This is a genomic window from Beggiatoa alba B18LD (assembly GCF_000245015.1).
In the GTDB taxonomy this organism is placed as follows: domain Bacteria; phylum Pseudomonadota; class Gammaproteobacteria; order Beggiatoales; family Beggiatoaceae; genus Beggiatoa; species Beggiatoa alba.
This window is the reverse complement of sequence record NZ_JH600070.1, coordinates 2,071,976-2,187,318: the sequence shown is the minus strand read 5'-3', so window position 1 is coordinate 2,187,318 and position 115,343 is coordinate 2,071,976. Positions and strand designations below refer to the sequence as shown.

The following is a 115,343-nucleotide window of genomic DNA, read 5'->3' as shown; positions in this document are numbered from 1 at the left end:
ATTCACTTCATTGTTTGGGATAGAGGGATAGGCATCGATCAAAAAGATATGCCATTACTCTTTAAGCCCTTTACACAAATTGATAGCCGTCTGTCTCGGCAATATGAAGGCACAGGATTAGGCTTAGTGCTAGTACACCGTTTAACAGAACTACATGGCGGTAGCATCACAGTTGAAAGTGCAAAAGGCAATGGTAGCCGTTTTACCATTTCCCTGCCTGCCCCTGTAGAAAAATGGTGCGCCCATGTACAACATGCTCAAGAAACTGCCTTGCCTAAAGGGGGAGAAAAAACAGTTTCTATTGCAGACACTAATCCGTTAATTCTAGTTGCAGAAGACCATTTGAATAACATCATGGTCGTGATTGACTACTTAGTTGCGCATCATTATCGAGTTAAAGTTGCACGAACAGGAACAGAAGCACTAGAACGCTTACAAGAAGAACGTCCTGATTTAATTTTAATGGATGTACAAATGCCAGGGATGGATGGACTCGAAGCAACACGACAAATTCGCTTAAATCCCCAATATACGGATTTACCCATTATAGCGATGACTGCACTCACAATGCCCGGTGATCGTGAACAATGCTTAACAGTCGGGATGAATGACTACATCAGTAAACCGTTTAGCCTCAAACAATTGCTAAATCTGATTCAACAGTATTTGAAAACATCGGTAGAAAAAGTGAAATAAATAACGCGAAAAACAGTGAACGTCTGAAAAAATCCCTATGAGCCTTTTTCAATTCCCTTCATTCAATGATAATATAGCGTTTCCTTTGGTTGACGTATCTATGGAATTAAGTTAATGAAGAAACTGACTTTAGCACTCTACATTTTGCTTGGTAGTCCTTTCGTCTATGCGACAGAACAAGCAGCAAATAACGGCGCGATTGTTGGCAATGCCGAGGCAGGTAAAGCCAAAGCAACCACAGTCTGTGTTGCCTGTCATGGCGCAGACGGTAATAGCGCCAATCCAGAATGGCCTAGTTTAGCGAGTCAACATGCTAACTATACGACTCAGCAACTGCATGATTTTAAAGCAGGCGTTCGGGATAACGCATTAATGACACCACAAGCAATGGCTTTAAGCGAGCAAGAAATTGCTGATTTATCTGCTTACTTTGCCAGTCAAACTAAAAAACCGAATGCTGCAGCCAATGAAGAGCTCGCATTAAAAGGTGAAAAAATTTATCGTGGTGGCAATCAAAGTACAGGTTTACCCGCATGTATAGGCTGTCATGGACCTAAAGGCAGCGGGAATGGTGCAGCAAAATATCCTGCCCTCAGTGGACAACACACTAAATATGTACAAAAACAATTGGAAGACTATAAAAGCGGTGCACGTGGTAGCAAATCTGATCAATCAACAAAATTGATGATGCGCCAAATTGCACAAAAAATGTCAACAGAAGAAATAGCCGCCCTTGCAGAATATATTGCAGGTTTACACTAAGTTAAAATAGGCAAGTAAACTAAAGGACGACATTACGCTTTCTTATCAAAGACGTTATTTCGCGCTTTCATTTTTAAAAAAACCAGACTTATGTATGCGGTCTGGTTTTTTTTATGGCTCAACATGATAATGCAGTTGTACCAGCCCTGTTGTGAAAGATTTTGCTGCTAGTAATTTTAACCGTTTTTCAGGAATTCCCGTTTTAAATAACTTAATCCCTTCTCCAACCAAGACAGGAATAATTGATATGATGAGCCTATCAAATAATTGTTCCTGCAATAACAAATTAACGATTTCAGCCCCACCATCACAAAAAATATTTTTTCCCTGTTCAGCTTTTAACTGTTGAATTAACGTGCGTAAGTTACCTGTATAAAAATGCAGATTACCTTCACTTGAGCGTACCTGATGAGTAATAACATATGTCGTCTTATCGTGATGCGGAAAAATGGTTACTTGCTTCATCACCCAATCATACGTTTTCCGCCCTAAAATGATCGTATCAACGCTATCAATAAAGGTTTGATATCCATAATCTTCTCCTGCTTGTTCAACCAATGAAAGAAAACTTAAATCATCATTAGGTTTAGCAATATAACCATCTAAACTGCTTGCAATGTATAAAACGAGTTGACGTTGCATTATATTATTTAACCTGAGTTTTGCGAGTTTCTGTTAAAAAGACAAGCCTTTGTCTGAATTAGAATTTTCTGAATTAGCAGGATTTAAAAGATTAATTCACGTTAGTTTTTTTATTTTGTGGGTTTAAATCCTGAAAACCCTGATTCAGACAGTTTTTTAATCTTAATAAAACGATGCAGAGAACCGTCTTAACTTTAAATCACTTTATGGTGCATTTGCTATAGCTAAAAAATAGCATTTTCTTTATTCATTACTGGTTTGTTTTATTAATTAAGAGTACTAAATAATGAAATTAATTTTTGATGTTATTGCGTGGTTAATTTACAAATGTATTGTTATAGCGTTAATTTCTATTGTATTTTTTCTAATGGTACTCTCTTTCCAATGGGCAAGTAATACCATCACTCAAGAAAGTTTACCAACCCTGACAATGCAAATTGAGCAACAACTCAATAAACCCATTGCGATAACCTTAAACAATACAGTTATATCCTCTCTTGAAGTGGCTTGTACCACAGTGTCAGGCATTGCCAACCGCTTAGACCAATCGACGAAACAATTTTTAAATCGCTTAGAACCCCCCAATCCTTTTTTAAATCCTATTGATTATTTTTTTTGGAAAAAAGGAGAGTCCATTTTTATAACGCAACAAAACGCACTTATTTCAAGTTTTAATGAACAAACTGATGAGTGTAATAAGGTTCTATCAAGACAAAGAAAGATTAATCAACAGAAAATTCAGGAGATTCAAACGCAAACAACAGAGTTTACCAATAAAATTAAAGGGATACGTGCAACCATTAAGCTATCAGGTCATGCAAATACGCAGATGATGAAAGAACTCGATGATTTACGCACACAACGTCAGCAATTAGCAGAAGAACGTGGGAAGCACGAAAAAATTATTGCTGATACATCTCAAGAAAATGAAAAACATAAACAAACGTTAAAAATGTGGGAAATACAAATAGCGGATTTATCCAGAAAAATTAATGGGCTTAATGATGGAATCATCAGAGTTCAAGGCAAAGAACCACATTCAACACTTGAGTTTTTTGAGCATCGCCGTTGGAAAAATGAACTTAATCAAATGATAGGGGAGCTAGATGCGGTAAAACAACATTATGGACAACTCATTAGTGCTAAAATACAGCTAGAACAAGCTAGTGCAATGATTACAGATGAAAATGAAAAACGTAGCAAGGTATTTCCGCTGATTGAAATGCAAATTGCAACGTTAACAGAAAAAATTAAAAAATTGCGTGGTGATTTGAAAGAACAAAATGCACTGATTATAGAGTTAGATATTTTACGGGCACAACGTCAGCAATTAGCAATAGAGCAAAACCAGCTTGAACAAACCTTAATAGACAGTTCTTTGCAACTTTCAAAAGTGACTAACCACCTAGAAAATAATGATTTATTTTGGATAAGTTATCAGCTATTTATTAATAGTATCTTTTTACTCGTTTTCTTCATTTTATTTGGTAATTTTATAAAAAAATCTTTTTGGTATTTCATTATCGCCAGATTAGCTAGCACTGCTAGTCCTTTACAAGTTTTGAAATAATCAAGCTGTATTAAAATTTTTTTCGTTCTTACTCACCTGATTTCTGCGAAATTTTTCAAAAAGACAAGCGTTTGTCTGAATCAGGATTTTCAGAATTAACAGGATTTAAACCCCTTAAACCAAGAAATTAAGGCAAATCACGCTTTTTAATCCTGCTAATTCTGAAAATTCTGTGAATCCTGATTCAGACAAAAAAAGACCTGCTAGCTTTTCAAAACCTAGCAGGTCTCTGTTTTATTTTATAAATATCGCCGAACTTGGGTTAAATAGTAAGCGTAGTCAGATAAACCAAATGCACACGTAACAACCCTTCTAAAATTGATATGAAGGCTTTAAAACAGGATGTTGAGTTGGTATCTTAATGCTTATCATTATGAACAGGTGGTTCGTTTTGGCTTTTTATCCCGCCTGCCGTTTCAATAAATTCAATAATTGCGGCTAATCCTTCCCCTGTTTTTAAATTGGAAAAGATAAACGGTTTTGTACCGCGCATTTTGCGTGCGTCGCGCTCCATCACTTCTAAGGATGCACCAACATAAGGGGCGAGGTCGATTTTATTAATAACTAATAAATCAGATTTGGTAATTCCTGGTCCACCTTTACGCGGGATTTTATCACCTGCGGCAACATCAATTACATAAAGGGTTAAGTCAGATAATTCGGGGCTAAAAGTCGCGCTTAGATTGTCGCCACCGCTTTCTATAAAGATAATTTGTAGGTTAGGAAAGGTTCGATTGAGTTGGTCAACTGCGACCAAATTCATGGAGGCATCTTCTCGAATTGCAGTATGCGGACAGCCACCCGTTTCTACGCCAATAATTCGCTCGACGGCTAGGGCTTGGCTACGCATTAAAAATTGTGCGTCCTCTTTGGTGTAAATATCGTTAGTGACAACCGCGATTTCGTAGCGGTCTCGTAGATTTTTACAGAGTGTATCCACTAGGGCTGTTTTACCTGACCCGACAGGGCCGCCGATACCGATTCGTAAGCTAGACATGGTCTGTAGATGAATATTGGGGGAGGGGAGAATGTAAAAATAGATAAGGGACAGCGTTTGACATTGTCGTCCTATGAATTGTGCATAGGACGACAATTAGCTAACTAGCATTGTAGAAGGTATAAAACTTCTTCAAGTTCAGCACGAAGTTGTTGGATAATGTGCTGTCCTTGTTGCAAGTTATTTTCTGGACTATCGCCCAATAATCGCTGTTTCGCGCCACCAATGGTAAAACCTTCTTCATACAGCAAGGTGCGAATTTGACGAATTAAAACCACATCTTGCCGCTGATAATAGCGTCGGTTACCACGACGCTTAATCGGTTTTAATTGGGGGAATTCCTGCTCCCAGTAACGCAGTACATGCGGTTTTACTGCACATAAATCGCTAACTTCACCAATGGTGAAATATCGTTTACCGGGAATAACAGGAAGTTCATTATTGTTCGATGGTTCCAGCATACTCTTCTACTCGTGCGCGAAGTTTTTGCCCTGGTCTAAAGGTTACCACACGACGTGCGCTAATTGGAATCTCTTCCCCTGTTTTGGGGTTACGTCCAGGACGTTGGTTTTTGTTACGTAAGTCAAAATTACCAAATCCAGACAGTTTGACTTGTTCACCTTTTTCTAAAGCGGTGCGAATTTCTTCGAAAAATAAGTCAACCATTTCTTTGGCTTCGCGTTTGTTTAGACCCATTTCGTCAAACAATCTTTCTGCCATTGCTGCTTTTGTTAATGCCATCACATTACTTCCTTAATTGTGCGTCTAACTGATGTTCTAGGGAACTCAGTATTTGTTCTAGGGTTTTGTCGATTTCCGACTCTGTTAGATTGCGGGAAATTTCTTGAAAAATCAAGCCTATTGCCAAACTTTTTTTGCCATCTTCGATGCCTTTCCCCTGATAAACATCGAAAAGATTAACCTCTGTGAGGAAATCAGGTGCGGCTTGGCGTACGCAAGCTAAAACTTTATCAGCAGTTACCGTATGTTGGATGACAACTGCTAAATCACGCCGCACTGAGGGGTATTTAGAAACGTCGTTGTACACGGGGGTTTCTGCGTGGCTCAGGGTGGCGAGTTGCAATTCGAACAGATAGACAGGTTGGGTAAAGTCTAATTGTTGTTGCAACTGTGGATGTAATGCACCAATAATGCCAACAAGTACATCATCTTGATAGATTTCTGCGGTTTGTCCTGGATGTAATGCGGGGTGTGTACTTGCTGTAAAGCGGTAGGTTTTACGGCTAACGGCTAGTAGGTTTTCAACATCTGCTTTTATATCGTAAAAGTCGGTATTGAGTTGGGATAAACCCCATTGTTCGGGGTAACGGCTACCCGTGACAATGCCAGAGATAACGCGCTCTTGTTTTAGTCCTTCTGCCGTAGGGATAAAGCGCAGACCTGTTTCAAATAAACGGACACGGCTTTGTTGGCGGGTGAGGTTGTATTGGGCCGTTTGTAAAAGTCCTGTCCAGAGCGTGGTACGCATCACGGACATGTCGATAGCGGTTGGGTTGTCTTGGCGTTTGGCAATGGGATTTGCTAGGGCAAGTCCTGCATGATGGGGGGTGAGTTGTTTTTGTAAGTCAACGTCGACGAAGCTGTAAGTAATCGCTTCGTAATAGCCTTGTTGTATGAGCACTTCTCGCAGTTGTTGCAGGTTGACGCTGGGAATGGCTTGCATGACAAAATTCCCACGGGGCGGACGGGCTGGAATGTTGTGATAGCCGTAAACGCGGGCAATTTCTTCGATAATGTCGACTTCTATGGCGATGTCAAAGCGGTAGCTTGGGGGGGTGACTTGCCATGTATCGCCTTGTTGTTCGACGTGCATGTTGAGGCGGTGCAGAATATCGGTGATTTGTTCGGCTGTAAAGGAATAGCCAAGCAGGGTTTGAATGCGTTGCTGGCGTACAGTGACGGTGGCAGGTTTGGGGAGTTGGGCATCATCGGCAACTTCGATAATTGCGCCTGCTTGTCCGCCTGCGATGTCGAGTAGTAACGCGGTCGCTCGTTCTAGGGCGATGCGTTGTAATTGTGGGTCGACACCGCGTTCGAATCGGTGGGATGAGTCGGTATGTAAGCCGTAACGTCTGGCACAGCCTGCTAATTGTTGGGGGGCAAAAAAGGCACTTTCAAAGAAGATGTCGACGGTGTCATCGGTCACGCCTGAGCCTGCACCGCCCATAACGCCTGCAATGGCTAGGGGGTGGTGTTCGTCGGCAATGACGAGTGTTTGTGGGTCGAGTGCTATGCTCTGTTCATTTAAGAGGGTGAGTTTTTCGCCTTGTTTTGCCAAACGGACAATAATCCCGCCTTGTAATTTATTAAAATCAAAGGCGTGCATGGGTTGCCCCAGCTCTAATAGGATGTAATTGGTGATGTCAACAATGGGGTTAATGTTGCGAATATCGCCACGGCGGAGGCGTTCTTGCATCCAGAGTGGGGTTGTGGCTTTGGGGTTGATACCACGCACGACCCGACCAAGATAGCGGGGACAGCCTTGGCTATTTTCAATATGAACGTGAAATGTATCTGTAATGCGTGCAGGAATAGCAGGTATTTCTGGCGCGGTTAATGTCACGCCTGTGAGGGCTTTTACTTCGTGGGCAATCCCTTGAATGCTTAAGCAGTCGCCACGATTCGGCGTTAGTTCAATGATGATACTGCTATCGTCTAGGTTTAAGTATTGGCGAATAGAAATACCGATAGGGGCATCGGCAGGTAGTGGCATTAAACCGTTGGAGGTTTCAGCAAGTCCTAGTTCTTTGGCGGAGCAAAGCATTCCATGTGATTCTACACCGCGTAGTTTGCTTTTTTTAATGCGAATATCATTCGGTAAAACAGCACCTATTAGGGCAACGGGGACTTTCATTCCAGCTTGTACGTTGCTTGCCCCACAGACGATGGTTAATGGGGATTCTGTACCTGTATTGACTTGGCAAACTTTGAGTTTTTCTGCATCGGGATGGCGTTCAATGGTTAGCACTTCACCAACGACAACATTATCAAATGCAGGGGCGACGGTTTCCACATCATCAACTTCTAAGCCTGCCATTGTTAAGCAGTCGACAAGTTCCGTTGTTGTCATTTGGGGATTGACCCAAGTTCTTAACCATTGTTCGCTGAATTTCATAGGTAAACCTTAATTGTTACTATTTTGTTTGTCGTAATTTATTGTGTTTTTTCGGGAGCTGCATTTATACGGCTTTCATCATCGGGCAGTGTGGTGATGGGCGTTGCAATCTCAGGCATGGGAACGATGGGTTGTTCGTCCGCATTTTGTGGTGCTTTTGGTGTTAAATGATTTTTTACCCATTCTTTGGTTAGCTGTTCTCCTGTCGCAATTTGTTCAGGGGTTAGCGTTTTTAGTAGTGCATCGGCAGAGGCTTCTGCGCTTTTGTTTCCATACATCAACGCAATTAAAAACCAGTGGTATGCTGTGGCGAGGTTTTTTTCTGTCCCTCTTCCATCACGATACATAGTGGCTAATAAGGCTTGTGATGGGGCGTAACCTTGTTCAGCAGCTAGTTTTGTCCAGTGAAAGGCTTCCACTGGGTCAGGTGCAATGCCTAAGCCTTCGTAATACATAACGCCTAATTTGGCTTGTGCGTCAAATAAGCCTTGTTCCGCAGATTTTTTTAACCATTCAGTAGCACGAACTAAATTTTTAACGGTTCCAATACCATCACGATACATCATCCCAAGTTTATATTGTGCATCAGCGCGTCCGCTTTCTGCCATTTCTTGGGTTTTGCGAAAATCTTCTGTGTAGTTATTGCGTAAGTAGCGTTCAACTTTTCCGCGTATATTAGCCGCGTCGGGATGTCCATTTGCTTCCGCTTTGTTAAGCCAATATAACGCATGGGTTGGATTTTGGCTGACACCGATACCGTCCGCATATAGGATGCCTATTTTATATTGGGCCTCTTTTAACCCTCGTTGAGCGGCTTCTTCATAGAGTGCGGCTGCTTTTTTTAGGTCAACGGTTGTGCCTTTTCCTGTTTCATATAGTTGTGCTAAGTCGATTAAGGCGGCATTTTCACCGCGATGAATGGCTTCAGTAAAGGCTTTACGGGCATTTTCAAAGTCTGATTTTTGTACGTATTCTTGCCCACGTGCGTAATAATCAACGTAAGTATCTGCCGCAATTGCCGAAAAAGAGGCGCAGGAAAAGGTCAAAACGCTAAGTAATAAATTCAATGAGAAACGGGAACGCATAGAAAAGCAACTCCTGCATTAAGCTGTCAGTGATTGGGCTATCGTCTGTAGTGCTTGCAAGGGGTCGGGAGCACGTGTAATTGGGCGACCAATGACAAGATAATTTGCGCCTAATTGTAGGGCTTCCTGTGGTGTCATAATGCGTTTTTGGTCATCCTGTTGACTTTGTTGGGGACGAATGCCCGGTGTGACTAATTGTAACTGGGTGCTAACTGATTGACGAATTAAACTAATTTCATGTGGTGAGCAAACAAGCCCATCTAAACCATTGGTTTCTGTTAAACGGGCAAGACGTAACACATTATCGGTTAATGAGCCATGCAAACCCATCGCATATAAATCGGTATTGTCTAGGCTGGTTAAAATGCTAACAGCAATTAATAAAGGGCGTTGTGAATAGGGCGCGAGGGCTTCACGTGCGGCAATGAGCATGTCTCGCCCGCCTAATGCATGTACATTGACCATCCAAACCCCTAATTCAGCGGCTGCTTTAACTGCGCCTGCAACGGTATTGGGGATGTCATGAAATTTTAAATCTAGAAAAACATCAAAACCTTGGCTTACCAGCTTTTCAACCAGCGCAGGGCCTGCATGGGTAAATAATTCCATGCCTACTTTTAAACGACATCCTGTGGATTTTAACTGCTCTGCTAATGCTAACGCGGGTTTAGCCTCTGGATAATCTAAAGCGACAATTAAAGCGGCGGTATTATTCACCATCAATTCCTTGTATCGGTTTAATTGTATTCCACTGTTTACAACTTGGACATTGCCAATGCAGCGTTTTTCCACGGAAACCGCAATGATTACATTGATAAATAGCACGGTTTCTTAATAACTGTGTGGTCATATCCTTGAGTAATAACAAATGTTCGTGGGTAATACTGCTAGAGTTGGACAATGCTAAATCGAGTAAAAAATCTAAGCCACGCAATGAGGGGCGTTTATGTAACTGTTTAACAACAAAATCTGCCGCTTCTTGTTCGCCTTGTCGTGCTTGTAAAATCTTGGCAAGTTCAAGAATCGGGGTCATCCCTGCATCGGTGTTTAATAATGATTGTAAATAATGAATAAATGCATCTGCTTGCCCTAACTGCTGATAACAAATTTGTAAAGGCTCTATAATTTCAGATAAATAATCTTTATCTTGCTCTCCAACTCGTTGAAAAGCAGTGATTGCCGTTTGCCATTGTGCCTGTGCGAGGGCTAATTCTCCCTCTAGTAAGCTGGCGCGTACACAATCAGGATCGCTTTTTAAGGCTAATTGTAACCGTGCTTGTGCTTGGCTATATAACGCTTGTTGGCGGAGTGTTTCTACTTGTTCACAATGATAATGTGCAATTAACGTGTTCAGTCGTTCATCAGAGACTTTCGCTAGCGCATTAGCTGTCGCGATAGCCTTATCCCATTCATGTTCTTGTTGATAAATATCTAATAGTTGATGATATGCATAATCTCTATGCTCTTCTGATTCAACTAATTTTTCAAATAATGCTTCCGCACGGTCTAGTAAACCTGCTCGCCGATAATCATAAGCCAGTTCCAACACAGCAAGATGACGTTGTGCGGTGTCTAAAGATGGGCGTGTAATTAAATTTTCATGTATTCGTATTGCGCGATTGACTTCACCCCGACGGCGAAACAAAGCCCCTAACGCTAAATGCGTTTCTACGGTATCGCTATCAACATCTATTAATTTGATAAAAACATCAATTGCTTTATCAGGTTGCTCATTGAGGAGATAATTTAAGCCGCGAAAATAATCCGAAGAAAAACGTAATAAATTGAGTCCATCGTTCTGCACTTGACGATGCTGTTTTTTAGCGGCTAACCATCCCGAAGCAGCGGCAACGGGCAATAACAACCATAACAGTTCTAACATGACAAGTACGCACCCAAACGGTTTTTGTTATACCGTCGTTTGTAGAACAGAAAAAGCGTTAAACCATACGCTGTGCTCACTTGCTTATAAACAATGTTTGTTAAGGCAGACCCAAACCATGAGACCAGCTTAAGCAAAACCGCTGATTGTCGGTTGTCGCGCAGATTTCCATTCCGCATGGGATTTGTTTCAAACTCCAAAACATCAATAATTGAGAAAGGTAGGGTCGTAATAGACTAGCACACATTGCGTATTAATCATTTTAAATGTGAACGGATAAACAGAGAACCTATTTTCCGATAAAGAAAGGACTTAAAAGCCCGTCTATAAATACATAAGTTGTATTGTATAGACAGGCGGGTCAATCTCAAGATTCGTATTACAGAACGTGGAATTCGGTCAACCATTCCACGGCAAGTAAATTCAATTTTACGCTGTACCTACCCTTACAGAAATTACAGAACGTTAACCCGATCCCGCAATTCTTTACCTGGCTTGAAGTGTGGGACATGTTTCGCGGGTAAGGAGACTGCATCTCCTGTTTTGGGGTTGCGACCAACACGGGGTGGACGGAAATGTAAAGAGAAGCTACCAAAGCCGCGAATCTCAATGCGTTCCCCATTCGCTAAGGCTTGTGCCATATGCTCTAACAGTGTTTTCACTGCTAAATCAATGTCTTTGTGGGCTAATTGCGTTTGTTTTTGCGCAATCGCTTCGATCAGTTCAGACTTTGTCATTTATATGTACCCTGAATAAAAGTAGTTGATATTGAGTGTTTTTTTATTATTTAAAGTGTTTAAAACCTTACAGTTATGTAAGGTCTTTAAACACTTGCCTTTCTAAACGACTAACAGAAAGCCTAAATTTACTCTTTATCCATTTGTTCTTTCAAAAGGTCGCCTAATGTCGCGCCTAATGAAGGTTGGGAACGGCTGTAATCTTGGATAGCGGCAGATTCTTCATCTGTTTCTTTCGCTTTGATAGATAAAGAAATGACACGCTTCTTCCGATCAACACCGATAAACTTCGCTTCGATGTCTTCGCCTTCTTTCAAGAGTGTACGAGCGTCTTCAACCCGATCACGGGTTAATTCAGATGCACGCAGATAGCCTTCAACGCCATCTTGTAACTGAATCATCGCGCCTTTCGGGTCAACTTCCTTGACCACACCTTTCACTAAACTTCCCTTAGGATATTCTGCAACGAAATGAGAGAAGGGGTCTTTTTCTAACTGTTTGATACCAAGAGAGATACGCTCGCGCTCGGGGTCAACAGCCAATACAACCGCTTCAATTTCATCCCCTTTCTTGTAACGGCGTACAGCTTCTTCACCCGTCTCGTTCCAAGAAATATCAGAAAGGTGGACTAAGCCATCAATACCGCCATCTAAGCCGACGAAAATACCAAAGTCGGTGATAGATTTGATAGTACCGACAACTCGGTCATTCTTATTATGGGTTGCTGCAAAGCCATCCCAAGGATTGACTTGGCATTGTTTGATACCTAAAGAAATCCGACGGCGTTCTTCATCAATGTCTAAGACCATGACTTCAACTTCATCACCGACTTGGACAATTTTGGAAGGATGTACGTTTTTATTGGTCCAATCCATTTCGGAAACGTGGACTAATCCTTCAACACCAGATTCAATTTCAACAAAGCAACCGTAATCCGTTAAGTTGGTGACTTTGCCAAATAAGCGAGTTCCTTCGGGGTAACGGCGGGCAATATCGACCCATGGGTCTTCGCCTAATTGTTTTAAGCCCAGAGAAACACGGACACGTTCGCGGTCAAATTTCAGGACTTTTACTTCTACTTCGTCACCGACATTGACCACTTCATTAGGATGTTTAACACGTTTCCATGACATATCGGTGATATGTAGTAAACCGTCAACGCCACCTAAGTCCACAAATGCGCCGTAATCAGTGAGGTTTTTCACCACACCGCGTAAACTCATGCCTTCTTGCATGGTTTCTAATAAGGCTTCGCGTTCTTGACTGTTTTCCTTTTCAACCACGGCACGACGTGAAACAACAACGTTGTTACGACGGCGGTCAAGTTTGATAACCTTAAATTCTAATGGTTTGCCTTCCAAGTAGCTGGTATCGCGCACAGGACGCACGTCCACCAAAGACCCCGGTAAGAATGCACGAATATCATTGATATTAACTGTAAAGCCACCTTTAACTTTATCAGTGATAATACCGGTGATGGTCGCAGTGTTTTCAAAGGCATTTTCCAAATCTTTCCAAGAAGCCGCACGTTTGGCTTTTTCACGAGATAAACGTGTTTCACCAAATCCATCTTCCACCGCATCAAGGGCGACATCCACAACATCGCCGACGGCAACTTCTAATTCATTATTACTGTTGTAAAACTCTTTGATGGGAATCACGCCTTCGGATTTCAGACCAGCATTGACGATCACAACATCCGCACGGATTTCGACCACTGTTCCCGTAACGATACTGCCGGGTAACATATTTTGTTTTACTTGACTTTCCGCAAATAATTCAGCAAAGCTTTCGCTCATTACAAACCCCTGACCCTAGATAAGTTTATCGAGGGTATTAATAGTTACTGCCACATAGTTGTGGTATGTGGGTTAATTAAAAGAGACCATGATTCGCCAACAGATTAAGCAATCATGAGTTTTTCAGTGTTAACAGACACCAGTTGTAAAATTTGTGCTACTACTTTTTCAATTGATACACCTGTTGTATCAATAATTTGCGCATCCTGTGCTGGGATTAATGGGGCAGTAGCACGATTGCGATCCCGCTCATCCCGATCCGCAATTTCTATAATAAGGTCAGCAAGTTTAGCATTCATTCCTTTGCCTTTCAACTGTTTATAACGACGCTCTGCGCGTTCTTCAACACTTGCCGTTAAAAATATTTTTACGCCTGCATCAGGAAAGACAACTGTTCCCATATCACGACCATCGGCAACGAGACCTGGTGCGCAACGGAAAGCCCGTTGGCGATTTAATAGTGCTTGACGGACACCTACAAGGGCGGCAATTTTTGAAGCAGCAGAGCCTGTTGCCTCTGTGCGTAAGGCAACACTGACATCTTCCCCCTCTAAGATTGCCCGTGTATCACTTAAATCAGGTTGTGCAGTGAATTGTACATCTAATTGATTAGCAACACGAACTAAACCAATTTCATCATCTAAAGCCACTTGATGCTTTTGCGCGGCTAGGGCTAATACACGATACATTGCCCCACTATCTAATGTGTGCCAGCCTAAATAGCGAGCAACCCGTAACATTATCGTTCCTTTACCTGAACCCCCAGGACCATCAATAGTAATCACAGGGGTGGACTGATATGTCATCACTTATGCCTCTTGTTCTTGAACTTGAATACCCGCTGTTTGTGCGAGTTGAATAAATGTTGGGAAAGAGGTGGCAACATTGGCGCAGTCTTCAATTTCTATCGTGCCATTTGCGCGTAACCCAGCAATTGTAAAAGACATCGCAATACGATGGTCGCCATGGCTATCGATAATCCCACCCTGTAACTGTCCCCCTTTAATAACAATTCCATCTGGGGTTGGTTGGGCTGATATGCCTAATTTAAGCAAACCGTCTGCCATAACTTGAATTCTATCGCTTTCTTTAACCCGTAATTCTTCCGCGTCGGTTAAAATGGTTTCCCCTTCAGCACAGGCTGCCGCGATAAAAATCGCAGGAAATTCATCAATCGCCAACGGAACTTGGTCGACAGGAATACGGATACCTTTTAAAGGACTTGCTTGCACACGAATATCCGCAACAGGTTCGCCCCCAATTTCACGCTCATTCAATAACGTAATTTTTGCACCCATTAAGCGCAGGATATTTAAAACCCCGATTCGAGTTGGATTAATACCCACGTGTTTTAAAATAATGTCCGAACCCGCCGCAATACTTGCACCTACCATGAAAAACGCAGCAGAAGAGATATCCGCAGGGACTTCGATATCAGTTGCTTGTAAACGCCCGCCTCCTTGCAAGCAGACCTTATCACCCGCTTGTTGAATTGGATAACCAAAACCGCGCAACATACGTTCGGTATGGTCACGGGTTGGCGCAGGTTCTGTAATACAAGTCATTCCTTTAGCATATAAGCCAGCGAGTAATAAGCAAGATTTAACTTGTGCGCTAGCAATCGGCATTGTGTAATCGATACCTTGTAACCCTTGTCCTGCATGAATTTTTAAAGGTGGCGTTCCATTCTCAGCGGTATCAATTTTTGCGCCCATTTGGGCTAATGGTACAGTGACTCGCTTCATTGGACGGCGAGATAAAGACGGGTCGCCCGTCATTTCCACTGAAAAAGATTGCCCTGCTAAAATACCCGACATCAATCGCATCGACGTACCTGAATTGCCCAAATACAATGCTTGTGCAGGTGCTTTTAAGCCATGCAAGCCAACCCCTTCAATCGTCACGGCTTCTAAACTAGGGCGGGTAATCTTAACCCCCATTGCTTGAAAGGCGGCTAAGGTTGCAAGGGTATCCTCACCCTCTAAAAAACCGCTGACATGGGTTGTCCCCTCTGCCAATGCGCCAAGCATAATAGAACGATGGGAAATAGATTTATCACCGGGTACACGATGCTCACCGCGTAATTGTCCCCCAGCTTGCACAATAAAACGTTTAGAATGGGTCATTGTCATGGTATCAAGTAAAATGCAAACATTTAGTATAATCTAACTTATGCAACGAAAGGAAAAAAAAGAAAAATTGCATATTTAGGACAAGCTATTTCATTGACAGAACTTATAAAACCCCTTCCAAAAATGGAAGGGGAGAATAGATAGGATTGTTATCTCCTAGGCGTAAAAAATGATGTGCTTAATGGCTTGAATGCTCAGTGCGTGTTTTCATCAGTGAGTAAATAATCCCCGCACTTAAAATTGCGACTGTCACAGTGAGCGAAACATAAGCGGGAATTTTGATGACGTGTGCCAATAAAATTTTGCCACCAATAACGATTAATAAAATTGCCAACGCATATTTTAAATAATGGAAACGATGCATCATTGCAGATAAAGCGAAATATAAAGCGCGTAACCCTAAGATAGCAAAGATATTTGAAGTATAGACGATATAAGTATCTTGCGTTATTGCAAAAATGGCAGGAATAGAATCAACTGCAAAGATTAAATCAGCGATTTCAATCAACATTAATGCTAAAAATAACGGTGTCATAAACCATTCTAAGCGATTTGTTGATGCTGAATGCTGTTTTACAAAAAACGCATTTTCATGCAACGTAGGAGTAATACGGAAATGACCACGAGCGAATTTTAATAATGGATTACTGGCAATATCAGGGGTGTCATCCATCATGATGAGCATTTTAATCCCTGTTCCAATTAAGAAAATTCCGAATATATACAATATCCAACTAAAGTTTGTCACCAACGCCGCGCCAAGCGCAATCATAATACCGCGTAAGATAATAACGCCTAAAATTCCCCAAAATAACACGCGATGTTGATAAATTCGCGGAATAGCAAAATAGCTAAAAATCAAGGAAATTACAAAAATATTATCCAGCGCAAGGGTTTTTTCTACAAGAAAGCCCGTAAAGAAATCCATCCCCGCTTTCGCGCCCATATACCACCAAACCCAAACGCCAAATAAAATGGCGATAGCGATATAAAAACTACTAAGCCAAAGACTTTCTGTCATGCCGATTTCGTGGTCTTTACGATTGAGTACGCCTAAATCAAAAACCAGTAGGAAAAAGACAATTCCCATGAACATGAGCCACAACCAAACGGCAGTGCCCAAAAACTCGCTAAATAGAAATTCCATAAATGTATCCCTTGACGTTATTTTGCTAGGCTTAAATGTACATATTATGTCCAAATAAGGTGTTAGTGAAGTAAAGAACTAACCAGAAAATTTGTCGCGGGCCATTTTGGCACGACTAAAAATCGAGAGAATATGCGCACTATCACCATGTTCAATTGCATCAGCTAACTCAGCTAAATCCGCGTTAAATTGCGCTAATACATGCAAAATCGCACTGCGATTGGCTAAACAGATGTCATGCCACATTTTAGGGTCACTAGATGCAATACGGGTAAAATCCCGAAAGCCACCCGCTGCAAAACGGAAAATTTCACGGCGGTCTTCCATTTGAGCCAATGTATCCACCAAGCTATAAGCCAATACATGGGGCAAATGACTGGTTGCCGCCAGCACCTCATCATGATGCTCAACGCTCATGTTTACCACTTCTGCACCTGTGTGTTGCCACAACTGCGTCACTAATGCAGTCGCTTGAGGGTCTGTTTCCGCTAATGGGGTTAAAATCACACGCCGATTTTCAAAAAGACTGGCGAACGAAGCCGCTACGCCACTTTTTTCAGTCCCTGCAATCGGATGAGCGGGCACAAAACGCCCTAAATGCTCGCCTAAATGCTGATAGGCTTCTTCAACAACGCTGGCTTTCGCGCTACCAACGTCTGTAATAATTGCATGAGGTGCAAGGGCAGGACGAATGCTAGAAAAAACAGAAGCCATTTGTCCCAACGGGACTGCAACAACGACGACATCGGCATCGCGTACCGCCTCTGCTATATCTGTCGTGTAATGGTCAATAACCCCCAAGCGCAACGCTTCTTGTAAATTATCAAGTTGTCGTCCACAGCCTATGACTTCAGCACACACTTGCGCCCGTTTTAACGCACGTGCTAAAGAGCCACCAATCAGCCCAACCCCGAGAATTGCAAGACGTTGAATAAACATTATTTAATTAAACTGGCGTAAAAAGCGTAAATCGTTTTCAAAAAATAAACGTAAGTCATTCACGCCGTAACGCAACATGGCTAAACGCTCAATCCCCATTCCAAAAGCAAAGCCTGTATATTTTTCCGTATCAAACCCAACGGCTTTAAACACATTTGGATGCACCATGCCACAGCCTAAGATTTCCAGCCAGCGACGTTCCCCATTCTTACCAATCCACTCGACATCCACTTCCGCAGAAGGTTCAGTAAAGGGGAAATAAGAAGGACGAACCCGAATGGCTAAATCACGCTCGAAAAAGCGTTGTAGGAAATCATGCAGAATGCCTTTTAAATCAGCTAAAGAAACCCCTTCATCCACCATTAATCCTTCTACTTGGTGAAACATCGGCGTATGGGTTTGGTCAGAATCGCACCGATAAACCCGCCCTGGCGCGATAATCCGTAATGGTGGCTGACGTTGCTCCATCGTCCGAATTTGCACAGGGGAGGTATGCGTGCGTAATAGGGTATGTGCATCAAAATAAAAGGTATCGTGCATTGCCCGTGCAGGATGATAAGACGGAATATTTAAGGCTTCGAAATTATAATAATCGGATTCAACTTCAGGGCCTTCCTCAACACTAAAACCTAACTGCACGAATAAATCCTGAATTCGTTGGCGTGTTAATGTAATCGGGTGTAAACCACCACTGACCTGTCCACGTCCTGACAAAGTCACATCAATTTTATCCGCCGCTAATTGCGCTTCTAACGCAGCAGACTGCAATACGGTATGACGAGTTTCGAGCAAGGATTGAATAGCCGTTTTTGCTTCATTAATCACTTGCCCCGCGTGGGGACGTTCTTCAGGGGGTAATTTGCCTAATTGTTTTAACTGTTCAGTTAAGACCCCTTTTTTGCCCAAAAAATGCACCCTTAACTGGTCTAGTGCGTTCAAATCACCTGCGTTTTTAATAGCGTCTTGGGCTTGCGTAATCAGTTGGCTGAGGTCGTTCATTGTCACGGCGTTAGCGAGTTATTTTAAGAGGAATGAAAGTTGTTTAGTGTGCCATACGTCAAAGAACTAAGACAAGACACAAAGAAAAAATCGTGTGTTACTAACATAGCAGGCATTTTCGCAATTTTTCAGCGGATAGCAAGTTAAATTTAAAAAAAGCAAGTTGCTTTTAACAGATTTTAAGACTAAGTACAAAAGGGATTATATTTGTCAATTGCACAACGAGTTTTTAATAAAGCAATTGAATACAAGTTATATCTCTATAAAAGGTTATAGGTATATTAGAAAATAATCATTTAATACACTAGCACTAACTGATTAAAATTAAGAAATATTATCAATAAACTCACGCATTAATCACGGTTAGCTTATGTTTGCATTTGAACAACATTATAAAAGTCGTTTTTCAGGGATTTTACGCTGGGCTCAACTAGAAGCATTATGGGAAAAAGTACAAGCACAACCTGATGGCTGGTATGTGTACTGTGTGGGCGATACCGTACCACAACATCCTGTTGCGACTGACTATTTAAGCCAATTTATTGAAGAATTAGACGAATTGCTACGCTATAAATCGAAGGGTGATTTTTGCGGGCTGATTTATGCGGATAATGTAGAAAATCCTGCCATGATAAAAGTATTTACCCCCCAACAACTCGGCTCAGGTTGTCAAATCAGCCAAGAACCAATTATCCCGCGTTGGTTACTCAGCAAAATTCCACCCCATTCTTTAGATAAGCTCAACACACCGAAACAAAAACAATTTCGTTGGTGGCAAAATCTCTTTTCTTAACAAGGAGATTATATTGTCTGTCGCAATAAATATTCCGCTAACAAAAAATCGGCTTCTGTATCAATGTCTAATGAACGCACTTTTGGCATTACATACGCGATTGTTTGCGGAGTTAATAAACGGCGGGTTTCTAAAAAAGCACTGACTTTTGCCACATAAACAGCCCCATTTAAGGTCAACATAGCGGGTAAATCCTGACGACGTGCGGGAATATCCTTAAATAACGGCTGTAAAAATCCCTGCTCATCCTGCTGAAAACACCAATAGGGATGCGTTTCTGCCTCTGTGACACTCACACAAAAATCTGCTTGTTGGTCGATACACCGTTGAATTGCTTGGTCTATATCCGATGCAATTCTTAAAGGTGAAGTCGGCTGTAAAATCACCACATAATCATACTGTTCTGACAATGTTTGAATCGCATGAATAATCGGTTCTATCCCTGAAGTTTCATCCAGTGCCAACTCCGCAGGACGAATAAACGGCACTTCACAACCGCACTGTCGCGCCGTTGCGATAATTTCCGCATCCTCACTGCTTAAAATTGTACGGTCTAAATACTTTGATTGTTGAGCTGCTTGAATTGTCCAAGTAATTAAAGGCTTGCCTGCAAGCAAACGGATATTTTTCCGTTTCACCCCTTTAGAACCACCACGGGCGGGAATAATGGCGATGAAAGAATAGTTTTTATACATATCAATATGTTATGTTAAGTTTTTTGAAGTAAATAGTCAGCGGTTAATAACTCAGTGGCTACTTTTTTTTCTGTAGGTAAGTAAATGCAAACATGAATATCAAGATTTTTTAATGTATTACACATAATCGATCCAACTTCTGCCCACGCTAAATTGCCTAATCCACGTGTCTTGGGGTTTATAGTCAATGTCATTGCGGGGCTTATTGCTTACACTTGGAAGCTCCATAAGCCTTCTTTGATGTCTCGTATTAATCCTAAACTTGATGAGAGCTTTAATTTGTTGAATTCTTCTCAACCTATTTTTATTTAAGTCATTTTTCGCTGTACTCGCGTTATTTTAGAATTACTAATCCTTTCCTTATTAATTCTGCGAATCCTGATTCAGACAAAAGGAAGAAAATCCTCCATCTTTGTAAAATCGCTAAAGCAATTTTACGCCTTAACTCACTGTTTAATCCATAAAATATTGCAGAACTCAGGTTAGAATATTTTAGGATGACCAATCCTTTCCTTATTAATCCTGCGAATCCTGATTCAGACAAAAGGGTTAATTTGTGTAGTCTTAATCTGTCCGATGAATATGATATATTGCGTGCCTTAATCAGTTGCACACAGGATAATAACCATGATTCGCAGTATGACCGCCTTTGCGCGTGAAGAACAGCAGGAGGCATGGGGGAAAGTTTGTTGGGAACTTCGCTCCGTTAATCATCGTCATTTAGATATTTCACTTCGGTTGCCTGAAGAATTTCGCAGTTTAGAGCCTATTTTTACAGAGTGCTTACAGCAAAAAATTAAGCGGGGCAAAGTCAACGGTACATTATATTTTCAAGCAAGTACAAGTGCGCAAAGTGCTTTAAATCTTAATATGGATTTGGTGAAACAACTGTATAAAGCTGGTTGTAAAATCAATGAAATCACAGGGCAATCTCATCCATTTAATGCATTAGAAATTCTTAGATTTCCCGGTGTGTTAGATGTACCAACGATAGATATTGAAGCGGTTAGCGATGTTTTATTGAAACATCTAAATACGGCGTTAAAACAACTCATTGCTCATCGTGAACGTGAGGGTGCGCAATTAGCCTTATTAATTCGCCAACGTTGTGAAGCCATTGCAACCGAAGTGCAGGGTATTCGGGCAGAATTACCGCAAATTTTACAAGGACAGCGGGAGCGGTTATTAAATCGTTTGTCTGAGTTGAAAGAATTGGATAATGACCGCGTTGAGCAAGAAATGGTGATTCTGGCGCAAAAAATGGACGTTGCCGAAGAATTAGACCGCTTAGAAACGCATTTATTAGAAGTGAAAGAAATCTTTAATCAAGATGAGCCTGTCGGCAGACGTTTGGATTTTTTAGTGCAAGAGTTACATCGTGAAGCAAATACACTCGGCTCTAAAGCGAATCATATCAGTACAACGCACTGTTCAATTGAGTTAAAAGTATTAATTGAACAAATCCGCGAGCAAACACAAAACATTGAATAATTAGAGTTTATGCGTTTAAATCATCCTGCAATGCCTGTTTCATTACAAGGCACGTTATATATTATCGCAGCCCCTTCTGGGGCTGGTAAAACTAGTTTAGTCAGTCAATTAGTGCAAACTATTCCGCAACTAACTGTTTCCATATCACATACAACGCGCCCGCCCCGCCCCGCAGAAGTGAATGGCGTGAATTATCATTTTGTGAGTGTTGACACGTTTCAAACAATGTTGATGAACAAGACTTTTTTTGAATACGCACAAGTTTTCGATAATTTTTATGGTACATCAAAACAAACTGTCTTTGAACAATTACAGCAAGGCATTGATGTTATTTTAGAAATTGATTGGCAAGGGGCGCAAACGGTACGTGCATTAATGCCTGAAGCGGTCAGTATTTTTATTTTGCCGCCGTCTCGTGACATTTTAGAACAACGTTTACGCGGACGGGGTCAAGATACAGAAGCCATTATTCAACGACGGATGCAAGCCGCTATTGAAGAAATGAGTCATTATCCAGAATTTGATTATGTGGTGATTAATGACAACTTTGAGCAGGCATTGCAAGATTTACAAGCAATTATTCATAGCCAACGTTTAACTCGTCCCCGTCAACAGGCAAAACATGGGCAACTGTTCGCCAAGTTGCTTGCATAAAATGGGAACAAACCCTCTCAGCCGTTTTGCCTTCTTAGATGCGAGTCGAGGCGTAGCCATTTTACTCATGGTGATTTATCACTTTTCCTACGACCTCGATTATTTTCACTTCGTTGATTGGGATTTATACAACTCACCCTACTGGATTCATTTCCGCTCACTCATTGTGACGCTATTCATCAGCATTGCGGGGATTAGCCTTGCTTTAGCCTGTCGTCACACTTTAATCACGACTGCCTATTTACGCCGTTTAAGTCTGCTGATTGCTTGCGCGTTACTTATTAGCATCGTGAGCTATCTCATGTTTCAACACCGTTATATTTTCTTTGGAATTCTCCATTTTATCGCGGTTGCTAGCATACTAGGCTTATTATTTGTGCGTCGCTTTTGGTTGAGTTTAAGCGTGGGTGTGCTTTGCTTATTTGTGGGGGGATGGGTACAACATCCTTTATTTAACCAGCCTAGTTTGCAGTGGTTTGGATTGATGACGCATAAACCAAGAACAGAGGACTATGTTCCCTTATTACCTTGGTTCGGTGTGTTTTTAATAGGAATTGCCTGCGGTGAACAATTACAACGTTTAACAAAAACGCTCAAAAGATTCACACAAACGATGCAACAAACAGGGCATCCTTTATTAATCTGGTTAGGTAAGCGGAGTTTATGGATTTATTTATTACATCAACCGCTATTAATGGGCGTGTTATGGTTAGGAATGACTATTAAACGACTGTTTGGATAAATTCAAATTCATTCGCCCCAACAGGTGAAATTTTTTATACTAATTCCCCCTGAATCCCTGTAAATCCTTTTTACACTTTCGTTTAATGAGTTTCTTATGACATCTGCCGATAATTCAACGCCATCTGTTGTGCTCAAGGGGCAAACACAAGCAACAACGGACAATACAGAACAAGGCTTGTACGCCAAGCGGAAAAAAATCTATCCCCGCCAAACGGATGGTTTATTTACCCGTTTACGGATTGCCAGTGTTTTAACCCTTTTAGGTATTTACTATATATTCCCTTGGTTACAATGGGATGGACGGCAAGCAGTCTTATTCGATTTACCTGCCCGTCAGTTTTATATTTTTGGCTGGGTATTTTGGCCACAAGATTTTATCTATCTCGCGTTTCTTCTCATTATTGCAGGATTTAGCCTGTTTTTTTTCACCACGCTTGCAGGGCGTTTATGGTGTGGTTACGCCTGTCCGCAATCAGTTTGGACAGAAACGTTTATCTGGATGGAGCGGTGGGTAGAAGGTGATCGCAATCGACAGATGAAACTCGATAAAGAACCGATGTCAGCACGTAAATTCCGTTTAAAAGCAACAAAGCATAGTTTATGGCTGCTCTTTTCCTTAATCACAGGATTTACTTTTGTTGGCTATTTCACGCCGATTCGTGATTTAGCCATTAACTTAATGCAGATAAATTTATCAGGGTGGGAAACCTTCTGGTTATTCTTCTACAGTTTTGCAACTTATGGCAATGCGGGATTCTTGCGGGAACAAATCTGTTTATACATGTGCCCCTATGCACGTTTTCAAAGTGCCATGTTTGATAAAGACACCTTAATCATTGCTTACGATGATAACCGTGGTGAGCCGCGTGGCTCTCGCAAAAAAGGCGATGACTATCAAGGCAAAAACTTAGGCGAATGTATTAACTGCACCATGTGCGTACAAGTCTGTCCAATGGGTATCGATATTCGTGATGGCTTGCAATACCAATGCATCGGCTGTTCTGCTTGTATCGATGTCTGTGACGATATTATGAAAAAAATGAATTACCCAACAGGATTAATTCGTTATACGACAGACCACGCAATTCATGGCAATAAAACCCATATTCTGCGCCCCCGTGTTGCTATTTATGCAAGTTTATTACTGATACTTCTTGGCTTACTGATTTACTCCATTTCTAACCGTGTTCCTGTACAACTGGATGTTATGCGCGACCGTAATATGTTGTATCGAGAAAATAACGACGGACTTATTCAAAATGTTTACATGCTGAAAGTGATGAATAAAGACGTACATCCACATCAATACACATTAACGGTTAGCGGGTTAAAAAATGCGCAATTGGAGACGGACACAGCAGTAGTAGAAGTGGAAGGTGGAAGCGTTTTAGATTTACCTGTTCGCGTCAATGTTGCACGTGAAGACATTCCAGAACAAAGCAACACGATTGAATTTACCTTAGCAACTCATGGTCAAACTGACTGGACAGTGACTGAAGATGCACGCTTTATAGGTCCTACTCAATTACAGAGATAATTATGCCTACTGATAAAATTATGACTCGCTGGTATCAAGAACCCTATGTATGGTTTGTTATTTTCTTTCCCGTTTTGGCAATTGTTGCAGGATTTATTACCCTGAACCTTGCGATAGAATCAGATGATGGCATGGTCGTTGATGACTATTATAAACAAGGTCTTGCGATTAATATGACCTTAGCCCGTGACAAAGTCGCTGTCAACTATGGCTTAGAAGCACATATTCAACTAGATAAAACACAGAATATGCTTTTATTGACCTTGAAGTCATCTTCAAATTATCCCCATCCTGACATGTTAACGTTATCATTCCTGCATCATACCCGTGCAGGTCATGACCAAACGCAAATTTTAAAGCGTGCAGGTGATGATACATATATTGGTACATTACCCCAACTGATTGAAGGAAATTGGTATGTACAATTAACACCTGATAATGGTAAGGAAAAAGAAGGCGATAGTCACAACGAGCAAGCATCAGTACATAACTGGCGGTTGTTAACATCCGTTCGTATGCCTGTAGCCGAAACAGCATTGTCACTGCAACCATTTTCAGCAACAACGAATTAAAAAGCTGTTATCTTTTTAACAGAAACTCACCGAACTCAAGTTAGTTTACAATTTTCTGGTAAGGCAATTATTGAGGATTTTAACTTTAGTCGTGTTTTTATTGAGCGTGTCGCTGTGCGTGAAATTGCTAATTTACCTGAGTTCGGCGAGTTTTATAAAACAGATATCTGCTAGGTTTTCAAAACCTAGTAGGTCTGTCAGAACGTGCGACAAGATTAAAACATTGTCTGAATCAGGATTAGCAGGATTTAAAACCCTTAAACCAAAAAATTAAGGTGAAAGACGCTTTTTAATCCTGCTAATCCTGAAAATCCTGTGAATCCTGATTCAGACAAACTGTTGTCTTTTTAAAAGAAACTCGCCGAACTCAGGTTAAAGAGAGATTTTTCTCGAATAAAAAAGACGTTTAACAAAACAGATTTGTTAAACGTCTTTTAGGATTAAAATTTAAAAAATATCAACAGTGAGTTCTTTCTCATTAACGATAACCGTCCCGTCTGCTAAACGGTAGCCAAAAAAAATAGAGAGACGACCTGCTGCAAGAAACTGTCCTTTATATAAAGAGATATCGTTTTTAGCTTGCAATGTAATCCCTTGTTTAAACGGAATTAACTCAGTTCCTAGCTCTCTAACCTGAATGGTATTTTCCCCTAGCATAAAATACATATACCCACTATCAAAAGCATAATATGCTCCATAAACAATAATATCTGCTGTTTGTCCAACGTGTTCAGGTAATGGCTCAATACTTCCTTGTATCTCTACTGTTGCTGATAAGGGGACAGATGCATATCTTCCACCTGTCTCACAACTATCACGCTGTATTTTCCCCGTTATAATGGCGTTGTTGGTTGAGTCCATTGTTAGGTTGTAAGCACCTAACTGATTGATAAACTCCTTGGTTGTTGGTGTGTATGCTACTACCATGTATTTTTCTAAGTCGCTGTCATACAGACGTGCATAGAACGTATTTTCTGTTGAATCTATTGCAAAATTATGTATGTTGTTTTGCAATGATAGGGAAGGTGCAATAGGACACCAACTATCTCCCATATCACTACTTTTATATAGGATATTTTCCATTAAACTGTATAGCAGGTAGTTATTTTCTGAGGCTTTATGCGCTTGTAATACAAACGGATAATAATTGTCTCGTCTTTGAATACTGGTAACCCAATTACGACCTTCGTCTGTACTAATAAGTGTGAATTGTGCGCCCAGTCGTTGCACAACAAGGAAAGTACGTGGTGTTGTAGGTAATACTTTGAAATCAAGCAACTCTACTCCTACAAATTTATAGGTTAACAATTCCCATGTCGTGCCATCATCAATACTACGCATTATGCCTAATGCTTCAACGGATGCGTAAAGTGTTTTCGGCGTGATAGGGTCTGGAACTAATGTAAACTGACGTTGATTTAGCAATGTGTAAAGTGTTGTCCATGTTGCGCCATCATCAGTGCTTTTTAAAATTTGTGGGGTTGTGAGTTTATCTGCTTGTTCAGTATCTACACTTGAATACTTACTGTTTCCCGCAGGAACAACTGCATATAGGGTTTTAGCATCATAAGGAACTGTGTGTAATATCACCTGTGTCTTATCTGCACTACATAGATGGAAAGTCGTTGGGAGTGGATGAAAAACAGCTTCTTGCCCTTGTTGTTTAACATATAACGATTTGCAATCTTTTGTGTATCCGTAAACTTTCGTGGCTTCTAGCGTGGTGTTTATGGTTTGAAAACGAATAGCGGGAAAAAGCAGATTTGAATTAGTCCATGTTTTGCCTTTATCCGTTACTTGAAACAACTCCCCATTTGTCAGAACATACGGTGTCGTTGGCGTACTAAATAGATTTTCTACGCTCCGATTCTTTAAGCCTTTTTTGCTTAATTGCCAACTTTCTCCTTCATCACTACTTTTTAGAATATTATCTTCAGTCGTGAGATAAAGGGTATTGTTGTCCTCAGGGTCTATAACCAGTTGGTAACGGTAATGGAATGAAGAGTAATAATGGGGTGTGGGGAATAAGTCGCTGGTTAATTCTGTCCAATTAACATTGTCATGATTGAGTTTATAAAGTTTATCCTCTCTAGTCGGATTAAATGGGCTTATGTTGTCCTTTATATATCGATATGAGGCAATAGCATAGAGTGCGGTTTTACTAGGAATTAACTCTATAGATAAATCATCCTGCACTAAATCAACTCTATCTAAGGCAGAAGGAAGGGGAAGTTTTTCCCAAGCATTCCCTGTTATGGTGGTTCGAAATAATTCGGGTGATGTGGAGTTATTTGTATTCAGATAAAGTGTTGTTGGCGTTGTTGCGACAACTGACAGTGTATTGAGCAGACTTAGCGAAGTAATATACCCAGCTTCAAGGATATTATGTGCTGTTTCTGTCCAGTCATCCCCAGCATTATGACTTGTGTAGAGTTTGTATTTATACTGACCATTAGCATCAGCCTCTGTAGTCTCTTGCCCTAAAATATACAATGTATTGGGTGAGTGAGGGTCAACGACTAAAGTTCTGGCTAAAAATCTATTGACAGGTTTCTCAAGAGAATAAATCGCATACCATCGTTTTCCACCATCTTGTGAACGGTAGATATTTTCATTTAACTGATTGTAATCATTAGTGATAGGCGTAACACAAGCATAAATTGTTGCAGGTTGAGTCGGCGCAATCGCTAAAATATCTGACCCATTACCAGAGTTTATTTGTCGTCGTGGTAAAGTAAAACCATCATCAGCCACAACTTCAACCCATTCACCATATAAGCCGATGCGTTTGTAAAATGCCCTAAGACCTGAGTAGTTCTCTACACCATACCAAATATCAGCAGTTGGGTCTTTTCGATAGCGTATTGTGATATTATCAAAACCGACAGGTTGTATGGCTGTCCAACTTTCTCCTTTATCAATACTTTGGTAGCTATTTGATAAAATTAATCGCGATGGTACTGTACTAGTATCAAGTGACCGAGTATTTAAAACCCCTGACCCACCATCAGGTAAATCAATTATTGTCCATTCATCTTCCCCTGCCCAACTCAATGGAACAATGAGGCAGAATAAGCTTAGTAGCGATAAAACTCTTAGGTAAAAATGCATAAAATATCCTTGTAAAACCAGTTAATTACAACTAAGTATATATCATCATGAATTTTATGCAATAAAAAATAATTATAAAAATTATTTGACTAGAAACTTTTTTATCTCTGATTTACTCATTGCTATTGCTTCTTTTTTTCTTCATTCCGTGCAGAAGGGAAAAACTGTTAAGTAGCTCGAATAAAAAAAGACGTTTAACAAAACAGATTTGTTAAACGTCTTTTAGGATTAAAATTTAAAAAATATCAACAGTGAGTTCTTTTTTATTAACAATAACTGTTCCGTCTGCTAAACGATAACCAAAAGAAATATAGAGACGACCTGCTGCAAGAAACTGTCCTTTATATAAAGGGATATCATTTTTAGCTTGCAATGTAATTCCTTGTTTAAACGGAATTAACTCTGATGTGTTTTCCATTGCATGCTCCCAAACCTGAATCGTATTATCCCCCAGCATAAAATACATAGACCCACTACCAAAAGCATATAGTGCATAAACAACAATATCCGCTGTTTGTCCAATGTGTTCAGGTAATGGCTCAATACTCCCTTGTATATCTACTGTTGCTGATAAAGGCACAGATGCATATCTTCCACCTGTCTCACAACTATCACGCTGTATTTTCCCCGTTATGATAGCGTCATTAAGTGAGTTTGTTGTTAGATTATAAGCATTTAACTGATTGACAAACTCCTTTGTTGTTGGTGTGTATGTTGCTACCATGTATTTTACTAAGTCGCCGTCATACGTATACGTATAAGCATAGACTGTATTATCGTCTGTCGAATCTATTGCAAAAGTTGGTATATTGAGTTGCGGTAATGGGAAAGGAATAATGGGACACCAACTGTCTCCCGTATCACTACTTTTATATAGGATATCTTCCACCAAATTGTATAGCAGGTAGTTATTTTCTGAGGTTTTATGCGCTTGTAATACAAACGGATAAAAATCGTCTAGTCTTTGAATACTGGTAACCCAATTACGACCTTCATCTGTACTTTTAAGAAGTGTGAGTTGTTCGCCCAGTCGTTGCACAACAAGGAAAGTACGTGGTGTTGTAGGTAATACTTTAAAATCATACAACTTTATCCCTGCAAATTTATCAGTCAGCAATTCCCATGTCGCGCCATCGTCAATACTGCGCATAATGCCCAATGCTTCAACGGATGCGTAAAGTGTTTTCGGCGTGATAGGGTCTGGAACTAATGTAAACTGACGTTGATTTAGCAATGTGTAAAGTGTTGTCCATGTTGCGCCATCATCAGTGCTTTTTAAAATTTGTGGGGTTGTGAGTTTATCTGTTTGTTCCGTATCTACACTTGAGTACGGACTGTTTCCCGCAGGAGCGACTGCATATAGGGTTTTAGCATCATAAGGAACGGTGTGTAATATCACTTGTGTCCTATCTACACTACATAGATGGAAAGTCGTTGGGAGTGGATGAAAAACAGCTTCTTGCCCCTGTTGTTTAACATATAACGATTTGCAATCTTTTGTATATCCGTAAACTTTCGTGGCTTCTAGCGTGGTGTTTATGGTTTGAAAACGAATAGCGGGAAAAAGCAGATTTGAATTAGTCCATGTTTTGCCTTTATCTGTTACTTGAAACAACTCCCCATTTGTCAGTGCATACAGTGTCGTTGGCGTACTAAATAGTTTTTCTATATTCCTATTCTTTAAGCCTTTTTTGCTTAATTGCCAACTTTCTCCTTCATCACTACTTTTTAAAATATTCTCTTTTGTTGTGAGATAAAGGGTGTTTTCGTCCTCAGAGTCTATAACCAGTTGGTAATAGGTTGAGGGGAATAAATCGCTCGTTAATTCTGTCCAATTAACACTGTTATGAGTAAGCTTATAAAGTCTATCCTGTTCTTCATATTGATAATATGGTGAGATGATAGCATATAGTGCTGTTTTACTAGGAATTAACTCTATAGATAAATCATCCTGCACTAAACCAACTCTATCTAAGGCAGAAGGAAGGGAAAGCTTTTCCCAAATATTCCCTGTTACCGTTGTTTGGAATAATTCGGATGATGTGGGATTATTTGTATTCAAATAAAGTGTTGTTGGCGTTGTTGCGACGGCTGACAGTGTATTGCGTGTACTTAATAAAGCAATATAATTAGTTTCAATGGTATTATGTGCTGTTTCTGTCCAGTCATTCCCAGCATTATGACTTGTGTAAAGTTTATATTTATACTTACCATTAGCATCAGCCTCCATAGTCTCTTGCCCTAAAATATACAATGTATTGGGTGAGTTGGGGTCAACGACTAAGGTTCTGGCTAAAAATCTATTGACAGGTTTCTCAAGAGAATAAATTGGATACCATCGTTTTCCGCCATCTTGTGAACGGTAAATATTTTCATCTAAATAACTGTAACCATTAGTTATGGGCGTAACACAAGCATAAATTGTTGCAGGTTGAGTTGGCGCAATTGCTAAAATATCTGCCCCCTCTGCAACCCATGAATGCACTATTTGTATAGGTGGTAACGCAAAACCATTATCAGCCACAACTTCAGCCCATTTACCATATAAGCCGATGCGTTTGTAAAACGCACTAATACCTGAGAAGTCATTATCTACGCCATACCAAATATCAGCAGTTGGGTCTTTTCGATAGCGTATTGAGCGGTTATTAAGGGAATAATCAATTTGTTGTATAGCCGTCCAACTTTCTCCTTTATCCATACTTTGGTAGGTATTCGATAAAATTAATCCAGATGGTACTGCGCTAGTATCTAAAAACCCTGTTCCAGCATCAGGTAAATCAAACATAGTCCACTCATCTTCCCCAGCCCAACTCAATGGAACAATGAGGCAGAATAAGCTTAGTAGCGATAAAACTCTTAGGTAAAAATGCATAAAATATCCTTTTAAAACCAGTTGATTACAACTGAGTATATATCGTTATGAATTTTATGCAATAAAAAAATAATTATAAAAATTACTTGACTAGAAACTTTTTTACGTCTAATTCATCACCCAATCAGGAAAAGCAATAAAGTTGTTTTTATCATGTCTGTCGAACTTCGTCCTTTAGGGGTTAAATGCAATATTCAATGTCAATATTGCTATCAAAACCCACAACGCGATGCGGATAATGTCACGCATCATTATGATATTCCTAAAATGCTGGCAAGTTTGGCACAGGAAAATGAACCCTTTAGTTTATTTGGAGGAGAGGCTTTATTAATTCCGTTAGCTGATTTAGAAACCTTGTGGGCGTGGGGATTTGCCCGTTATGGGCAGAATAATTTGCAAACCAATGGGACGTTAATCACGGATGCACATATTCAGTTATTTCAAAAATATAATGTGCATGTTGGCATTTCTATTGATGGCGGGGGAGAATTAAATGATGTCCGTTGGGCAGGCACTTATCGTAAAACCCGCGAGGCAACGGCGAAAACAGAGCAGGCTATCGAAAAATTATGCGCGTTGGGTATTCCAGCGGGTTTAATCATTACGTTACATCAAGGCAATGCACGGGCTGACAAATTACCTTTGTTACATACTTGGTTACGAGACATGGAACAGCTTGGGATTCGTTCAGTACGGTTACATATTTTAGAAATTGATAACCCAATTATTGCGCAACAATATGCCCTCAGTGATACGGAAAATTTAGCCGCGTTACAAAGTTTTCTTGAATTAGAAAAAACCTTGAGCCAGTTACGATTTGATATTTTTCACGATATGCGCTGTTTATTATTAGGCGATGACGCGCCCGTGACTTGTGTCTGGAAGGCTTGCGATGCCTACACCACTCGCGCTGTACGTAGTGTGGAAGGACACGGACAACGGCGTAATTGTGGGCGGACAAATAAAGAAGGCATTGATTTTGTTAAAGCAAATATAGAAGGCTTTGAACGGTATTTAGCCTTGTATCATACCCCGCAACATTATCAAGGCTGTCAAGATTGTCGCTTTTTCTTAATGTGTAAAGGACAATGTCCTGGTACTGCCTTTGCGGGAGATTGGCGTAATCGTAGCCATGATTGTGCGGTATGGATGCAGTTATATACAATTTTAGAAGCGGAATTATTAGCCGAAGGGAAAACCCCTATTTCTCAACATCCTGCCCGTTTAGCCTTAGAAGAAATGTTTATAGCGGAATGGATTCAAGGGCAAAATTTATTGATTCATCAAGCCTTAAGTCGTTGGGAAAAGGCACAAGTTAAGATTTAACGCTTTTGTCTGAATCAAGATTTTCAGAATTGGCAGTATTTAGTTTATTATTCTTTACGCCGTACCCGTCCCCATGTGATGGCTAAACTTTCAAATAAGCCTTGAGGCTTTACATTGCTTGTTCCTTTAATTAATTGATAGGCTTCTTTTTCCATTTCTAGCAATTCAAAAAGGCGGGGAAGTGGTACGGTGGGCGCAAGTCCTTGTAGCGCGTTTCTTTTATCAATATTTGTCACAGGACTTTGTTGCCCTGCTAATTGTAGGCGGATTAAGTCCATTGTCCAGCTTAACATCCAATGTATGACTTGGATGGCTTCCATTTGTCCCCATAATTCAGCCACTTTAATCGGTTCTTCTTGCCCTGTTGGGAGTTTGATAAGGCTATCTAACAGTTGCTGGCGTTGGTTCAATGCGTCACCTTGGGCTAAGGCTAAAGCGGTGAGCGGGGCTTGTGCGGAGAGATTGAGCAGTAAGGGAATAGCGGGATGATTTGGCAATTGTTGACTAAGCCATTGTTGTGTCACTGCGGGATTAACTTTAGAAAAGTCAACACGCTGGCAACGACTGCGTATTGTCGCCATTAGGGCACTGGGTTGATGACTGACAAGGAGCAGAACGGTTTTAGCGGGTGGCTCTTCTAATATTTTCAGTAAGCTATTAGCGGCGTTGTGATTCATTGCTTCAGCAGGGTGAATTAAAGCAACTTGGTAGCGTCCATGATGGGACGTGAGTGCGCAAAATTGAATGAGTTGTCGAATTTGATCGATTAAAATTTGTTTACCTGCTTCGGCGGGGGCAATTTCTAAAAAATCAGGGTGATTATTGGCTTGTCGCAGTTGACAGGCTTTGCATTGTTGGCAGGGGTTTCCGTCTGCTAAAGGTGTTTCACAGAGTAATAATGCGGCTAAACGTTGCGCAAGTGCTGTTTTTCCCATCCCTTGCACACCACAAAATAGGAGCGCGTGAGGCAGTCTATCTTTTTGATAAGCCGTGTGAATTGTATGCCATAATGGCTCATGCCAAGGAAAAGCGGTTATCATCGTTTATTGTTACAGAATGGAATGATTATGAGAATTGGTTTATGTGGCGGTCACCGCACGGGTAAAACCACGTTGGCGCGTGCTATTGCAGAAAAAACAGGGATGCCTTTTTTAGCGACAAGTACCAGTGCTGTTTTTCAAGAGTATGGTTTAGACCCTGCTAAACCGATGGATTTTAAAACTCGATTATGGATACAACAGCGGGTTTTAAACAGTGCCACAATGAGCTGGCATGATGCGCCAACCGATTTTATCACGGATCGCACGCCTATTGATTTTATGGCTTATACCTTGGGTGATATTCAAGGAATGACAGATGTTGATTTTCCTGATTTAGAGGCTTATTTAAATCAGTGTTTTACAATTACGAATCAATTTTTTTCGCAACTGGTTGTGTTACAGCCTGCAATTCCTTTGATTTATGAAGAGGGGAAAGCGGCTTTAAATAAAGCTTATATTGAGCATTTAAATAGTGTTGTTTTGGGTTTATGTCATGATGAGCGTTTGCAAGTTGCAGTCACGGTAATTAAGCGGGCAGTGTTGGCATTAGATGAACGGGTTGCTTGTGTTATGGTTTAGGTCTTTCTTTTGTCTGAATCAGAATTCACAGAATTTTCAGAATGAGCAGAATTAAAAAGCGTGATTCACCTGACTTTTTGGTTTGAGGGTTTTAAATCCTGTTACCGACAGACTTACTAGGTTTTGAAAACCTAGTAGATGTCTGTTTTATTTTATAAAACTCGCCGTACTCGGGTTTGATTACCTAAGTTTGCTTGTATTCGGTTAATTTCTTGCTGTGTGGATTCGTTCCAACAAAGTCCATTATTGCAAGCAATAAGACGTACTTGCGGAATATAACCATCATGAATAAAGGAAAGGATATCCGCTAATTTGCTGGCTAATCGCGGGTTGATATGGCTGATTTTAAAGGAAGGGTCAAATAACCGTTGTACTGCAAAAATAAGGGCTTTAATCCCATTTTCGGGAAAATTGGCAGTTGCCTCTAATTTTCGTTGATATTTCCCCTGAAATAAACAAACGGTAAATTCATTGTCTATGGGGTCAGAAATATAAACCGCATCAACGCCAAAATCTCCCCCGCCTTCGGTTAAACAATCAAAGGTTTCTGTATCCGATAGATTAAGAACGGTTTTTACGGTGAGATAAATAAACGCCAGTGATTTTAATCTATCATCGTCTTTGATATTTAACCTGAGTTTGGCGAGATTTATAAAATAAAACAGAGACCTGCTAGGTTTTAAAAACCTAGCAGGTCTGTCGGAACAGGCGAAAAGGTTTGAAGGACTGGCAGAGATTGCTCTCTTGTTTTTCATCGGGATTCTCCAGACAAGATTAAAACATTGTCTGAATCAGGATTTTCAGGATTAACAGGATTTAAAACCCTCAAACCAAAAAGTCAGGTAAATCACACTTTTTAATCCTGCTAATCCTGATTCAGACAACTTGTTGTCTTTTTAAAAGAAATTCGCCGAACTCAGGTTATTTAACTCATTTTCAGCGTTTTCTCGTATTTCATTCATTAAAGCATTGAGACGCTGGTCAATGATGGCGGCGTTGATGTTCATGGGGTTGCTCGGGAGATTATTAAAAACAAGGGAGATATTTCAGAAGTAAGAAAAATACAGGTAGGCGAAGAAAGTTTTTGATTTAAAAAGTATTATTCTGCTGGAGAAAACCTACTTAAATAATTATGGGTAGTTTCTTCTTCTATTTTTAATTGATGAAGTATATAGCTGAAAATTACTAATCTCATATATTGAGCTATTTCAACCATAGATGGCATTGAAAGATTATTGATAATATCTTTGTTTTTCCGACATGAGCAATCTGATTTCGCAATTCACTAATACGTTGCCCAAGATTCTTTTCACTGTCAGTGGCTAATAATTTGGATAACTTGTCTTTAATTTTAGGTGTTCCGTAAGTAGTAATTGGATACTCGAATCTTATAGAATGATCAGCATTATCAGCTATCGTAATTGCTTCTAACTGAGCAACATATAAAACGAGCGAACCATATAAAAAGTGTCTATCAAAATAGGGTGTATCATTTTGAATATTAGATATTACAACAGAATATTTATCTAATATTTCCAGCCATTTCGTCATAACTTTAGATAAGTCAATATTTCTTGCTGTAATTGGTAAATCGAAGTGCTTTCTTTCTTTAAGGCACAATTCCAGTGTTCTTGGACTGATAATCGTGGCAGGATAGACTTTAACTTTAAGAGGAGGATGAGGAGAATCTGTCGTTCTAATAGAGATTTCTATACTTTCTGGATAAACTGGTTTGTACATTAAAATAGCAAATAAGTCAGCTATATCGGTAATCCGCTTATAAATATTCTTTATATTTTCTTCCTGTTTAAAATGCAGTGTTACTTTATAAACCATGTCATTTCTAACAAGAAAGTCTTCTGATGAGTATTTTTTTTGAATTTGTTCTAAACAGTTTGTTAGTTCCATCAACGCTTCACTATTGCGGTGATATAGCGTTTTTCCTAAAAACAAAAAACTACCATAGTTACCCACTGAAATATGTTCATAATCCATATCTACTTTTAGTAAGGACTCTTTAGTAAATCCCACATGATTTTTATAGCCTTGTGGAATAAAAAATTCCTGCATATTTGTTACAGTAAAGGTTACTTCATGAAAGGTTGTATCCTCTTCAATATGATCATTAATAAACAGACATGAACAACTTATCAGACCTTGATGAGTCATTTGCCCTTTTCTAAGGGTAGGAAATTGGAGTTCTGGGAGTTTTCCACCAATAAGACTACATCTCTCTCCTGTCATGAGAATTCCATAAATAACACCTTTAGTTTTGCATAGCATTGAACTTGTTGAATAATAAAGAGTAAGCCCATTTTCAGGCGAAAAATTAATTTCTCCTAAAAAACGTAAATATTCATCTTCATCTGAAGTGGGCTGTAGTTTTCTAACATAAAACTCGCCAACCCACTTTTGCTCTTTAAATAATTCTGGGAGTTCTTCCATAGACTTAAACCACCTTCAACCGCGCATACCCATCTCGAACCCGTATTTTATCCACCATCACAGTAACCACTTGACCCAATTCTAAACGGTCATTTCCGCCTAAAAAGCCATCCACGCCCCATGGTTGCATCTCGACTTTATAACCACCTTTCACGGTGTCCAGTAACATGGCTTGAAAAGGTTGATTGCTCCATGTGTCTTGTAAATATTGCATGAAAAAGCGTTTTTTCGCGTCGTTTTCTATCATTCTTGATTCGCGCGACGTGCGTTCGGCGGTTTCTAAAACTTTGAATAATTCATCTTGGTCATACGGTAACGGCTCGCCGACGATGTGGGCGACAAGTTGGCGTTGCATGACTAAATCGGCAAAACGGCGTAGCGGTGAGGTCAGTTGGGTGTACGCGGATAAGCCTAGTCCGCTGTGTCCTGCGGGTTGTAGCGAGAGGCTGGAGGGGCGTAGGAGTTTACGAACTTTGTAAAAGCCGAGCGGTTCGGCGAGTAGTTCGGGGGTTATCGGTTCTAATGGGGATTCTTGGGTGCGGTAAATAATCGGCACTTGGTGACGTTGGGCATATTTGGCGGCGATGTGGTTGGCTAAAATCATCATTTCCGCGACCAGTAAACGGCTGGGGGAGTCTTTATCTAAGATTTCGACGGTGACTTGTCCGTTATAGACTTTAATTTTTAATTCAGGGCGTTGTAAGTTAAATGCGCCTTCGGCTAGGCGTTGGCTTTGGCGTTGTTGGGCAATGGTGAGGAGTTGTTTTAAGGCGACGGTGTCGTTATCAGTTTCTGCACTGGTTAGCATTTTGTCAGCATCGCTGTAGTGCAGGCGACGACGGACAATAATGGGTTCACGACTAATGGTGCTGTTGGTGAGGTTTGCGTCTTTATCTAGCCATGCACGCAGTAATATCGCGGAGCGGACTTGTTGCGGGCTTAGGCTGGCGATGTCGCAAGAGACGCTTTCAGGTAGCATTAAAACGGTTTGGGTCGGTAAATAGACGGTTGTCCCGCGTCGCATGGCTTCGCGGTCTAAGACATCACCGCGTTGAATCACGGCGGAGGGGTCTGCAATCGCAATGGTAATTTTCCAGCCGTCGCCGTCGGTTTCTATGCTTAACGCATCGTCAACTTCGCGGGTTTCTTCGTCGTCGATGCTAAAGGCAATTTCGGTGATGGTTTGCTCGGCTGTGGGTTGCCAGTGGGTGATGGCATGGACGGCTTCGTTGACTGCACTGGAGAATTCGGGTTTTAAGCCTGCAATAATGACATCACGGTCAGCATCGGCGGGCAAACGTCCTGCTTTTTGTAGCACTTCGAAGGCTAGTTCTCGCGGGCTTATTTTTACTGTTTCGGCAATGCGTCCGACTAGTTCGTCGACATCTTTGTCGGTATCACCACGTAGCCAGCATTCTAGGCGTTCGACAAAGGGAAGAATTTCAGGAGAAAGGGTGACATTGTCTTGATAAGCAGCATTTTTTAGCCATTCATTCGCGAGTAGTTGGGCTTTTGCGCGGGCTTGTTCGCGTTCGCGTTGTAATTTGAGTTCGGCGATTTGTTCGGCGGTGCGGGCTTCCCATGCTTTACTGCGTCGTTTGAAGTAAAGGCGGTCATCAGCGAGTACGCGCCAAATAGCAACGAAGTGTTCAGCGGTGACATCTCCGCCAAAGTATAGCTCTGCCATGTCGCTGATATCGGTCAGTTGCATGTCGAGCGCGGTTTCCCAGAGTAAGGCGATGTCGATTTGACTGCGTAGGCTATCGATAACGGTTTGGAGGTTAAAAGCGAGGTTTTGCCATTCGTTGAGGTCGCGCACGTCGCTATGGTATTGCCATAGCAGTTTTTCTTCGGCAATCCGCGTGTCGCGTCCTTTTTCGTTAACGGCTTGAATTTTGTTTTTAACACGTTTGCTGATGCAGATAAATTGTACATTATCATCATCTTGCGCAGCCCATACTTGTCCTTCGAAATCAGTCACGACAATGCCTACTTTACGGTTAGAGGTGAATAGGGAGAATCATACGCAGGTTGTGTCTTTCTGCAAAGATTGCTTATGTCTCATAAAAGGATTTTTCCCCTGCGGGACGGTCTTTAAAACGGCGATGTGTCCATAGGTATTGGGCAGGGGCTTCGCGGATTTGGTTTTCAATCAGTTTGTTTAGGCGGTTGGTATCGGTTAAATAGTCTCCGCTGGGAAAATTGTCTAGGGGGGGGAGGTAAATAATTTTGTAGCCTTGTTGGTTGGGAAGGCGTTGGGTAAAAAAGGGGATAATGGCGGAGTTGCTAAAACCTGCTAAACGACTAACAACGGTGTTGGTGGCGGTTGGAATGCCGAAGAAATCGGCAAATACGCTGTTTTTGTGTCCGAAATTTTGGTCTGTCGCTAACCAAAGAATTTTATTTGCTTTTAAACTGCGAAGCATTTCGCGCACGGCATCGCGATGAATGGCTTTTTCGGCGTGTTTTTCGCGACTGTGACGGGTCACATATTCTAAAACGGGGTTTTGATGGCGACGGTAAATAGCATGAATTTGTTTCGGAAAGCGCATGGTGAGGTAGCGTCCACCTATTTCTAAAGCGGTGAAGTGTGCGCTTAATAGTATGATACCTTTACCTTTTTGTATCGCGTCCAGTAAATACTCTTCTCCTGTCACTTGCCATTTTATGTTGAAGCGAGCGGTTGGCATCCACCATGCGGAGAGGAGTTCGAGTAGTCCTTCGCCTAAGACGAGAAAGCTTTCTTTAACGAGTTTTTTGCGGTCAGTTTCGCTTAATTCAGGAAAGCATAAGTTGATGTTGACGGTTGCAATATGACGGCGACGTGATGCGAGTAAGTAGAGGCAGTAGCCAATTTGTCGTCCGATGAGGAGTTGCCACGAAAGTGGTAAACGGGTAACTAGCCACAGGATTGCAATAATCAGCCACCAGTGCCAGTAGAGGGGAGATAAGGGGGAGTGACGGAGGAATTGGGCAAGCATTTGGCGTTGTACGGGATAGATTAATTGTGAATCATTAATCGTGGGGTTTTCCACGTGTGTGGTTAAACATAGAGCGGTTATTTTTGGTCTCTCTATGTTTAACGGTTACATCGTTTATTACGTATGATGCAACTGTGTTTGTTTGAATTCTATGCCTCTTCAAACACCCCAAAGCGCATAAAGCGTTGATAACGGGCTTCTAATAATTCATTAATGGATAAGGTTTCTAAGTCTTTTAGGGTATTTTGTAGCATCGTACTCATGGTTTCCATCATTTGCGTTAAGTCACGATGTGCGCCACCTAGCGGTTCAGGGATAATCATATCAATCAATCCTAGCTCTTTAAGACGGCTAGAGGTTAAGTTCATCGCTTCAGCGGCTTCAGCAGCTTTGTCTGAGCTTTTCCAGAGAATAGAAGCGCAGCCTTCGGGGGATATAACGGAATAAGTGCTGTATTCCATCATCGCCACGCGGTCGCCAACGCCAATGGCTAACGCGCCCCCTGAACCGCCTTCGCCAACAACGGTGCAGATAATCGGTACGGTTAAACTTATCATTTCATAGAGATTACGGGCAATCGCTTCGCTTTGTCCTCGTTCTTCTGCATCCACACCAGGATACGCGCCAGGGGTGTCTATGAAGGTGAGTATGGGTAAGCGGAAGCGTTCTGCCATGCGCATCAGGCGTAAGGCTTTGCGGTAGCCTTCAGGGCGGGGCATTCCGAAATTGCGTTGAATTTTTTCCCGTGTACTGCGTCCTTTTTGGTGTCCGATAACCATGACAGGGCGACCCGCTAAACGGGCAAGTCCGCCAATGATAGCGGAATCGTCTCCAAATGCTCTATCACCATGTAGTTCTTGAAATTCGGTAAATATATGCTCGATGTAGTCAAGTAAATAAGGGCGTTGTGGATGGCGGGCAAGTTGGGATATTTGCCATGCACTGAGATTGCTAAAAATGGAGCGGGTGAGTTCTTCGCTCTTGGCTTTTAAACGTTCAATTTCATCGCTGATATTGATGTCGTTGTCTTTGCCAACATAACGTAATTCGTCGATTTTCGCTTCTAAGTCGGCAATGGGTTGTTCAAATTCTAAGAAATTCAGATTCATCGCTTTCTTTATACCTGCGCCATGGCTATAAGGGCGTGTCTAACGTCGGTTACGTTGTTCACTGCTTGTTGAAATGTAAAACGGTGTAGGCGTTCACCTGTTTGTATGTCAAAGCCATCACTGTCTATGCCGACTATGGTGAGGGCTTGTCGCACGTCAATCAGTACGTGTTGCGAGTTTTCATAGTAGTGACGTAGGGCCGCTTGGTGTTCTGTATTCATGTGCTGAAGAATCTGGGTTTCTTCGTCAGCAGTTAAGGGGTTTGGTTTAATCAGTTCGTCACCTGCAAGCCATTCAATACGTCCAAATCCGCCAATATAAAGGGCTTTTTTGATGATAAGCCGATAGAAATGAAAATCCAGTTGTTTGTAATAGGATTCGCCTTCGGGGTAGTAACGACAGTAACGATTACGGCTATCTTCATCATCAGTACTTAGGGGAATTGCATCGGCAAGACAGGTTAAGCGGGGAGCGGTTAAGACGTTACCTGTTGTTGCTTGGTGTAACGTGAGCGACACTTTTGGATGGGCAATGAGGTTTTTACTGTGTTGCGCTAATCGGCTAATGAGTATTAGCGGGTTGCCTTGTCGGTCTAAACAGTAAGGAACAATAGAGCCAAAAGGGTATTGTGTATCGTCAGCAAGTAGGGTGGATAGCACACCATATTTACTGTCGAGGAATAATGCACGGGCTTCAGTGAGTTTATCGCTCATTTTTTATAGCATTTCTGGCTTGGGTTCACGGGCTAACAGGGCTTGAGCGGCTTCTAGTGGGGTGCTTTGTCCTGTTAATACTTGGTTGACATGGTTGACTATGGGCATTTCTACACCGTGCTGTTGGGCGAGTTGGTGGGTGATGGTTGCAGCATGTATGCCTTCGACCACTTGTCCAACTTGAGCTTGTGCAGCTTCTAGGCTGATGCCTTGCGCGAGTGCGTAGCCAAAGCGTCGATTGCGGGATTGGTTATCAGTGCAAGTTAGGACTAAATCGCCTAAGCCTGCTAAACCCATAAAGGTTTCGCGTTGTCCACCGAGGGCAATGCCTAAACGTACAATTTCGCTCAGTCCACGTGTAATTAAAGCGGCACGGGTATTTGCTCCCATTTTTAAACCATCTGCGATACCTGCAGCAATGGCAATGACATTTTTAACCGCGCCCCCAATTTGTACCCCGACCATGTCATTACTGGTATAAGCACGGAATGAGGCTTGATGAAATAATTGGGCGACATGATGAGCGTTTTCGATGTCTTGTGCGGCAATCGTGACCGCTGTCGGTAAGGCGGCAGCGACTTCACCGGCAAATGAAGGACCTGACAAAACCGCGAGAGGGATGTTATCGCCTAATTCTGCACGCGCTACTTCGTGTAAAAGCAACCCTGTTTGATATTCCAAGCCTTTTGTTGCCCAGCATAAACGATGATTTTTTGTAATGTAGGGCTTTATTTTTTTTAAGGTTTCGCGGAAGCCATGGCTAGGAACGACAATAATAATGTCTTCCACAATCGGCATGAGGGTTACGAAGTCCGTAATGGCGTATAAATTATCGGGAAAAACCGCATTCGGCAAAAATCGTTGATTACAACGTTGTATTTGTAAAGTATGAACATGCGCAGGGTCTTTACCCCAAAGGTAAATAGGGTATTGTCGACGGGCAAGCGCAAGAGCCAGTGCAGTGCCCCATGACCCTGCCCCTAAGACTAATAAGGCGGACGGCGATAACATGCAAGGTATTTTTCGGTTGGAATTAAGCGGTTGCGCCAGTTGCTGTCGCTGCTTTGGCAGCTTCTTCACGCAGTTGTTGAATGCGTTGGGCATACATCGCGTCGAAATTCATGATGCCTAAGGTTAAAGGCGGGAAGCCACCGCGTGTGACTAAATCAGCAATGTTAGCACGGGCATAGGGGAATAGAATGCTTAAGCAGTAGCTGTTTAACATGTAGTTTAAACGGTCTTGGGTAAAGTTTTGAATCATGAAAACTCCTGCTTGTTGAATTTCAACAATAAAAGCAGTGTTATCATTGACTTTAACCGTGACGTTGACTTTTAAAATTACTTCGTAAACATCCTGACGTAACGCACTTATACTACTGGTAATTTCGGTTTCTGGTGCAAGTTTTCCTTGTGCATTCCAAACATCAGGAGAATTGGAGGTTTCAAAAGAAATATCTTTTAAATAAATCGTACCGATTTGAAAAGTTTCTTGCACTTGTTGGTTTTCGTCTGCCACAGCTACAGTCCTCAAAATAAAATGGTGAATGTGTTAATACACAAAAATAGGGAAAAAATGCGATTTAAAGAATAGCCTTATGCGTTTTCGCTCACGTTTTCTACCACATCAGCAACCTGTTTTTCCTTGGTTTCCTTTCCTTTGGCAACAGGTAAATTGGCATTGTGCCACGCCATTATGCCACCGCTCAAATTATACACATTATCAAACCCATTTTTCTTGAGAATCCCAACCGCACTTGCAGAGCGTTGTCCTGTCATGCAACTGACAATAATTGGGCGGTCGCGGTACTTTTCTAAACGATTTAACTTATTGACTAAACTGCCCAGCGGAATATGTAAGGCATTGATAATATGACCTTGTGTATATTCATTTTCTTCACGAACATCGACAACGATGGCATCTTCACGATTGATTTTTAAAGTTGCCTCTTGTGGTTGCAAGGCATTCCCAAGTCCTGCACTATTAAACACTTGCCATGCTAACAGCGTCGCAACAACAAATAATGCCATGAATAAAAAGGGATGATTTCCCATAAACTCAAAAAATTGTCCCATAATTTTATGTCTCCTGTATTTAAAAATGCGTCAGATTGCTGAATTGATTAAATGCTGTAAATGCGCATCTATTTTAATGCAAATTGTTCCCATAAAAGAATAATCCCCATCTCAAACTATCTGAAATGGGGATTATTCAAGGCTCATGCAAGTAATTAGCTACAAAATGAGCAAAAAACCTCACGCATCATACTAATTAGGCGTAATGTTCGAGCATCACCGACGCGATAATACACTCGATTTGCATCCTTACGAGAGGTTAAAATCCCTTTATCTCGTAAAATTGCCAAATGTTGTGAAATATTGCTTTGTGAAGTGCCCACTTGTTCCACGATATCTTGCACACTCAATTCATGTTCTCCTAACGTGCACAAGATTTTGAGACGTAGAGGATGGGACATTGCTTTCATCGAACGCGCTGCTCGTTCAATATCTTCATCATGGGTAATCAGCGCAATCGGTTGAATATTTTCTGCCATAAATTTCTGGTTCCACACAAAGCTATCTATTTGCAACAATTTAGATATTGTCAAATACTCGCTATTTTCAAGTTATCTGCTACGCAGTCCGTCTCTTTTAAAGCATATTTACATTTTTTTGCTTTTTCTCTCATTTATTATATAGCAAATATCTGTGAACCGTTGCTTTATGGTGATTATTTATCTGTTTAATAATTACATAGTAATACACTAATATAGTGGCTTATTCGTATGTGCTTGTAAAACGTTTGGAGATATGTGTATTTCAGGTTACAATAAAATTTTTAATACAGACATGAATGTAGTTTATATAAATTATTTAGTTACTCACGATTATTTGCTGTTTTAAAGTCATCGTGTTGTTGTTATAAAATGCTGGTTTCGCTTTTTAAAAAAGACGCTTTATTCTTGAGAAAAGCTTATTTTAGTCTTTAAACGCTTTTTTTATTAAAAAATCTAAAAAAAAGTCTTTTCATTTTTATAATTATTGTGACCTATCAACCTAGTTTAAAGAGCCTATTATGTACAAAATTGTATTACTGCGACATGGGGAAAGTGTTTGGAATAAAGAAAACCGCTTTACAGGATGGACAGATGTCGATTTGTCTCCTAAAGGGCTGGAAGAAGCAACCCAAGCAGGACAATTATTGAAAAAGGAAGGCTTTACATTTGATATTGCCTACACCTCTGTTTTAAAAAGAGCCATCCGTACTTTATGGATTACGTTAGACCAAATGGATTTAATGTGGATTCCTGTTTATCGCAATTGGCGATTAAATGAGCGTCATTATGGGGCGTTACAGGGTTTAAACAAGACGGAAACCGCGCAAAAACATGGCGAGGACATGGTAAAAATTTGGCGACGGAGTTATGACATTCCCCCACCTGCATTGGAAAAAACAGACGCACGTTATGCGGGTAATGACCCCCGTTATAAGGCGTTAAGCGAGGCAGAATTGCCGTTAACGGAAAGTTTAAAAGAAACAGTCGCCCGTTTTGTGCCTTATTGGGAAGAAACCATTGTCCCTACGATTAAATCGGGGAAGCAAGTCATTATTGTGGCACATGGTAATAGTATTCGTTCACTGATTAAGTATTTAGATAATGTTTCTGAAACAGACATTGTCAACTTAAACATTCCCACCGCTATTCCTTTAGTCTATGAATTAGATGAAAATTGTAAACCTATCAAGCATTATTATTTAGGCGACCAAGCGGCGGTTGAAGCGGCTGTTAATTCGGTTGCGAATCAAGCACAAACTAAGTAAACCCCAGTATTGCGAGTTTTATTAGAGACCTGCTAGGTTTTCAAAACCTAGCAGGTCTTTTTTTGTCTGAATCAGAATTAACAATACGTCAACGATTTCATCCTGAAAATGTTGATAATCCTGATTCGGACAAACTACTGTCTTTTTTAAGAGGAACTCACCAAGCCCAAGTTAAAAAATAACATAATGGTGATAATAAATAACATGCATATTGTAAACTATCCTTGTTTAGATGCGTAATTATTTATGTATTATTATTGTGGTGGTAAATAACGCTCTTGCGTTTTATGCATAAAAAAATTTCTAACCATTTCTCCCCGTTGGGTTCTTACTTGTTCTGCAATATCATGTAAAAATTTGATATATTTGCGATTTTCAAAGCTATCCTCTAAGGAAATCAAAAAAGGATCATCGTCAATAAAGTGTGGTTGGTAAGGTTCAAACTCGTATCCAGAGTAGAAATAAATAGATACGTGCGAGTAACTAGAAAAAGAAAAAAAATGACTTTCGTGATCGACATTAACTAGAGCCAGTTGTTTAATGTCTCTTTGCGCAACAATATGTTCATGGGTAGAAAGCCATCCTTTTTTTTCATGTAATAACAACACTCGTTGTGAAGTAATAGCCAAAACAGGCTGTTGACCGCTACTTTTCTCTCCCACAATTTGCAAAACTCCCTCTGACATTTCATGTTGAGAACAATGTTGATTGAAGTTAATTGACATGATGTCCTCCATAATGAACATAAGAAAAAACAAGAATGTTTTTACTACGAAAATGCATTACATATCAGATTAAACTGATATGTAATTAATTATTGCGTAATAATGCTTTATGTCAACATTTTCGCAAAAAATTTTACACTAAAAATGGTATTTAGGTTTTTAATGCGCATTATTTTATGCATAAAAATTCTAGCGTCACATCACTTCCTCGATAAACCCCGATTTCTTCACTGTTTCATCCAACGCCTTCAACGTTTCCAGCAATTCTTGCATACGGTGTAAATGCCATGAATTTGCACCATCGCTTAACGCAGTTTCTGGGGTGGGATGAGTTTCCATGAATAAACCTGCAACGCCAGCAGCAACAGCGGCACGGGCTAAAACGGGGACAAACTCACGTTGTCCGCCTGACGCATGTCCTTGTCCACCCGGTAATTGCACAGCGTGTGTAGCATCAAAGACGACGGGGCAAGCGGTTTTTCGCATGATAGCCAGTGAACGCATATCAACGACTAAATTGTGATAGCCAAATGAAATACCACGTTCACAAACCATGATTGATTGATTTCCTGTTACTTTCGCTTTTTCTACCACGTTTAACATATCGTCAGGGGCAAGAAATTGTCCTTTTTTGATATTGACGGGTAAGCCTTGGCGGGCAACGTTTTGAATAAAATTCGTTTGCCGACATAAAAAAGCAGGGGTTTGTAATACGTCGACCACACTGGCAACTTCATTTAAAGGCGTGTCTTCATGCACGTCGGTTAAAATGGGCACGCCAATTTGCGCCCGTACTTTGGCTAAAATGGTTAAGCCTTGTTCTATGCCTAAACCACGAAAGCTGTTGTGTGAAGAACGGTTCGCTTTATCAAATGACGATTTATAAATAAATGGAATGTCCAGTTTTTGAGTGATTTCTTTTAAAGTGCCTGCTGTGTCTAGGGCTAATTGTTCCGATTCAACGACACAAGTGCCAGCAATCAGAAAGAGGGGGCTATTTAAGCCAACAGGGAAACCGCATAAATTCATTTTAAAATTGCCCAATTATCAGGTTAGTAAAAGAGAAGTGAATGAGCATAAGCGTGAGCAGTATAAACGATAGTAAACTGGGGATAAAATGCACATTGGCAAGGATACGGACTACACAACATTGTCATTTACAATAGATAACGTATGATTGAAACCATTTTGACGCGGTGCGGATGACTCACATTCTAATGCTGCATTCATTTACTGATTTTTATTTTTTCTTTTAATATGTTACAAGCATTGCATATAGAAAATCTTGCGGTTGTCGAAAAACTGTCGTTGTCTTTATCCAAAGGGCTAACCATTATCAGTGGTGAAACGGGCGCAGGTAAGTCTATTTTAATTGATGCGTTAGGTTTAGCGTTAGGTGAGCGAGCTGATAGTTATTTTGTACGGCAAGGGGCTGATAGTGCGAGTATTGAAGCCTGTTTTTTATTAGCTCCTGACTTGCAAGTGTGGCTACAGCAACAAGGACTGAAGTTGTCCGCGCAGCAACCTGAACAGTGCACCGTTCAGCGGATAATTAATAGTAATGGGCGGTCTAAAGCTTTTATTAATCAGCAAGCGGTCAATGTGCAAATTTTGCGAGATTTGAGTGCGTTCTTGGTTGATATTCATGGACAACACGCGCATCAATCGCTGTTAAAGCAGGAAATGCAACGGCAATTATTGGATGATATGAGCGATAACCACGCACTACTTCAGGCTGTTACGCAATCTTATCAGCAGTGGAAAACGTGCAAAACAGCATTGGCGGAATTAGGGGGACAGGCAAGTGATAGAGAAGCACGCCTCGATTTTCTCCGTTATCAAGTGCAAGAGTTGGAAAATTATGAATTGTCGGTCGATGCAATTACACAGTTAGATAATGAACATCGACGTTTAGCCAATGCCAGCAAATTATTAGAAAACGCACAGCGGGCTTTGCAACTGTTAGATGCAGATGACGGTTATGCGGTGTTATCGGGTTTAGTCCAAGCAGGGCAAGAAATCAGTAGCGTGCAACAGCATGACCCAAGTTTAACAGGGATTAATAGCTTGTTAGAGAACGCATTGATTCAAACGCAGGAAGCCGTTAGCGAATTACACAGTTATTTAAATCATTTAGATATTGATGGCAGTCGCCTTGCTGAGGTTGAGCAACAAATTGCAGGTTTACAAACCCTTGCGCGTAAACATAAGGTGAAAGCGCAGGAATTACCCGCAATTTATCAACAACTCACGGAACAATTAACCGCTTTAGAAAATTATGAGCAACGCGCTCATGCGTTAGAGCATGAAGTACAAAAAAATCTAACGTTATATCAAAAACATGCCCTTGCATTATCACAACATCGTTGTCAAACCGCACAAACACTCGCCGAGCAAATCACCCGCAATATGCAGCGTTTAGGAATGCCGAACGGGCAATTAGTGATTCAAGTCACGCCTGATGTTGCGGCTAACCCTAGCGCGTTAGGCATGGATAAAATTGATTTTTTAGTCAGTGCTAACGCAGGACAAGTGCCTAAACTTTTGCATAAAGTCGCATCAGGCGGGGAACTATCACGGATTAGTCTTGCTATTCAGGTGATTACTGCGCAAAAAAGTGGCGTGCCGACATTAGTTTTTGATGAAGTTGATGTGGGGATTGGGGGGGGAACGGCGGAGATTGTCGGGCAATTATTGCAAAAATTAGGGGAAAAACGTCAAGTTTTATGTATTACCCATTTACCCCAAGTCGCTTGCCAAGGACATCAGCATTTACAAGTCAGTAAAACGACCCGTAAACAAGTCACGCAAACCCAAATTAAGGCATTAACCCCGCAACAGCGTGTCGAAGAAATCGCGCGGATGTTAGGGGGGGTAGAAATGACCGCGCAAACGTTAGCACATGCCACGGAAATGTTGCAACGTGGCACAGGGTTAATGGTTTAAGCCTTTTTCCATCAGATTCAATTTTTTGTGAAATATCCAGTTATTAAGTCGGTAATTGACGAATTAGCCAGTCCATTATTCGATGGGGCAATAGCCATTTAAGTGTTGTCAGTAAATAAGTTGGAAAAGTCACGTAATAGCGTATTTTTGGACGTTTTGCTTCTAAAGCGTGAATCACACGGGTTAATACTGCATCAGGCGGTAACGTAAAGGGCGCGCCATCGCCTTGTTTTTGCAAGCGTGCTTCTGCTTGCTGATAATGTGCTTGGTGTGGGCTGTGGCTGGGGTCTATGTATTTTTTATACATGGCTAAGGCATTGAGACGGAAACGACTGCGTATTGGACCGGGTTCGATGAGTGAAATAAAAATATTTGTGCCCTGTAATTCTAAGCGTAAAGTATCGCTTAACCCTTCTAGCGCGAATTTAGAGGCGTTATAAGCTCCGCGCATGGGCATGGCGATTAAACCAAGAATCGAACTATTTTGAATAATTCGCCCTTCTCCTTGGCGACGCATGACGGGCAGTAATAAGCAAGTCAGTTCATGCGTTCCAAAGAGATTACTGGCGAATTGTGCTTCTAATGCAGTACGACTTAAATCTTCCACAGCACCGGGTTGACCATAAGCGGCATTATTAAATAATCCATAGAGTTGTCCGCCTGTTTTTTGCAGTAAGGTTTCAACGGCTTGATGAATAGAGGCTGAATCACTCAGTTCTAAATATAAAGTTTCTAAGCCTTCCGTTTGTAAGCGGGCAATATCTTCCGCTCGTCGCGCTGTTGCGAATACTCGATAACCTCTTGCTTGTAAGCCTTTTGCGACACAATAACCGATGCCACTAGAACAACCTGTGACTAAAACCGCGCGTTGTGTTGATACATTCATAAATAAAAATTCTCTGCTACTTAACTGATAAAAGTCCGTTCTGTTAGATGTGATAATTCAAACATTTCTAATTTATTGCCATTTAAAATTAATAAGCCTTCATAGCGTTCTGTTCCACCTGTAAAAAACTCAAAGGTATAAGTGCGTTTGAGTTGTAACCATCCATTAGTACGACGGCTTAACCCTAAACGACTCTGTGCAACGGTGTCATCTAATAGTTGTAATTCATATTGTCGGCAAAGTTGACGGCAAATATTGACAGCGCGTTCATGGCTACGTTGACTATCAAACCAATACCAAATAATCAGCATTAATAACAGGATAAGAAGCAGTGTATCTAGCATAAGATAAATAAAATCAGGAAAAAGGGGTGAGCAGTGATGGAGAATAGCTTAACGTATTAACATGCAGGGTTATCTGGAAAATACAAGGGGATTAGCATTAGTCATACGGAGAAAGTGCATTAGCCTGATTTACCCAATGATACAATCAGGTTTATAACACACTGCAAATGTGCGGGCTTGTTATAAAATAAGCGCAGTGGTAGTGCTAAATAACCTGAGTTCGGCGAGATTTATAAAATAAAACAGAGACCTGCTAGGTTTTTAAAACCTAGCAGGTCTTTTTTTGTCTGAATCAGAATTCACAAAATTTTCAGAATTAGCAGAATTAAAAAACGTGATTCGTATTAACCTGAGTTCGGCGAGATTTATAAAATAAAACAGAGACCTGCTAGGTTTTCAAAACCTAGCAGGTCTGTCGGAACACGCGAAAAGGGTTGAAGGACTGGCAGAGATTATTCTATTGTTTTTCATCGGAATTCACCAGACAAGATTAAAATATTGTCTGAATAAGGATTTTCAGAATTAACAGAATTAGCGGAATTTAAAACCCTTAAACCAAAAAGTAAGATGAATCATGCTTTTTAATTCTGCTAATTCTGAAAATTTTATGAATTCTGATTCAGACAAGCTGTTGTTTCTTTAACAGAAACTCGCCGAACTCAGGTTATTCTAGCTCTTTTTTTCCTTATCTTAATGGCAGTGAGTTTACAGAGAGGGTTAGAGAGAGGTTAAGTTCTGCTTTTATCCTTAACTAGCACTACCTACCAATTGACAGGGCAAGCGGTGCATTTTTCCATTTGTGCATCTTGGAAAATGGTGTAACGTATTTTTGCCCCTGTTAAATCCGCGCCATAAAGGTCGGTATTATAAAATTTGGTTTCTTGTAGGTTGGTATTGCGTAAATTGGCGTTGATGAGTTTTGCTTTTGGCAACATTGCCATTTCTAAATCCGCACCTTCTAAGTTGGCATTTTCTAGGTTTGTTGCACTTAAACGAGCAAATTCTAGGTTTGCTCCAATTAATGACGCATTTTGTAAGTTCGCCCCTTGTAAAAATCCCGCCCAAGCATCTACGGCTAGTAAATTAGCATCTTGTAGATTTGCCCCTGTTAAGTTGATATGGCGTAAATCTGCTCGTGCTAAATTTGCACCTTGTAGGTTTGCACCGCTTAAATCTGCCTGCATCAGTTGGGCATGTCGTAAGTCGGCATTGCGCAAGTCTGCTTTTTGGCAAATGGTTTTCGGCTGAATCACGCAACCATTGATAACCAGTACAGGTTCTGGATTATCAGTCGCGTCATCTGCATAACTATTAGTTATAAATAGAATAGATAAGAAAAATAGAGGGGAAAAGAAACGCATCAAATAACATCCTTATGGGCTTGTTTTAAGAATGCCAAACGAGTAAACGTTAGGCATTCTTTATAATTAACAGTTTGTATCAGTATTTTCAGCATTATTGATATTTAATTCAATGTATTCTGAGTATTCTGATTCAGGTAATGTTTGTGTTATTTGCTGGTTTCTTTTACCAAGGATTTTGCCCACGTAGGAATTTTAAATACCCAGAATGAACCCCCTTGTTTAATCGGTTTGGTTAATTCTGCCATGTCTCCGCCCCATAATGGCACTGCTCCACCGTAACCAGAGGCAAGACCGATGTATTGTTCGCCGTCCATTTCCCACGTAATCGGGCTAGAAATTACCCCTGAACCTGTTTGAAATTGCCATAATTCTTCGCCCGTTTTGGCGTTAAAGGCTTTAACATAACCCTCACCCGTACCCGTAAAAATAAGATTACCCGCAGTAGCTAACACCCCAGACCACAATGGCATTTTTTCTTTATGTTCCCATTCTACTTTGCCCGTTTTGGGGTTAATCGCGCGAAGTGTGCCAACATGGTCATCAAACATGCGTGCAATACGGAAACCCATGCAGAGAAATGCAGAACCCGCACGATAGGTACAATTTTCTGTCCAATAGCTTTCCTTCCATTGGTTCGCGCCTAAGTAAAACCAGCCTGTATCTTGGCTATATGCCATTGGATTCCAGTTTTTACCGCCTAAAAATGGGGGGGAAACTTCAACGGCTTTGCCACGCTTTTCATCACCTTCAGGCAGGGGCGGACGACGTCCTTCTACTTCTACAGGTCGTCCTGTTTTTAAATCGATATGACTTGCCCAATTCACGCCGTCGACAAAGGGAAAAGCGTTAATCAACGCGGTAGGCTTATTCGGTTCGACTACGCCGCGTTCTGCTAATTTGGTACGGTCAGTAACGTAGAAAAAGCCGTTGCGGTCAGCATGTGCGCCTGCTTTGATTTGCTTACCATTTTCATCTTGATATTCAAACAAAACAATTTCGTTATTGCCTGAAAAATCCCATGTGTCGCTGGGCGTATGTTGATAAAAACCGACTAAATCGCCTGTGGTCGGGTCAACATAGGCTTGACCAGAGGTAAATAAACTATCCCCCGGATGACGTACCCACGCATTCCATGGGGCAGGATTGCCCGCGCCGATAATAATTGTGTTGGATTCCACATCAAACGAGGCACTTTGCCAAGGCGCGCCACCGCCATGATTCCATGCTTCTACCAGTTTGCCCTCTTTATCACGAGGCCAAGAAGGAGCTTGCGGATTGCCTGTTGGCGTGCTTTCTTTGCCGTCTAATCTGCCCATATGTCCCTCAACGAGAGGACGCATCCAAATTTCTTTCCCTGTATCAGGGTCACGCGCAAACAGTTTTCCAACAACCCCAAATTCATCACCTGAAGAACCATGAATAAGCATAACGCGCCCTGTTTTTTGGTCTTTGATAATCGTGGGTGCGCCTGTCATGGTGTAGCCGACTTTGTGGTCTTCAAACTTTTCTTTCCAAACCACTTTTCCTGTATTTTTATTCAGCGCAACAAGGCTCGCGTCCAGTGTGCCAAAAAAGACTTTATCGCCATAAATCGCCGCACCACGATTAATCACATCGCAACATGGGCGAATATCATCAGGTAAACGGTGGGAATATTCCCATAACCGTTTCCCTGTGCGTGCATCTAGGGCAAAAATGCGGGAATAGGAAGCGGTGACGTATAACACGCCATCTTGTAGAATTGCTTGAGTTTCTTGTCCGCGTTGTTTTTCATCGCCAAAGGAGAAGCTCCATGCGGGTTGTAACATTTTTACGCTATCGGTATTAATTTCTTTTAACGCGCTCCAGCGTTGCGCTTTCACACCCATGCCATACATCAGCACATCTTCTGATGTCTCCGCATCGTTTAAAATATCTTCCCAAGTAACGGGTTTTGTATCGGCATGTGCCAAATTGAGATTGCAAGTCAATAATGCGGCACTGAGTGCAATGCTCAGTGGATGACGGGTTAATGCAGATAACATCTTATTTATCTCCCTTGATAGTCTTTTTACGGAAAAAATATTATTTTTAATAGTTATAGCGTGCCGTTATTTATTTAGGATGAGATAATTGCTTTGCAATATATCGCTAAGGCTTTATCAAACTTAAATAATAGTTGGCAGTATAACGAGTGAGGGGATAAAGAGAGAAGGGAAAATAACAGGCGTTTTTTTGGGAAAATTTCCCGATTTTTAGCAGGAAATTTGCCTAAAAAATAGATTTCATAACGATTTGTCTTTATTTTAAGACAATTTTACATTTTTTGATACAGAGTGTTTCAGTTTTGTAACGGTAACGTGAGGCTTAAGTGCGTCCCCTGTCCTCTGTTACTATTAATATCTAATTGTCCTGCTAATGCTTCAACCCGTTCACGTATTCCAATTAAGCCTAATCCTGCATGATAAATCTGTGTGTCGAAACCATTGCCGTTATCATGAATCATTAATTGAATTGTATTTTTTTCTGCGTGATAAACCAAACTAATCTGTAATACCGTTGCGTTTGCATGTTTTGCAACGTTGGTTAAGCCTTCCTGCACAATGCGATAAAGATGAATGCTGGTTGTTGTCTCTAGTTGGGAAAAATCGCCCGTGGTTTGGAAATCAACTTGGGTTTGTGGGTAGCGGATTTGCCAATCATTGAGGGTTTGTTGTAAGGCGGCAATCAAACCTAATTCGTCTAAGGCAGCGGGGCGTAACCGACGAATCATATCTTTAACAAGGTTGTAAACATAACTGGCTGTATCGGCAATGGCTTTTGCACTGTCATGAATAGCGGGCTGTTGATTGTCACCCATGATAAAAAACGCATCTGCTTTAATCGCGTTTAAACATTGCCCCAATTCATCATGGAGTTCTCGTGCAATGGTGCGCCGTTCTTCTTCTTGTAGTGTGAGTGAGTATTGGAGCAGGCGTTGGTTTTCTTGTTGGATGCGTTGTAGTTCTTGCGCCATTCCATTGAATTGTTGCGCTAATTTATTAAATTCAGATAGTTTAAATTGGGGTAAACGGGTTTGATATTGACGATGTTCAATGGCATCTAAGGCTTGTTGTAATTGGGTGAGTGGACGTAATGCAATGCCTAATCCAATGTAAAGTAATATAATGATGCTGATAGCAAACCCTAAAATTAGTATTAATAAATCCGATGATTCTTGCCATGCTTCTTCTATCTCATCGCTAGGGTCAGTTTGTAACAGAATATGGGTGGTTTGGGTTAAAGCAGTTGAGGTAAGTGTGCGTTGGAAAAGATGGGTTTGTGGTGCAACTAGTGCAATAAACCAGCGGGGTACAGTGGGTATGGTTTGCGTAACAGGGTTATCATGCAGGATTTCTGTGTTGTTTGCATTTTGTAGATGAATGGTGAGATGACGACGTTTTTCCATATTTTTAAGATGCTGAATAATGGTTTGGTAATGCGCGCTGTCATTTGGTAAGTCACTTAAAATGGTTTCAAGTAAATCAAGGGTTAGTTGCGCTGTTGAGTTGACTTCTTCTTCTACAGCATTGCGTGCATTCATCACGACAAGGAGGATGGCAAATAATAGAACAAGTAGTGTGCCACCACTGATAAATAAGCTAATTTTTAGGCGTAAACTCATTATAACTCTTTAGATTTTCACAATACCGTGACGAATTGCTAATCGAATTAATTCTGCGGTGTTGTTGACGTTTAGTTTTTGGCGGATTTGGCTGTAGTAGTTGGCAATTGTTTTGTGGCTAACTGCGAGTTGTGCAGCAATATCTGTTGTTGATAATCCTTCAGCTAACAAGCGAAATACTTCAAATTCGCGGGTAGATAAATTTTTTATGCCTGTGCTTGCGTTGTTCAGTACACTGTGTAAAGCCAGTTTTTGCGCAATATCGTTTCCCAGATACATTTCACCTTGTGCAACCCGCTCTATTGCTTCTACTAATACTTCTGGTGCGCTACTTTTAGTAATATAGCCCGATGCCCCTGCTAATAGCGCGTGTTCTGCAAAAATGGGTTCTTCGTGCATAGAAAAAACTAACACACGGGCTTTATTGGTTCGTGAGGATAAACGTTGAATGGTTGTAATGCCACCTCTACCGGGCATGGATAAATCCATCACAATGACATCGGGTTGATGTTGTATATAAAGTTGATAACCAATCTCGCCATTGCTGGCTTCTGCCACAATTTGTAGGTGTGATTGACGTTCTATCAAGCGTCGATAACCCGCTCTAACCACGATATGGTCATCAACGAGTAAAATACGGATAGGATAGTTTACTTGTGACATTGATGGATGTTTCCTTATTCTTAAACTTCGCAAAATGCTTTATTACAGAATAACGTGTTTTCTGATGCAATAAAGATTGTATTGCTATATGTTTTAAAATCAATAAGTTGATTTATAATGATCAAGCGTGATTTAATTTAAGTGGGGATTACATAATGCATTCACGCATAAAAAAATGAGTTGCGCATTATTTACTGATGAGTAGCGGGTTAATCAGTTTGTTGGGGTGTCAGCAGGTCAAAGCCATTAAGATAAGGATTAAAAGCAAGATTTTTTAGAATGTTGAGCATAAAAAAGTAAAGCCCGTTCAGAGGAACGAGAGCGAGGTGTTAAACGATGCGTTCGGGAACAGGTTGGATTAGTCAGAAATAAACGTACGTTTTTTAGTTACCTGAGTTCGGCGAGTTTCTTTTAAAAAAGACAACAGCTTGTCTGGTGAGTCCCGATGAAAAACAAGAGAATAATCTCTGCCAGTCCTTCAACCCTTTTCGCATGTTCCAACAGACCTGCTAAGTTTTGAAAACCTAGCAGGTCTCTGTTTTGTTTTATAAAACCCGCCGAACTCAAGGTTGACTACTCTCGGTTAAGATGGACTCAACGCCTGTTAAATACACGGTTGAGTAAAAGTCTTGATACACCGATTCAGCGGATTTTCCTGTAAAATTCTCTAAGCCTAAACGGGTTTTTAACAGACCAAAGAAGGTTTCAATGCCCCAGCGTAAGCGATAGAGTTCTTTAAAATCGGCAGTGGGGTGTAAAGTTTCATCGCGTAAACGGGTGATGAGTACTTCAAATGAGCATGTCGCGGGCTTGTTTAAATGAACTGGCTGAATAACGTATTACAAAATCTCTTTGTGCCTGATAGAGGCTCGAAATAAAACGAAAAGAGGGATAGTTACGGTCACATAACAGCAAGTCCTTTTCTTGGGTATGTTCAAGGTGAGTCAAGGCTAAATCAACTTCATAATCCTGCGCTTTGCCTAAATGACTGTCGCAAACCAATACCAAATAATCAGCATTAATAACAGGATAAAAATCAGTGTATCTAGCATAAGATAAATAAAATCAGGAAAAAGGGGTGAGCAGTGATGGAGAATGGCTTAACGTACTAACATGCAGGGTTATCTGGAAAATACAAGGGGATTAGCATTAGTCATACAGAGAAAGTGCATTAGCCTGATTTACCCAATGATACAATCAGGTTTATAACACACTGCAAATGTGCGGGCTTGTTATAAAATAAGCGCAGTTACTTAGTTATAGGTCGATTGACTGACTAAAAATCGTTAATTATCAATAAAAAAGCAGTTATTCTGCTTGATAAATACTGATACTACCCCTACTGTATTGAAAACTATCTTTAATTCCCTACAGGACATCATCCAATGAAACAACTGATTAAAGCTGTTAGTTTATTGCTTTCCCTCACATTTTTACCACATGCACAAGTTTGGGCAGATGCAACCACTGATGCTCAAGCACAGGTACAGCAAACCACTGAGAAGATGTTAAGCTCGCTTAAAACCAATAAAGATGCCCTTAAATCTAATCCTTCCGCTGTTTATCCCCTTGTTGACGAAATTGTATTACCAATTTTTGACTTTGAAAGAATGTCCCGTTTGGTGTTAGGGAAAAATTGGCAGGGCATGAATGAGAGCCAACAAAAACGCTTTGTGGAAGAATTCCGCAGTTTATTAGTGCGCACTTATTCCGCAGCATTAATAGAAGCCGCTGCAAGTTCTATTGATGTCAACTATCTCCCTGTGCGTGCTGAAAATGATGCCAAACGCTTAACCATTCGTACCAAAGTTAATTATGGCGGTAAAGCACCTGTGTCTTTAGACTACGATATGTTTTTGAATAATGACAATCAATGGAAGGTTTACAACGTCAGTGCTGAAGGTGTGAGCCTTGTTACTAACTATCGTTCTGAATTTGAAACTGATATCAACACCATTGGTGTGGACAAATTGATTGAAAAAATTGCTAGTCGTAACCAAACCAGCAATAAACCTAATTCCTAAGTTATATTCTTAGATTAGATGTTTTAATAACGGCTTTAGTCTTTCCCGCTTAAGGGTTGCTGACTAAAGCCGTTACTCATTTTATACCTATTTGAATGAGACAGTTATGAACCAGTTACACGTAGAAAATTCACAACTTTGGCGATTAACCGGTGAATTAAATTTTTCCACCGTCCCTGCTTTATTAAAGGCTTGCCTTGAGGAGGCTAAAAAAAATCAATTTCCTCAAGTCATAGAGTTGCAAGCCGTGACTCGTACTGATAGCGCAGGACTTGCCTTTTTAATTGAGCTACGCAAATTAACCCGCCAACAGCCTATTGAATTTCGTCATCTGCCAGCGCAATTACTGAGTCTTGCAACCGTTAGCAATGTGCAAGATTTTTTAACACAATCAAGATAATAATTTATTATTTAACATTATTTAATCGATGGCATCATTGGGATTAAGCGAGGTTTTACCATGACAGCAGCTGTGCATATTTCACAGGTGCATAAGCAATACCGTGAACTGACGGCATTAAAGCAAGTGGAGTTTGATATTCCACAAGGCAGTTTTTTCGGTTTGTTAGGACCAAATGGGGCAGGAAAATCTACCCTGATTAATATTATGGGGGGATTGGTTCAAGCCAGTAGTGGCACAGTGACCATTTTAGGGCATGACGTGCGCCAACAATGGCGACAAGCACGCCATAAAATTGGGGTTGTTCCTCAAGAGTTGGTTTACGACCCTTTTTTTAACGTCGTCGAAATGTTGCGCTTACAATCAGGCTATTTTGGTTATGGTAAAGAAAATTATGGCTGGATTGATGAGTTGTTAGAAACCTTAAGCCTTACGGATAAAGCTTATACTAATTTACAACATCTTTCAGGGGGGATGAAACGACGGGTTTTAATCGCGCAAGCCCTTGTGCATAAACCGCCCGTTGTTGTGTTAGATGAGCCGACGGCAGGTGTGGATGTTGAACTGCGTCAAATGTTGTGGACATTTACAAAATCCCTGCATCAAAAGGGACATACGATAGTTTTAACAACGCATTATTTAGAAGAAGCAGAAGCCCTTTGTGAACGCATTGCGATTTTAAATAAAGGGGAATTAGTTGCTTTAGATGATACGCAAGTATTGCTGTCAGATCATCCGTATAAGCAGATTCGTTTTATTTTAACCCGTCCTTATACACGTGATGAGATTCCTATGGATTTACATCACAATATTTCGTCTCTCACAGAACAAGAGCTTGTCCTGCGCTTACATCGTGAGCAAGACAATATCAGTCATGTTTTAGAAGCAATGCGTAACGCTAATATTCAATTTAAAGACCTGAAAACGGAAGAGCCTAATTTAGAAGATGTCTTCCTCAAACTCACGGGGAGACATTTAACATGAATTGGCAAGGACTTTATACCCTTTTTGCTAAAGAAGTCTGGCGATTTTTAAAAGTGACTATGCAAACGGTATTAACGCCTGTTGTCACGAACTTACTTTACTTGCTTGTTTTTTCCTCTGTTTTAGAGGCTCATGTAAAAGTACATGGTTTAAACTATACGGCATTTTTAGTGCCGGGTTTAATGATGATGTCGCTAATTCAAAATGCGTTTTCTAATAGTTCATCGAGTCTGTTTCAGTCGAAAATGAATGGCAACATTGTATTTATGCTGCTCGCGCCCTTGTCAGATTGGGAGGTTTATCTTGCCTTTATTGGGGCGGCAATCGTGCGCGGTATTTTGGTCGGGATTGGGGTCTGGGTTGCGGCGTTATGGTTTGTCGTTTTACCTATTCATAATTTGTTTATCATTCTTAGTTTTGCCATTTTAGGCAGTGGTGTACTGGGGGCTTTAGGACTGATTGCGGCACTGTGGGCAGAGAAATGGGATCATGTTTCTGCATTTCAAAATTTTGTAATTCTACCGTTATCTTTTTTAAGTGGTGTTTTTTACTCTATCAATGATTTACCTCCCTTATGGCAAACTGTTTCTCATTACAATCCATTTTTCTATATGATTGATGGGTTTAGATATGGATTTGTTGGCACTGCAGATGCTTCAGTAGAACTGAGTTTATTGATAGTAACCTTCTTTTTTATGGTTATTAGTGGCTTCTGTATTTGGTTATTACGGATTGGCTATAAGTTGCGCTATTAATTCTGATTCAGACAAAAAAAGACCTGCTAGGTTTTAAAAACCTAGCAGGTCTTTTGCGATGTGTACCAAAGAAAAGCAAGGACTGGCAATCCCGTTATCAGTTTACATCCTTGATTGTCGACGTAAATCTAGGGTGTAAGGGTAATCTGCATTTGGCTCTTCTATGGGCGGACTCATCACTTGTGGCGGATTGCCCTCAGGGTAGAAGCCTGCTAAACCTTTGAACCATTCAGGGGCTTTGACAGAGCCAGGGGTGTGTCCAAAATCAAAGAAGCGGGTCATGCGTCGTGATTCTGCTGCATAGGCATTCACGGGGAATGCGGGGCTGTTATTTCCCCCTGGATGGGAAACGTGGTAGGTACATCCGCCCACGGAACGACCTGTCCATGTATCAATTAAATCAAATACTAATGGCACATGTACAGGGATAGTGGGATGTAATGCGGATGGTGGTTGCCATGCGCGATAACGAACTCCCGCAACATATTCCCCATGTACACCCGTATTATGTAAAGGAACTCGACGACCATTGCAGGTGACAACATAACGGCTATCTGTTAATCCTGTCGCTTTGATTTGAATCCGTTCAACGGAGGAGTCAACATAGCGTGCTGTGCTTGTGCTGGTGGTTTCTTCGCCCAACACATGCCATGGTTCTATCCCCATGTGTAAATCCAAACGAATCCCCGAAACTTGCACAGAGCCATAATGCGGGAAGCGGAATTCGAAGAAGGGGGCAAACCAGTCAAGTTGGAAAGGATAGCCCGCTTGTTGGAGGGTATAAATCACGTCTTTGAAGTCTTCTTGCACAAAATGCGGAAGCAAGAAACGGTCATGTAATTCCGTCCCCCAACGCACTAACGGTTTTTTGTAAGGCGTTTTCCAGAAATGCGCAATTAAACCGCGCAGTAAGAGCATTTGCATCAAGCTCATACGGGCATGGGGTGGCATTTCAAATGCCCGTAGTTCCACTAATCCTTGCCGTCCTGAATTGCTATCAGGAGAGTAGAGTTTGTCAATGCAGAATTCAGAGCGGTGGGTATTGCCTGTTAGGTCAACAAGGAGATGTCTTAACAAGCGGTCAACCAACCACGGCGCGGCAATTTCGCCTTCAGGCATTTGTTGGAAAGCAATTTCTAATTCGTACAGGCTTTCGTTGCGAGCTTCGTCCACACGCGGTGCTTGGCTGGTAGGGCCAATGAACATGCCTGAAAAAAGGTAGGATAAGCTAGGGTGATGTTGCCAGAAGGTAATTAGGCTACGCAGTAGGTCAGGACGGCGCAACATGGGGCTATCGGCAGGGGTTTCACCGCCTAATGTCACATGATTACCGCCACCTGTTCCTGTATGCCGTCCATCGAGCATAAATTTTTCTGTCCCTAAACGGGAGTAATAGGCTTCGTCATACAGAATGCTTGTGTTATTAACAAGTTCGTCCCAATTGCGTGCAGGATGTATATTAACTTCTATCACACCAGGATCGGGGGTGATGTGCATCCGTAATAAGCGTGGGTCGCGGGGTGGCTCGTAGCCTTCGAGTGCGACGGGCATATTGAGTGCTTTGGCAACGGTTTCAATCGAGGCAACGAGGTCTAAATAATGTTCTAAATGGGTTAAAGGCGGTAAGAAGACATATAGGAAACCATTACGGGCTTCAACACAAAGGGCTGTCCGCACAACATCGACGAACTCTTCAATGTAGCGGGGACGGTTATGGGGTAAATCATCGGGTTCAGCTTGTTGCTCGTGGATAATATCTTGACTGTGGTCAGTTTCTATCCATTGGCTGTAACGTTGTGCAACTGTACCGTGAAAATCTTGCAGGGGTAAATGGGGTTCAAATTGGCTTCTTTCTTCTTGAATTTCACGCTTATCTAAAGCAACCCATGGGAGTGTGTCTAATGGCAAGCGTAAACCTGCTGGGGAATCTCCAGGAGTGAGATAAAGCTGTCCGCGTCGTAATTCCCAAGGACAACTGCGCCATTCACCGCCTGAAAAATGATAGTACCAACGAATTGGCAACACATACCCTGTCGGCTCGTCGAGTCCTTCACTGAGTAAACGGGCAAGGCGTTTACGCTCTACATCATCTTTTAAATTCGCTTTTTTAGGGTCTAAATTTGCGGGGACGTTGCCCTCTTTCCAGAGGTAATACAGCATATCCTCGTAAGCAGGGACAATATAGCGTGATTTAATGCCCAGACGTTTCGCCAATTGTTTCATAAAACGTTCAGCATCAACGCGGGTATAACCATATTGTTTGGATTCATCGGCAATAAGGTCAGGATTTTTCCAAACGGGTAAACCATCTTTACGCCAGAAACAGCCAAATGCCCAACGCGGGAAAGGCTCGCCTGGATACCATTTGCCTTGCCCATAATGTAATGATGCACCATCAGCAAAGCGTTTACGCAACCGTTTTAATAAATTATCGGCGAGTTTACGTTTTGTCGGCCCTAATGCGGCGGTGTTCCATTCCGCGCCTTCCATATCGTCAATAGAAACGAATGTGGGTTCGCCGCCCATGGTTAAGCGAACATCATTTTCATTCAGCACTTTATCGATTTTATAGCCTAACGCCATAATCGACTGCCATTGCTCTTCGGTATAAGGCTTGGTCACACGCGGGTCTTCATGAACACGAGTAACTTGATTATGGTAATAAAATTCTGTTTCGCATTTATCCACCGCGCCTGTAATTGGGGCGGCGTTACTGGGGTCTGGTGTACATGCTAAAGGGATATGCCCCTCACCTGCAAAAAGCCCTGACGTAGCATCTAAGCCAACCCAACCCGCCCCAGGTAAAAAGACTTCTGTCCATGCGTGTAAGTCGGTAAAGTCGGCTTCAGGCCCTGAAGGACCATCGAGCGATTTAATATCAGGCGCGAGCTGAACGAGATAGCCAGAGACAAAACGGGCAGCAAGCCCTAAATGGCGCAGAATTTGGACAAGTAACCAAGCAGTATCTCGACACGAACCACGCGCTAAGGTCAGCGTTTCCTCACAACTTTGTACGCCAGGCTCCATGCGGATGTTGTAACCAATATCTTTTTGTAAGCGTTGATTTAAGCCGACTAAAAAGTCAATAGTACGCAGTTTCTTTAAATCAACTTTACTTAACCAGTCAGTTAATAATTTACCACTTTCAGTAATTTCTAAATAAGGAATTAATTCTTTTGCTAACTTTTCATCATAGGTGAACGGAAATTCTTCCGCATAGTCTTCTAAGAAAAAATCAAAGGGATTGATGACCGTCATTTCTGCGACAACATCGACTTCAACAGAAAATTCTTTGACCTTATTCGGGAATACAACACGCGCAAGATAGTTGCCAAAAGGGTCTTGTTGCCAATTTATAAAATGTTCTTTTGGCTCAATATTTAGCGAGTAGGCATGTATGGGGGTACGGGAATGCGGGGCGGGGCGCAATCGGATTACGTGCGGTGACATCGACACTGACCGATCATAGCGGTAACGTGTGAAATGATTAAGAGCAACTCGAATAGCCATGCGTCCATCCTAACTTGTGACAATGAAAGAAAGCACTATTTCAACATGCCTTAGTAAAATTGTTAAGTATTAAATTTCTATAACAAGTAAGGATAAGCCATTTTTTAGTGTTGCTTATCCTCTTGTTTCCTTAAGCCTCAATCTCTGCCATCAGGTTTTTTTTTAGAATTAGCAGGGTAATATCGTCTGCGACTTTTTGCGTGCCAACATGTTCGCGTACATCTGCAATGACTTGAATTTGAATTTGTTGCGCAGGCAAGTGCCAATATTGGCTCACAATCTCACATAACCGCTCTACCCCATAAACGCGACCACGTTCATTACGGGCTTCCGTTAAACCATCGGTATATAACACTACACCATCACCTTCTGCTAAACGAATTTCACGATGTCCTAAAAAGGTTTCAATATCACTTTCTAAACCCACCATAAAGCCTAGATTAATCGTATCAATACGCTCTACCACGCCATTGCGACGGACAATTAAAACCTCTTCATGTTGACCACTTAAGTGTAAAACGCCTTGTTCGTAATCTAACAAGGATAATGTTAAATTCTTATCAGAATTCATTCGTTTAACATTATCATACAAAGTCCGATTTAACACTTTTAAATAAGTTTCTACATTAGGCACGTTACTATTTAACAATGTCCGTACTGCCATTTGCACCATGAGCATTAGCACGCCACTTTCTAAACCATGTCCTGTTACGTCACCAATACCACAAATAACCCGCCCATCTTTTTGTAGAACATCATAATAATCACCACCGACTTCACTTGCAGGTTCCATATAACCAGCAATATCTAATTCTTTAATCTGTAAAAGCTCTTGCGCTTTGGGCAACACCATTTGTTGTAAATGACGAGTGATGTCTAACTCCGCAGACATACGCAAATTTTCGCCTTTTAATCGTTCATTGAGCGTCATAATTTCGCTATTTGCTTGCGCTAATTGGGCGGTACGCTCCTCGACTTTAGCTTCTAAGAGTAAGAAAGAATCTTGCAGTTGTGTCGCCATAAAATGGAAAGAACGAGCTAACTCGCCAATTTCATCTTGTCGATGCAAAGGTAATTGATGATTCCATTCGCCTTTAGCAATTTGCCATGATGCAGTCATTAACTCCGCAATAGGCAGAGTTACACGATTAGCTGACCAAACCCCAATGGCAATTGCGATTAACAAAGCCCCTAAACATAACAAAAAGATAATATAAGCATTTTTATCAATCGCGCTCATAAAATCATTAGCAGGCACGGCAACAATAACTAACCAATCTAACCCATCATCATCTTGATATGGTGAGACTTTAATAAAAATATCTTCGTCATTAAAGACAGAATCTAAAAACATAGGTTTTTGAATATCTGATAATTTATTAAACCTACCTTGTAAATATCGTGTCACTTCCGCAGTCAGCGGATGTTGACTGTCTAACGCACTTAAACGCTGTTGTTTATCCGCAACTTTACGCAAGGGCAATTCCCCTGAAGAAGTTGCAACCAGCATTGCCGAGTGTTCAACAATAAAGACTTGTCCTGTTTTACCCACTTTTAATTGTTGTAAAAATTCGCCAATTTGCGAAAGACGCAACGCGCTATTAATCACCCCTAATAACTTACCATCGGTACTATAAGCAGGCTGATTCAGGCTTATCATTAAAGTCGGCGCACCAAAATGCGGAAAAATTTCACTCCATGCAGGTTTTCCCGCCTTGAGCGCGATTTGATACCAAGGTCGCGCCCTCGGGTCATAATTAGGCGTAACGGCATCAGGTGCTTGTGGATGTCCTTGTGCATCTAAAGGATACGTTGTGTAATTATAATCCGTGACTTGTCCAGAGCGACGCATCACAATTTGATTATTATCTAACCGCTCAACCCCCACAAACTCCCGTGCTTCATTGCCAAAAGAAATATGATGAACCGTCGGATGCACCCTAATTTGCTCCCACAAATAGGTTTGCCAATTAGAAAGCTGATTCGTGTCTAAAAGCCCTAAATTAATCGTATTTTGATTAGTTTGATTAACTTCAAATGGTTCTTCTAAATAAATATTTAAATTTTCATTAACACGCACACTGATTTCATCTAACAATTGCGACGCTAAATCACGAATTGCGACTTGTCCATGATAAAAAGATAAATATCCCGTGATTGTAACGGTTACCACCAACAGAATAATAAAAGGCGTTACCAATACATAACGCAACGGTAAACGCCTAAAAAAAGTTATATAGTTCATAGCCCTGCCTCCACTAAAAGGGATGCGTTATTATTGTCATTTTGGCTTACACGCATTTATAAGCAGTTTGCAGTATAAAAAGAAATTTCGCCAAAAAAATTAAAAAATAATAAACCTCACCTATTTTATGCAAAACAAATACCAGTCTTAATCCAGTAAAATCATATTATTACACATTATTCAGCCACATTTTTAAAAGTGTTAATAATGCGTTTGCATTAATTGGTTTAGAAAGGTACTCATTTGCACCCGCACGCAAACATTCGTCTCTATCAGCGGGAAGGGTTTTAGCGGTAATCGCAATAATGGGTAATTTGCGATGAATGGCTTGTGTACGAATACGCCGAATAGCTTCGTATCCATCAATATCGGGCATCATAATGTCCATTAAAACCACTGCAATATCTGGGTTATCTTCTAATGTCTGCAAGGCTTCAAGCGCATTTCGCGCAAGTAAAACTTGCATCTTCTTGCTTTCTAATAATAACTGTAAGGCAAAACGATTATGTTTATCATCATCAACAACTAAGATTTTCCGATGTGTAAAGTAATATTCTTTATCATATTCATTGGTTTCAGTTGTAGTAGTTATTGATATTTTGGATTCTTCCAATGAGTCAGGCATATGCGTCTCTGTTGGTGGTGCAGATATCTTGGTTGCTAAGTTTAAATCTGCTTGATTATCTTCAGTCGACTGTAAATGAATGGGTAAATAAACTGTAAAGCAACTCCCTTTACCAAATTCACTTTCTAAATGAATAAATCCACCTAATAAATTGGCTAATTGTCGAGAAATGGATAAACCTAACCCTGTACCCCCATAACGACGATTTGTTGAACCATCTGCTTGTTGAAAAGGTTCAAAAATAATTGCTTGTTTATCTTTTTCAACACCAATACCTGTATCTTTAACCTGTACCGCAATGAATTTTGTTTTTACTACAGATTGATATTGCGATAATTCTTCCACTGTAGGCTGATAAATGTGCATAATCACTTCACCCTCATGAGTGAACTTTAGCGCATTAGATAATAAGTTATTAATAATCTGACTAATTCTGCGCTGATCACTGACTAAGCTATAAGGTAAATCCTTTGCTTTTTCTGAGAGAAAGCGCAAGCCTTTTTTCTCAGCAATTGGCGAGAATTTTTGATAAGTTTGCTCAATAAGTTCATCTAAAATAAATTCTTCTGCTTGAATACTGAGCTTACCCGCTTCAATGCGGGCTAAATCTAAAATATCATTGATTAGTGATAATAAATCCGTTCCCGCGTTATAAATCGTTTTTGCTTGCTCAATTTGCTTCTCGTTTAAATTGTTATAAATATTTTCCTCAAAAATTTCCGCAAGCATTAAAATACTATTCAATGGGTTGCGTAGCTCATGCGACATATTCGCTAAAAAAGTGGATTTATAGTGACTTGCTAGGGCTAAGGCTTGTTTTTCAGACTCTATTGATCTATTTAATGCCTGCAATTGTTGATTGGTTGTATTGACCCGATTAATTTCAGCATATTGCTTTTCTAAGGTGCTGTATTGTTCTTCTAATTCTTCATTAATGCTGGCTAATTCTTCCTGTTGCGAACGTAATTCGCTCGCTTGCACTTGGGTTTCTTCTAACAATTTTTGAATATGCTGATGCGTTTCTGCACCATGTAACGCCGCGCCAATAATCAAGGAAACCTGTTGTAAAAAATCAACTTTAATCGTACTAACTGGTTTAAAAAAGGCAAATTCAATCACGCCTTTTATGCTATTTTGATAAAAAATTGGAAAAATGAGCAATTCAATGGGTTTTATCTGACCTAAACCTGATGAAATGGGTAAATAATTTGAGGGAATATCACGAATACGTAATAATTGTGGTGTCAAGGCGGCTTGTCCTAGCAATCCATCTCCCATAGTGATGTAATGGGGCACTTGTTTCCGTGCGCAGGCATAAGTAGAGACAAGATGTAGTTTTTTAACTTCCTCTAAAGAGGAGTCGGGCAGATACATGACGGCTTTATAAGCGGTGAGGTATTCACTGAGGAATGATAAGACATTGTCTGCAAGGGTTTGTACTTGTTGCTCACCAATAAGACGTTCTTGTAAATGTGAACGTCCACCTGTTAGCCATATGTAACGCATCAGTGTGGAAACGAGGGGAAAACTGCAAATAATCACAAATAGATTGCCAACGATAATAAAAATAATCGTTTGATTGGCTAATGCATAGTTTTCTTGTGTACGAACGGTTAATAAATCAACTTCATTTTTGATAAAACTTTGAATTTTAGCATAAATATTTTCCGTACTACTCCGATAAACGCTAGATTGTAAAAAATTGGATATCTCGATTATATTGGCATCATTCACATTATTTGCTGCAACAAGCCGTTTTCGCTTTTCCATTAAATCGACAACATATTGTTCAAGCCATAAATTAATTGAAAAATTAATATTTTTTAGCAGTTGTATTTGAATAGGATTATCGTTGACATGTTCCTCTGCATTTTTTAATAACAGCGTTAATTTATGTGAATTTGTGCTGTAATTATCAAAAAATTGTGTATTCCCTGTAAGAACAAAACTTCGTACGTTTTTTTCTGTGTCCAAAACGGTTGTTTTGAATTGATTGCCGTAATCAATAGAAAGATAGGTATGTTCAACCAGTTTAAAGCTTGCTAATAGCGTCGACAAGCTGTAATAAACTGAGGAGGTGACGGCGATGATTAAAACAACAATAAGTCCATAAATATACTTAATAGGTGCTTTATTGAGCATAAATTTAAACCTATAAAATTTTGATATAAATCACTTTTAAGTGAAACTTTTCAGCGATATTTATTACTTAAAAATGAAAACTGGTTAATGCTAAAACAAAAAAACCGAATTGGCATCAAAGAAATCTAATTTAATGATTATTTCTATTTTATGAAAGACCTTATCTGTTTACTTTTTCTCTATTTTCAAACTTTTTATGCAGAAGGATAAAAATGTCAAAAATCCAACGTGCGCTTATCAGTGTTTCTGATAAAACAGGCATCACCGACTTTGCTCATGCATTACATGAACGGGGAGTAGAAATTCTTTCTACGGGTGGAACAGCAAAGTTATTAGCAGAACACAACATTCCCGTTGTAGAAGTTGCTGATTACACAGGTTTTCCAGAAATGATGGATGGACGTGTGAAAACCTTGCATCCTAAAATTCATGGCGGATTATTAGGACGGCGCGGTGTTGATGAAGATGTGATGGCAACTCATGGGATTAATCCCATTGATTTGTTAATTGTTAATTTATATCCCTTTGAACAGACAATTGCAAACCCCAGTTGTGACTTAGCGACTGCGATTGAAAACATCGATATTGGGGGGCCTGCAATGTTGCGTTCTGCTGCTAAAAATCACGCTGCCGTTACCGTCGTTGTCGATGCCCAAGACTATAACAGTGTATTAAGTGAGTTTGATGAAAATCAAGGCTTTATCAGTGTTGTCACTCGTTTAAAATTAGCACGTAAAGTGTTTGCTCATACGGCTCGCTATGATGGGGCAATTGCGAATTATTTAGGGCAAATCGATAATCCTGAGCCTGCTTTCCCGCCTACTTTAAGCCTGCAATATGAAAAGGTGCAAAGTATGCGTTATGGAGAAAATCCGCATCAAAAAGCAGCTTTTTATCGTGAAGCGCGTAATACAGAACCCAGCGTTTCAACCGCTGTTCAGTTACAGGGTAAAGAATTATCGTTTAATAATGTGGCAGATACGGATGCAGCCTTAGAATGTGTACGTACCTTTAGCGTGCCTGCCTGTGTGATTGTTAAACATGCTAATCCTTGCGGGGTTGCTGTTGGAGCAACTATTTTTGAGGCTTATGACCGCGCTTATCGGACTGACCCAACGTCTGCATTTGGCGGGATTATTGCGTTTAATCGTCCTTTAGATGTGGTGACTGCAAAAGCAATTATTGAGCGTCAATTTGTCGAGGTCATTATTGCACCGAGTGTTGTCGAGGAGGCAAAACCCATTTTAGCGACAAAAACCAATGTGCGGGTCTTAGTCTGTGGACAGTGGACTGATAGTGTTGGTCTGCGTTTAGATTTTAAACGGGTCAATGGGGGGTTATTAGTCCAAGACTATGATTTAGGTGCAGTGAGTGCGGCAGATTTGCAGTTAGTTTCTGAACGTAAACCCAGCGAAGCTGAATTAAACGATTTATTGTTTGCGTGGAAAGTGGTGAAGTTTGTGAAATCTAACGCGATTGTTTATTGCAAGGATGGCATGACAATAGGCATTGGGGCAGGACAGATGAGTCGTGTTTATAGTGCAAAAATTGCCGCAATTAAGGCAGGGGATGAGCATTTGCAAGTCGCTGGTTCTGTTATGGCTTCTGATGCCTTTTTCCCCTTTCGTGATGGTATTGATGCGGCGGCGGCTGTTGGCATTACGGCAGTTATCCAACCAGGGGGTTCTATGCGTGATAAGGAGGTCATTCAAGCAGCGAATGAGCATGGAATGGCGATGGTTTTTACAGGGATGCGTCACTTTAAGCATTAATCTATAACCTCAGAAAACGATTAAAAAACGATGAAAATATTGATTATAGGTAATGGGGGGCGCGAACACGCCTTAGCATGGAAAGTCGCTCAATCGCCGACTGTGCAAAAGGTGTTTGTTGCACCTGGAAATGCAGGTACAGCACGAGAAGCGAAAGTCGAGAATGTACCAATTAAGAGTGATGATATTCATACATTGGTTAATTTTGCCCGACAACAGCAAATTGATTTAACCATTGTTGGCCCTGAAGCCCCTTTAGTAGCAGGCGTGGTGGATAAATTTCGCATAGCAGGCTTGCGTTGTTTTGGTCCAACCAGTGGCGCGGCACAGTTAGAAGGTTCAAAGGCATTTACAAAGGACTTTTTAGCACGTCATGCCATTCCAACAGCAACTTATCAGCATTTTACGGAAATTCAGCCCGCTATTGATTATATTCACGCTAAAGGCGCGCCTATTGTGGTTAAAGCGGATGGCTTAGCCGCTGGTAAAGGCGTGATATTAGCGCAAACTGAGGCTGAAGCCATTGCCGCTGTTGAGGATATGTTAGCAGGCAATGCGTTTGGCAGTGCTGGCAGTCGTGTGGTGATTGAAGAGTTTTTAGTTGGGGAAGAAGCCAGTTTTATTTGTATGGTGGACAGTGAACATATTCTGCCGATGGCGACCTCTCAAGACCATAAAGCCCGTGATGATGGGGACAAAGGGCCAAATACGGGGGGAATGGGGGCCTATTCGCCTGCGCCTGTGGTGACTGCGGATGTGCATGAAAAAATCATGCGTTTGGTGATTGAACCAACCGTAAAAGGCATGGCAGCGGAAGGCATACCTTACACAGGATTTTTATATGCAGGTGTCATGATAGACCCACAAGGCAATCCAAAAGTCTTGGAATATAATTGCCGTTTTGGCGACCCTGAAACTCAGCCGATTATGATGCGTTTGCAATCTGACCTTGTTGAATTATGCAATGCTGCCTTGGATAAACGCTTGCATGAAGTCAATGCGCAATGGGATGAACGTGTGGCGTTAGGTGTCGTTTTAGCCGCAGGGGGTTATCCAAATGACTACGCTAAAGGCGATGTAATTCAAGGCTTAGACCAGCTAACAGCGGACAATGTCAAAGTGTTCCATGCAGGGACAGCGGAAGAACATGGGCAAGTGGTCACAAATGGCGGTCGGGTGTTGTGTGTGTGTGCGTTAGGTCACAGCGTCAAAACGGCACAACAAGATGCTTATGCCCAGATTCAGAAAATTCAGTGGAATAAGATGTATTGTCGCCATGATATTGGCTATAGAGCGATTGCCCGCGAAGGTTAGACTTAAATCTTCATTGGCTGACGCTTTTTAAAGTGATGTTTAGCATAAGTTAAAACACGGATACCATCGTTTTAAACGGTGTTATCCGTTTTCATTTACAAGGGGCGATTGTTTTTTTATGAATAAATCCCGACACGATATTATTTTCGGTATTCATGCCGTGCAAGCGGTCTTACAAAATGACGCAAGTCGTATTTTAGAAATTTGGGTGCAAGAAGGCAGACAAGATGCCCGTATTGAGGGTTTATTAAATCAAGCACGCCAACATGATTTAACCATTCAAACTGTTGCTAAGAAAACCTTAGATAAACAAGTGGAAGAGGGCAGTAATCATCAAGGCATTATCGCCCGCTGTAAAGCACAAGCGATGCAAACCCAAGACGATTTAGCCCAATTACTCGAGCAATTGACCGTTCCCCCTTTTTTATTAATCTTGGATACCGTTCAAGACCCGCATAACTTGGGTGCGTGTTTACGCACAGCCGATGCCGCAGGCGTGCACGCCGTGATTGTGCCAAAAGATAAAGCCTGTGGTTTATCACCTGTGGTACGCAAAGTTGCATCAGGTGGCGCAGAAAGCGTGCCATTGATTCAAGTCACGAATTTAGCCACAACTTTACGTTGGTTAAAAGAACAAGGGGTGTGGATAATTGGCACAGCGGGGGAAAGTCAACAATCACTTTTTGCGACTGAACTAACTGGCGCGTTAGCAATTGTTCTAGGGGCAGAAGGGACAGGCTTACGGCGTTTAACACAGGAATTATGCGATACGCTCGTAAAAATCCCTATGTTTGGACAAGTAGAAAGCTTAAATGTATCTGTTGCGACAGGAGTTTGCCTTTACGAAGCCGTGCGACAACGTACTAACGCAACATGAAAGCAGTTAATTTAACTATCTAACGTTAAAATTTCTAACCAGACTCCTGCTTCTTTATCGGATGGTACTTTGGTTTTTTTCACGCTTAACGACATGATGCAAGAATGTCCGCCAGCCACTTCACTAAAAATAGTGCTATTCAACGAATCCATGACACGCCCAATTAATCCTTCTAAGTCAGGGCCGTAAGGAAAGCGGGCGGGAAATTTATCAGCAGGCAACAGAAAGTTAAGTTTTAAAACACAAACCCCTTTGATTTTTGGCAGGTTTTTGGTTTGCTCGACAATAGCATTTTGCCAATTCCTTAAAAGCAACTGTCCAATCTCATCTTTTGTTTTACCGTAAGGAACACCAATAATTTTTTGTGAAATACGTTGCATTGTTGTGTATCTTTATTGTTTAAACATGACACTATGTAATGATGTATTTACTCAATACTAGACGGTATGCAGTAATCTTGCCATACATAATAATGATTATGCCACTCACACTTAATCAAATAATGCGCATTTGCGCGATACCTGATTGAGTGTTTATCAACACCTAATCATAAAGTTGTCAACATCTTGTCTGTTGTTTATCGCCTATGGGGGTAAGATAACAGATAAATTAGGTTATTTTATAAATAAATGAACAGTAGGTTATAGTTTTTTATGTCTAAACACATTCCCAAAGTCGGTTTTATTTCGCTAGGTTGTCCAAAAGCAACCGTTGATTCTGAACGTATTCTGACGCAATTACGCGCAGAAGGATATTTAATTACACCCAGTTATGACGATGCCGACCTCGTGGTTGTAAATACCTGTGGTTTTATCGATGAAGCAGTACAAGAATCATTAGAAGTGATTGGCGAAGCATTACACGAAAATGGGCGCGTCATTGTAACAGGCTGTTTAGGCGCAAAAGGCGATACGGTTAAAAACGTTCATCCCGCTGTATTAGCCGTTACAGGGCCCAATGCCTTACCCGAAGTCATGAATGCGATTCATCAAGCCCTACCGCCAGAGCACGACCCCTATGTTGATTTAGTCCCACCGGGTGGGATTAAATTAACACCCCGTCATTACGCCTATATCAAAATAGCAGAAGGCTGTAACCAACAATGCAGTTTCTGCATTATTCCCAGTATGCGCGGGAAATTAGTCAGCCGTCCGATTGGCGAAATTTTGGACGAAGCTGAAAAATTAGTCAGTGCGGGTGTGCGTGAACTCCTGATAGTTTCCCAAGATACCGCCGCTTATGGGGTTGACCAAAAATATAAATTAGATTTTTGGCAAGGCAAACCGCTCAAAACCCAAATTCACGAATTAACCAAAGCCTTAAGTACCTTAGGTGTTTGGGTACGCCTGCATTATATCTACCCCTATCCACATATAGACCGACTCGTTGAACAAATGGCTGAGGGCATTGTTATTCCCTACTTAGATGTTCCTCTACAACACGGCAACCCACGTATTTTAAAAGCCATGCGTCGCCCTGCGGATGCAGAAAATATGCTGCAACGAATTCAACACTGGCGTGATATCTGTCCTGAAATTGCATTACGCAGTACGTTTATTGTTGGCTTTCCCGAAGAGACAGAAGCAGAGTTTGAAGAACTCCTCGATTTTATCCGTGAAGCCCGTTTAGACCGAGTCGGTGCATTTGCTTACTCTCCCGTAGAAGGCGCGAGTGCAAATCAGTTACCGAATCCGATTCCTGAAGAAGTAAAAGAAGAACGCCTTGCCCGTTTCATGGCGGTACAAAGTGAAATCAGCGCGGATAAATTGCAGGAAAAAATTGGCGAGCGTGTGATGGTCATGATAGACGAAGTGACTTCAGAAGGCATTTATGCCCGCACCTATGCCGATGCACCAGAAATTGATGGCATGGTGATTTTACCGCCTGATGAATATGACGAACTCAGCGTTGTTCCAGGGGATTTATGGGAAGTCACTATTACCGATGCTGATGAACATGATTTATATGCAGATTTCTATTTAGACGATGAGGAATCGATTTAATCGTATCCTTGTTTAATTGGATAAATTGTTTTCTTCCTTATCGTTTTATAGTGCGTTTGCTATAAAAACAAGATTCACCAGACAAGATTAAAAAATTGTCTGAATCAGGATTTTCAGGATTAGCAGGATTAAAAAGCGTGATTCACCTGACTTTTTGGTTTGAGAGTTTTAAATCCCGCTAATCCTGATTCAGACAAGAAAAAGCTTACCCAAATTAAGCCAATAAGTTTAAAAATCTTATTCGCCAAACTCGGGTTAAAAAACAAATTATTCCATATGTCGTAAAGTCATCAACGGTGGTTTATGCAAAACTTTCCGCGTTCCAAAAAGTCCCGCTAATCCCACGCCTAATGCACCACCGACAATGCCGATTAACCATAAAATTGGATTAAAGCTATAAGATAACTCAAAAATTTGTACCGCTAATATCCAACCAATTAAGCCCGCCACACTTGCTGCTAGTAATCCTGCTAATCCACCTAATAAACTGAATTCAGACAGTAAACCCATGAGCACTTGACGACGGGTCGCGCCTAAAGTCCGCAATATCGCGCTTTCATATAAACGCTCTTCATAAGTCGCTGATAAGGCGGCATATAATACCATCACGCCTGATAATAAGGTGAATAAGAAAACGTATTGAATCCCCAACACAGCTCTGTCCATCAATGTCCGCACTTGTTGCAGAATTACGTTTAAATCGAACACCGTTACCCCATTAAATGTACGCGCTAAATCAGGCATTAAATGACTGCGGTCTGGCGATAAATAGAAACTGGTGACATAGGTTCGCGGTAAATTTACCGTTGTATCAGGACTGCCTAAAACGAAGAAATTCACGTTAAACGTGTCCCATTTAACTTGTCGTAAACTGGTGACTTTTCCCTCAATTTCTTGCCCACCGACGCTAAAGCGTAAAACATCACCCATTTTAATGCCCATATCGCGGGCAAAATCTTCTTCGACAGATAATTCTTGTGTGGTTTTATCATGTTGAAAAACGCCCTCAATAATTTCATTATCCTTTGGCAAAGTCGCTGCACTGGATAAATTAAAGGTGCGTTCGGTAAAACGGCGGGCGCGGTCATTGTCATAATTTTCCGCGACTAATGGCTTCCCATTGATAGATACAAAACGCCCAACCGCCATGGGGTAAAAACCGCTCGTTGTTAATTGCTGTTTTTCCAAATAAGCCTTTAACGGTTCGACTTGTTCGGGTTGAATATTGACGAGAAAATAATTCGGTGTTCCTTCTGGAATATTGCGTTGCCATGCGTTTAGCAAGTCTACACGCACCACCGCGAGCAGTAATAACGCCATAATACCCAAGCCAAAAGCGGTTAATTGAATACTGCTTGCACGTAAACGTCTGGTTAAATTACTTAAACCAAATCGCCACGTTACCCCGACATTGTCGCGTACTCCCCGCAGGCTATACACCAAGCCATACGCTACCGCACTCAATAAAACCAGTGTTAATAACACGCCTAAAATTAACCAGCCCGCCAGTTTAATATCGCCCGCTTGCCATAGTAATAAGCTCAACATGGCAATGCCTGCAACGCCTAACACTTGACGCGCCCGTGCTGGGGTTGCATTGAGTTCATGACGTAAAACCCGCAACGGTGGTACTGCATGAATGCGTAAAATCGGCGGTAAAGCAAACCCCAATAAGGTGATAAAACCCACCGCAACCCCCATAAATAATGGGCTAAAGCTAGCGGTGGGTAATATGCCACTGCTGGGAATAAAAGTTGCCAAAATCGTGGCAAGTAAACTTTGTGCCAGCCATCCCGCCAAGCACCCAAATAAACTGGCAAATAAGCCCAGCCAGAGCATTCGCCAGAGATAAATCTGCATAATTAAACGTTGCGACGCGCCCAAACAGCGCATAATGGCACTGGTATCGGCTTGTTTATCGGCAAAATGTCGCGCTGCTACGGCTATCGCTGCGCCTGCTAAAATAACCGCGACTAACGCTGCTAAGCCTAAAAATTGTTCCGCACGGCGCAACGCTATATTAAATTGTGGGTTATTGTCTTCGACTCCTTTGATAGTCTGGTCGTTTTTTAAGTTGGGGCTTAACCATGTGCGATAGTTTGCAATAGCATTGTTTTCACCCGCAATTAATAATTGATAATTCACACGGCTACCGATACTGATTAAACCAGTTTCCGCAATATCGGCTAAATTCAATAGAATACGGGGCGCAAGTTGAAAAAATAATCCTGTGCGGTCAGGCTCATAGGTCACTAATTTTTCAATCGTGAATGTTGAACGTCCAATTTGCAGACTATCGCCGATTTTAACTTTAAGCTGTGCTAATAAACGCCCATCAATCCAGACTTTACCGCGTTCAGGAATGGCATTCGCAACGTTATCTGCATCGAATGCATTATTCGCAATCCGCAATTCGCCCCGTAATGGGTAGCCCGCGCTAACAGCTTTTAATGCGACTAACACCGTTTCATCATCACGGACTAATACCGTTGGAAAACTTAAGACATTCGCCGTTTTTAACTGTTGCTGTTCTGCGGTCTTTTGATATTCTTCAGGTAAGGCAAACGCAGAACTCACTCGAATGTCTGCGCCCAACATATCCGCCGCTTGGCGTGCCATGACTTGATAAACGCGGTCAGTAAAAAATCCGACTGAAGTCACTGCCGTGACAGCGACCAATAAGGCAAGGGCAAGAATACGTAGTTCAGGCGTGCGCCAATCGCGGGATAAATTTCGAAATGCCAAGAGAAATGCTTGCATCGTCATCTCCTACGCGCTGGGACTGGCTGATGACACAACGCGCCCGTTATCTAAGGTATAACGACGGTCACAACGATTGGCTAATTCATTATCATGCGTCACCAATACTAATGCTGTGCCTTGTTCTTCCCGTAACTTAAAAAGTAACTCGACAATTCGATGTCCTGTTGCTTGGTCAAGATTACCCGTCGGCTCATCGGCAAATAGAACTTGTGGCTGTCCTGCAAATGCTCGTGCTAGGGCAACGCGCTGTTGTTCACCACCTGATAATTGCTGTGGCGTATGTTGTAAACGATGACTTAAGCCGACTTGCTCTAATAAACTGCTCGCACTGGCTTTGGCTCGATTATCGCCCGCTAATTCTAACGGCAACATCACATTTTCTAATGCAGTTAATCCTTGTAACAAATGAAAAGATTGAAACACAAAGCCCACTTTGCCCGCCCGTAATTTCGCCCGTCCGTCCTCATCCAATTGATTTAAAGAAGTCCCTAATAAAGTTACTTCGCCTGTACTTGGATTATCTAAGCCTGCCAATAATCCCAATAAGGTAGATTTTCCTGAACCTGACGCACCGACAATGGCGACGGCTTCCCCTTGTTGAATGTGTAAGTCAACCGCACTTAACAAGGTCAATACCCCTTCAGGGGCATGGACTTGTTTACCTACCTGCTCTGCTTTCACGACTGTTTTTAAGGATTCTGTCATCATGTTAAAAAACCTGTTGTTTTGTCTTGTGCTCTTATTATGGGGTGGGTTTACGCAGGCAAAAACCCCTACCCTATTAGTTGTGGGGGATAGCTTGAGTGCAGGCTATGGAATTACTCTCGAACAAGGCTGGGTCGCGTTATTAGAAAAACGTTTAACCAATGATGAAAAATATCAGGCGTGGAAGGTGGTTAACGCCAGCATTAGCGGTGATACGACCAGTGGCGGACGAGCGCGATTATCCGCTTTATTAAGTACGCATCAACCGCAAGTTGTCATTTTAGAATTGGGGGGGAATGATGGTTTACGTGGGTTGAATTTAAAGGAAATGCGCGAAAATTTAATGCGGATGATTACTGAAAGCCAACAAGCAGGCGCGACGGTGATTTTATTCGGGATGAAAATCCCCCCGAATTATGGTGAAGTTTATACTCAGCGGTTTGAGCAAATTTATCAGCAATTAGCAAGCGAGTATCAGTTAATTTTCCTGCCTTTTTTCTTGGAGGGGGTTGCAGGCATTCCAGAAAAGATGCAAGCCGATGGCATTCACCCAAAAGCGGAAGCTCAAGCGCAATTATTAGAGAATGTTTGGTCGACACTTGAACCTGTCTTACAGTCGCAGAAACAGGAGTGAAAAATAAGGAAGGTGTTTTATAAAAACAGTCGATTCTAAACAAGATTAAAACATTGTCTGAATCAGGATTTTCAGAATTTAAACCCCTTAAACCGAGAAATTAAGGTAGAATCATGCTTTTTAATTCTGCTAATTCTGAAAATTCTGTGAATTCTGATTCAGACAAAAAAAGACCTGCTAGGGTTTAAAAATCTAGCAGGTCTCTATTTTGTTTTATAAATCTCGCCGAACTCAAGTTAAAATTAAAACATTGTCTGAATCAGGATTTTCAGAATTAACAGGATTTAAACCCCTAAAACCAAAAAAGTCGGGTGAATGACGCTTTTTAATTCTGCTAATTCTGAAAATTCTGTGAATTCTGATTCAGACAAGCTGTTGTCTTTTTAAAAGAAACCCTCCGAACTCAGGTTAGCTTAAGAACGAAACAATCGGGAATATTGCGTTTCATGTAACGCGCTACTGATAGCAAGCATCGGGGAGAAAATGCCTATTTCTGCATCTGTTAGTTGTAAACTGCGTTCAACACATTGCGGGATAAGCATTTGTGTGTGTAAAAGAATGCGTTGTCCTGCGGTTTGTCCGAGTGGAATGAGTTTAACCGCTGCCATCGTTTGATTTTCGAGCCAACTCCATGCGTAACCTGTCAGGGTTTCAGTAACAGGGATTTGCCAGTGTACGGCGGCTAGGCTGAAGAGGGTCGCGTAGCAAGTCGCCTTTTGTTGTTGATAAAAATCTTGGGCATGAGGAATATTAAGCTCTTTGAGTAAGCGAGCTAGGGCTAATCCTAAATGTTTATCTTCCGCACGTAGTTCGGCGGATTCTCGAGATGCATATAAATAGCTATTCCATTCCTCAATTTGTTCAAGGTCGTTGTTTTGCCATGCATGGTGTAAACGGGCAAGGATAGCAAGGTCTAAGTAGGTCAGTGTGTTTTGTAATAGTCCTGTTATCCATGTCTGTGTGCTGGCTTCATCTTGTATCCATTGTTGATGGGTTGCTGATTCTAATCCTTGTGAATAGGCAAACATGCCAACGGGTAAGGTTGGGCTAACAAGGTGAAGGAGATGGAGCAGGGGTGTCAGGTGCATGTTTTAGTGTTTTAGAATGTCTTTGACTAGTTGGCGGTCGCTAAAGTATAGGCATTGGTCGCCAATTTCTTGATAGTCTTCATGCCCTTTGCCTGCAATAAGGACGATGTCTTGTCTCATCGCGTGTTGAATGGTTGCGCGAATGGCTTCTTCTCGATTGGCAATGACGCGGGGTTGTACAGGCGCGTTTGTGTGACAGCCTGCGAGAATATCTCGAATGATGGCATTTGAGTCTTCTTGGCGGGGGTTGTCGTCTGTAATCACGACTTGATCAGCAATGGTTTGGGCGATTTCTCCCATGAGGGGGCGTTTGCCTCGGTCACGATTGCCACCACAGCCAAAGACGCAATAAAGTTGCCCTTTACAGTGTTGTCTGAGTGTCAATAAGACTTTTTGCAGGGCATCAGGTGTGTGTGCGTAGTCAACAATAATTGTGGGGCTGTCATCCGTGTGGAAGTATTCCATGCGTCCCGCGACGGGTTTTAAATGGGGTAGGGATTTTATTACGGTATCAAAAGGAATGTTGTAACTGAGTAGAACACCGACAGCCGCAAGGACATTGCTGATATTAAATTGTCCAAAGAGGGGAATAGAGACTTGTTGTTGTCCAACGGGAGTTTTTAGCAGTAGGGTACAGCCTTGTAAATCGCGGTTAATAATCTCTGCTGAAATCATTGGTTTATTCATGAGATTATCAGTATCTAGTCCATAGGTGAGGCAGTGTACATGGTTGGGTAGGCGTGCGAGAAAATTGCGCCCGACGGGGTCATCGATATTAATGACTGCGTTTTCTAGCCCTTCCCATTGGAAAAGTAGCCGTTTAACTTCGGCGTATTCTTCCATCGTTTGATGGTAGTCTAAGTGGTCACGACTGAGATTTGTAAAGACGGCTGTTTTAAAGTGAAGTGCGTTAACACGTCCTTGGGCAAGTGCGTGGGAGGAGACTTCCATCGAAACATCCGTAATATTTTTAGCGCGAAATTCGGCAAAAATGGCTTGTAGTTGGAGCGCGTCGGGGGTGGTATGGTGTGTGGATATTAGGTTGTATTCTTTATAAGTGGTATAGCCCAGTGTACCGATGAGTGCCGTGGGGGTTTGGTCATTGAGTAGTTGTGCAATGAAATGACAGACGGAGGTTTTACCATTTGTACCTGTAATGCCTGTCAAACGCATGTTGTTTGCAGGATATTGGTAAAAACGGGCTGCTATTTCGCCGAGTTGTTGGCTGAGATTGGGAATGGATATGCAGGGAATTTGGTCATTGAGCAGTTCAAAACGGGAAACAGGTGCTTCTTTTAGAATAGCAACAGCACCGCGGGCGATAGCATCGTTAATATAAATCTCGCCATGTTTTTTTGTGCCTGCAAGGGCGAAAAAAACCGCACCCGTATTCACAAGCTGGCTGTTGTTGTGTAGCTGGTAAATTTGGGGGTTATGGGCGGATGGTAATAACGTATTGTCGTTTAATAAATCGGATAGGTACATGTCGTTAGTTGTCGTTTATTTGTTGGTTGTCGATTTACTGTTGTTCGCCGTTGGATTAGATAGCGTTGGTTTTTCTGACGCTTTTGTGTTTTTGTCCGTTGGTTTGGTGGTTGCTGGTGTTTTATTATCTGGTGTTGTAACGCTTGGGGGTGTTTCTGTTCTTGGCGTGCAAATAATGAACGGAATTTCGCGTGTTAGTTTACAGTCTGAATTAGGGGCGACAAAGAGCGTTTTAATCACTGCGATGAGAATGACGGCCGCTACAATAACCGACATGAGTTTAAGTAGCATAAGCGAAATTTCTACCAGTTTTTGTAATATGTCTATGGTGTTTTTTAACAGGTAGAGCAGGGCTTTTGCTACGCTGAGTATGATTGCAGTGATAACTAAAATAGCAAAAACTTGTTTAACAGGGAGTCCAGAGCTTGTGAACGCGCTTTTAAAGAAAGCCCCTGCTTGACTGAACAGGCTAACACATAAGGCAAGAAAGTCATCCCATAGTGGCATGTCAAGAAAAATCCTATATGAGCGGCACGGTATCAGGAGCGCGGGGCGTGATAAAACGCTGTGACTTATGCGGTGTTATCTGAGTTTCTTTTCAGCTTTTTCACGTAATTCTAGCAAGCTTTTATCCGTGGGGTTAATTTGTAGCCCTGCCTCGATGAAGGTCATACTGGCTTTGTAGTCGCCTTCTTTTTGTTTCGTGCTTGCGTGTTTTTGATATTGTTTCACAATATTTTTAATCCCTTCCGTTGCTTTTTTATTGTTTGGCGACATTTCTAAAACGGCTTGGTAACTGGCGTAAGCATTATCATCTTTTGGGGTTAGGTATTTACGTTGGTCGACTTGTTTATCCGCTTTTTCGAGTAAGGCTTTGACAATATCTTGTAGCAGGACTTTTGCCATTTCGCTGGTAGGATAAATGGCAATGATGTCTTGATAAGTGGCGTAGGCATTGTTGCCATCAGGATTGATTAAATTGCCTTTTTGTATTTGTGCACTGGCTTGTTTTTGCAAAGTATTTAGCATTGAGTTCATTAATGCTTGGGTATCTTTGTTTTCTGGGGCAATTTCGTTGAGTTTGCGATACATCTCAAAAGCTCCGCCACTGCTGGTAATGCGTCCCCGTTCTACGGCTTTTTGACTCTGTTCAATATAACGCTTCACAATTTGTTCACGCACTTTGTCCGCTGCATCAGGCGATATTTTTTTTAAGGCTTCGTAGGTTTCAAAAGCATTATCCCCAGCAGGTGTGGTTAAGCGGGTGCGTTCAATTTGCTTTTGCGCTTTATCAACTAACGTTGCAACTTCATCCACTGGTTGCGCTGGTGGTGGGGTTTGCACTGTATTTGTTGTAGCAATGGTTTCAGTGGGGGGGGGCGTTGTCGTCGGTGTTGCGGTTGGCGTTGGGTTAGTTTGTGGGGCTTCTGTATTATTGGTATTACTATTACTTGTCGGTGGCGTTGTTTCGGTTTTTGTTTCTGTTGGCGTTGGGGCTGGTTTCGCTTCTATGGGTTTAGCGGTAGCGACGGTTTGGGGTGTTTTATCGTCTGTTTTAGGTTTTTCTACAAAATTCGTGGGAGGTTTAGGCGGATCAACGGGTTTTAAAGGGGTCATAACGGCTGAGTTTGATTTAGTTGCCGTATGGTGTTCACTTGCATTTGCAGTATTGTCAGGGGTGACAGGTGCATTTTCTTCTGTGGGGGAACTTTCTAAAAAGGAGTGTGGGATATGGGGAGATACGTAGGCTAAACCAGCGACAACCCCAATGATCATAAGTCCCCCCATGCTAAGTGCCGTATAATTTCGAGTGGGGGATTGGTTTGCCACAACAATCCGATCTTTAAAAACTGGATCAGAACCCATCTTAATTTGCATTGTGTATGACCCTTTAATTCAGTAGTGACCAAAAGCGATGAGTTGTTAATTATAAGGTTATATCCTGTGATTTAAACAGATTTAAATGACAGTGTGGTAAATGGTATATGTCTTTTTATTTAGCTAACCATGGGTTTATTGTACCGCGAATGATGGTTTAGTATGTCAGTTATGCCGTTTATCTTTGTAAGGAGAGATGGTTTAACATAGATAAAAATGCAGATGAGGATAGAGAATGAAATTACATTTAGCGACATCAGATAACATTAATTATATTCAAGCTTATGATAAAACTAGTATTACTATTCGAGAAAAGCAGTATTTAAATAATGTGTTAATTATGCCGACTCGCTTGGAGGCATGGACAGCAACAGGATTTTCTACGTTGACCGCAGATGATTTTATGATTTTAACGACGTGGAAGCCCGCACTGGTTTTATTGGGAACAGCAGATAAATTACGCTTTCCCCCCAGTGAAGTCTTAAGTCCCTTGATTAAGCTGGGAATTGGGGTAGAAGTGATGGATAGGTATGCGGCTTGTCGCACATTTAATATTTTAGTGGCAGAGGGGCGCGATGTTGCCGCTGCATTGTTACTCACTGAGTAATTGGTTGGTTAGCCGTTGCATAAAGCATTCGCACTGATGTAGTTGCTCGGTGGTGATAAATTCGTTAGGTTTATGCGCTTGCTGAATACTGCCTGGTCCGCAGATAATCGTGGAAACTCCTGCTTGTTGAAAGAGTCCGCCTTCTGTACCAAAACTGACTTTGCCAACTTGTTCGGTAACGGCTAATTGTTTAGCAAGTGTGACGATTTCCTCTGTTTCTGCGGTATTTAGGCTTGCAAAGGTGGCAAGTTCTTCCCAAATAAACCCCACATCTGTTGTGACTGATTGCATTTCTGGCAGTAACTTACGTTCTGCAAATGCTATGATTTCAGCTAATAATTGTTGTCCGTCCTGATTGGGTAAATAGCGAAATTCAAAATCAAATACGCAATGTTCGGGAACGATGTTTAATGCTGTTCCCCCCTGAATTTTGCCCGTGTGTATGGTGGTGTAAGGGGGGTCAAAACTATCATCCCAAGGGCCTTTATCCCGTAAACGACGCGCCATATTCTTTAAATAGCCAATTATTTCAGCCGCATATTCTACTGCGTTCACACCTTGATGGGTTAGGCTAGAGTGGCAGGATTGTCCGTGAACATGACAGCGCATACTAATCTTGCCTTTATGGGCTTGTATCACGCGCATTTCAGTTGGTTCACCAATCACACAAAAACGCGGGCGTATTGTTTGCTCTGCGAGATTTGCAATTAAACGTCGTACCCCTAAACAGCCTACTTCTTCATCATAAGAAAAGGCTAAATGAATCGGCATTTTTAGGGGGTGTTCTGCCCAATACGGTACAAAAGCAAGGCAGACAGCCAAAAAGCCTTTCATGTCGGTACTGCCCCGTCCAAATAATTTTCCTGCTTGTTCGACGAGATGAAAAGGTTCTGTTTGCCAGTTTTGTCCATCCACAGGTACAACATCTGTGTGTCCAGACAATAAAATACCGCCTGTTGTTGCCTTACCAATCGTTGCGTATAAATTGGCTTTTTTTCGGCTATCGTCAAATGTCAAGGTTGAATCAATTTGCCATTGTGCTAAGTAATCGCGGACGAACTCAATTAATTGCAGATTTGAATAGCGACTCGTTGTATCAAACGCGATTAATTGCGCCAGTAAAGGTTGACTGATGGGGTAAGGTGGCGGTTGTGGCATCATGATTTTAATCGCTTATTTTATCTAGGCGTTGTTTTAAGTCTAAAAACATTTGACGCACAACGGTTAATTCTTTTTTAACTTGCTGATAGTCGTCCATCAATCGTAAATAGCCGATAGCTAACCACAGGAAAACGAGGGGCGCACTTAAAACGTACATGACATTTCCAATTTCACTGGGAGTCATGATGCTTAATAAGCGAAAATCGAGGTCTAACAAAAACAGAATGCTTGTTAACCATAATAGGCTAATCAAGATACCAAAAATAATATAACGCTTTGTATAAGGAGAATACTGAGACATTACAAAAACCTTTCGCTATTTCTCATCCATGCTTTAATGACATTTTATGCACATCTTATGCCGATAAAAAATAGATTTTTTAGTTCAAAAACAAGTTATTATAGTGACCGTACCATAAAGTGATTTAAATCTAGGACTGGCAGTCCTGTGAGGACTGTCAGTCCTCCATGTCGTTTTATAATACGTTTGCTATATCATTAAATTACAATAGTGAATATTGAATAAAATAAAAGCTGATAACCCATCAAGAATTATCAGCTTTATTGATGTACTACGCTAACTATAGCTTGAACTAGCTACACGTCGCTACTTGCCCGTGACGCGCGTTTGCGGTCGTTTTCGCCCAGTAATTGTTTACGAATCCGTACTGCTTTTGGGGTAACTTCAACTAATTCATCATCATCAATGAATTCTAAGGCTTGTTCTAAAGAGTAACGAATCGGTGGTGTTAATAAAATATTTTCATCAGAACCCGCCGCGCGAATATTGGTTAATTGCTTGGCTTTTAATGGGTTGACGACGAGGTCATTGCTACGAGAGTGAATCCCAATCACCATGCCTTCGTAAACTGCATCGCCATGACCGACAAATAAGCGTCCGCGCTCTTGTAAGGTGAATAAGGCATAAGCAACGGCTTTACCTGCCCCGTTTGCAATCAACACGCCGTTGTTACGTTGTCCGATGCTGCCTGCTTTCATTGGACCATAATGGTCGAAAATGTGATAAAGCAAGCCTGTGCCTGAGGTTGCAGTTAAGAACTCTGTACGGAAGCCAATTAAACCGCGTGAAGGAATTTCAAAGTCTAAGCGAACACGCCCTTTGCCGTCTGGTGTCATGTTCAGTAAATCGGCTTTACGATTGCCGAGTAATTCCATGATTGTCCCTTGATGCGTTTCTTCCACATCAACGGTTAAACTTTCAAAGGGTTCATGACGAACGCCATCAATAATTTTGGTAATAACTTGCGGACGTGATACACCTAATTCATACCCTTCACGGCGCATGTTTTCAATTAAAATCCCTAAGTGTAATTCGCCCCGTCCTGACACGATAAATTTATCAGGGTCATCGGTGTCGGCAACCCGTAGCGCGACGTTATGTAATAATTCCCGCTGTAAGCGTTCACGAATTTGGCGAGAAGTGACATATTTCCCATCTTGTCCTGATAAAGGAGACGTATTGACTTGGAAAGTCATGCTCACGGTTGGTTCATCTACGGTTAACGCAGGTAAAGCAACAATATGGGTAGGGTCACAGATGGTGTCGGAAATATATAAGGGGTCTAAGCCTGTAAACGCAATAATATCGCCCGCAGTTGCTTCGGGCATTTCTACACGGTCTAAACCGTGGAAACCGAAGACTTGTAAAATCCGCCCTTGCCGTTTTTCGCCTTTTGTATCAATGACTGCAACAGGGGTATTGGTTTTGATGCGTCCGCTAGAAATTCGTCCAATCCCGATAATACCGACATAGCTGGAGTAATCTAGGGCACTTACTTGTAATTGGAATGGTTCATCAGGGTCAACATCAGGAATCGGTACATGTTCAATAATGGCTTCAAACAGGATTTGCATATCTCCCCCACGGATATCAGAGGTTAAACCTGCATAACCTTGTAAACCAGAGGCGTAAATCACGGGGAAATCTAATTGCGCTTCATCTGCGCCTAAACGGTCGAATAAGTCGAATGTTTGGTCTAATACCCAATCAGGGCGTGCGCCATCACGATCGACTTTATTAATGACAACAATCGGACGTAAACCACGTTGTAACGCTTTTTGTGTGACGAAACGGGTTTGAGGCATAGGACCATCAACGGCATCAACCAGTAGTAACACGGAGTCAACCATAGACAGCACCCGCTCGACTTCGCCGCCGAAATCGGCGTGTCCAGGTGTGTCAACGATGTTAATACGGTAATCATTCCACCGAATGGCGGTATTTTTAGCGAGAATGGTAATCCCACGTTCCTTTTCAATGGCGTTGGAGTCCATCACACGTTCGCCTAAATTAGAACGTTCATCTAACGTCCCTGATTGACGCAACAACTTATCGACTAAGGTTGTTTTTCCATGGTCGACGTGGGCAATAATGGCAATATTACGTAATTTACTAATCACAAACGATTCTCACTAAGGGATGATAACTGGGGTAATTATACTGGAAATATGAAACAGATAGCGGGCTAGGTCACTGTGAATTTTTTATGACAATGACGATAAAGGTTTTTTATATCCATAAAAGACGGGAATTATCCTAGTAAAAAAAGCAGTTACCTTTACCGCTTTATCGAACAGGATATTTTATCCTATTTAACCTAAGTTCGGCGAGTTTCTTTTAAAAAGACAATAGTTTGTCTGAATCAGAATTCACAGAATTTTCAGAATTAACAGAATTTAAAACCCTTAAACCAAAAAATTAAGGTGAATCATGCTTTTTAATTCTGCTAATTCTGTGAATTCTGATTCTGATAATTTATTGAATTTATTGAGCTTTGCCGACTAAGGCTTCTATTTCTGCAACGGTTTTCGGGGTCTTTGCGGTCAGCACAACATGACCTGTTTCGGTGATTAAAATATCGTCTTCAATGCGAATGCCAATATTCCACCATTTGGGGTCTATATCATCGCTGGCAGGAATATAGATACCAGGTTCTACGGTAAAAACCATGCCTGCTACCAGCGTGCGCCATGTCTCATCAATTTTATAATCGCCAACATCATGCACATCCATGCCTATCCAGTGTCCTGTACGATGCATAAAAAAGCGTTTATAACCGCAACTGCTTAACTGTTCTTCTACTGTCCCTGTCAGTAGTCCCAACTTTACCAAGCCTGTCGTAATGACTTTTACGGCTGCCTCATGCGGGGCTTGCCACGTGTTGCCCGCTTTAGATTGTTCAATCGCGGCATATTGTGACTCTAAGACTAATTCATAGATGGCTTTTTGTTCAGCTGTAAATTGACCATTTACGGGAAAAGTTCTTGTAATATCAGATGCATAGTAATCATACTCAGCCCCTGCATCAATCAGGACTAAATCCCCCGCTTTTAACAGAGATGTATTTTCGGTGTAGTGCAGAATGCAAGCATTTTCTCCCGCACCGACTATCGAGGGATAAGCAGGAAAACTGCTACCACTACGCTTGAATTCATGTTGCAATTCGGCTTCTATTTCATATTCATAAAGACCTGCACGACAATATTGCATTGCGCGAATATGTGCACGGCTGGCAATATCTGCCGCAGTTTGCATGGCTTGAATTTCTGCGGGACTTTTGAATAAACGCATTTCGTGCAAAATATGGTCTAAGGCAATCATTTCGCGCGGTGCGTTGATGCCTGTCCGTGATTTGTCCCGTAATTGATTAATCCACGCTAGCACTTTTTCGTCGAAACTGGGATAACATCCCATTGGATAGTAAACCCGTTTACAACTTTCTAATAAACCGGGCACGATGTCGTCGATGTCCGTAATTGGGAAAGCGTCATCTGCGCCATAGTATTCACATGCCCCTTCTAAGCCTGCCCGCCGTCCGTTCCATGTTTCTTTTTCAGGGTCACGCTCACGACAAAATAATAAATATTGTCCCTGTTTACGTTCAGGAATCAGCACTAATAAAGCGTCTGGTTCAGCAAAGCCTGTTAAGTAGTAAAAATTACTATCTGGACGATAGGGAAAATGAACATCACGATTGCGAATCTGCTCAGGAGCGGTAGGAAGCAAAGCAATACTGCCTTTACTCATCAGATTCATAAGGGATTGACGGCGGCGAGCAAATTCTTGTTGTTCCATAGCCTTAACATCTTGGTCGGTGGTTAAATGGATTAATCATGCTGGCAAAGTGCAACAGGACTATTGTTATTTTTTCAGCGATTAACGCAGTTTTTATATGCCTAGCTATGAATGTCACAAACTAAGACACCTACAGCGGCAATAAAACCAGTGTAGGTGTGGTTGCAAAACACGGAGCAGTTACGAGGGCATCGTTGGCAGTTGAATATTTTCTTCGGCGGTTTCATAAAAATTAGAAACCCCAATCCGAATATATTCAACCAATTCCATATAAGCCGCTTCGTCCTCTTCTGTGCTAGTAGTCAGGGGGGCAAGATGGGAAATATTTAGCACATCTTTGATAAAGTCTTGAATATTTTCTTCAAATTGTCGAATATCATGCAATCCTGCCAAACTAAGCCCAAAAATGAAGCCTTCACACCAACCGCTTAAGGCTTGGGTGCGAGTGTAGAGCGGTTCGTCATCTTGCGGAATTAAAAGGCTAAATTCAAAATTATCTGCATTCAGTTGATGTTGCGTATATTCCCGTAATGCAATCAACTGTTGTTGTGCTTCTTCGGCTAACAGGTCTTTCCCACTACTTTCACCCAATACGTGTTTTATCCAACATTCATAAGACGTATCATGGGGAGAGGCACAGAGCATACCACATAGAATGCCATGTGCTTCAGCAATATCCATCAATGCGCCAACTTGTTGTAATGATTTATTTAAAGGTTGATAAAAATCAACTTTCATCATGGATTACCCTCGAATCCGTTGCACACGGGTGACGACATCTAAATGTCGTAATTGACGCATGATAGAAGCAAGATGGTCACGATTGCGCACATGTATCGTTAATTTCATGATGCTATTTAAGCCATCACGAGGTTCGCTACTCATTTGGTCTATATTAACCTCTAATTTATATAAGGTTGTTGCGACAGTAGCTAGCACCCCTGGACGATTTGGCACATCGAGACGGATATCAACAAAGAATGTTCCCTCTGTTTCTGCATCCCATTCAACGGCTAACCATTTTTCATATTGGTGCTTATATTCGGCAATGTTTTTACAGGATTTCGTGTGTACAGTAATGCCTTTGCTACTACTGACAAATGCGGTAATTTCATCACCAGGTATGGGACGACAGCAACGGGCAAAAGTCATTAAAACGCCTTCTGTCCCTTTAATAATAAGCGGACGATTACTGCCTTCGATATGCTCTTCTTGCGTTAAGGGCAGAACTTTAGACGGCTCTTTATTGGCGAGTGGGTCAAATTGACGAGCAACAATCAGCGCGATGATATTGCCAAAACCGATTTCGGTTAACAGCGTTTCCATCGTCTCAAATTTAAAATGCGTCAATAAATGCTTTTGTTGCTCACTATCTAAGGTTTCCACGCTCAATTGATAAGCCGCTAACTCCTGATTAAGCATTCGTCTGCCAACTTCTTGGGCTTCCTCATGTTGCATTTTGCGCAAGAAACGCCGAATACGCGCAATTGCTCGCCCTGTCACGACAAAATTAAGCCATGTCGGGTTAGGACGCGCCCACTCATTAGTTAGAATATCAACGGTTTGTCCGCTGACTAATGGCGTAGATAAAGGCATATATTGATTATCAATTTTAACCGCACTGCATTTATCGCCAATATTGCTATGAACCGCATAAGCAAAATCAACCGCCGTCGCGCCACTGGGTAACTGGAGAATTTTTCCTTTTGGCGTAAAGACGTACACTTCATTAGGAAACAAATCCATTTTAAAGTGTTCTAAAAACTCCATAGAATCAATGGCATTCTTTTGCATATCAACCAGACTACGCAACCAATTATTGGCTTGTTGACGAATCACTTGCCGACAATCATGCGCTTGTTCTGGATTTTCGCCGAGCTTATATAATCCAAAAGCACTGATACCACGCTCGCCAATTTCGTGCATTTCGCTGGAGCGTATTTGCACACAGATAGGCATCCCTTGAGGGCCCATTAAGGTAGTGTGTAAAGACTGATAACCATTACTTTTTGGTACTGCGATATGATCACGAAACTTCTCTTCTACAGGTTTATATAGTCCATGAACAACACCTAAAGCTCGATAACAGTTATCAACGTCATTTGTGATAATGCGAAAGGTAGCAACATTAGTCACTTGTAAAAAAGTTTTACGACGATTATCTTTTATATCAGAGGCTTTACGATGTTTCATCCGCTGATAAATGCTGTAATAATGCCGTTCACGAATACAGGGTTTAGCCTCAACCTGTTGACGAGTGAGATGCTGTTCCATTGCCGTTTGAATACTACGCATCAATTCTCCGCGTTTACTCGCTAATTTATCCATATGATGTATTAAGGTACGGTAACGATAAGGATAAATGGCGGAAAAACTTAAATCTTGCAACTCCCTATAGATAGAGTCCATGCCTAAACGGCGGGCGATAGGCGCGTAAATTTCTAATGTTTCTTTAGCAATACGGATTTGTGAACTACGTTTTTTCATCGCACTAATCGTGCGCATATTATGTAATCGATCTGCCAGTTTAATGATAATGACCCGTAAATCGTGATTCATGGCAATAATCATTTTTTGAAAACTGGCTGCCTGTGTCTGTTCACGATTATCTAAAGGCATACGGGTTAATTTAGTGACTCCATCCACTAAATCCGCAACTGTTTCACCAAACGCGGCGACTAACAGGCTTTTAGACGTTTCAGTATCTTCAATAACATCATGCAAAATTGCAGCGCAAAGCGTTTGGTAATCCATCTGCAATTTCGCCAAAATATAAGCGACCGCCAACGGGTGAAAAATATAGGCTTCACCAGATTGACGTATTTGACCATCATGGGCTTCCGCGGCAAATAAATAGGCGTGATAAACTTCTTTAACTTGTTGCGGTTCGAGATATTTTTCAATCAACGCACAAACATCGCTGATTAAAATACGGTTAATGAGACTACACGGCGCAGACATGATAGTGACATCCAATGCATACTGGCTTACGCCATATCATCCTTACGAACGTCACGAATACCTTTATTGTGCTCTTCGATATTATCTCGTGAAATTTTTCCTTCTGCGATTTCACGTAATGCAACCAACGTCGGTTTATGTTTGCCAGCAGGAACTAAGGGAGAAGCACCCAAAGCAATTTGGCGGGAGCGTTTACTTGCCAGTAATACCAATGAAAAGCGATTTTCTACATGTTTTAAACAGTCATCTACGGTTAAGCGAGCCATAATTAAAAATTCCCTCTACGATAAGATTTATCATTTTGTTTTAAGGTGTTGACAAAATGCTTTTGTTGCAGTGCGATGTAAGCATTTTTATCAAGTCTAACGTAACAATTACACTTCTGCCAAGTAGCTAACCGTGAAGATTGTCATTAATCCAACATATTTTTGTCATCTATTTGGCATATTAACTAATAATATGACTCAAGTGAAAAAAATGCCGACAATTTGGTGAATATGAAAAAAATTTAAGTAAATATAAAAATTTTTTTGTGGAACAAAATCAGTAACACTTAATCCCAGTATTGAAAGTTTTGTAAAATAAAACAGAGACCTTCTAGGCTTTCAAAACCTAGTAGGTCTGTCAGAACACGCGAAAAGGGTTGACCAGACAGGATTAAAACATTGTCTGAATCAGGATTTTCAGAATTAACAGAATTTAAAACCCTAAAACCAAAAAATCAGGTGAATCATGCTTTTTAATTCTGCTAATTCTGAAAATTCTGTGAATTCTGATTCAGACAAACTATTGTCTTTTTACAGGTTATATATATCAATGAATTTATTGAATGATAATTAAGAGGTGTATAGCATGAATAAGAAAACACATTGTCAAAAAAGCATTTTTTGGCGTTGGCAATATTGGGGCTATTTCAGTTTATTACTGATAAGTGTGAACTGTATCGCTGTTGAAACAAAAGTAAAGCAAACACAATGGGTTAGTATTCCATTAGGCGTTGCGGGTGGAATTGAAGAAAATAACCTATCGGCTTATCTCCTAGCCCCTGCAGGTTCTACCGACTTTATTTGCTTAGATGCAGGCACGCTTTACCAAGGGTTAAACGTTGCAAGACAAGCAGGCAGTTTCGCAACGATAACAATCCCTACGGATGTTAATCCCGCCATGTATTTACTGCGCCAACACGTCAAAGCCTACTTAATCAGCCATGCGCACTTAGACCATCTTAATGGGTTGATTTTAAATGCAACAGACGACAGCGCAAAACCTATTCTTGGCTTGCCAATCGTCTTAACCGATATACAAAACAATCTCTTTAACTGGCGAATTTTTCCCAATTTTGCCGATGCAGGCGTACAACCCTATTTAAAAAAATACCACTACATCACCCTAGAACCAGCCACAACGGTCGATATTCCAAATACATCGCTTAAAGTTACTGCTTTTCCGCTCAGTCATGGAAAAAATTACGATTCTACCGCCTTCCTGATTCAAGCGAATGAACACTATGCCCTTTATCTCGGCGATACAGGCGCGGATAGTATTGAAAACAGTGATAAACTCCAACAACTTTGGGCATACATCGCCCCATTAGTGAAAAAGCAACAGCTAAACGGCATTTTTATTGAATCCGCCTACCCCAATGCACGCCCAACTAACCAACTTTATGGACATTTAACCCCCGCACTGATTCTGCAAAGCCTACAACAGCTTGCTCAACAAGTGGACAGCGAACACCCCGAACAAGCGTTAAAAGACCTCACTATCATCGTGACCCACATCAAACCAAATACCGATACACAAATAGATAACCGTGCTTTAATACAAAACGAACTAACAGAAGAAAATCATTTAAATCTGACATTCATACTCGCTGAACAAGGACAACGAATTGAGTTTTAAGTATTCCACCAATACTTAACACGCTAAAGTACATCACACCTAATTAATAACCATCGAGAACAGGACTTATGAAAAAACTGCTTACGCTCATACTCTGCGGTCTCTCGCTCAATCTTTGGGCGGGTGATGCTGCCAACCTCCACTTTATTGGCTTTGCACAAGATGGAAAAACCCTTGCATTTGAACAATATGGGGTTAACGATGGTAATGCAGCCCCTTATAGCACCCTGTATATTGTCGATGTCCTCAAAAATGACTACTTGATAAAACCCTTTGTAAAAGAAGGTAAACCCGACAGCAACGATGACTTAGAAAAACTACGCACCGAAAACAAAGCCGTCGCACAAGCTAAAATCAAAGAATTAGGCATTAGCGATAAAAATCAGGGAATTCAAGTTATTTCTCACCCACTCAGCGACCTGAGCGCAGACCCGCATAAAGTGACTTTTGCCTTAGGCACACCCTTAACAGGACTTATTTACGAATCATTTACCCTCACCCTAGAAGAACAAGCAGGCAAGGCAGAATGCTTCGGCTTTGGCGATGCGAAACAATTTACCCTTAGCATCCAGCCCACCCCGCAACCTGAAGCAACCCCCACATTACAACCCTTAGAAAGCCTAAATACGCCTGCAACTACAGCGACAACAACGCCAACACCAGCTACAACAAACAACCCCACGCCACCCACAACGGCTGAACCCCCAGCAACAACTGTAGAAACCACAAAAACAGAGGAAGACACAACAGGATTAGTGATATTACAAGCAGATAAAAAAATTCCTGAAACACGCGGTTGTCCACTCGCTTATAGAATTCAGGATGTTTACATCTATAATGGAGAATATATTGCAGTCTTTATTAATATCTTCTCCCCTGGATTTGAAGGGCAAAATATGCGTTATATCGTTGTTACGGGTAAATTTAGAGACGTGCAAGGCTAATATAACAAGAGACTGAATCTATTTTGCAACGATGCGACACAATTAAATAACATGTATTTTTTCTAGGAGTTATTATGAAACACATCTGGATTATTGGGTTAGTAGGGTTACTCAGTTTACCTGTTTATGCAGGCAAGTTATATCAATGGGTTGACGCAGAAGGTAATACCCAATTTAGCCAAACGCCTCCCCCTGAAGGAACAGACGCAGAAACTAAAAACATCAAAGCCCCTGACGTTTCTGCCACGCCTCCAAAAGTTGCGCCTAAACCTGAAGAAAAGAAAACAGAAACGGCTAAAACCACAACCCCCACAGGCGATGACCCTGCCGCAAAAATCAAGGCTGAAAAAGAAGCGAAATGCCAACAAGCAACGGCTGTTTTACAACAACTCAATGCTCAAGGTAGCCTCGTGATTCCTAAAGCAGACAACCCCAACGAATTTGTTCCCATGTCGGACGAATTGCGGAAACAAAGAACCAGCGAAGCCGAAGCTTTTATCGATGCCTACTGCAAAGACAGTGCAGCGACTTCCACACCTGCTAATTAATCACCGCTAAAAACAGAGAAAAACCTGCTAGGTTTTTAAACCCTAGCAGGTTTTTTATTGTCTCAATCAGGATTTAAACAACATGCAAGACATCACGCCAAGTTTACAACTCCCCCCTGTTATTGCACATCGGGGCGCGTCTGCAAATGCGCCAGAAAATACACTCAGCGCGTTTCGTTTAGCCGCAGCACGAGGGGCAAAATGGGTAGAATTAGATGTGATGCTGTCCGCCTGCCAAACGCCGATAGTATTTCACGACGATACTTTAGAACGCTGTAGCAATGGGGTAGGCAATGTTGCGGATTACGCTTATATGCAATTGCGTCGTTTAGATGCAGGCTCGTGGTTCGCGCCCGAATTCGTAGGCGAACACATTCCAAGCCTCGCGGAAACTTTAGCTTTACTAAAGCAATTAAACATGGGATTAAATTTAGAAATTAAACCACGTCAAGGATTAGAGCAAGCGACCACACAAGCAATTATCAACATATTAAAAAAAACCGATTTAAACCATTTACCCCTACTTGTCTCTAGCTTTAGCCCTTTTTGCTTAGAACTCATGCGCCTTCAATTGCCACACGTTCCACGCGGTTTATTAGTCGACATGTTGCCAAATTCTTGGCAAACACAATTAAAAAGTTTGGACTGTGTCAGCCTACATTGTGATTATCATTATTTAAAAGCACATCAAGCTAAAGCTATTAAAACAGCAGGTTACATGCTACTGACTTATACTGTTAATCAACGCGAAAAAGCACAAGAATTATTTTCATGGGGTGTCGATGCCGTCTTTAGTGACAAACCTGATTTAGTGTAACGTGCTTATTGATATTTTTAAAAAACAAAAAATCCTTTTTAAAATTGGATATGATTACGCACATTGCCCGTTGTTCCTGTCCGTTTTGCGCACACAACAATAAGGATTTTTACAAATGCGTATCTACCGATTACTGTGTTTGCTGTCTTGTCTTTACTCCCCTGCTGTTTTTGCTGTTTCCGCTGCGGCACTTGGTTACTCCCCTAAATATCCCACTGATTTTAAACATTTTGATTATGTTAATCCTGACGCGCCGAAACAAGGAGACATCACGATTTCAGGATTTGGCACATTCAACAGTTTAAATCCGTTTTTACTCAAAGGGGTGGAAGCTGTTGGTACAACGAATTTATTATTCGATACCTTAATGGTAAAAAGCGAAGATGAACCTTATAGCGTTTATGCCTTACTCGCTAAAGAGATGCAGTTAGCAGCGGATAAACTATCCGTGACTTTTTCGCTCAATCCTAACGCACGTTTCAGTGATGGTTCGCCCGTTACTGCGGAAGATGTGAAATTTTCTTTTGACACCTTAAAAGGTGATAAAGCACATCCCCGTTATCGTATTTTCTGGAGTGACATTGTCAAAGCTGAAGTTATTAATAACTTAACAGTTAAGTTTAGTTTTGCAAAAGAAAATCCAGAGCTACATCTCATTGTTGCCTACATGATTCCGATTTTTTCTAAAACAGCGGTTGGCGAACAGGCTTTTGATAGTTTGGTGACAACGCCGTTAATCGGTAGTGGAGCTTATACAGTCACGGATTTTAAAATTGGTAACTACATTATTTATCAACGTAATCCGCAATATTGGGCAAAGGACTTACCCACACGGCGCGGGATGTTTAACGTCGATAAAATAACCGTTAAGTATTACAAAGATTTAAGCATTGCGATGGAAGCATTCAAGGCAAAAGAGTTTGATTTTATAACTGTCTATAACTCTAAAGAATGGGCGCGGAGTTATGTTGGTAAAGCCTTTGAAACGGGAGAAATTATTAAGGAAGAATTGCCCCATCGTAATAATGCAGGAATGCAAGGATTTGTCTTTAATCTGCGCAATCCCATGTTTCAAGATATCCGCGTGCGTCAAGCAATTAATCTTGCCTTCGATTTTGAATGGGCAAATACAAATTTGTTTTATAATCAATATAATCGATGTTATAGCTATTTTACCAATAGCGAACTTGCCAGCCCACAAGCCTTGCCGACAGATGCCGAGCTGAGTTTATTACAATCCTTACAAGCGCAATATCCGAAAGAATTTCCCGATAAGGTTTTAACGACTGTTTGGCAAAATGTAAATACGAATCCACCGAATTCCCTGCGCAGTAATCTACAAAAAGCCAGCCAATTATTGACAGAAGCAGGATGGACGCTACAAGAGGGTATTTTACAAAAAGAAGGGATGCGTTTAAGTTTTGAATTTTTAGTTGCACAAGATGGCTTTGATAGAATTTACACCCCATTTGCCCGCAATTTAGAGCGATTAGGGATTAAATTAATTTATCGTAAAGTCGATTTAGCCGTTTATCAGCAACTATTAGAAGCCTTTAATTACGATATGATTGTGACTATTTTTCAGCAAAATCAATCGCCTGCTAATGAATTAATGAATTTATGGCATTCTAGCTCTGCGGACAAACAAGGGTCAAACAATTGGATAGGTTTAAAAAATCCTGTGGTTGATGCCCTGTTATACAAAATCATTTACGCGCCCAATCGTGCGGAATTAGTCACCGCAACCCACGCACTAGACCGTATCTTATTACAAGGTGAATATGTGCTCCCCAATTGGTACACCAATGTGCATCGAGTCGCTTATTGGAATAAATTCGGCAAACCTGCTAAAAGTCCCTTGTATTATCAATCAATTGATTGGATGCTAGCAACGTGGTGGGTTAAATAGTTGTGTTCACAACACAAGTGATGCCTAAAGCCCGCCCTGTGCGTTTTGCAACGTTTAACGCCTCGCTGTTTCGTCCAAATGCGGGGCAATTAACCAGCGAATTGCAAGTTTGTGAACATCCACAATTATCCCAAGTTGCGGGCATTATTCAGCGGGTAAACCCTGATATTTTACTCTTACAAGAATTTGATTATGCCGAGAATCAACAGAATTTAACGTATTTTCAAGAAAACTATTTAAATCATCCGCAACAGCCAGAAGGACATCCCGTTTTTTATCCTTATCGTTATGCTATACCCTCCAATACAGGGATTCTGAGCGGATTAGATTTAGATGGCGATGGACGGCTAGACAGTCCACATGATGCGTTTGGCTTTGGCACATTTGCGGGACAATATGCCTTTGCGCTACTGGCAAAATTTCCCCTGCAATTGGATAAGATGCGAAGTTTTCAGTATTTTTTATGGCGCGATATGCCACACGCAAAATTGCCAAAAAGAGCGGATGGAACGGATTATTTTAACGCTGCTGCTTTAGACATTATGCGTCTATCCTCCAAAAATCATGTTGATATTCCCGTTGAACTCCCAACAGGCATCATTCATTTACTCATTGCCCACCCTACCCCGCCGATTGATGATGGTGTGCCACAACGCAATCGTTGCCGTAATTACGATGAATTGCGTTTATGGGCAGATTATTTAACGGATGGTGAACAAGCTCATTATTTATATGATGATAAAGGTCATCGAGGTGGCTTGAGTAGTCGGGAAAAATTCGTTTTAATGGGAGACATGAACGCTGACCCGTTTATTGGGAACAGTTTACGCGGAGCAATGACGCAACTATTACGACATCCACGCATGAATCCTACTTGCACGCTTGGCATACATGTCCCTAAACGCCCGCAGTTATCGCTTGCTGTCAATGCACGAGTGCAACGGGCGCAAATGCAGACAAGTACATGGGGTTTACGGGTTGACTATATCCTGCCCTCACGTTCTTTATGGGTACAACAATCAGGTATTTTTGCCCCTGTCGCCCCTGATACTGACGCCCCTTTAGTCACTTGTTCCGACCATTTTTTAGTTTGGACAGATATTAAATTAACCTAACCTGAGTTCGGCGAGATTTTATAAAATAAAATAAAGACCTGCTAGGTTTTGAAAACCTAGCAGCTCTGTCGGAACATGCGAAAATTTCTGACTAGACAAGATTAAAAACATTGTCTGAATCAGGATTTTCAGGATTAACAGAATTTAAACCCCAATTTAAATAATTTTATGATACGTTTACTATATCTTCCCAAGCATGAGGACGCATCAACATGACCGACAAATCTCTAGGCACATTCATCAACCCCTTCACCGATTTTGGCTTTAAAAAAATCTTCGGTAGTGAAGAAAGTAAACCCCTACTCATCAGCTTCCTCAATGATTTATTACCGATAAAACACAAAATTGTCAGCTTAGAATTTAAAAATATTGAAAAGCTCGGCATGTTAGAAGAAGACCGACGTGCCATCTTCGATATTTATTGCCGTGATGAAAAAAATCAGGAATTCATTGTTGAATTACAACGTGCGAAACAAGAACACTTTCAAGACCGCGCTACCTATTACGCCAGCTTCTTAATTCAAGACCAAGCCAAAAAAGGCAAATGGGATTTTGAATTAACCCCGATTTATTTCATTGGCATTTTAGACTTCTCCTTAGCCAGCTTTCCCGATGAGCGTTACTTACATTTCGGACAAATAACCGATATTTACAGTAAAGAAGTGATGTTTAAGAAATTGAACTTCATTTACATAGAAATGGCGAAATTCAAAAAACAAGAATCCGAATTAGCGAACCATTTGGAATGGTGGTTATATTTTCTCCGTGAATTAGTGACATTTGACGATATGCCGAGAGAATTTCAAGGCGATATTATCGAAGACGCTTTTGCGTTAGCGAAATTAGCGAATATGAGTTATGAAGACCGCCATGCGTATGAATTGAGTTTGAAATACTACCGCGATTTTATCAATGTGCTTGATACGGCTAAACAGGAAGGAATTGAAATAGGTCTGGAGAAGGGCATTGAGATTGGGATTGAACAAGGGGTTAAAAAAGGAATTGAGCAAGGGATTGAACAAGAAAGAATAAAAATTGCACAAGAAAGAATAAAAGTCGCAATAGCACTAAAGCAAAGCAATGCTCCTCTTGAACTCATTATGGTTGCGACGGGCTTAACACGCGAAGAAATTGAGCGATTAGAGTAAACACACTATAAAACAATGTGGAAGACTGCCAGTTCTAAATTTAAATCATTTTATGGTACGTTTACTATAACAGAATCTAAAACCCTCAAACCAAAAAGTCAGGTGAATCACGCTTTTTAATCCTGAAAATCCTGTGAATCCTGATTCAGACAAGCTGTTGTCTTTTTTTAAAAGAAACTCGTAAAACTCAGGTTAAATTAACTCAGTGAAATATCATGCAATGGTTTAAACAATTAGAAACACGAGAACGTTATATTCTAATTCTCGGCGCGATTATCAGCGTTGTTATGCTGATTTACGCCTTAGTGTGGCGACCGCTGGTGATGAATCAGCAAGACCTTACTAACAGCGTGATTGCCCAACAAGCCAATTTAGCGTGGATGCAAAATGCTGCCAATGAAATTCGGCAATTACGCCAACAAACAACGAGCAGTCCACAGGCAAACACGGGACAAAATCAATCTTTACTCAGTGCGGTTGATACCGCATTAAATCAAAGTGCTTTAGCCAAAGTGCCAAAACGGATTGAACCACAAGGCGATGATAGTGTACGAGTCCTATTTGATGATGTGAGTTTTTCCGCATTATCGCAATGGCTCGCCGATTTATACAACCGTTATAGTGTACAAGTCGCTACCAGTACAATTGAACGACTGCGTGCGAATGACCGCGTAAAAGTGCGTTTATTGTTATTTCGTGGAACAGTACGCACGGCGGAATAAAAAACCTGAGTTTGGCGAATTTCTTTTAAAAAAGACAACAGCTTGTCTGAATCAAGATTTTCAGAATTAACAGGATTTAAAACTTTTAAACCAAAAGTTTAAGGTGAATCACGCTTTTTAATTCTGAAAATTCTGTGAATTCTGATTCAGACAACAAAAGACCTACTAGTTTTTTAAAAACCTAGCAGGTCTTTTGTTACAGGTTATTTAAAAAAACGGAAACATCGGCATTCCGCTGGGCATCATAGACCACGGAAGGTTATTAAACCGTTGAACAAGCGGGGTTATACTGCGCGTTAAGACATTCATGTCGGTTGTCATTTGACGCAGATTAAAACTGATTGCGTTGGTATTAGTTCGAATTTCTTGCATTTCTGTCCGAATTTGTCCTATATGTTCGGTTAATGTAGTCATCCGTTGATTAATATCATGCAAATTCGTTTGCATCCCCCCTAAATTGGCAGTAATGTTTTGATCTATATGTGTGATAGCACCCGCCATTGTGTGCATAGTCGTCTGCATTTGCCCCATCGTTGTTTGTATATTTTTCATCGTCTGTTCCATATTGGACATGAGCGAAGAGACTTGTCCACTATGCTGGGTGATGGTTCGCATTTCGGTTCGCATCTCTTCTACATTTTTAGACATTGCTACAAAATGCGTGGAAACAGTTTCCATATAGTCAGTTAATTTGTGCATATCCATTGTGACCATATACACAAGGTAGAATAGATAGCCAATTAAAAAGGCGGTAATCGTCGCAACGACATATAGTATTTCTTGAAATAAAACATAACGTTGACTGCGTGAATTTACATCATTTTGTAACGACTCCAGAACGGGATGTAAATTATTCAATAACACTTGTAAACAAGCTGTTGAATCAACAGATTGTTTGCTCTCTTTTTCATGAGGTGTTTCAGGAGATTGCTGAGTTGTCATAGGATTATTAAATGATTAGTTTATTGTTTTATAAACCATCTATCGCCTCATCAATAATTGTTTTTAGCAATTGTGTCACTGCTTGACTCACCGCTGTAACGGTTGCGGATTCACCGATTAATTGAACCTTGCGAAAGGCAATCGAGACCATCTTATTATCATCAGGCGTTGTATAAAAACTGATTGTTAGGGGACAGGTTGCAAGGTTAGCGGGATGTAACTGTGCCATCTGATGAGCCAATTTTGCACTACAAAATTCAACGGCTTCCGCAAATTGATAAACAGGCGTTGTAAAGCCTAATTCTTGTCCTGTACGGTTCAACATGTCACTCAGATGTAAAGTGTTGCTAATCAGTAAGCCTTGATTAACAATTGCCATTTCTATGGCTGATTTGACCTCATTTATATCCGCTTTAACTTGATATATATACAAAGCACCAACATCTTGCGCTGTGACTGCTTCTGTCGAAAATACCTTGATAGGGATTAGAAAACACAAAAAAATAACAATACGCATCATGAAATTAGCCAATTAAATAAAATAAAGAAAATACCCCAGCAGGTTAATATTTGGTAATCATTGATTAACCTTTCTTAAGCGACAAAAGCATAAAAGTATCGCTATGCTTACTGATAGCTACCTTAAACACAAGATTCATTTATTATCACCTTATATTTAATAAGTTAGCAAACAAACCCATTCACCAGCAACAATGAATAACTTTCTTTGAATAAATGTTTATTTATCGCATATTCAATGCCGCTTGTGTAATATTGCTAAAAATTCGGATTACTTGTTCTTCATCAAGACAAGGTTTAAACGCTCTATATTGAATCACTTGTAATCATATCGATGACTGTTTTGGAGTATTGGTTGTGATGAAAATCTATAAAAATATAAAAATGCTGAGTTTGGCTTTTCTCATGGTTGGCTGTGCGAATCAACTCACTGCACAAGCAACAGCGGACGCAGGGCAGGATACACTTAACCCATCCCCGACCTTAGCCGCTACTTTACCGCCTAGCCCTGAGTTTGCCTCTCAACAAGAAGAAGCAATGTATGATGTATTAGTCGGAGAAGTTGCCAGACAACGTGGAGAGTACAGTTTATCTGCACAAAGTTATCTCAACCTTGCTGAAAAAACCAAAGACCCCGAATTTGCCGCCCGTGCCACCCAAACCGCGCTTTTTTCCCGCGCCTATGAACTTGCCGTTCAAGCCGCCAATTTATGGTTAAAACTCGCACCAAATAGTCCTGATGCCTACCAAGCCTTAGGAACAATTCTTCTACAACAAGAACGGACTGACGAAGCCTTACATTATTTAGAATCCATGCTCGATAATGCTCAAGGTAATCAACAGCATCGTTTAGAAATGATTCTAGCCATGCTTGAACAACGCAAAGGCAAAGACAGTGCCCGCGCACTCATTGAAAAACTCGTTGAACGTCGTCCCGATAATCCTCAGATTTTACTCAGTTATACCAATCTACTGATAGCCAGTAATGAGTTAGATAAAGCCATTACGGTTTTGCAAAAAATTCTGAATGCTGACCCCACCCACGAGCAAGCGATACCGCTCTATGCCCACGTTTTGCAAAAACAAAACCGTGAAACAGAAGCCCTTGCATGGATGGAAAAAGCAGCCACTGCTTATCCTAATAGAACAGATTTCGGCTACATTTATGCCCGCATGTTAGCCAGCGGAGAACAATATGAAAAAGCCTTTGAAGCCTTTAAACGCATACAAGCCACTTTTCCCCGCCCTGAAGATGTCCTATTTCCTTTAGGTATTCTTGCGTTACAACTCAATAAATTGGATGAAGCTCGCCAATTCTTCACCGATTTACAAAAACAGGCAGAACAAGCAGATATCGCTTACTACTATCTTGGACAAGTTGAAGAAAAAGCCAAAAATTGGGATACAGCCCTGACATGGTATAAAAAAATTAAATCGGGAGATAACTTCCTAACAGCTCAAATGCGCATCGCGTTGGTACTCTCAGAACAAGGTAATTTAAACGCGGCTGTAGAATACCTGCGCAATGTGCCAACAGAACAGGAAGAAGACAGTTTACAACTGCTCCGTTTTGAGGCAGAACTCTACGCAGAAAAAGAACGTTATCAAGATGCAATGGCAACTTATAATCGTGTTGTTGCCCTCGCACCGACTAATACCGACAGCCTTTATCAACGCGGTATGCTCGCCATCAAAATGAATGACCTCGTCCAAATGGAGAAGGATTTCCGTCAAATTATTGAATTAGACCCAGAAAACGCACATGCCTACAACTCATTAGGTTTTACCCTCGCAGACCACACAAACCGCTACGAAGAAGCCTATGAATTAATTAAAAAAGCCCTAAACCTCTCTCCAAATAGCCACTACATCCTAGATAGTCATGGCTGGGTTTTATATCGCTTAGGGCGTTACCCTGAAGCCATTGCAGAATTACGCAAAGCCCAACAACAAAAAGATGACCCCGAAATTGCCGCACACCTTGGCGAAGTCTTATGGGTCAGTGGTGATAAAGAAGGCGCGAAACAAGTTTGGGAAAAAGCAACACAAACCTTCCCAGAAGACAAATTTCTTAAAGAAGTCATTAACCGTTTTTTACCATGATACAACCCCGTTTTATACCATTTTTATGCCTGTTTTTTAGCCTATTTGCTGGGTGCGCTGGTATCAATTTTAAACCCCCAACCGCCACCCAGCTGGCACAATGGCAGCAACATCAAACACGGTTAAATGCTATCAAAACATGGCGGATTACAGGACGAATTGCCATACAAACCGATAGCGACAACTGGACAGCAAACACCTATTGGACACAAAACAAAACGGATTATGAACTACGCTTTAACACTCCAACAGGACAAGGCGCGTTACTTCTACAAGGTAGTCCTCAACAAGTGACGTTAAAGACTTCAGAAAATGAAACCTACACCGCACAAGACCCTGATACCTTAATAGAAGAAGTTACACATTTACCTTTACCTGTCAGTAATTTATATTATTGGATTCGTGGCTTATCCTATGGGGATTTAGTCACGAATACCTATGAACTCGATGACGCAGGACGATTATCCCAACTCCAACAAGCCAATTGGGGCATTCGTTACGAACGCTATGACAGCTTTAATGGGTATGTTCTACCCACAAAACTAACACTCACAAACAACCAATTCACTGTAAAAATTGTCATCTCACAATGGCAATTACAACCCGCTGAAACAACAGTGAAATCGTTATAATTTTTTAAACCCGTAGGAAAAAAGGCTGATTAATGACCATGTTAGTAAAAGAAATTGATTCTCGTGAATTATCCGAGTGGTTAGCATCGGACACTCCTCCCAGACTCATCGATGTCCGTACCCCTCAAGAAATGATGCAAGCCTCTATCGCAAAAGGCGAACCTATGCCACTCACAGTGCTACCCTTACGCATCAATGATATTCCTCAAGATGACGATGTTGTTATTTATTGCCGTACAGGCAACCGCTCATGGCAAGCCTGCATGTTTCTCATGCAAAAAGGGTATAAACGCATCTTTAATTTAAAAGGCGGTATTGTTGCGTGGGCACAAATAGGCTTACCTGTAGAGCCTATGAACTTAAATGAAACTATTCAATAAATCATTTAATATTAGCTGGTTAAAGCAATACCTAAAAACCCCCTTTTTTCATCCAAAAAAGGGGTTTTTTGTTGGTTTATATAGCAAACGTATTATAACTTGAGTTCGGCGAGTTTCTTTTAAAAAGACAACAGCTTGTCTGAATCAGAATTTTCAGAATTAAAAAGACAAGAAAATTAAAAGAATAAAAAATTATGTTTTTAATTCTGCTAATTCTGAAAATTCTGTGAATTCTGATTCAGACAAAAAAAGACCTGCTAGATTTTCAAAACCTAGCAGGTCTGGCAGAGATTACTCTCTTGTTTTTCATCGGAATTCACCAGACAAGATTAAAATATTGTCTGAATCAGGATTTTCAGAATTAACAGAATTAGCGGAATTTAAAACCCTTAAACCAAAAAGTAAGATGAATCATGCTTTTTAATTCTGCTAATTCTGAAAATTTTGTGAATTCTGACTCAGACAAGTCATTGTTTCTTTAAAATAATTTGCAGAACTCAAGTTATTAAGGTTTGCTAAGTCAAAAAAGGATTAGACAAAAAAAGGAGAGTGTATATTCACACGCTCCTTTTTTTATTTGAGGTTCAACAAGGATACTGCAATGATTAACGAGGGCGTAAGTCCAAATTTTTCATTAAATAGGCTTCTAAAGAGGTTTTAAAAACGTCAGCTTTTTCAGGATAGTAATCAAATAATTCGGGTGTGCCTGACGCACCTGCTTCTTGTAATGTAATCCCGACTTTATAGGGTTTTCCATCACTTTCAGGACGTTCTACCGCAACAACAATTTCTAAGTTTTCATAAACCTTTGCACCAGAGACAACATTCATGTCACCAGAAACCATTGCACGTTCAACCCGTAATTTAGAGTTATGAATCGTACTACGTACCATGTCGCTAACGGTGTTTAACTGCTCTTGAACAAGTACAGACCCTTGTGTTTTGATGTTAATGGATTTTACTGAGGGGCTAACATTTTGCAATTGCACTTCGTTTTTACCCGAAACTGTGCCAGGAGGGGTATCGGTATAAACAGCCGTTGTGCTGGGTTGGTTGACAACAGGCGTTGCAGGTGCAGAACTCATGGCTTTTTCAGCAACAGGAGTTGTTTTTGCGGGTGTGCTGGGTGTTGTTGGCTCTGGTAGGGCAGAACCATCTAGGGGGGTTAAATTCAGGTTTTTGACTAGGTAAGCTTGTAAGGCTTGTTTAAATGGCATTGGATTGTTGATATCGTAGTCAAACGCTTGGGCTGGCTCTGTTGTTGCGGTTGCGCCCGCTTCTTGTAAGGTGATGTCGACCTTGTAGGGCATTCCATCTGCTTCAGGGCGGGTCATAGCAATCAGGATTTCTAAGTTTTCATAGACTTTGCTACCTGATGTTACATTTGCTTCGCCTGAAACAGGAACTTGTACTACATTGATTTTACTGGTACGGATAATGTCTCTGACCATTTGTTGCACGGTATTTAATTGGGATTCGACCAATACAGAACCGCGTGTTTGAATGGTGAAGTTTTTAACCGCAGGGGTCATATTTTGCAGTTGGATTTCATGTTTAGGAGAAATAAAGCCTTGAGGTATATCTGCCCACGCGACTGGGGTAGCGACGCTTGTGACTAATGCCGTTAATGTGAAAGCAACGGTGGGTGTTCTGTAAGATAGCATTGTTAGTTTCCTTATCATTTTCATTAAAATAAATGCCAGTAACAACATTACGGTGGAAAATATAGCCATTTGCCAAAAAATAAAGCTTTTTGGAATATTACAATATGGAGAATTATCAAAACTCAATGATTTATTTTTAATAAATCGATGATTTCATCCAGTTGAAATTCTTTTGCTAAAGACCTTGCCCGTAAGATAAAGGCTTGCAATTGGGGTTCAGTTTCTAATTCTGTTAAATACTGTTGTACCCCGCCGACATCTCCAAGCATTGCCAACTCATGTAGGCGTTGTATTTGTTGCTGATTTGGTAAGCAAATATCTTCAATGGGAATGTTATTTGCCACCGTTTTTACGTCAGATGAATATATCCAGTGAATATTTAGGAGTTTTTCTACCGTATTAAATAGTTCTTTTACATGGATGGGTTTAGGAATAAAGGCATCACAACCTGCTTGTTGATATTGGTGTTGGTCTTGTTCAAACACGCTGGCAGAGATAACGACAAGTGGCGTTTGTTGTAAATGTGGATGTGTTTTAAAGGTTTTAATCAACGATAACCCATTTTTTTCAGGTAAAATGGCTTCCATTAAAATAATGTGTGGTGAATGTGTCAGTGCAAGCGTTAAGCCTTCTTCGGCATGATAGGCTTCTAAGGTTTCAAAACCGATAGGATTGAGTAGGCTACGCAGCACTTCACAGTTTTCTTTTAAGTTATCAATAATCAGTGCTGTTTTTGGTGCTTCTTGAAATCCGATAATTTGTTGTGTTTTATCCCCACTTTGCAAGAAATCTTCTGTATTTCCCAGTTGAACAGGGAGATTAATGATAAAACAGCTACCTTGTCCGAGTTCGCTATTAACGGTTAAATTCCCGCCCATCATTTCAACCAGTCGTTTGGTAATTGCGAGTCCTAAGCCTGTTCCTTCTGCGCGGAATTTTTCTTCGCCGACTTGTTGGAATGGATTAAAAATTTTATTTAAGTCTTCTGCTTTAATGCCAACGCCTGTATCTTGAATGGTGAAACAGAGTTGTTGAGATTCGGTAAAACTCACAATAAAGTCAACGACACCGACTTCTGTAAATTTAATCGCATTGCCAATGATATTAATCAGTATTTGGCGCAAGCGTTTTTCATCGCTATGAATGGTATTAGGTAACACTGAAATTGCGGAAAAATTAAAGGCAATCCCTTTTTGCGCGGCTCGCATTTTGAATAAATCAGTAATTCCTTCTAAAAAGCCACCAAATTGAATATCAGTTTCGTAAAGTTCTATACGATTCGCTTCAATCTTAGATAAATCAAGAACATCATTAATCAGTGTCAGTAAGTAATCGCCTGAGCGTTGGATAATATTAATTCCGTCTAATTGTTGCGTACTTAGGGTTTTATCACGTTGTAAAATTTGGGCGTATCCTAAAATACCATTAAGTGGTGTTCTTAACTCGTGGCTCATATTGGCTAAGAAAGCACTTTTTGCTCTATTTGCCGTTTCTGCGTGTTCTTTAGCACGTTTTAGCTCTTCTTCTATATGTTTACGTTCGCTAATGTCGCGGGCAATTGTTCCTACGCCAATTAATTCGCGATTATCATCTAATAACGGCATAATGACTTGTGAAACAGGAATTAATGTGCCATCGCTTTGTTGAAAGCAATGTTCACCCGCCCAAATCCCTTGTTCTATTGCTGTTGGAATATAGTCCTCTGCTAACTGTTCAACGAGCGTTTCGGGCAAATAGTCGTGTAGTGAAATATCTTTTGGATTGATACCATTACGCCCAATCATTCGCAACCCCGCGGGGTTAATATATTGAATATGTCCGTATAAATCGCTATAGCTGATGAAATCGCTGGTATTATCTGCTAAGGCTTTAAAGCTGGATATAACAGCTAGTTTTTCCTTTAATAATTCTTCGCCGCGTTTGCGTTCGGTAATATTTTCCAGCATTCCCACAGCAAAATGAGGCTTGCCATCTTTATCACGGATTAAAGAAACCGTGACAGTTGCCCAAATTAAATAGCCTTGTTTGTGAATAAAGCGTTTTTCTAATTGATATGTATCAAACTCACCGGCAATCATAGATTTATATTGGTCGACAGATTTATCAATATCAGGTGGATAGGTAACTTCTGATAAATTCATTCGAAAAAGTTCTTTGCGTTCATAGCCTAATAACCGTTCAAAGGCGGGGTTGCAGTCGAAAAATCGTCCATTCGTATCTACGAAATCAATCGCTAACGCAGAGTTTTCTAAAACAGAGCGTAATAATGATTCACTTTCACGCAGTTCTTGATTAATCAGTTCGACACTTTCGCGGGCTTGTTCTGCGGCGGTGGTTGCTAAGGTTAAAGCGCGTGTTCTGTCTATCACTCGTTGCTCTAATTCAGTTTGTGACATTTCTAATTGTTTTTGTGTCGTTTCACGTTCTTGTATTTCAGCGCGTAGTTTTTGTATGGTTTTTCGTAAATTAGAACGTACTTGTTCAAAAACGCGCGAAAACTCGCCTAATTCTTGAAACGAACTTTCATCAACTTGATGGTTGAAATCGCCACTATTTAGGCATTCTAAGGCTTGTGAGATGGTTTTTAATTGTTGAATTGGTGCTTTAGTAAAATGATTAATCAGAATATATAAAACAATAGAAGTTAGAATAATGCTGATAATACCGAAGGTAATTAAATGCCATTGTGTTAAAAAAAACGAATGATGTAGCTTAGTTAAATTATGAAATACATAAATACCGCCTACTTGTTGTTGAGATACATCATAAATGGGAAAAATCCCTGTTGCGTAAATTTCGCCGTTGTCTAGCTCTTTTATCCCCAAAGAAACGGCTTTATTGGGTAATACCGTTAATTTTTCACTCACGCCATGCAATTGTGTATCTTGTGTTGTGCTGTCAATCAAGAGCACATCAGAATTGTCTGCCCAGTTATTTCTGACACGTTTATTTTTTTGTAACGTTTGCCATGCTTGTTCATCAATAAATTGTTTATAAGCGAAAATACTGTATTCATCCCCTGTTTGGTCTTTCATTGCCACCAGAAAATGATCAATTTCTTCGCCTAATTCTACATAGCCGACTAGGGTGTTATTGATGTAATAAGGATGTACCACACGCAATGCAAAAGCGGTTTTGCCCAACTCTATGCCTATGCCGAAATCTTTTGTTAATACTGATTGACGATATGTTGCACGTTGAATTATATCACCATATAAATCAGGGTTATGCACACGTAAAAATACTGTTTTAAAGGCTTCAGGCAGGTGAAAATACCAGTGTGTAATACGATAACGATGTTTTAATTGTTCAAAGAGAGGAGAAGCGAGTTTATAGAGTGTATGACGGTCTTTTTGTTGAAAGGCTTCTTGAAAGGTAGGATTGTCTAAAACACTTAATAATGTTGCTGATAATTTTTCTATATCATTTTTTTGTAAATTTTTAAAAGATTCTTCTGCATGTAAAATGGCTCGCTCTGCAAAAATATTCATTGTTTGATAATAAGAGCGATTGAGTAAATAAATAGCAATTAAAACACTGATTGATACAAATATTATTGATATTAGTGATAATTTAAACTTGAGAGATTTCATTCCCTTTTCTCCCGCAAACCGTTGTGCGTCGTGATTTAATCTATTCGTATTTTTATAATAAAAATTAGTGAAAACATGGTTTCAAGAAGTTATAGAACAGGGGCGATAGCTAAATTTAAGAGAATGGCAACCTATAAATCTTTTTACAGTGTGCAATTGGTTCTATTTAGATAATGCTTGGTTTTTGTTTGCTTGACATAGGCGCGTTTATTTATGATAGGGGTTCATGTTTTATTGAGCTAAATCATGCTAAGTAAACAGTAGTTCTAAAAAAACAAGGATACAAGCTCATTTCAACATTTGTGATTCATCCATGCACTGAAGCTCTTTCCTATTTTTCAATTTCTGGACTGAATGAATAAATATCATGATGATACGATTAAATTTATTGTTTTTACTTTTTTTAGGGTTAGTGTTTAGCAGTGGTCGTTATGCCATTGCAGATGAACGTACTTATATCAGTAATGATGCGTTACAGTGTGAAACATTGCGCTTTATTTGCCCTGAACAACAACAGCCTTTTTTTGATGCACAAGGGTGTGGTTGTGAGGCAGCTCAAACGGTGCTGAAGTCTGCGCCACCGTATTACAGTACAGATGTACAAGGTTGTGCAACGTTAGAGTTTCAATGCCGTGAAGGATTTTATCCTTTTTTTGACCAACAGGGCTGTGGCTGTCAGCGTATTAATATGACAGATTGTGAAGGAATGACAACAGGTGTTTTAGCGACGCGAGCCGTAAACAGTGGATATTTATTAGAAACAGCATTAAAACCACGGAGACGTTATTTATTAAATGATATTAATGCCTGTCAAACTACTAATTTTAAATGTGAAAAAGGTTATTATCCATTTTTTGATGCGCAGGGTTGCGGTTGTCAGACAGTGCCAACTTGCCCTAAAAAATAAATAATGTGGCTGTTATTTGGGGATAATTGCGCAGGGAGAGCGACGGTTTAAGTCTGGGTCGCTCTCTGAAATGGGATTAGCTAAATGTTTGCTCTGGGGTGGGGAATGTCTTATTTTTCACTGCTTGTGTGTAGGATATAATTGCGGCTTGAATATCCGCTTGTTCTAATAAAAAGTTTTTAGAAAAAGAGGGCGGTTTCGCAGTGAGTCCTAACATGTCATAAAGGACTAAAATTTGTCCGTCACAGTCAGCCCCTGCACCAATCCCAATCACAGGAATTGTTAATAATTGGGTAATTTCTGCTGCTAATTTTCCAGGGATACATTCTAATAAGAGCATAGATGCCCCAGCGGCTTGTAATGCGAGTGCATCTTGACGCAAACGTTCTGCATCATCTGCTGCTCGTCCTTGTACCACATAGCCACCGAGTTGATGGACAGATTGTGGCATCAGTCCTAAGTGGGCACAAACGGGAATACCGCGCTCTGTGAGTAGTTTGACGGTGTCAGCAAGCCAAGTTCCCCCTTCTAGTTTGACAATTTGTGCATAGCCTTCACGCATTAAGCGGGCGGCATTGTGTAATGCGGTGTCTGGGGTTGCATAGCTCATAAAAGGCATGTCGACCATGAGGAGCATTTTATCACTGCCACGATGCACTTGTTGTGAATGATAAATCATCTCTTCTATGGAGACTGGAAGCGTACTTTCATGCCCTTGAATCACCATGCCCAGTGAATCTCCCACTAAGACAAGTTCTATTCCCGCTTCTTCTATAACACGGGCAAAGCTCGCATCGTAAGCAGTCAGTGAGGCAAATTTTTCGCCTTGGCGTTTTAATTTGCGAAAGTGATTGAGTGATAAACGTGGCATTAGTTTTCTATCCTATGTAAGCCATCCATCGGACAATGCTGTAATAATGTAACCAATTTTGTGCCGTCTGGGAGTGTGAGTAAAGGTTCACATTCATAGAGCGGGTATAACACAAACGCCCGTTGGGTCAGCCCTAGATGTGGCAGACATAAACGCGGGTCGCTGGATTGTAATTGATCGTAGAGTAAGATGTCTAAATCTAGTGTACGCGCCCCCCATCGTTCGCCAGTGCGTACCCGTCCTTGTTGATTTTCTACAGTTTGTAGATGTTCTAATAAGAGATAGGGGGGGAGTTGGGTTTCTAAAACAGCAACCGCGTTGATATAGTCAGGTTGTACCATTCCTGCGAGTGGTTTACTCCGATACAGGGAGGAATGTTTGCGTAGTTGTGTCTGCGGTAAGCTTGCTAGTGTTTGTAATGCTTGTTGTATTTGTTGAATAGGTTCAGCCAAATTACTGCCTAGCCCAATGTAAGCGGTACTATATTGTTCCATCGTCGCCTTATGATTCAGTATGTGACGGGTTGTCGTTCTTGCGTCGGTAAAAACGGCGTTTTCTACGGTTATGATGTGGTTGCTTATGAATATTTGGATGATGGGTTGTGATTTGCCCTGTTGCAAGCTCTTCTTTTTCTAAATCGACAGGGGTTTCTTCAGCAACATGAGGGAGTGCAGGCGCGTGAGCATTAACGATAGGTTGCGCTTCATTTTTTAAAACTTGTGTCCACCAATCTGCACCTTCTCGAGCCTCCTCATCTAAAACACCACGCAAGGCAAGAAAATCATAAGCAGCCCGAAAACGCGGATGTTCAATCAATAATAAACGCTTACGTTTATTTTTACGTTGCAATAAACGGGGTTGCATTAACCAAATCTCTTGCATCGTCACACTGATACGCTTCGGAATGGCGACTTGTTTAACTTGCTTATTCATAACCCGCTGTATCGCATTAATCAGACAATCTTGCTCGCTTAATCCTTCTTCACGGTGATAAGGCAAAACATGCAGAATCGGCGACCAAAGTAAGGCGGCGAATAAAAATGCAGGATTAACCGATTGTTGTTTAGCAACACGCTCATCGGTATTGCTTAAAACTTGCTCAATCATTGCCAATACTTTCGGATTTTCAAGCATACAATCATGTGTTTGCTGAAACAAATGTTCAAATAAGTGATATTGGCGCAAATAACGAAAGGATTTCAACCCATGACCACTGAGAAACAGTTTTAAAACTTCATCATAAAGGCGGGCAGAAGGGACATCCGCTAATAATCCACCTAGTTGAGGAATCGGTTCAGCTGCACTTGCTTCTATCGTAAAATCTAATTTTGCAGCAAAACGCACCGCCCGCAACATCCGTACAGGGTCTTCTTGATAACGCAACATCGGGTCGCCAATTAAACGAACAATGCCCGCCTCTAAATCTGCCATCCCCTTAGCATAATCTAAGATAGAAAAGTCACTGATATCATAGTATAAAGCGTTAAAAGTAAAATCTCGGCGGTTCGCATCCTCATCAACGGTTGTGCCATACATATTGTCACGCACAATTCGCCCGTCTTCGATAACCCGCTCATTGCCCTCACTTTGATGATGATGACTAGCCCTAAAAGTGGCTACTTCGACAATTTCTTGTCCAAAATAAACATGTGCTAAAACAAAGCGACGACCAATCAAACGACAATTACGAAAAACCCCTTTCACTTGTTCAGGCAACGCATTAGTAACAACATCAAAATCTTTTGGTTGTTTACCCAGCAAAACATCACGAACACCACCGCCCACAATATAAGCCTGAAATCCCGCACTTTGTAACTGATACAACACTTTTAAAGCAGATTTACTAATATGCTTCCGTGACAAAGTATGGGCTGAACGTGGAATGCGGACAGGCGTAGAAGTTTGAGTATCGACAATGGTAGATATTGCCGTCTGCGGTTTAACTTCAGACGGTTCAAAAGACTTTAATATTTTTTTTATGCCATCGACCAAGCGTTTATAAGGAGTCATCGTTATCCTTGATGAGAATTAAAACTTAATTTTACTGATTACATAATACCACTACCTAAAACATTATATGCTTTTGTGAACGGTTGAAAAGAATATCATCACGCTAATAGTGTTCCTACACAGCATTAATTATCAGATAGCAGTCACCTAATTTCTATCATTATACCTATTTGCGACTATGACCAATTTACGGATTTACGCATTAATTCCACAAACACGCGTTTTAGGCCCTTTTTTGCGGTTTGCTATCTGGGTGCAAGGATGTCCTTTTCACTGTGAAGGCTGTATGACCCCTGATGCCCTGAGTATGACAGGGGGAACATTGATGAATACTGATGAGCTGGTTGCTCAAATCGTGGCAACACCCAATATTGAAGGAATCACCCTATCAGGCGGAGAACCTTTTGCCCAAAGTGAAGCATTAGCCCTACTATTACATCAAGTTAAACAAATAAAACCTTTAGGCGTTATCGTTTACTCTGGTTACACGCTGCAACATCTACAAAAAATAGCAAAAACACAAACTAGCATTGCCGATTTATTAGCACAAATAGATGTATTAATAGATGGATTATATATTGCGACACAAAATGATGGATTAAGTTTACGAGGCTCAAAAAACCAACAGGTTTACGCACTCACTGAACGCTATGCAACAATATTAGAAAATCATTATGGTCAAGCACAACGTGCCGTCGAAATGCACCTTTTAACAGATGCGGTAATGTTAGTCGGTATTCCAGGACAATCTTTATTAACAACATGGCAAACTCAAATGATGAAACTTTAAATCGAACAGGTGACTCAAAACATAAAACAGATTACCTAATGATAACCATTTAAATACAAAATAATATAACTTTATTATCCATGATTTTTTTACCAGTAGATTGTCAATTTATATAAACTTGGGTAGTATTTGCTTGAAGACCGTAGAATATTTGTAATCATTATCAAACCATAATCAGATTGTAGGAGCATTGTTATGAAAAAAATTATTGCGACTGTT

At 41.0% G+C, this 115,343-nt stretch carries 100 protein-coding genes (2 of these 100 running past the window's edge); 37 read left to right on the top strand and 63 right to left on the bottom strand.

The genetic code is table 11. From position 1 onward, the window contains the following. Positions 1 to 696 carry the final stretch of a PAS domain-containing hybrid sensor histidine kinase/response regulator gene (locus BEGALDRAFT_RS18175; protein ID WP_002685839.1) on the top strand. The gene continues 3,381 nt to the left of window position 1, outside the view, so only the last 696 of its 4,077 coding nucleotides appear in the window; its start codon lies off the left edge, out of view; the stop codon is at positions 694 to 696. Between the two features lie 114 nt (positions 697 to 810). Further along, positions 811 to 1,458, top strand: coding sequence for a c-type cytochrome (locus BEGALDRAFT_RS08905; protein WP_002685838.1), 648 nt, complete (start codon positions 811 to 813; stop codon positions 1,456 to 1,458). Between the two features lie 111 nt (positions 1,459 to 1,569). On the opposite strand, the gene BEGALDRAFT_RS08900 is transcribed toward BEGALDRAFT_RS08905, so the two are convergent. Next, the gene (locus BEGALDRAFT_RS08900) at positions 1,570 to 2,100 is read right to left on the bottom strand and encodes a dihydrofolate reductase family protein (RefSeq protein ID WP_002685836.1); all 531 of its coding nucleotides are present in this window, start codon (positions 2,098 to 2,100) and stop codon (positions 1,570 to 1,572) included. A gap of 286 nt (positions 2,101 to 2,386) precedes the next feature. Here BEGALDRAFT_RS08900 and BEGALDRAFT_RS08895 point away from each other — a divergent pair, with 286 nt between their 5' ends. After that, positions 2,387 to 3,670 (top strand): hypothetical protein, encoded by a 1,284-nt coding sequence (locus tag BEGALDRAFT_RS08895; protein WP_002685834.1) that lies wholly within the window; start codon positions 2,387 to 2,389, stop codon positions 3,668 to 3,670. A 358-nt stretch (positions 3,671 to 4,028) separates the two neighbouring features. On the opposite strand, the gene ureG is transcribed toward BEGALDRAFT_RS08895, so the two are convergent. The 14 genes from ureG to pheS form a co-directional block, all read right to left on the bottom strand. Next, entirely contained in the window at positions 4,029 to 4,667 is a 639-nt protein-coding gene (gene ureG / locus BEGALDRAFT_RS08890; RefSeq protein WP_002685833.1) for an urease accessory protein UreG, read from the bottom strand. A gap of 104 nt (positions 4,668 to 4,771) precedes the next feature. Next, complete coding sequence (locus BEGALDRAFT_RS08885; RefSeq protein WP_002685832.1) at positions 4,772 to 5,128, bottom strand: MerR family transcriptional regulator; 357 nt, start codon at positions 5,126 to 5,128, stop codon at positions 4,772 to 4,774. Then, positions 5,106 to 5,408, bottom strand: a complete 303-nt coding sequence (gene ihfA / locus BEGALDRAFT_RS08880; RefSeq protein ID WP_002685831.1) for an integration host factor subunit alpha — start codon at positions 5,406 to 5,408, stop codon at positions 5,106 to 5,108. The genes BEGALDRAFT_RS08885 and ihfA overlap by 23 nt, the downstream gene beginning before the upstream one ends. Before the next feature lie 4 nt (positions 5,409 to 5,412). Beyond that, the gene (gene pheT / locus BEGALDRAFT_RS08875; protein ID WP_002685830.1) at positions 5,413 to 7,803 is read right to left on the bottom strand and encodes a phenylalanine--tRNA ligase subunit beta; all 2,391 of its coding nucleotides are present in this window, start codon (positions 7,801 to 7,803) and stop codon (positions 5,413 to 5,415) included. Positions 7,804 to 7,841: 38 nt separating this feature from the next. Next, positions 7,842 to 8,888 carry a tetratricopeptide repeat protein gene (locus BEGALDRAFT_RS08870; protein WP_002685829.1) on the bottom strand — a complete coding sequence of 349 codons (1,047 nt, stop codon included), beginning with the start codon at positions 8,886 to 8,888 and terminating at the stop codon, positions 7,842 to 7,844. A gap of 18 nt (positions 8,889 to 8,906) precedes the next feature. Next, a complete protein-coding gene (pyrF, locus tag BEGALDRAFT_RS08865) occupies positions 8,907 to 9,608 on the bottom strand; it encodes an orotidine-5'-phosphate decarboxylase (RefSeq protein WP_002685827.1) in 702 nt (233 codons plus the stop codon). After that, the gene (gene lapB / locus BEGALDRAFT_RS08860) at positions 9,598 to 10,770 is read right to left on the bottom strand and encodes a lipopolysaccharide assembly protein LapB (RefSeq protein WP_002685826.1); all 1,173 of its coding nucleotides are present in this window, start codon (positions 10,768 to 10,770) and stop codon (positions 9,598 to 9,600) included. Before lapB ends, pyrF begins: the two co-directional genes overlap by 11 nt. Before the next feature lie 455 nt (positions 10,771 to 11,225). After that, positions 11,226 to 11,507, bottom strand: coding sequence for an integration host factor subunit beta (locus tag BEGALDRAFT_RS08855; protein WP_002685824.1), 282 nt, complete (start codon positions 11,505 to 11,507; stop codon positions 11,226 to 11,228). A gap of 128 nt (positions 11,508 to 11,635) precedes the next feature. Further along, a complete protein-coding gene (gene rpsA / locus BEGALDRAFT_RS08850; protein ID WP_002685816.1) occupies positions 11,636 to 13,306 on the bottom strand; it encodes a 30S ribosomal protein S1 in 1,671 nt (556 codons plus the stop codon). A gap of 104 nt (positions 13,307 to 13,410) precedes the next feature. Next, a complete protein-coding gene (gene cmk, locus BEGALDRAFT_RS08845) occupies positions 13,411 to 14,112 on the bottom strand; it encodes a (d)CMP kinase (RefSeq protein WP_002685815.1) in 702 nt (233 codons plus the stop codon). Positions 14,113 to 14,115: 3 nt separating this feature from the next. Beyond that, the gene (gene aroA / locus BEGALDRAFT_RS08840) at positions 14,116 to 15,432 is read right to left on the bottom strand and encodes a 3-phosphoshikimate 1-carboxyvinyltransferase (RefSeq protein ID WP_198284627.1); all 1,317 of its coding nucleotides are present in this window, start codon (positions 15,430 to 15,432) and stop codon (positions 14,116 to 14,118) included. Between the two features lie 184 nt (positions 15,433 to 15,616). Beyond that, positions 15,617 to 16,585 (bottom strand): TerC family protein, encoded by a 969-nt coding sequence (locus tag BEGALDRAFT_RS08835; RefSeq protein ID WP_002685813.1) that lies wholly within the window; start codon positions 16,583 to 16,585, stop codon positions 15,617 to 15,619. A 78-nt stretch (positions 16,586 to 16,663) separates the two neighbouring features. Further along, complete coding sequence (locus BEGALDRAFT_RS08830) at positions 16,664 to 17,524, bottom strand: prephenate dehydrogenase (RefSeq protein ID WP_002685812.1); 861 nt, start codon at positions 17,522 to 17,524, stop codon at positions 16,664 to 16,666. A 3-nt stretch (positions 17,525 to 17,527) separates the two neighbouring features. Then, positions 17,528 to 18,523 (bottom strand): phenylalanine--tRNA ligase subunit alpha, encoded by a 996-nt coding sequence (gene pheS, locus BEGALDRAFT_RS08825; RefSeq protein ID WP_002685811.1) that lies wholly within the window; start codon positions 18,521 to 18,523, stop codon positions 17,528 to 17,530. A 370-nt stretch (positions 18,524 to 18,893) separates the two neighbouring features. On the opposite strand from pheS, the gene BEGALDRAFT_RS08820 reads away from it, so the two are divergent. Then, the gene (locus BEGALDRAFT_RS08820) at positions 18,894 to 19,316 is read left to right on the top strand and encodes a hypothetical protein (protein WP_002685809.1); all 423 of its coding nucleotides are present in this window, start codon (positions 18,894 to 18,896) and stop codon (positions 19,314 to 19,316) included. Positions 19,317 to 19,324: 8 nt separating this feature from the next. On the opposite strand, the gene BEGALDRAFT_RS08815 is transcribed toward BEGALDRAFT_RS08820, so the two are convergent. Further along, complete coding sequence (locus BEGALDRAFT_RS08815) at positions 19,325 to 20,011, bottom strand: acylneuraminate cytidylyltransferase family protein (protein WP_002685807.1); 687 nt, start codon at positions 20,009 to 20,011, stop codon at positions 19,325 to 19,327. A gap of 14 nt (positions 20,012 to 20,025) precedes the next feature. After that, complete coding sequence (locus tag BEGALDRAFT_RS08810) at positions 20,026 to 20,205, bottom strand: hypothetical protein (protein WP_040294925.1); 180 nt, start codon at positions 20,203 to 20,205, stop codon at positions 20,026 to 20,028. Between the two features lie 433 nt (positions 20,206 to 20,638). Here BEGALDRAFT_RS08810 and BEGALDRAFT_RS08805 point away from each other — a divergent pair, with 433 nt between their 5' ends. The 5 genes from BEGALDRAFT_RS08805 (at position 20,639) to BEGALDRAFT_RS08785 (ending at position 25,009) form a co-directional block, all read left to right on the top strand. Continuing rightward, positions 20,639 to 21,502, top strand: a complete 864-nt coding sequence (locus tag BEGALDRAFT_RS08805) for a YicC/YloC family endoribonuclease (protein WP_002685805.1) — start codon at positions 20,639 to 20,641, stop codon at positions 21,500 to 21,502. Positions 21,503 to 21,511: 9 nt separating this feature from the next. Next, the gene (gene gmk, locus BEGALDRAFT_RS08800) at positions 21,512 to 22,156 is read left to right on the top strand and encodes a guanylate kinase (RefSeq protein WP_002685804.1); all 645 of its coding nucleotides are present in this window, start codon (positions 21,512 to 21,514) and stop codon (positions 22,154 to 22,156) included. Between the two features lies 1 nt (position 22,157). After that, entirely contained in the window at positions 22,158 to 22,898 is a 741-nt protein-coding gene (locus tag BEGALDRAFT_RS08795; RefSeq protein WP_050978426.1) for a heparan-alpha-glucosaminide N-acetyltransferase, read from the top strand. A 96-nt stretch (positions 22,899 to 22,994) separates the two neighbouring features. Continuing rightward, on the top strand, positions 22,995 to 24,437 hold the full coding sequence (ccoG, locus tag BEGALDRAFT_RS08790; RefSeq protein ID WP_002685799.1) for a cytochrome c oxidase accessory protein CcoG: 1,443 nt from the start codon (positions 22,995 to 22,997) through the stop codon (positions 24,435 to 24,437). 2 nt (positions 24,438 to 24,439) lie between these two features. Continuing rightward, positions 24,440 to 25,009, top strand: coding sequence for a FixH family protein (locus tag BEGALDRAFT_RS08785; RefSeq protein WP_002685798.1), 570 nt, complete (start codon positions 24,440 to 24,442; stop codon positions 25,007 to 25,009). 447 nt (positions 25,010 to 25,456) lie between these two features. Here BEGALDRAFT_RS08785 and BEGALDRAFT_RS08780 read toward each other — a convergent pair whose 3' ends face one another. Further along, a complete protein-coding gene (locus tag BEGALDRAFT_RS08780; protein ID WP_002685797.1) occupies positions 25,457 to 28,120 on the bottom strand; it encodes a sialidase family protein in 2,664 nt (887 codons plus the stop codon). A gap of 235 nt (positions 28,121 to 28,355) precedes the next feature. Beyond that, positions 28,356 to 30,995, bottom strand: a complete 2,640-nt coding sequence (locus BEGALDRAFT_RS08775; protein ID WP_002685795.1) for a sialidase family protein — start codon at positions 30,993 to 30,995, stop codon at positions 28,356 to 28,358. Positions 30,996 to 31,148: 153 nt separating this feature from the next. On the opposite strand from BEGALDRAFT_RS08775, the gene BEGALDRAFT_RS08770 reads away from it, so the two are divergent. After that, the gene (locus tag BEGALDRAFT_RS08770; protein ID WP_002685793.1) at positions 31,149 to 32,321 is read left to right on the top strand and encodes a radical SAM protein; all 1,173 of its coding nucleotides are present in this window, start codon (positions 31,149 to 31,151) and stop codon (positions 32,319 to 32,321) included. Positions 32,322 to 32,368: 47 nt separating this feature from the next. On the opposite strand, the gene BEGALDRAFT_RS08765 is transcribed toward BEGALDRAFT_RS08770, so the two are convergent. Continuing rightward, on the bottom strand, positions 32,369 to 33,361 hold the full coding sequence (locus tag BEGALDRAFT_RS08765; RefSeq protein ID WP_002685792.1) for a DNA polymerase III subunit delta': 993 nt from the start codon (positions 33,359 to 33,361) through the stop codon (positions 32,369 to 32,371). Between the two features lie 27 nt (positions 33,362 to 33,388). On the opposite strand from BEGALDRAFT_RS08765, the gene BEGALDRAFT_RS08760 reads away from it, so the two are divergent. Then, positions 33,389 to 33,940 (top strand): AAA family ATPase, encoded by a 552-nt coding sequence (locus BEGALDRAFT_RS08760; protein WP_002685786.1) that lies wholly within the window; start codon positions 33,389 to 33,391, stop codon positions 33,938 to 33,940. A gap of 152 nt (positions 33,941 to 34,092) precedes the next feature. Here BEGALDRAFT_RS08760 and BEGALDRAFT_RS08755 read toward each other — a convergent pair whose 3' ends face one another. The 10 genes from BEGALDRAFT_RS08755 to BEGALDRAFT_RS08710 form a co-directional block, all read right to left on the bottom strand. Continuing rightward, positions 34,093 to 34,695, bottom strand: coding sequence for a hypothetical protein (locus BEGALDRAFT_RS08755; RefSeq protein WP_002685778.1), 603 nt, complete (start codon positions 34,693 to 34,695; stop codon positions 34,093 to 34,095). Positions 34,696 to 35,143: 448 nt separating this feature from the next. Beyond that, on the bottom strand, positions 35,144 to 36,385 hold the full coding sequence (locus BEGALDRAFT_RS08750; protein ID WP_002685767.1) for an ApeA N-terminal domain 1-containing protein: 1,242 nt from the start codon (positions 36,383 to 36,385) through the stop codon (positions 35,144 to 35,146). 4 nt (positions 36,386 to 36,389) lie between these two features. Then, entirely contained in the window at positions 36,390 to 38,366 is a 1,977-nt protein-coding gene (locus BEGALDRAFT_RS08745; RefSeq protein WP_002685764.1) for a ribonuclease catalytic domain-containing protein, read from the bottom strand. Positions 38,367 to 38,439: 73 nt separating this feature from the next. Further along, positions 38,440 to 39,420: an LpxL/LpxP family Kdo(2)-lipid IV(A) lauroyl/palmitoleoyl acyltransferase gene (lpxL, locus tag BEGALDRAFT_RS08740; RefSeq protein WP_002685763.1), complete on the bottom strand. Its 981-nt coding sequence runs from the start codon at positions 39,418 to 39,420 to the stop codon at positions 38,440 to 38,442. A gap of 95 nt (positions 39,421 to 39,515) precedes the next feature. Then, on the bottom strand, positions 39,516 to 40,475 hold the full coding sequence (gene accA / locus BEGALDRAFT_RS08735; RefSeq protein ID WP_002685762.1) for an acetyl-CoA carboxylase carboxyl transferase subunit alpha: 960 nt from the start codon (positions 40,473 to 40,475) through the stop codon (positions 39,516 to 39,518). 8 nt (positions 40,476 to 40,483) lie between these two features. Continuing rightward, entirely contained in the window at positions 40,484 to 41,188 is a 705-nt protein-coding gene (locus BEGALDRAFT_RS08730; protein WP_002685761.1) for a HugZ family pyridoxamine 5'-phosphate oxidase, read from the bottom strand. Between the two features lie 3 nt (positions 41,189 to 41,191). Further along, positions 41,192 to 42,199, bottom strand: a complete 1,008-nt coding sequence (locus tag BEGALDRAFT_RS08725; protein ID WP_002685760.1) for an NAD(P)H-dependent glycerol-3-phosphate dehydrogenase — start codon at positions 42,197 to 42,199, stop codon at positions 41,192 to 41,194. Positions 42,200 to 42,221: 22 nt separating this feature from the next. After that, positions 42,222 to 42,704 carry a protein-export chaperone SecB gene (gene secB / locus BEGALDRAFT_RS08720; protein WP_002685759.1) on the bottom strand — a complete coding sequence of 161 codons (483 nt, stop codon included), beginning with the start codon at positions 42,702 to 42,704 and terminating at the stop codon, positions 42,222 to 42,224. Between the two features lie 77 nt (positions 42,705 to 42,781). Further along, positions 42,782 to 43,261, bottom strand: coding sequence for a rhodanese-like domain-containing protein (locus tag BEGALDRAFT_RS08715; RefSeq protein ID WP_002685758.1), 480 nt, complete (start codon positions 43,259 to 43,261; stop codon positions 42,782 to 42,784). Positions 43,262 to 43,416: 155 nt separating this feature from the next. Next, the gene (locus BEGALDRAFT_RS08710; protein ID WP_002685757.1) at positions 43,417 to 43,740 is read right to left on the bottom strand and encodes an ArsR/SmtB family transcription factor; all 324 of its coding nucleotides are present in this window, start codon (positions 43,738 to 43,740) and stop codon (positions 43,417 to 43,419) included. A 521-nt stretch (positions 43,741 to 44,261) separates the two neighbouring features. On the opposite strand from BEGALDRAFT_RS08710, the gene gpmA reads away from it, so the two are divergent. Then, positions 44,262 to 45,008 (top strand): 2,3-diphosphoglycerate-dependent phosphoglycerate mutase, encoded by a 747-nt coding sequence (gpmA, locus tag BEGALDRAFT_RS08705; RefSeq protein WP_002685756.1) that lies wholly within the window; start codon positions 44,262 to 44,264, stop codon positions 45,006 to 45,008. A gap of 254 nt (positions 45,009 to 45,262) precedes the next feature. On the opposite strand, the gene BEGALDRAFT_RS08700 is transcribed toward gpmA, so the two are convergent. Both BEGALDRAFT_RS08700 and kdsA read right to left on the bottom strand, forming a co-directional pair. Then, complete coding sequence (locus tag BEGALDRAFT_RS08700) at positions 45,263 to 45,733, bottom strand: hypothetical protein (RefSeq protein ID WP_002685755.1); 471 nt, start codon at positions 45,731 to 45,733, stop codon at positions 45,263 to 45,265. 195 nt (positions 45,734 to 45,928) lie between these two features. Further along, positions 45,929 to 46,762, bottom strand: a complete 834-nt coding sequence (gene kdsA, locus BEGALDRAFT_RS08695; RefSeq protein WP_002685752.1) for a 3-deoxy-8-phosphooctulonate synthase — start codon at positions 46,760 to 46,762, stop codon at positions 45,929 to 45,931. A 228-nt stretch (positions 46,763 to 46,990) separates the two neighbouring features. On the opposite strand from kdsA, the gene recN reads away from it, so the two are divergent. After that, positions 46,991 to 48,679 carry a DNA repair protein RecN gene (gene recN, locus BEGALDRAFT_RS08690; RefSeq protein WP_002685750.1) on the top strand — a complete coding sequence of 563 codons (1,689 nt, stop codon included), beginning with the start codon at positions 46,991 to 46,993 and terminating at the stop codon, positions 48,677 to 48,679. A gap of 43 nt (positions 48,680 to 48,722) precedes the next feature. On the opposite strand, the gene BEGALDRAFT_RS08685 is transcribed toward recN, so the two are convergent. From BEGALDRAFT_RS08685 to BEGALDRAFT_RS19670, 7 genes are all read right to left on the bottom strand, one after another. After that, entirely contained in the window at positions 48,723 to 49,565 is an 843-nt protein-coding gene (locus tag BEGALDRAFT_RS08685) for an SDR family oxidoreductase (protein ID WP_002685749.1), read from the bottom strand. A 20-nt stretch (positions 49,566 to 49,585) separates the two neighbouring features. Further along, complete coding sequence (locus BEGALDRAFT_RS08680; protein WP_002685748.1) at positions 49,586 to 49,909, bottom strand: DUF3301 domain-containing protein; 324 nt, start codon at positions 49,907 to 49,909, stop codon at positions 49,586 to 49,588. A gap of 761 nt (positions 49,910 to 50,670) precedes the next feature. Beyond that, entirely contained in the window at positions 50,671 to 51,270 is a 600-nt protein-coding gene (locus BEGALDRAFT_RS08675) for a pentapeptide repeat-containing protein (protein ID WP_002685747.1), read from the bottom strand. A gap of 149 nt (positions 51,271 to 51,419) precedes the next feature. Beyond that, positions 51,420 to 53,297: a methanol/ethanol family PQQ-dependent dehydrogenase gene (locus BEGALDRAFT_RS08670; protein ID WP_002685746.1), complete on the bottom strand. Its 1,878-nt coding sequence runs from the start codon at positions 53,295 to 53,297 to the stop codon at positions 51,420 to 51,422. A 296-nt stretch (positions 53,298 to 53,593) separates the two neighbouring features. Continuing rightward, positions 53,594 to 54,916, bottom strand: a complete 1,323-nt coding sequence (locus tag BEGALDRAFT_RS08665; protein WP_002685744.1) for a LapD/MoxY N-terminal periplasmic domain-containing protein — start codon at positions 54,914 to 54,916, stop codon at positions 53,594 to 53,596. Between the two features lie 9 nt (positions 54,917 to 54,925). After that, positions 54,926 to 55,579 carry a response regulator gene (locus tag BEGALDRAFT_RS08660; protein WP_002685742.1) on the bottom strand — a complete coding sequence of 218 codons (654 nt, stop codon included), beginning with the start codon at positions 55,577 to 55,579 and terminating at the stop codon, positions 54,926 to 54,928. Positions 55,580 to 56,142: 563 nt separating this feature from the next. After that, positions 56,143 to 56,361 (bottom strand): transposase, encoded by a 219-nt coding sequence (locus BEGALDRAFT_RS19670; protein ID WP_408610393.1) that lies wholly within the window; start codon positions 56,359 to 56,361, stop codon positions 56,143 to 56,145. 603 nt (positions 56,362 to 56,964) lie between these two features. On the opposite strand from BEGALDRAFT_RS19670, the gene BEGALDRAFT_RS08650 reads away from it, so the two are divergent. From BEGALDRAFT_RS08650 to BEGALDRAFT_RS08635, 4 genes are all read left to right on the top strand, one after another. Then, a complete protein-coding gene (locus BEGALDRAFT_RS08650) occupies positions 56,965 to 57,603 on the top strand; it encodes an MlaC/ttg2D family ABC transporter substrate-binding protein (protein ID WP_002685740.1) in 639 nt (212 codons plus the stop codon). 106 nt (positions 57,604 to 57,709) lie between these two features. Then, a complete protein-coding gene (locus BEGALDRAFT_RS08645; protein WP_002685736.1) occupies positions 57,710 to 58,003 on the top strand; it encodes an STAS domain-containing protein in 294 nt (97 codons plus the stop codon). A 60-nt stretch (positions 58,004 to 58,063) separates the two neighbouring features. Continuing rightward, positions 58,064 to 58,987 carry an ABC transporter ATP-binding protein gene (locus BEGALDRAFT_RS08640; protein WP_002685734.1) on the top strand — a complete coding sequence of 308 codons (924 nt, stop codon included), beginning with the start codon at positions 58,064 to 58,066 and terminating at the stop codon, positions 58,985 to 58,987. Beyond that, complete coding sequence (locus BEGALDRAFT_RS08635) at positions 58,984 to 59,742, top strand: ABC transporter permease (protein WP_002685732.1); 759 nt, start codon at positions 58,984 to 58,986, stop codon at positions 59,740 to 59,742. The genes BEGALDRAFT_RS08640 and BEGALDRAFT_RS08635 overlap by 4 nt, the downstream gene beginning before the upstream one ends. 102 nt (positions 59,743 to 59,844) lie before the next feature. Here BEGALDRAFT_RS08635 and BEGALDRAFT_RS08630 read toward each other — a convergent pair whose 3' ends face one another. The 3 genes from BEGALDRAFT_RS08630 to BEGALDRAFT_RS08620 form a co-directional block, all read right to left on the bottom strand. After that, complete coding sequence (locus BEGALDRAFT_RS08630) at positions 59,845 to 63,252, bottom strand: transglutaminase family protein (RefSeq protein WP_002685730.1); 3,408 nt, start codon at positions 63,250 to 63,252, stop codon at positions 59,845 to 59,847. Positions 63,253 to 63,382: 130 nt separating this feature from the next. Further along, a complete protein-coding gene (locus BEGALDRAFT_RS08625; RefSeq protein ID WP_002685728.1) occupies positions 63,383 to 65,497 on the bottom strand; it encodes a SpoIIE family protein phosphatase in 2,115 nt (704 codons plus the stop codon). A gap of 169 nt (positions 65,498 to 65,666) precedes the next feature. Further along, positions 65,667 to 68,264, bottom strand: coding sequence for a response regulator (locus BEGALDRAFT_RS08620; protein ID WP_002685727.1), 2,598 nt, complete (start codon positions 68,262 to 68,264; stop codon positions 65,667 to 65,669). A 212-nt stretch (positions 68,265 to 68,476) separates the two neighbouring features. Here BEGALDRAFT_RS08620 and purH point away from each other — a divergent pair, with 212 nt between their 5' ends. The 3 genes from purH to rlmB all read left to right on the top strand — a co-directional run bounded on the left by purH (position 68,477) and on the right by rlmB (position 72,227). Then, positions 68,477 to 70,036, top strand: coding sequence for a bifunctional phosphoribosylaminoimidazolecarboxamide formyltransferase/IMP cyclohydrolase (purH, locus tag BEGALDRAFT_RS08615; protein WP_002685726.1), 1,560 nt, complete (start codon positions 68,477 to 68,479; stop codon positions 70,034 to 70,036). A 30-nt stretch (positions 70,037 to 70,066) separates the two neighbouring features. Further along, positions 70,067 to 71,350: a phosphoribosylamine--glycine ligase gene (gene purD / locus BEGALDRAFT_RS08610; protein ID WP_002685724.1), complete on the top strand. Its 1,284-nt coding sequence runs from the start codon at positions 70,067 to 70,069 to the stop codon at positions 71,348 to 71,350. 118 nt (positions 71,351 to 71,468) lie between these two features. Continuing rightward, the gene (gene rlmB / locus BEGALDRAFT_RS08605; protein ID WP_002685722.1) at positions 71,469 to 72,227 is read left to right on the top strand and encodes a 23S rRNA (guanosine(2251)-2'-O)-methyltransferase RlmB; all 759 of its coding nucleotides are present in this window, start codon (positions 71,469 to 71,471) and stop codon (positions 72,225 to 72,227) included. Between the two features lie 11 nt (positions 72,228 to 72,238). Here rlmB and BEGALDRAFT_RS08600 read toward each other — a convergent pair whose 3' ends face one another. Further along, entirely contained in the window at positions 72,239 to 72,607 is a 369-nt protein-coding gene (locus BEGALDRAFT_RS08600; RefSeq protein WP_002685720.1) for a hypothetical protein, read from the bottom strand. Positions 72,608 to 72,880: 273 nt separating this feature from the next. On the opposite strand from BEGALDRAFT_RS08600, the gene rimO reads away from it, so the two are divergent. Further along, on the top strand, positions 72,881 to 74,230 hold the full coding sequence (gene rimO / locus BEGALDRAFT_RS08595; RefSeq protein ID WP_002685719.1) for a 30S ribosomal protein S12 methylthiotransferase RimO: 1,350 nt from the start codon (positions 72,881 to 72,883) through the stop codon (positions 74,228 to 74,230). A gap of 267 nt (positions 74,231 to 74,497) precedes the next feature. On the opposite strand, the gene BEGALDRAFT_RS08590 is transcribed toward rimO, so the two are convergent. Continuing rightward, entirely contained in the window at positions 74,498 to 76,990 is a 2,493-nt protein-coding gene (locus tag BEGALDRAFT_RS08590) for an ABC transporter permease (RefSeq protein ID WP_002685717.1), read from the bottom strand. 9 nt (positions 76,991 to 76,999) lie between these two features. After that, positions 77,000 to 77,698, bottom strand: coding sequence for an ABC transporter ATP-binding protein (locus tag BEGALDRAFT_RS08585; protein WP_002685714.1), 699 nt, complete (start codon positions 77,696 to 77,698; stop codon positions 77,000 to 77,002). A 1-nt stretch (position 77,699) separates the two neighbouring features. On the opposite strand from BEGALDRAFT_RS08585, the gene BEGALDRAFT_RS08580 reads away from it, so the two are divergent. Continuing rightward, the gene (locus BEGALDRAFT_RS08580; RefSeq protein WP_002685713.1) at positions 77,700 to 78,332 is read left to right on the top strand and encodes an arylesterase; all 633 of its coding nucleotides are present in this window, start codon (positions 77,700 to 77,702) and stop codon (positions 78,330 to 78,332) included. 413 nt (positions 78,333 to 78,745) lie between these two features. Here the strand turns inward: BEGALDRAFT_RS08580 and BEGALDRAFT_RS08575 are convergent, their stop codons facing one another. From BEGALDRAFT_RS08575 to BEGALDRAFT_RS08560, 4 genes are all read right to left on the bottom strand, one after another. Then, positions 78,746 to 79,420, bottom strand: a complete 675-nt coding sequence (locus BEGALDRAFT_RS08575) for an urease accessory protein UreF (protein WP_002685711.1) — start codon at positions 79,418 to 79,420, stop codon at positions 78,746 to 78,748. A 3-nt stretch (positions 79,421 to 79,423) separates the two neighbouring features. Continuing rightward, a complete protein-coding gene (locus BEGALDRAFT_RS08570) occupies positions 79,424 to 80,905 on the bottom strand; it encodes a UDP-N-acetylmuramoyl-L-alanyl-D-glutamate--2,6-diaminopimelate ligase (RefSeq protein WP_002685710.1) in 1,482 nt (493 codons plus the stop codon). 15 nt (positions 80,906 to 80,920) lie between these two features. Further along, positions 80,921 to 81,412, bottom strand: a complete 492-nt coding sequence (locus BEGALDRAFT_RS08565; RefSeq protein ID WP_002685709.1) for a hypothetical protein — start codon at positions 81,410 to 81,412, stop codon at positions 80,921 to 80,923. Between the two features lie 75 nt (positions 81,413 to 81,487). Next, the gene (locus tag BEGALDRAFT_RS08560; protein ID WP_002685708.1) at positions 81,488 to 82,783 is read right to left on the bottom strand and encodes a tetratricopeptide repeat protein; all 1,296 of its coding nucleotides are present in this window, start codon (positions 82,781 to 82,783) and stop codon (positions 81,488 to 81,490) included. A 235-nt stretch (positions 82,784 to 83,018) separates the two neighbouring features. Here BEGALDRAFT_RS08560 and BEGALDRAFT_RS08555 point away from each other — a divergent pair, with 235 nt between their 5' ends. Beyond that, positions 83,019 to 83,390, top strand: a complete 372-nt coding sequence (locus tag BEGALDRAFT_RS08555) for an Mth938-like domain-containing protein (protein ID WP_002685707.1) — start codon at positions 83,019 to 83,021, stop codon at positions 83,388 to 83,390. On the opposite strand, the gene argE is transcribed toward BEGALDRAFT_RS08555, so the two are convergent. From argE to rpoZ, 7 genes are all read right to left on the bottom strand, one after another. Next, positions 83,376 to 84,551, bottom strand: a complete 1,176-nt coding sequence (gene argE / locus BEGALDRAFT_RS08550; protein WP_002685706.1) for an acetylornithine deacetylase — start codon at positions 84,549 to 84,551, stop codon at positions 83,376 to 83,378. The two genes, BEGALDRAFT_RS08555 and argE, sit on opposite strands and share 15 nt — an antisense overlap. A 4-nt stretch (positions 84,552 to 84,555) precedes the next feature. Then, entirely contained in the window at positions 84,556 to 84,852 is a 297-nt protein-coding gene (locus BEGALDRAFT_RS08545; RefSeq protein WP_002685705.1) for a hypothetical protein, read from the bottom strand. A gap of 296 nt (positions 84,853 to 85,148) precedes the next feature. Then, on the bottom strand, positions 85,149 to 86,972 hold the full coding sequence (typA, locus tag BEGALDRAFT_RS08540) for a translational GTPase TypA (RefSeq protein ID WP_002685704.1): 1,824 nt from the start codon (positions 86,970 to 86,972) through the stop codon (positions 85,149 to 85,151). 364 nt (positions 86,973 to 87,336) lie between these two features. Further along, the gene (pepP, locus tag BEGALDRAFT_RS08535) at positions 87,337 to 88,647 is read right to left on the bottom strand and encodes a Xaa-Pro aminopeptidase (RefSeq protein WP_002685703.1); all 1,311 of its coding nucleotides are present in this window, start codon (positions 88,645 to 88,647) and stop codon (positions 87,337 to 87,339) included. Between the two features lie 180 nt (positions 88,648 to 88,827). Continuing rightward, positions 88,828 to 89,388 (bottom strand): UPF0149 family protein, encoded by a 561-nt coding sequence (locus BEGALDRAFT_RS08530; protein WP_002685702.1) that lies wholly within the window; start codon positions 89,386 to 89,388, stop codon positions 88,828 to 88,830. 3 nt (positions 89,389 to 89,391) lie between these two features. Continuing rightward, positions 89,392 to 91,608 (bottom strand): RelA/SpoT family protein, encoded by a 2,217-nt coding sequence (locus BEGALDRAFT_RS08525; protein ID WP_002685701.1) that lies wholly within the window; start codon positions 91,606 to 91,608, stop codon positions 89,392 to 89,394. A gap of 26 nt (positions 91,609 to 91,634) precedes the next feature. Beyond that, entirely contained in the window at positions 91,635 to 91,874 is a 240-nt protein-coding gene (gene rpoZ, locus BEGALDRAFT_RS08520) for a DNA-directed RNA polymerase subunit omega (RefSeq protein WP_002685700.1), read from the bottom strand. A gap of 586 nt (positions 91,875 to 92,460) precedes the next feature. On the opposite strand from rpoZ, the gene BEGALDRAFT_RS08515 reads away from it, so the two are divergent. From BEGALDRAFT_RS08515 to gspM, 8 genes are all read left to right on the top strand, one after another. Beyond that, the gene (locus BEGALDRAFT_RS08515; protein ID WP_002685699.1) at positions 92,461 to 93,510 is read left to right on the top strand and encodes an MBL fold metallo-hydrolase; all 1,050 of its coding nucleotides are present in this window, start codon (positions 92,461 to 92,463) and stop codon (positions 93,508 to 93,510) included. 68 nt (positions 93,511 to 93,578) lie between these two features. Continuing rightward, positions 93,579 to 94,454: a DUF2259 domain-containing protein gene (locus BEGALDRAFT_RS08510; RefSeq protein ID WP_002685693.1), complete on the top strand. Its 876-nt coding sequence runs from the start codon at positions 93,579 to 93,581 to the stop codon at positions 94,452 to 94,454. Positions 94,455 to 94,528: 74 nt separating this feature from the next. Continuing rightward, positions 94,529 to 95,002 carry a DUF4124 domain-containing protein gene (locus BEGALDRAFT_RS18170; RefSeq protein WP_002685692.1) on the top strand — a complete coding sequence of 158 codons (474 nt, stop codon included), beginning with the start codon at positions 94,529 to 94,531 and terminating at the stop codon, positions 95,000 to 95,002. Between the two features lie 82 nt (positions 95,003 to 95,084). Beyond that, positions 95,085 to 95,819 carry a glycerophosphoryl diester phosphodiesterase gene (locus BEGALDRAFT_RS08500; RefSeq protein ID WP_002685689.1) on the top strand — a complete coding sequence of 245 codons (735 nt, stop codon included), beginning with the start codon at positions 95,085 to 95,087 and terminating at the stop codon, positions 95,817 to 95,819. A gap of 115 nt (positions 95,820 to 95,934) precedes the next feature. After that, positions 95,935 to 97,728: an extracellular solute-binding protein gene (locus BEGALDRAFT_RS08495; RefSeq protein ID WP_002685687.1), complete on the top strand. Its 1,794-nt coding sequence runs from the start codon at positions 95,935 to 95,937 to the stop codon at positions 97,726 to 97,728. A 2-nt stretch (positions 97,729 to 97,730) separates the two neighbouring features. After that, a complete protein-coding gene (locus BEGALDRAFT_RS08490) occupies positions 97,731 to 98,843 on the top strand; it encodes an endonuclease/exonuclease/phosphatase family protein (protein WP_050978425.1) in 1,113 nt (370 codons plus the stop codon). Positions 98,844 to 99,055: 212 nt separating this feature from the next. Further along, entirely contained in the window at positions 99,056 to 99,991 is a 936-nt protein-coding gene (locus BEGALDRAFT_RS08485) for an Rpn family recombination-promoting nuclease/putative transposase (RefSeq protein WP_002685683.1), read from the top strand. Between the two features lie 215 nt (positions 99,992 to 100,206). Then, entirely contained in the window at positions 100,207 to 100,713 is a 507-nt protein-coding gene (gene gspM, locus BEGALDRAFT_RS08480) for a type II secretion system protein GspM (RefSeq protein ID WP_002685682.1), read from the top strand. 207 nt (positions 100,714 to 100,920) lie between these two features. On the opposite strand, the gene BEGALDRAFT_RS08475 is transcribed toward gspM, so the two are convergent. Further along, complete coding sequence (locus tag BEGALDRAFT_RS08475; RefSeq protein WP_040294920.1) at positions 100,921 to 101,655, bottom strand: methyl-accepting chemotaxis protein; 735 nt, start codon at positions 101,653 to 101,655, stop codon at positions 100,921 to 100,923. Between the two features lie 28 nt (positions 101,656 to 101,683). After that, entirely contained in the window at positions 101,684 to 102,175 is a 492-nt protein-coding gene (locus BEGALDRAFT_RS08470) for a hypothetical protein (protein WP_002685680.1), read from the bottom strand. A gap of 359 nt (positions 102,176 to 102,534) precedes the next feature. Between BEGALDRAFT_RS08470 and BEGALDRAFT_RS08465 the strand changes: the two genes are divergently transcribed. From BEGALDRAFT_RS08465 to BEGALDRAFT_RS08455, 3 genes are read left to right on the top strand one after another with little or no spacing between them, the layout of a single operon-like run. Next, positions 102,535 to 104,277: a tetratricopeptide repeat protein gene (locus BEGALDRAFT_RS08465; RefSeq protein WP_002685678.1), complete on the top strand. Its 1,743-nt coding sequence runs from the start codon at positions 102,535 to 102,537 to the stop codon at positions 104,275 to 104,277. Next, positions 104,274 to 104,909, top strand: coding sequence for a lipoprotein insertase outer membrane protein LolB (lolB, locus tag BEGALDRAFT_RS08460; protein ID WP_002685676.1), 636 nt, complete (start codon positions 104,274 to 104,276; stop codon positions 104,907 to 104,909). Before BEGALDRAFT_RS08465 ends, lolB begins: the two co-directional genes overlap by 4 nt. Before the next feature lie 32 nt (positions 104,910 to 104,941). Next, on the top strand, positions 104,942 to 105,289 hold the full coding sequence (locus tag BEGALDRAFT_RS08455) for a rhodanese-like domain-containing protein (protein ID WP_002685674.1): 348 nt from the start codon (positions 104,942 to 104,944) through the stop codon (positions 105,287 to 105,289). A gap of 605 nt (positions 105,290 to 105,894) precedes the next feature. Here the strand turns inward: BEGALDRAFT_RS08455 and BEGALDRAFT_RS08450 are convergent. Then, positions 105,895 to 106,953 carry a hypothetical protein gene (locus BEGALDRAFT_RS08450; RefSeq protein WP_002685672.1) on the bottom strand — a complete coding sequence of 353 codons (1,059 nt, stop codon included), beginning with the start codon at positions 106,951 to 106,953 and terminating at the stop codon, positions 105,895 to 105,897. A gap of 122 nt (positions 106,954 to 107,075) precedes the next feature. Beyond that, positions 107,076 to 110,546, bottom strand: coding sequence for a PAS domain S-box protein (locus tag BEGALDRAFT_RS18165; protein ID WP_002685670.1), 3,471 nt, complete (start codon positions 110,544 to 110,546; stop codon positions 107,076 to 107,078). 367 nt (positions 110,547 to 110,913) lie between these two features. Between BEGALDRAFT_RS18165 and BEGALDRAFT_RS08440 the strand changes: the two genes are divergently transcribed. Further along, positions 110,914 to 111,453, top strand: a complete 540-nt coding sequence (locus BEGALDRAFT_RS08440) for a hypothetical protein (protein ID WP_002685669.1) — start codon at positions 110,914 to 110,916, stop codon at positions 111,451 to 111,453. A 76-nt stretch (positions 111,454 to 111,529) separates the two neighbouring features. Here BEGALDRAFT_RS08440 and panB read toward each other — a convergent pair whose 3' ends face one another. From panB to pcnB, 3 genes are read right to left on the bottom strand one after another with little or no spacing between them, the layout of a single operon-like run. Continuing rightward, positions 111,530 to 112,324, bottom strand: coding sequence for a 3-methyl-2-oxobutanoate hydroxymethyltransferase (gene panB / locus BEGALDRAFT_RS08435; RefSeq protein ID WP_002685667.1), 795 nt, complete (start codon positions 112,322 to 112,324; stop codon positions 111,530 to 111,532). Then, positions 112,324 to 112,818 carry a 2-amino-4-hydroxy-6-hydroxymethyldihydropteridine diphosphokinase gene (folK, locus tag BEGALDRAFT_RS08430; RefSeq protein WP_002685665.1) on the bottom strand — a complete coding sequence of 165 codons (495 nt, stop codon included), beginning with the start codon at positions 112,816 to 112,818 and terminating at the stop codon, positions 112,324 to 112,326. The genes panB and folK overlap by 1 nt, the downstream gene beginning before the upstream one ends. A 7-nt stretch (positions 112,819 to 112,825) precedes the next feature. Further along, positions 112,826 to 114,334, bottom strand: coding sequence for a polynucleotide adenylyltransferase PcnB (gene pcnB, locus BEGALDRAFT_RS08425; protein WP_002685663.1), 1,509 nt, complete (start codon positions 114,332 to 114,334; stop codon positions 112,826 to 112,828). A gap of 178 nt (positions 114,335 to 114,512) precedes the next feature. Here pcnB and BEGALDRAFT_RS08420 point away from each other — a divergent pair, with 178 nt between their 5' ends. Then, on the top strand, positions 114,513 to 115,124 hold the full coding sequence (locus tag BEGALDRAFT_RS08420; protein ID WP_002685661.1) for a 4Fe-4S single cluster domain-containing protein: 612 nt from the start codon (positions 114,513 to 114,515) through the stop codon (positions 115,122 to 115,124). 195 nt (positions 115,125 to 115,319) lie between these two features. Then, positions 115,320 to 115,343, top strand: the 5' end (the start) of a protein-coding gene (locus tag BEGALDRAFT_RS08415) for an entericidin A/B family lipoprotein (RefSeq protein WP_002685660.1). The gene runs 108 nt beyond the window's last position; only the first 24 of its 132 coding nucleotides appear in the window; the start codon lies at positions 115,320 to 115,322; its stop codon lies beyond the right edge, outside the window.

What these genes read in the sequence shown, in the direction of transcription:
- BEGALDRAFT_RS08905 (WP_002685838.1), top strand. Translation starts at nt 811, where the DNA reads ATGAAGAAACTGACTTTAGCACTCTACATTTTGCTTGGTAGTCCTTTC.
- BEGALDRAFT_RS08900 (WP_002685836.1), bottom strand. Translation starts at nt 2,100, where the DNA reads ATGCAACGTCAACTCGTTTTATACATTGCAAGCAGTTTAGATGGTTAT.
- BEGALDRAFT_RS08895 (WP_002685834.1), top strand. Translation starts at nt 2,387, where the DNA reads ATGAAATTAATTTTTGATGTTATTGCGTGGTTAATTTACAAATGTATT.
- ureG (WP_002685833.1), bottom strand. Translation starts at nt 4,667, where the DNA reads ATGTCTAGCTTACGAATCGGTATCGGCGGCCCTGTCGGGTCAGGTAAA.
- BEGALDRAFT_RS08885 (WP_002685832.1), bottom strand. Translation starts at nt 5,128, where the DNA reads ATGCTGGAACCATCGAACAATAATGAACTTCCTGTTATTCCCGGTAAA.
- ihfA (WP_002685831.1), bottom strand. Translation starts at nt 5,408, where the DNA reads ATGGCATTAACAAAAGCAGCAATGGCAGAAAGATTGTTTGACGAAATG.
- pheT (WP_002685830.1), bottom strand. Translation starts at nt 7,803, where the DNA reads ATGAAATTCAGCGAACAATGGTTAAGAACTTGGGTCAATCCCCAAATG.
- BEGALDRAFT_RS08870 (WP_002685829.1), bottom strand. Translation starts at nt 8,888, where the DNA reads ATGCGTTCCCGTTTCTCATTGAATTTATTACTTAGCGTTTTGACCTTT.
- pyrF (WP_002685827.1), bottom strand. Translation starts at nt 9,608, where the DNA reads ATGGTGAATAATACCGCCGCTTTAATTGTCGCTTTAGATTATCCAGAG.
- lapB (WP_002685826.1), bottom strand. Translation starts at nt 10,770, where the DNA reads ATGTTAGAACTGTTATGGTTGTTATTGCCCGTTGCCGCTGCTTCGGGA.
- BEGALDRAFT_RS08855 (WP_002685824.1), bottom strand. Translation starts at nt 11,507, where the DNA reads ATGACAAAGTCTGAACTGATCGAAGCGATTGCGCAAAAACAAACGCAA.
- rpsA (WP_002685816.1), bottom strand. Translation starts at nt 13,306, where the DNA reads ATGAGCGAAAGCTTTGCTGAATTATTTGCGGAAAGTCAAGTAAAACAA.
- cmk (WP_002685815.1), bottom strand. Translation starts at nt 14,112, where the DNA reads ATGACATATCAGTCCACCCCTGTGATTACTATTGATGGTCCTGGGGGT.
- aroA (WP_198284627.1), bottom strand. Translation starts at nt 15,432, where the DNA reads ATGACCCATTCTAAACGTTTTATTGTGCAAGCTGGGGGACAATTACGC.
- BEGALDRAFT_RS08835 (WP_002685813.1), bottom strand. Translation starts at nt 16,585, where the DNA reads ATGGAATTTCTATTTAGCGAGTTTTTGGGCACTGCCGTTTGGTTGTGG.
- BEGALDRAFT_RS08830 (WP_002685812.1), bottom strand. Translation starts at nt 17,524, where the DNA reads ATGTTTATTCAACGTCTTGCAATTCTCGGGGTTGGGCTGATTGGTGGC.
- pheS (WP_002685811.1), bottom strand. Translation starts at nt 18,523, where the DNA reads ATGAACGACCTCAGCCAACTGATTACGCAAGCCCAAGACGCTATTAAA.
- BEGALDRAFT_RS08820 (WP_002685809.1), top strand. Translation starts at nt 18,894, where the DNA reads ATGTTTGCATTTGAACAACATTATAAAAGTCGTTTTTCAGGGATTTTA.
- BEGALDRAFT_RS08815 (WP_002685807.1), bottom strand. Translation starts at nt 20,011, where the DNA reads ATGTATAAAAACTATTCTTTCATCGCCATTATTCCCGCCCGTGGTGGT.
- BEGALDRAFT_RS08810 (WP_040294925.1), bottom strand. Translation starts at nt 20,205, where the DNA reads ATGACATTGACTATAAACCCCAAGACACGTGGATTAGGCAATTTAGCG.
- BEGALDRAFT_RS08805 (WP_002685805.1), top strand. Translation starts at nt 20,639, where the DNA reads ATGATTCGCAGTATGACCGCCTTTGCGCGTGAAGAACAGCAGGAGGCA.
- gmk (WP_002685804.1), top strand. Translation starts at nt 21,512, where the DNA reads ATGCGTTTAAATCATCCTGCAATGCCTGTTTCATTACAAGGCACGTTA.
- BEGALDRAFT_RS08795 (WP_050978426.1), top strand. Translation starts at nt 22,158, where the DNA reads ATGGGAACAAACCCTCTCAGCCGTTTTGCCTTCTTAGATGCGAGTCGA.
- ccoG (WP_002685799.1), top strand. Translation starts at nt 22,995, where the DNA reads ATGACATCTGCCGATAATTCAACGCCATCTGTTGTGCTCAAGGGGCAA.
- BEGALDRAFT_RS08785 (WP_002685798.1), top strand. Translation starts at nt 24,440, where the DNA reads ATGCCTACTGATAAAATTATGACTCGCTGGTATCAAGAACCCTATGTA.
- BEGALDRAFT_RS08780 (WP_002685797.1), bottom strand. Translation starts at nt 28,120, where the DNA reads ATGCATTTTTACCTAAGAGTTTTATCGCTACTAAGCTTATTCTGCCTC.
- BEGALDRAFT_RS08775 (WP_002685795.1), bottom strand. Translation starts at nt 30,995, where the DNA reads ATGCATTTTTACCTAAGAGTTTTATCGCTACTAAGCTTATTCTGCCTC.
- BEGALDRAFT_RS08770 (WP_002685793.1), top strand. Translation starts at nt 31,149, where the DNA reads ATGTCTGTCGAACTTCGTCCTTTAGGGGTTAAATGCAATATTCAATGT.
- BEGALDRAFT_RS08765 (WP_002685792.1), bottom strand. Translation starts at nt 33,361, where the DNA reads ATGATAACCGCTTTTCCTTGGCATGAGCCATTATGGCATACAATTCAC.
- BEGALDRAFT_RS08760 (WP_002685786.1), top strand. Translation starts at nt 33,389, where the DNA reads ATGAGAATTGGTTTATGTGGCGGTCACCGCACGGGTAAAACCACGTTG.
- BEGALDRAFT_RS08755 (WP_002685778.1), bottom strand. Translation starts at nt 34,695, where the DNA reads ATGAAAAACAAGAGAGCAATCTCTGCCAGTCCTTCAAACCTTTTCGCC.
- BEGALDRAFT_RS08750 (WP_002685767.1), bottom strand. Translation starts at nt 36,385, where the DNA reads ATGGAAGAACTCCCAGAATTATTTAAAGAGCAAAAGTGGGTTGGCGAG.
- accA (WP_002685762.1), bottom strand. Translation starts at nt 40,475, where the DNA reads ATGAATCTGAATTTCTTAGAATTTGAACAACCCATTGCCGACTTAGAA.
- BEGALDRAFT_RS08730 (WP_002685761.1), bottom strand. Translation starts at nt 41,188, where the DNA reads ATGAGCGATAAACTCACTGAAGCCCGTGCATTATTCCTCGACAGTAAA.
- BEGALDRAFT_RS08725 (WP_002685760.1), bottom strand. Translation starts at nt 42,199, where the DNA reads ATGTTATCGCCGTCCGCCTTATTAGTCTTAGGGGCAGGGTCATGGGGC.
- BEGALDRAFT_RS08715 (WP_002685758.1), bottom strand. Translation starts at nt 43,261, where the DNA reads ATGGGACAATTTTTTGAGTTTATGGGAAATCATCCCTTTTTATTCATG.
- BEGALDRAFT_RS08710 (WP_002685757.1), bottom strand. Translation starts at nt 43,740, where the DNA reads ATGGCAGAAAATATTCAACCGATTGCGCTGATTACCCATGATGAAGAT.
- gpmA (WP_002685756.1), top strand. Translation starts at nt 44,262, where the DNA reads ATGTACAAAATTGTATTACTGCGACATGGGGAAAGTGTTTGGAATAAA.
- BEGALDRAFT_RS08700 (WP_002685755.1), bottom strand. Translation starts at nt 45,733, where the DNA reads ATGTCAATTAACTTCAATCAACATTGTTCTCAACATGAAATGTCAGAG.
- kdsA (WP_002685752.1), bottom strand. Translation starts at nt 46,762, where the DNA reads ATGAATTTATGCGGTTTCCCTGTTGGCTTAAATAGCCCCCTCTTTCTG.
- recN (WP_002685750.1), top strand. Translation starts at nt 46,991, where the DNA reads ATGTTACAAGCATTGCATATAGAAAATCTTGCGGTTGTCGAAAAACTG.
- BEGALDRAFT_RS08685 (WP_002685749.1), bottom strand. Translation starts at nt 49,565, where the DNA reads ATGAATGTATCAACACAACGCGCGGTTTTAGTCACAGGTTGTTCTAGT.
- BEGALDRAFT_RS08680 (WP_002685748.1), bottom strand. Translation starts at nt 49,909, where the DNA reads ATGCTAGATACACTGCTTCTTATCCTGTTATTAATGCTGATTATTTGG.
- BEGALDRAFT_RS08675 (WP_002685747.1), bottom strand. Translation starts at nt 51,270, where the DNA reads ATGCGTTTCTTTTCCCCTCTATTTTTCTTATCTATTCTATTTATAACT.
- BEGALDRAFT_RS08670 (WP_002685746.1), bottom strand. Translation starts at nt 53,297, where the DNA reads ATGTTATCTGCATTAACCCGTCATCCACTGAGCATTGCACTCAGTGCC.
- BEGALDRAFT_RS08665 (WP_002685744.1), bottom strand. Translation starts at nt 54,916, where the DNA reads ATGAGTTTACGCCTAAAAATTAGCTTATTTATCAGTGGTGGCACACTA.
- BEGALDRAFT_RS08660 (WP_002685742.1), bottom strand. Translation starts at nt 55,579, where the DNA reads ATGTCACAAGTAAACTATCCTATCCGTATTTTACTCGTTGATGACCAT.
- BEGALDRAFT_RS08650 (WP_002685740.1), top strand. Translation starts at nt 56,965, where the DNA reads ATGAAACAACTGATTAAAGCTGTTAGTTTATTGCTTTCCCTCACATTT.
- BEGALDRAFT_RS08645 (WP_002685736.1), top strand. Translation starts at nt 57,710, where the DNA reads ATGAACCAGTTACACGTAGAAAATTCACAACTTTGGCGATTAACCGGT.
- BEGALDRAFT_RS08640 (WP_002685734.1), top strand. Translation starts at nt 58,064, where the DNA reads ATGACAGCAGCTGTGCATATTTCACAGGTGCATAAGCAATACCGTGAA.
- BEGALDRAFT_RS08635 (WP_002685732.1), top strand. Translation starts at nt 58,984, where the DNA reads ATGAATTGGCAAGGACTTTATACCCTTTTTGCTAAAGAAGTCTGGCGA.
- BEGALDRAFT_RS08630 (WP_002685730.1), bottom strand. Translation starts at nt 63,252, where the DNA reads ATGGCTATTCGAGTTGCTCTTAATCATTTCACACGTTACCGCTATGAT.
- BEGALDRAFT_RS08625 (WP_002685728.1), bottom strand. Translation starts at nt 65,497, where the DNA reads ATGAACTATATAACTTTTTTTAGGCGTTTACCGTTGCGTTATGTATTG.
- BEGALDRAFT_RS08620 (WP_002685727.1), bottom strand. Translation starts at nt 68,264, where the DNA reads ATGCTCAATAAAGCACCTATTAAGTATATTTATGGACTTATTGTTGTT.
- purH (WP_002685726.1), top strand. Translation starts at nt 68,477, where the DNA reads ATGTCAAAAATCCAACGTGCGCTTATCAGTGTTTCTGATAAAACAGGC.
- purD (WP_002685724.1), top strand. Translation starts at nt 70,067, where the DNA reads ATGAAAATATTGATTATAGGTAATGGGGGGCGCGAACACGCCTTAGCA.
- rlmB (WP_002685722.1), top strand. Translation starts at nt 71,469, where the DNA reads ATGAATAAATCCCGACACGATATTATTTTCGGTATTCATGCCGTGCAA.
- BEGALDRAFT_RS08600 (WP_002685720.1), bottom strand. Translation starts at nt 72,607, where the DNA reads ATGCAACGTATTTCACAAAAAATTATTGGTGTTCCTTACGGTAAAACA.
- rimO (WP_002685719.1), top strand. Translation starts at nt 72,881, where the DNA reads ATGTCTAAACACATTCCCAAAGTCGGTTTTATTTCGCTAGGTTGTCCA.
- BEGALDRAFT_RS08590 (WP_002685717.1), bottom strand. Translation starts at nt 76,990, where the DNA reads ATGCAAGCATTTCTCTTGGCATTTCGAAATTTATCCCGCGATTGGCGC.
- BEGALDRAFT_RS08585 (WP_002685714.1), bottom strand. Translation starts at nt 77,698, where the DNA reads ATGACAGAATCCTTAAAAACAGTCGTGAAAGCAGAGCAGGTAGGTAAA.
- BEGALDRAFT_RS08580 (WP_002685713.1), top strand. Translation starts at nt 77,700, where the DNA reads ATGTTAAAAAACCTGTTGTTTTGTCTTGTGCTCTTATTATGGGGTGGG.
- BEGALDRAFT_RS08575 (WP_002685711.1), bottom strand. Translation starts at nt 79,420, where the DNA reads ATGCACCTGACACCCCTGCTCCATCTCCTTCACCTTGTTAGCCCAACC.
- BEGALDRAFT_RS08570 (WP_002685710.1), bottom strand. Translation starts at nt 80,905, where the DNA reads ATGTACCTATCCGATTTATTAAACGACAATACGTTATTACCATCCGCC.
- BEGALDRAFT_RS08565 (WP_002685709.1), bottom strand. Translation starts at nt 81,412, where the DNA reads ATGCCACTATGGGATGACTTTCTTGCCTTATGTGTTAGCCTGTTCAGT.
- BEGALDRAFT_RS08560 (WP_002685708.1), bottom strand. Translation starts at nt 82,783, where the DNA reads ATGCAAATTAAGATGGGTTCTGATCCAGTTTTTAAAGATCGGATTGTT.
- BEGALDRAFT_RS08555 (WP_002685707.1), top strand. Translation starts at nt 83,019, where the DNA reads ATGAAATTACATTTAGCGACATCAGATAACATTAATTATATTCAAGCT.
- argE (WP_002685706.1), bottom strand. Translation starts at nt 84,551, where the DNA reads ATGATGCCACAACCGCCACCTTACCCCATCAGTCAACCTTTACTGGCG.
- BEGALDRAFT_RS08545 (WP_002685705.1), bottom strand. Translation starts at nt 84,852, where the DNA reads ATGTCTCAGTATTCTCCTTATACAAAGCGTTATATTATTTTTGGTATC.
- pepP (WP_002685703.1), bottom strand. Translation starts at nt 88,647, where the DNA reads ATGGAACAACAAGAATTTGCTCGCCGCCGTCAATCCCTTATGAATCTG.
- BEGALDRAFT_RS08530 (WP_002685702.1), bottom strand. Translation starts at nt 89,388, where the DNA reads ATGATGAAAGTTGATTTTTATCAACCTTTAAATAAATCATTACAACAA.
- BEGALDRAFT_RS08525 (WP_002685701.1), bottom strand. Translation starts at nt 91,608, where the DNA reads ATGTCTGCGCCGTGTAGTCTCATTAACCGTATTTTAATCAGCGATGTT.
- rpoZ (WP_002685700.1), bottom strand. Translation starts at nt 91,874, where the DNA reads ATGGCTCGCTTAACCGTAGATGACTGTTTAAAACATGTAGAAAATCGC.
- BEGALDRAFT_RS08515 (WP_002685699.1), top strand. Translation starts at nt 92,461, where the DNA reads ATGAATAAGAAAACACATTGTCAAAAAAGCATTTTTTGGCGTTGGCAA.
- BEGALDRAFT_RS08510 (WP_002685693.1), top strand. Translation starts at nt 93,579, where the DNA reads ATGAAAAAACTGCTTACGCTCATACTCTGCGGTCTCTCGCTCAATCTT.
- BEGALDRAFT_RS18170 (WP_002685692.1), top strand. Translation starts at nt 94,529, where the DNA reads ATGAAACACATCTGGATTATTGGGTTAGTAGGGTTACTCAGTTTACCT.
- BEGALDRAFT_RS08500 (WP_002685689.1), top strand. Translation starts at nt 95,085, where the DNA reads ATGCAAGACATCACGCCAAGTTTACAACTCCCCCCTGTTATTGCACAT.
- BEGALDRAFT_RS08495 (WP_002685687.1), top strand. Translation starts at nt 95,935, where the DNA reads ATGCGTATCTACCGATTACTGTGTTTGCTGTCTTGTCTTTACTCCCCT.
- BEGALDRAFT_RS08485 (WP_002685683.1), top strand. Translation starts at nt 99,056, where the DNA reads ATGACCGACAAATCTCTAGGCACATTCATCAACCCCTTCACCGATTTT.
- gspM (WP_002685682.1), top strand. Translation starts at nt 100,207, where the DNA reads ATGCAATGGTTTAAACAATTAGAAACACGAGAACGTTATATTCTAATT.
- BEGALDRAFT_RS08475 (WP_040294920.1), bottom strand. Translation starts at nt 101,655, where the DNA reads ATGACAACTCAGCAATCTCCTGAAACACCTCATGAAAAAGAGAGCAAA.
- BEGALDRAFT_RS08470 (WP_002685680.1), bottom strand. Translation starts at nt 102,175, where the DNA reads ATGATGCGTATTGTTATTTTTTTGTGTTTTCTAATCCCTATCAAGGTA.
- BEGALDRAFT_RS08465 (WP_002685678.1), top strand. Translation starts at nt 102,535, where the DNA reads ATGAAAATCTATAAAAATATAAAAATGCTGAGTTTGGCTTTTCTCATG.
- lolB (WP_002685676.1), top strand. Translation starts at nt 104,274, where the DNA reads ATGATACAACCCCGTTTTATACCATTTTTATGCCTGTTTTTTAGCCTA.
- BEGALDRAFT_RS08455 (WP_002685674.1), top strand. Translation starts at nt 104,942, where the DNA reads ATGACCATGTTAGTAAAAGAAATTGATTCTCGTGAATTATCCGAGTGG.
- BEGALDRAFT_RS08450 (WP_002685672.1), bottom strand. Translation starts at nt 106,953, where the DNA reads ATGCTATCTTACAGAACACCCACCGTTGCTTTCACATTAACGGCATTA.
- BEGALDRAFT_RS18165 (WP_002685670.1), bottom strand. Translation starts at nt 110,546, where the DNA reads ATGAAATCTCTCAAGTTTAAATTATCACTAATATCAATAATATTTGTA.
- BEGALDRAFT_RS08440 (WP_002685669.1), top strand. Translation starts at nt 110,914, where the DNA reads ATGATGATACGATTAAATTTATTGTTTTTACTTTTTTTAGGGTTAGTG.
- panB (WP_002685667.1), bottom strand. Translation starts at nt 112,324, where the DNA reads ATGCCACGTTTATCACTCAATCACTTTCGCAAATTAAAACGCCAAGGC.
- folK (WP_002685665.1), bottom strand. Translation starts at nt 112,818, where the DNA reads ATGGAACAATATAGTACCGCTTACATTGGGCTAGGCAGTAATTTGGCT.
- pcnB (WP_002685663.1), bottom strand. Translation starts at nt 114,334, where the DNA reads ATGACTCCTTATAAACGCTTGGTCGATGGCATAAAAAAAATATTAAAG.
- BEGALDRAFT_RS08420 (WP_002685661.1), top strand. Translation starts at nt 114,513, where the DNA reads ATGACCAATTTACGGATTTACGCATTAATTCCACAAACACGCGTTTTA.